The organism is Moraxella atlantae NBRC 14588, assembly GCF_001591265.1.
GTDB lineage: Bacteria > Pseudomonadota > Gammaproteobacteria > Pseudomonadales > Moraxellaceae > Faucicola > Faucicola atlantae.
In genome coordinates this window covers 115,344-230,686 of the sequence record NZ_BCUL01000002.1, presented here as the reverse complement: position 1 = coordinate 230,686, position 115,343 = coordinate 115,344, and the positions used below count along the sequence as shown (strand labels likewise).

Annotated in this window: 99 protein-coding genes, 1 other RNA gene, 2 pseudogenes and 1 CRISPR repeat array (2 of these 103 cut by a window edge); of the genes and pseudogenes, 55 read left to right on the top strand and 47 right to left on the bottom strand. The window is 48.1% G+C overall.

Translation table 11 applies throughout. The features are described from left to right. Positions 1–182, bottom strand: the 5' end (the start) of a protein-coding gene (locus MA2_RS02420; protein WP_067055951.1) for a phosphoglycerate kinase. 1,018 nt of this gene lie to the left of the window's left edge; the window shows 182 of its 1,200 coding nt (coding positions 1–182); it begins with the start codon at positions 180–182; the stop codon falls past the left edge of the window. Positions 183–487: 305 nt separating this feature from the next. Between MA2_RS02420 and MA2_RS02415 the strand changes: the two genes are divergently transcribed. Then, positions 488–811 carry a TraR/DksA family transcriptional regulator gene (locus MA2_RS02415; protein WP_067055949.1) on the top strand — a complete coding sequence of 108 codons (324 nt, stop codon included), beginning with the start codon at positions 488–490 and terminating at the stop codon, positions 809–811. A gap of 254 nt (positions 812–1,065) precedes the next feature. Here MA2_RS02415 and MA2_RS02410 read toward each other — a convergent pair whose 3' ends face one another. Further along, positions 1,066–2,112, bottom strand: coding sequence for a D-alanyl-D-alanine carboxypeptidase family protein (locus MA2_RS02410; RefSeq protein ID WP_067055947.1), 1,047 nt, complete (start codon positions 2,110–2,112; stop codon positions 1,066–1,068). Positions 2,113–2,372: 260 nt separating this feature from the next. Further along, on the bottom strand, positions 2,373–4,118 hold the full coding sequence (locus tag MA2_RS02405; protein WP_067055941.1) for a glutamine--tRNA ligase/YqeY domain fusion protein: 1,746 nt from the start codon (positions 4,116–4,118) through the stop codon (positions 2,373–2,375). A 247-nt stretch (positions 4,119–4,365) separates the two neighbouring features. Between MA2_RS02405 and MA2_RS02400 the strand changes: the two genes are divergently transcribed. Together MA2_RS02400 and MA2_RS02395 are read left to right on the top strand one after the other, a co-directional pair. After that, the gene (locus MA2_RS02400) at positions 4,366–4,875 is read left to right on the top strand and encodes a peptidylprolyl isomerase (protein ID WP_067055938.1); all 510 of its coding nucleotides are present in this window, start codon (positions 4,366–4,368) and stop codon (positions 4,873–4,875) included. Positions 4,876–4,893: 18 nt separating this feature from the next. After that, positions 4,894–5,715, top strand: a complete 822-nt coding sequence (locus MA2_RS02395; protein ID WP_067055936.1) for a UDP-2,3-diacylglucosamine diphosphatase — start codon at positions 4,894–4,896, stop codon at positions 5,713–5,715. 379 nt (positions 5,716–6,094) lie between these two features. On the opposite strand, the gene MA2_RS02390 is transcribed toward MA2_RS02395, so the two are convergent. Beyond that, entirely contained in the window at positions 6,095–6,847 is a 753-nt protein-coding gene (locus tag MA2_RS02390) for a ComF family protein (RefSeq protein ID WP_067055929.1), read from the bottom strand. Between the two features lie 6 nt (positions 6,848–6,853). Then, positions 6,854–8,290, bottom strand: coding sequence for a phospholipase A (locus tag MA2_RS02385; protein WP_067055919.1), 1,437 nt, complete (start codon positions 8,288–8,290; stop codon positions 6,854–6,856). A 282-nt stretch (positions 8,291–8,572) separates the two neighbouring features. Here MA2_RS02385 and MA2_RS02380 point away from each other — a divergent pair, with 282 nt between their 5' ends. Then, positions 8,573–8,791 carry a YqaE/Pmp3 family membrane protein gene (locus MA2_RS02380; protein WP_067055917.1) on the top strand — a complete coding sequence of 73 codons (219 nt, stop codon included), beginning with the start codon at positions 8,573–8,575 and terminating at the stop codon, positions 8,789–8,791. Between the two features lie 27 nt (positions 8,792–8,818). On the opposite strand, the gene MA2_RS02375 is transcribed toward MA2_RS02380, so the two are convergent. The 4 genes from MA2_RS02375 to MA2_RS02360 all read right to left on the bottom strand — a co-directional run bounded on the left by MA2_RS02375 (position 8,819) and on the right by MA2_RS02360 (position 13,942). Further along, positions 8,819–11,071, bottom strand: a complete 2,253-nt coding sequence (locus tag MA2_RS02375; RefSeq protein WP_067055914.1) for a cytochrome c biogenesis protein CcdA — start codon at positions 11,069–11,071, stop codon at positions 8,819–8,821. 44 nt (positions 11,072–11,115) lie between these two features. Beyond that, positions 11,116–11,574, bottom strand: a complete 459-nt coding sequence (gene gspG, locus MA2_RS02370) for a type II secretion system major pseudopilin GspG (protein WP_067056148.1) — start codon at positions 11,572–11,574, stop codon at positions 11,116–11,118. A 182-nt stretch (positions 11,575–11,756) separates the two neighbouring features. Next, the gene (gene gspF, locus MA2_RS02365) at positions 11,757–12,962 is read right to left on the bottom strand and encodes a type II secretion system inner membrane protein GspF (RefSeq protein WP_067055911.1); all 1,206 of its coding nucleotides are present in this window, start codon (positions 12,960–12,962) and stop codon (positions 11,757–11,759) included. Positions 12,963–13,030: 68 nt separating this feature from the next. Further along, positions 13,031–13,942: a hypothetical protein gene (locus tag MA2_RS02360; RefSeq protein WP_067055908.1), complete on the bottom strand. Its 912-nt coding sequence runs from the start codon at positions 13,940–13,942 to the stop codon at positions 13,031–13,033. A gap of 189 nt (positions 13,943–14,131) precedes the next feature. Here MA2_RS02360 and MA2_RS02355 point away from each other — a divergent pair, with 189 nt between their 5' ends. The 3 genes from MA2_RS02355 to MA2_RS02345 are packed head-to-tail and all read left to right on the top strand — an operon-like array spanning position 14,132 to position 17,364. Further along, positions 14,132–14,887 (top strand): hypothetical protein, encoded by a 756-nt coding sequence (locus tag MA2_RS02355; RefSeq protein WP_079352062.1) that lies wholly within the window; start codon positions 14,132–14,134, stop codon positions 14,885–14,887. Between the two features lie 36 nt (positions 14,888–14,923). After that, positions 14,924–16,744: a monovalent cation:proton antiporter-2 (CPA2) family protein gene (locus MA2_RS02350; RefSeq protein WP_067055905.1), complete on the top strand. Its 1,821-nt coding sequence runs from the start codon at positions 14,924–14,926 to the stop codon at positions 16,742–16,744. Between the two features lie 47 nt (positions 16,745–16,791). Next, positions 16,792–17,364 (top strand): O-acetyl-ADP-ribose deacetylase, encoded by a 573-nt coding sequence (locus tag MA2_RS02345; protein WP_067055904.1) that lies wholly within the window; start codon positions 16,792–16,794, stop codon positions 17,362–17,364. Positions 17,365–17,459: 95 nt separating this feature from the next. On the opposite strand, the gene MA2_RS02340 is transcribed toward MA2_RS02345, so the two are convergent. Both MA2_RS02340 and MA2_RS02335 read right to left on the bottom strand, forming a co-directional pair. Then, positions 17,460–17,762, bottom strand: a complete 303-nt coding sequence (locus MA2_RS02340) for a YbdD/YjiX family protein (RefSeq protein WP_067055903.1) — start codon at positions 17,760–17,762, stop codon at positions 17,460–17,462. Positions 17,763–17,808: 46 nt separating this feature from the next. Next, positions 17,809–19,941 (bottom strand): carbon starvation CstA family protein, encoded by a 2,133-nt coding sequence (locus MA2_RS02335; RefSeq protein WP_079352058.1) that lies wholly within the window; start codon positions 19,939–19,941, stop codon positions 17,809–17,811. Between the two features lie 336 nt (positions 19,942–20,277). On the opposite strand from MA2_RS02335, the gene MA2_RS02330 reads away from it, so the two are divergent. The 5 genes from MA2_RS02330 (at position 20,278) to rluB (ending at position 25,122) form a co-directional block, all read left to right on the top strand. Next, complete coding sequence (locus tag MA2_RS02330) at positions 20,278–21,252, top strand: LpxL/LpxP family acyltransferase (protein WP_067055901.1); 975 nt, start codon at positions 20,278–20,280, stop codon at positions 21,250–21,252. A gap of 125 nt (positions 21,253–21,377) precedes the next feature. After that, positions 21,378–22,463: a tryptophan--tRNA ligase gene (gene trpS / locus MA2_RS02325; protein WP_067055900.1), complete on the top strand. Its 1,086-nt coding sequence runs from the start codon at positions 21,378–21,380 to the stop codon at positions 22,461–22,463. Between the two features lie 79 nt (positions 22,464–22,542). Beyond that, positions 22,543–23,343: a segregation and condensation protein A gene (locus MA2_RS02320; RefSeq protein ID WP_067055897.1), complete on the top strand. Its 801-nt coding sequence runs from the start codon at positions 22,543–22,545 to the stop codon at positions 23,341–23,343. A 214-nt stretch (positions 23,344–23,557) separates the two neighbouring features. After that, complete coding sequence (gene scpB, locus MA2_RS02315; RefSeq protein WP_067055894.1) at positions 23,558–24,112, top strand: SMC-Scp complex subunit ScpB; 555 nt, start codon at positions 23,558–23,560, stop codon at positions 24,110–24,112. A gap of 158 nt (positions 24,113–24,270) precedes the next feature. Continuing rightward, complete coding sequence (rluB, locus tag MA2_RS02310; RefSeq protein ID WP_067055891.1) at positions 24,271–25,122, top strand: 23S rRNA pseudouridine(2605) synthase RluB; 852 nt, start codon at positions 24,271–24,273, stop codon at positions 25,120–25,122. Between the two features lie 287 nt (positions 25,123–25,409). Further along, positions 25,410–25,857: a CRISPR direct-repeat array (repeat unit 28 nt; unit sequence TTTCTAAGCCGCCTATGCGGCGGTAAAG). Between the two features lie 163 nt (positions 25,858–26,020). Here the strand turns inward: rluB and cas6f are convergent. The 7 genes and pseudogenes from cas6f to cas1f form a co-directional block, all read right to left on the bottom strand. Beyond that, positions 26,021–26,623 (bottom strand): type I-F CRISPR-associated endoribonuclease Cas6/Csy4, encoded by a 603-nt coding sequence (gene cas6f / locus MA2_RS02305; RefSeq protein WP_067055888.1) that lies wholly within the window; start codon positions 26,621–26,623, stop codon positions 26,021–26,023. After that, positions 26,623–27,639 (bottom strand): annotated as a pseudogene (gene csy3, locus MA2_RS02300) (type I-F CRISPR-associated protein Csy3). Before csy3 ends, cas6f begins: the two are co-directional and overlap by 1 nt. A gap of 35 nt (positions 27,640–27,674) precedes the next feature. Beyond that, a complete protein-coding gene (locus tag MA2_RS11395; protein WP_245945326.1) occupies positions 27,675–28,049 on the bottom strand; it encodes a type I-F CRISPR-associated protein Csy2 in 375 nt (124 codons plus the stop codon). After that, positions 28,003–28,686, bottom strand: coding sequence for a type I-F CRISPR-associated protein Csy2 (gene csy2, locus MA2_RS02290; RefSeq protein ID WP_067055882.1), 684 nt, complete (start codon positions 28,684–28,686; stop codon positions 28,003–28,005). The genes MA2_RS11395 and csy2 overlap by 47 nt, the downstream gene beginning before the upstream one ends. Before the next feature lie 2 nt (positions 28,687–28,688). Continuing rightward, entirely contained in the window at positions 28,689–29,915 is a 1,227-nt protein-coding gene (locus MA2_RS02285; RefSeq protein ID WP_067055879.1) for a type I-F CRISPR-associated protein Csy1, read from the bottom strand. Then, positions 29,912–33,286, bottom strand: coding sequence for a type I-F CRISPR-associated helicase Cas3f (cas3f, locus tag MA2_RS02280; protein ID WP_067055876.1), 3,375 nt, complete (start codon positions 33,284–33,286; stop codon positions 29,912–29,914). The genes MA2_RS02285 and cas3f overlap by 4 nt, the downstream gene beginning before the upstream one ends. Before the next feature lie 35 nt (positions 33,287–33,321). Continuing rightward, positions 33,322–34,305: a type I-F CRISPR-associated endonuclease Cas1f gene (gene cas1f, locus MA2_RS02275; RefSeq protein WP_067055873.1), complete on the bottom strand. Its 984-nt coding sequence runs from the start codon at positions 34,303–34,305 to the stop codon at positions 33,322–33,324. Positions 34,306–34,822: 517 nt separating this feature from the next. On the opposite strand from cas1f, the gene MA2_RS02270 reads away from it, so the two are divergent. The 3 genes from MA2_RS02270 to MA2_RS02260 all read left to right on the top strand — a co-directional run bounded on the left by MA2_RS02270 (position 34,823) and on the right by MA2_RS02260 (position 38,543). Then, positions 34,823–35,467 (top strand): hypothetical protein, encoded by a 645-nt coding sequence (locus MA2_RS02270; RefSeq protein WP_245945327.1) that lies wholly within the window; start codon positions 34,823–34,825, stop codon positions 35,465–35,467. 182 nt (positions 35,468–35,649) lie between these two features. Beyond that, positions 35,650–37,209 carry a Dyp-type peroxidase gene (locus MA2_RS02265; RefSeq protein ID WP_079352059.1) on the top strand — a complete coding sequence of 520 codons (1,560 nt, stop codon included), beginning with the start codon at positions 35,650–35,652 and terminating at the stop codon, positions 37,207–37,209. A gap of 95 nt (positions 37,210–37,304) precedes the next feature. Beyond that, a complete protein-coding gene (locus MA2_RS02260) occupies positions 37,305–38,543 on the top strand; it encodes a catalase family protein (RefSeq protein ID WP_245945328.1) in 1,239 nt (412 codons plus the stop codon). Positions 38,544–38,619: 76 nt separating this feature from the next. On the opposite strand, the gene MA2_RS02255 is transcribed toward MA2_RS02260, so the two are convergent. Beyond that, on the bottom strand, positions 38,620–39,270 hold the full coding sequence (locus tag MA2_RS02255) for a hypothetical protein (RefSeq protein ID WP_067055870.1): 651 nt from the start codon (positions 39,268–39,270) through the stop codon (positions 38,620–38,622). A 99-nt stretch (positions 39,271–39,369) separates the two neighbouring features. Next, positions 39,370–39,984 (bottom strand): hypothetical protein, encoded by a 615-nt coding sequence (locus MA2_RS02250; protein ID WP_067055867.1) that lies wholly within the window; start codon positions 39,982–39,984, stop codon positions 39,370–39,372. Between the two features lie 243 nt (positions 39,985–40,227). On the opposite strand from MA2_RS02250, the gene ilvD reads away from it, so the two are divergent. The 7 genes from ilvD (at position 40,228) to argF (ending at position 48,007) form a co-directional block, all read left to right on the top strand. Next, positions 40,228–42,126: a dihydroxy-acid dehydratase gene (ilvD, locus tag MA2_RS02245; RefSeq protein ID WP_067055865.1), complete on the top strand. Its 1,899-nt coding sequence runs from the start codon at positions 40,228–40,230 to the stop codon at positions 42,124–42,126. Positions 42,127–42,708: 582 nt separating this feature from the next. Beyond that, positions 42,709–43,155 carry a 30S ribosomal protein S6 gene (rpsF, locus tag MA2_RS02240; RefSeq protein ID WP_067055862.1) on the top strand — a complete coding sequence of 149 codons (447 nt, stop codon included), beginning with the start codon at positions 42,709–42,711 and terminating at the stop codon, positions 43,153–43,155. A 22-nt stretch (positions 43,156–43,177) separates the two neighbouring features. After that, positions 43,178–43,405: a 30S ribosomal protein S18 gene (rpsR, locus tag MA2_RS02235; protein WP_067055859.1), complete on the top strand. Its 228-nt coding sequence runs from the start codon at positions 43,178–43,180 to the stop codon at positions 43,403–43,405. Between the two features lie 23 nt (positions 43,406–43,428). Next, the gene (rplI, locus tag MA2_RS02230; RefSeq protein ID WP_067055856.1) at positions 43,429–43,893 is read left to right on the top strand and encodes a 50S ribosomal protein L9; all 465 of its coding nucleotides are present in this window, start codon (positions 43,429–43,431) and stop codon (positions 43,891–43,893) included. A 416-nt stretch (positions 43,894–44,309) separates the two neighbouring features. Further along, positions 44,310–45,734 carry a replicative DNA helicase gene (gene dnaB / locus MA2_RS02225; RefSeq protein ID WP_067055852.1) on the top strand — a complete coding sequence of 475 codons (1,425 nt, stop codon included), beginning with the start codon at positions 44,310–44,312 and terminating at the stop codon, positions 45,732–45,734. A 63-nt stretch (positions 45,735–45,797) separates the two neighbouring features. Then, complete coding sequence (alr, locus tag MA2_RS02220) at positions 45,798–46,898, top strand: alanine racemase (RefSeq protein WP_067056129.1); 1,101 nt, start codon at positions 45,798–45,800, stop codon at positions 46,896–46,898. 188 nt (positions 46,899–47,086) lie between these two features. Next, a complete protein-coding gene (argF, locus tag MA2_RS02215) occupies positions 47,087–48,007 on the top strand; it encodes an ornithine carbamoyltransferase (protein WP_067055850.1) in 921 nt (306 codons plus the stop codon). Positions 48,008–48,072: 65 nt separating this feature from the next. Here argF and hrpA read toward each other — a convergent pair whose 3' ends face one another. Next, the gene (gene hrpA, locus MA2_RS02210) at positions 48,073–52,413 is read right to left on the bottom strand and encodes an ATP-dependent RNA helicase HrpA (RefSeq protein WP_067055848.1); all 4,341 of its coding nucleotides are present in this window, start codon (positions 52,411–52,413) and stop codon (positions 48,073–48,075) included. 274 nt (positions 52,414–52,687) lie between these two features. Here hrpA and MA2_RS02205 point away from each other — a divergent pair, with 274 nt between their 5' ends. Together MA2_RS02205 and ppc are read left to right on the top strand one after the other, a co-directional pair. After that, positions 52,688–53,380: an alpha/beta hydrolase gene (locus MA2_RS02205; RefSeq protein WP_067055846.1), complete on the top strand. Its 693-nt coding sequence runs from the start codon at positions 52,688–52,690 to the stop codon at positions 53,378–53,380. Positions 53,381–53,528: 148 nt separating this feature from the next. Next, positions 53,529–56,306 carry a phosphoenolpyruvate carboxylase gene (gene ppc, locus MA2_RS02200; RefSeq protein ID WP_067055844.1) on the top strand — a complete coding sequence of 926 codons (2,778 nt, stop codon included), beginning with the start codon at positions 53,529–53,531 and terminating at the stop codon, positions 56,304–56,306. Positions 56,307–56,450: 144 nt separating this feature from the next. Here ppc and MA2_RS02195 read toward each other — a convergent pair whose 3' ends face one another. Further along, on the bottom strand, positions 56,451–56,741 hold the full coding sequence (locus MA2_RS02195; protein WP_067055841.1) for an ArsR/SmtB family transcription factor: 291 nt from the start codon (positions 56,739–56,741) through the stop codon (positions 56,451–56,453). Positions 56,742–56,802: 61 nt separating this feature from the next. Between MA2_RS02195 and MA2_RS02190 the strand changes: the two genes are divergently transcribed. Then, a complete protein-coding gene (locus MA2_RS02190) occupies positions 56,803–58,095 on the top strand; it encodes an arsenic transporter (protein WP_067055838.1) in 1,293 nt (430 codons plus the stop codon). A gap of 30 nt (positions 58,096–58,125) precedes the next feature. Continuing rightward, entirely contained in the window at positions 58,126–58,623 is a 498-nt protein-coding gene (locus MA2_RS02185) for an arsenate reductase ArsC (protein WP_067055836.1), read from the top strand. A gap of 121 nt (positions 58,624–58,744) precedes the next feature. Here MA2_RS02185 and MA2_RS02180 read toward each other — a convergent pair whose 3' ends face one another. Beyond that, positions 58,745–59,968 (bottom strand): MFS transporter, encoded by a 1,224-nt coding sequence (locus MA2_RS02180; protein ID WP_067055834.1) that lies wholly within the window; start codon positions 59,966–59,968, stop codon positions 58,745–58,747. Positions 59,969–60,463: 495 nt separating this feature from the next. On the opposite strand from MA2_RS02180, the gene MA2_RS02175 reads away from it, so the two are divergent. Beyond that, a complete protein-coding gene (locus tag MA2_RS02175; protein WP_115254060.1) occupies positions 60,464–61,114 on the top strand; it encodes an alpha/beta hydrolase fold domain-containing protein in 651 nt (216 codons plus the stop codon). A gap of 11 nt (positions 61,115–61,125) precedes the next feature. Here MA2_RS02175 and MA2_RS02170 read toward each other — a convergent pair whose 3' ends face one another. The 3 genes from MA2_RS02170 to MA2_RS02160 are packed head-to-tail and all read right to left on the bottom strand — an operon-like array spanning position 61,126 to position 62,666. Beyond that, entirely contained in the window at positions 61,126–61,644 is a 519-nt protein-coding gene (locus tag MA2_RS02170) for an IS630 family transposase (protein ID WP_067055828.1), read from the bottom strand. Positions 61,645–61,664: 20 nt separating this feature from the next. Further along, on the bottom strand, positions 61,665–62,045 hold the full coding sequence (locus tag MA2_RS02165; protein WP_067055824.1) for a helix-turn-helix domain-containing protein: 381 nt from the start codon (positions 62,043–62,045) through the stop codon (positions 61,665–61,667). Positions 62,046–62,069: 24 nt separating this feature from the next. Continuing rightward, positions 62,070–62,666: a replication initiation protein gene (locus tag MA2_RS02160; RefSeq protein ID WP_506256097.1), complete on the bottom strand. Its 597-nt coding sequence runs from the start codon at positions 62,664–62,666 to the stop codon at positions 62,070–62,072. 239 nt (positions 62,667–62,905) lie between these two features. Between MA2_RS02160 and arsC the strand changes: the two genes are divergently transcribed. After that, on the top strand, positions 62,906–63,367 hold the full coding sequence (arsC, locus tag MA2_RS02155; RefSeq protein WP_067055817.1) for an arsenate reductase (glutaredoxin): 462 nt from the start codon (positions 62,906–62,908) through the stop codon (positions 63,365–63,367). Between the two features lie 67 nt (positions 63,368–63,434). Here the strand turns inward: arsC and MA2_RS02150 are convergent, their stop codons facing one another. Then, on the bottom strand, positions 63,435–63,887 hold the full coding sequence (locus tag MA2_RS02150; protein WP_036594787.1) for a MerR family transcriptional regulator: 453 nt from the start codon (positions 63,885–63,887) through the stop codon (positions 63,435–63,437). Between the two features lie 105 nt (positions 63,888–63,992). On the opposite strand from MA2_RS02150, the gene MA2_RS02145 reads away from it, so the two are divergent. From MA2_RS02145 to MA2_RS02130, 4 genes are all read left to right on the top strand, one after another. After that, positions 63,993–66,005 (top strand): heavy metal translocating P-type ATPase, encoded by a 2,013-nt coding sequence (locus MA2_RS02145; protein WP_067055814.1) that lies wholly within the window; start codon positions 63,993–63,995, stop codon positions 66,003–66,005. Positions 66,006–66,077: 72 nt separating this feature from the next. After that, a complete protein-coding gene (locus MA2_RS02140; RefSeq protein ID WP_007116050.1) occupies positions 66,078–66,782 on the top strand; it encodes a DsbA family protein in 705 nt (234 codons plus the stop codon). A 50-nt stretch (positions 66,783–66,832) separates the two neighbouring features. Next, positions 66,833–67,375 (top strand): signal peptidase II, encoded by a 543-nt coding sequence (gene lspA, locus MA2_RS02135; RefSeq protein ID WP_067055811.1) that lies wholly within the window; start codon positions 66,833–66,835, stop codon positions 67,373–67,375. 73 nt (positions 67,376–67,448) lie between these two features. Further along, on the top strand, positions 67,449–68,465 hold the full coding sequence (locus MA2_RS02130) for a cytochrome c biogenesis protein CcdA (protein ID WP_079352265.1): 1,017 nt from the start codon (positions 67,449–67,451) through the stop codon (positions 68,463–68,465). Here the strand turns inward: MA2_RS02130 and MA2_RS02125 are convergent. Together MA2_RS02125 and MA2_RS02120 are read right to left on the bottom strand one after the other, a co-directional pair. Next, positions 68,434–68,952 (bottom strand): IS630 family transposase, encoded by a 519-nt coding sequence (locus MA2_RS02125; RefSeq protein WP_067055805.1) that lies wholly within the window; start codon positions 68,950–68,952, stop codon positions 68,434–68,436. The two genes, MA2_RS02130 and MA2_RS02125, sit on opposite strands and share 32 nt — an antisense overlap. 20 nt (positions 68,953–68,972) lie before the next feature. Further along, a complete protein-coding gene (locus MA2_RS02120; protein ID WP_067055802.1) occupies positions 68,973–69,203 on the bottom strand; it encodes a helix-turn-helix domain-containing protein in 231 nt (76 codons plus the stop codon). 28 nt (positions 69,204–69,231) lie between these two features. Here MA2_RS02120 and MA2_RS02115 point away from each other — a divergent pair, with 28 nt between their 5' ends. Then, a complete protein-coding gene (locus MA2_RS02115) occupies positions 69,232–69,669 on the top strand; it encodes an alpha/beta hydrolase fold domain-containing protein (RefSeq protein WP_079352267.1) in 438 nt (145 codons plus the stop codon). Between the two features lie 26 nt (positions 69,670–69,695). Here the strand turns inward: MA2_RS02115 and ffs are convergent. Beyond that, positions 69,696–69,792: signal recognition particle sRNA small type (gene ffs, locus MA2_RS02110), an RNA gene on the bottom strand. A gap of 211 nt (positions 69,793–70,003) precedes the next feature. On the opposite strand from ffs, the gene MA2_RS02105 reads away from it, so the two are divergent. Beyond that, positions 70,004–70,765 (top strand): SIMPL domain-containing protein, encoded by a 762-nt coding sequence (locus MA2_RS02105; RefSeq protein ID WP_079352268.1) that lies wholly within the window; start codon positions 70,004–70,006, stop codon positions 70,763–70,765. Positions 70,766–70,852: 87 nt separating this feature from the next. Here the strand turns inward: MA2_RS02105 and MA2_RS02100 are convergent, their stop codons facing one another. Together MA2_RS02100 and glnA are read right to left on the bottom strand one after the other, a co-directional pair. After that, positions 70,853–71,563, bottom strand: a complete 711-nt coding sequence (locus MA2_RS02100) for a DUF4124 domain-containing protein (RefSeq protein ID WP_079352269.1) — start codon at positions 71,561–71,563, stop codon at positions 70,853–70,855. A gap of 380 nt (positions 71,564–71,943) precedes the next feature. Then, positions 71,944–73,353, bottom strand: coding sequence for a type I glutamate--ammonia ligase (gene glnA, locus MA2_RS02095; protein ID WP_067055789.1), 1,410 nt, complete (start codon positions 73,351–73,353; stop codon positions 71,944–71,946). Positions 73,354–73,686: 333 nt separating this feature from the next. On the opposite strand from glnA, the gene trpD reads away from it, so the two are divergent. From trpD to MA2_RS11520, 8 genes and pseudogenes are all read left to right on the top strand, one after another. Next, positions 73,687–74,907, top strand: a complete 1,221-nt coding sequence (gene trpD / locus MA2_RS02090) for an anthranilate phosphoribosyltransferase (RefSeq protein ID WP_079352270.1) — start codon at positions 73,687–73,689, stop codon at positions 74,905–74,907. A gap of 119 nt (positions 74,908–75,026) precedes the next feature. Beyond that, a complete protein-coding gene (gene trpC / locus MA2_RS02085; protein WP_067055786.1) occupies positions 75,027–75,836 on the top strand; it encodes an indole-3-glycerol phosphate synthase TrpC in 810 nt (269 codons plus the stop codon). A gap of 42 nt (positions 75,837–75,878) precedes the next feature. Then, positions 75,879–76,628: a Smr/MutS family protein gene (locus MA2_RS02080; protein ID WP_067055782.1), complete on the top strand. Its 750-nt coding sequence runs from the start codon at positions 75,879–75,881 to the stop codon at positions 76,626–76,628. A 383-nt stretch (positions 76,629–77,011) separates the two neighbouring features. Next, positions 77,012–78,361 carry an APC family permease gene (locus MA2_RS02075; protein WP_067055779.1) on the top strand — a complete coding sequence of 450 codons (1,350 nt, stop codon included), beginning with the start codon at positions 77,012–77,014 and terminating at the stop codon, positions 78,359–78,361. 276 nt (positions 78,362–78,637) lie between these two features. Further along, positions 78,638–79,384 carry a DUF969 domain-containing protein gene (locus tag MA2_RS02070; protein WP_067055775.1) on the top strand — a complete coding sequence of 249 codons (747 nt, stop codon included), beginning with the start codon at positions 78,638–78,640 and terminating at the stop codon, positions 79,382–79,384. Between the two features lie 15 nt (positions 79,385–79,399). Further along, complete coding sequence (locus tag MA2_RS02065) at positions 79,400–80,371, top strand: DUF979 domain-containing protein (protein ID WP_067055772.1); 972 nt, start codon at positions 79,400–79,402, stop codon at positions 80,369–80,371. A gap of 104 nt (positions 80,372–80,475) precedes the next feature. Further along, positions 80,476–81,147 carry a pyroglutamyl-peptidase I gene (pcp, locus tag MA2_RS02060; protein WP_067056123.1) on the top strand — a complete coding sequence of 224 codons (672 nt, stop codon included), beginning with the start codon at positions 80,476–80,478 and terminating at the stop codon, positions 81,145–81,147. A 225-nt stretch (positions 81,148–81,372) separates the two neighbouring features. Next, positions 81,373–82,844: pseudogene (locus MA2_RS11520) on the top strand (alanine/glycine:cation symporter family protein). A gap of 85 nt (positions 82,845–82,929) precedes the next feature. Here MA2_RS11520 and MA2_RS02050 read toward each other — a convergent pair. Both MA2_RS02050 and MA2_RS02045 read right to left on the bottom strand, forming a co-directional pair. Continuing rightward, positions 82,930–83,520, bottom strand: coding sequence for a phosphatase PAP2 family protein (locus MA2_RS02050; protein ID WP_067056120.1), 591 nt, complete (start codon positions 83,518–83,520; stop codon positions 82,930–82,932). 207 nt (positions 83,521–83,727) lie between these two features. Continuing rightward, positions 83,728–85,083, bottom strand: a complete 1,356-nt coding sequence (locus MA2_RS02045; RefSeq protein ID WP_211269873.1) for a glycosyltransferase family 4 protein — start codon at positions 85,081–85,083, stop codon at positions 83,728–83,730. 237 nt (positions 85,084–85,320) lie between these two features. Between MA2_RS02045 and MA2_RS02040 the strand changes: the two genes are divergently transcribed. Genes MA2_RS02040 through MA2_RS02030 form a run of 3 tightly spaced genes read left to right on the top strand, consistent with a single transcriptional unit; the run spans position 85,321 to position 86,556 of the window. Beyond that, positions 85,321–85,836: a DsrE family protein gene (locus MA2_RS02040; protein ID WP_067055769.1), complete on the top strand. Its 516-nt coding sequence runs from the start codon at positions 85,321–85,323 to the stop codon at positions 85,834–85,836. A gap of 23 nt (positions 85,837–85,859) precedes the next feature. Then, complete coding sequence (locus MA2_RS02035; RefSeq protein ID WP_067055767.1) at positions 85,860–86,195, top strand: hypothetical protein; 336 nt, start codon at positions 85,860–85,862, stop codon at positions 86,193–86,195. Positions 86,196–86,214: 19 nt separating this feature from the next. Continuing rightward, on the top strand, positions 86,215–86,556 hold the full coding sequence (locus MA2_RS02030; protein ID WP_067055764.1) for a TusE/DsrC/DsvC family sulfur relay protein: 342 nt from the start codon (positions 86,215–86,217) through the stop codon (positions 86,554–86,556). Positions 86,557–86,575: 19 nt separating this feature from the next. Here MA2_RS02030 and MA2_RS02025 read toward each other — a convergent pair whose 3' ends face one another. Beyond that, positions 86,576–87,100 (bottom strand): tRNA (cytidine(34)-2'-O)-methyltransferase, encoded by a 525-nt coding sequence (locus MA2_RS02025; protein WP_067055761.1) that lies wholly within the window; start codon positions 87,098–87,100, stop codon positions 86,576–86,578. 306 nt (positions 87,101–87,406) lie between these two features. On the opposite strand from MA2_RS02025, the gene MA2_RS02020 reads away from it, so the two are divergent. Beyond that, positions 87,407–87,547: an entericidin A/B family lipoprotein gene (locus MA2_RS02020; RefSeq protein WP_067055759.1), complete on the top strand. Its 141-nt coding sequence runs from the start codon at positions 87,407–87,409 to the stop codon at positions 87,545–87,547. 64 nt (positions 87,548–87,611) lie between these two features. On the opposite strand, the gene MA2_RS02015 is transcribed toward MA2_RS02020, so the two are convergent. From MA2_RS02015 to MA2_RS02005, 3 genes are all read right to left on the bottom strand, one after another. Continuing rightward, the gene (locus MA2_RS02015) at positions 87,612–88,304 is read right to left on the bottom strand and encodes a TetR/AcrR family transcriptional regulator (RefSeq protein ID WP_067055756.1); all 693 of its coding nucleotides are present in this window, start codon (positions 88,302–88,304) and stop codon (positions 87,612–87,614) included. Between the two features lie 96 nt (positions 88,305–88,400). Next, positions 88,401–89,438 carry an endonuclease/exonuclease/phosphatase family protein gene (locus MA2_RS02010; RefSeq protein WP_067055754.1) on the bottom strand — a complete coding sequence of 346 codons (1,038 nt, stop codon included), beginning with the start codon at positions 89,436–89,438 and terminating at the stop codon, positions 88,401–88,403. 155 nt (positions 89,439–89,593) lie between these two features. Next, on the bottom strand, positions 89,594–90,070 hold the full coding sequence (locus tag MA2_RS02005) for a hypothetical protein (RefSeq protein WP_067055751.1): 477 nt from the start codon (positions 90,068–90,070) through the stop codon (positions 89,594–89,596). Between the two features lie 553 nt (positions 90,071–90,623). Here MA2_RS02005 and MA2_RS02000 point away from each other — a divergent pair. Further along, on the top strand, positions 90,624–93,191 hold the full coding sequence (locus MA2_RS02000; protein WP_079352272.1) for an ATP-binding protein: 2,568 nt from the start codon (positions 90,624–90,626) through the stop codon (positions 93,189–93,191). A gap of 90 nt (positions 93,192–93,281) precedes the next feature. Here MA2_RS02000 and ftsY read toward each other — a convergent pair whose 3' ends face one another. Beyond that, entirely contained in the window at positions 93,282–94,424 is a 1,143-nt protein-coding gene (gene ftsY, locus MA2_RS01995) for a signal recognition particle-docking protein FtsY (RefSeq protein WP_067055748.1), read from the bottom strand. A gap of 311 nt (positions 94,425–94,735) precedes the next feature. On the opposite strand from ftsY, the gene MA2_RS01990 reads away from it, so the two are divergent. The 3 genes from MA2_RS01990 (at position 94,736) to rodA (ending at position 99,219) form a co-directional block, all read left to right on the top strand. After that, positions 94,736–96,238, top strand: a complete 1,503-nt coding sequence (locus tag MA2_RS01990; protein WP_079352273.1) for a M16 family metallopeptidase — start codon at positions 94,736–94,738, stop codon at positions 96,236–96,238. A gap of 57 nt (positions 96,239–96,295) precedes the next feature. Further along, on the top strand, positions 96,296–97,858 hold the full coding sequence (locus MA2_RS01985) for a M16 family metallopeptidase (RefSeq protein WP_245945329.1): 1,563 nt from the start codon (positions 96,296–96,298) through the stop codon (positions 97,856–97,858). 215 nt (positions 97,859–98,073) lie between these two features. After that, complete coding sequence (rodA, locus tag MA2_RS01980) at positions 98,074–99,219, top strand: rod shape-determining protein RodA (protein WP_079352274.1); 1,146 nt, start codon at positions 98,074–98,076, stop codon at positions 99,217–99,219. A gap of 72 nt (positions 99,220–99,291) precedes the next feature. Here the strand turns inward: rodA and MA2_RS01975 are convergent, their stop codons facing one another. The 5 genes from MA2_RS01975 to MA2_RS01955 form a co-directional block, all read right to left on the bottom strand. After that, positions 99,292–100,395, bottom strand: coding sequence for an RNA-guided endonuclease InsQ/TnpB family protein (locus tag MA2_RS01975; protein ID WP_067055742.1), 1,104 nt, complete (start codon positions 100,393–100,395; stop codon positions 99,292–99,294). A 158-nt stretch (positions 100,396–100,553) separates the two neighbouring features. Then, positions 100,554–102,233 (bottom strand): 30S ribosomal protein S1, encoded by a 1,680-nt coding sequence (gene rpsA, locus MA2_RS01970; RefSeq protein ID WP_211269841.1) that lies wholly within the window; start codon positions 102,231–102,233, stop codon positions 100,554–100,556. 200 nt (positions 102,234–102,433) lie between these two features. Then, complete coding sequence (cmk, locus tag MA2_RS01965) at positions 102,434–103,198, bottom strand: (d)CMP kinase (RefSeq protein WP_067055736.1); 765 nt, start codon at positions 103,196–103,198, stop codon at positions 102,434–102,436. 203 nt (positions 103,199–103,401) lie between these two features. Then, positions 103,402–103,749 carry a PilZ domain-containing protein gene (locus MA2_RS01960; protein ID WP_067055733.1) on the bottom strand — a complete coding sequence of 116 codons (348 nt, stop codon included), beginning with the start codon at positions 103,747–103,749 and terminating at the stop codon, positions 103,402–103,404. A 129-nt stretch (positions 103,750–103,878) separates the two neighbouring features. Continuing rightward, positions 103,879–105,057 (bottom strand): DNA polymerase III delta subunit-related protein, encoded by a 1,179-nt coding sequence (locus tag MA2_RS01955; RefSeq protein WP_067055730.1) that lies wholly within the window; start codon positions 105,055–105,057, stop codon positions 103,879–103,881. 459 nt (positions 105,058–105,516) lie between these two features. Here MA2_RS01955 and MA2_RS01950 point away from each other — a divergent pair, with 459 nt between their 5' ends. From MA2_RS01950 to MA2_RS01940, 3 genes are all read left to right on the top strand, one after another. Next, positions 105,517–107,847, top strand: coding sequence for a site-specific recombinase (locus MA2_RS01950; RefSeq protein WP_079352010.1), 2,331 nt, complete (start codon positions 105,517–105,519; stop codon positions 107,845–107,847). Positions 107,848–107,863: 16 nt separating this feature from the next. Then, a complete protein-coding gene (locus MA2_RS01945; RefSeq protein WP_373279745.1) occupies positions 107,864–108,658 on the top strand; it encodes a Nif3-like dinuclear metal center hexameric protein in 795 nt (264 codons plus the stop codon). A gap of 202 nt (positions 108,659–108,860) precedes the next feature. Beyond that, positions 108,861–109,100, top strand: a complete 240-nt coding sequence (locus MA2_RS01940; protein ID WP_067055727.1) for an acyl-CoA thioesterase — start codon at positions 108,861–108,863, stop codon at positions 109,098–109,100. An 18-nt stretch (positions 109,101–109,118) separates the two neighbouring features. On the opposite strand, the gene MA2_RS01935 is transcribed toward MA2_RS01940, so the two are convergent. The 3 genes from MA2_RS01935 to MA2_RS01925 form a co-directional block, all read right to left on the bottom strand. Further along, positions 109,119–109,955 (bottom strand): symmetrical bis(5'-nucleosyl)-tetraphosphatase, encoded by an 837-nt coding sequence (locus MA2_RS01935; RefSeq protein ID WP_067055724.1) that lies wholly within the window; start codon positions 109,953–109,955, stop codon positions 109,119–109,121. Between the two features lie 64 nt (positions 109,956–110,019). Then, positions 110,020–110,904, bottom strand: coding sequence for a 16S rRNA (adenine(1518)-N(6)/adenine(1519)-N(6))-dimethyltransferase RsmA (rsmA, locus tag MA2_RS01930; protein WP_067055720.1), 885 nt, complete (start codon positions 110,902–110,904; stop codon positions 110,020–110,022). A gap of 221 nt (positions 110,905–111,125) precedes the next feature. After that, on the bottom strand, positions 111,126–112,574 hold the full coding sequence (locus MA2_RS01925; protein ID WP_211269842.1) for a hypothetical protein: 1,449 nt from the start codon (positions 112,572–112,574) through the stop codon (positions 111,126–111,128). Positions 112,575–113,271: 697 nt separating this feature from the next. Between MA2_RS01925 and ychF the strand changes: the two genes are divergently transcribed. Together ychF and MA2_RS01915 are read left to right on the top strand one after the other, a co-directional pair. Then, on the top strand, positions 113,272–114,363 hold the full coding sequence (gene ychF, locus MA2_RS01920; RefSeq protein ID WP_067055700.1) for a redox-regulated ATPase YchF: 1,092 nt from the start codon (positions 113,272–113,274) through the stop codon (positions 114,361–114,363). Positions 114,364–114,403: 40 nt separating this feature from the next. Next, a protein-coding gene (locus MA2_RS01915) for an argininosuccinate synthase (protein WP_067055697.1) crosses the window boundary here: on the top strand, positions 114,404–115,343 show its 5' portion. It continues 296 nt past the right edge of the window; the window shows 940 of its 1,236 coding nt (coding positions 1–940); it begins with the start codon at positions 114,404–114,406; the stop codon falls past the right edge of the window.

The following is a 115,343-nucleotide window of genomic DNA, read 5'->3' as shown; positions in this document are numbered from 1 at the left end:
CCAAGGTGTGAACACACGATAACCGCCGCGCCTTGTTGCAATGCTTGGCGAATGGTTGGCAAGCTGGCTTGAATGCGCGCGTTATTGGTGACTTTGCCGTCTTTAACAGGCACGTTGAGGTCTTGTCGGATCAGTACGGTTTTGTCGGTTAGGTCAAAATCTTGCAAACGATTAAACTGCATGGTTCACCTTAAATGTGTTTAACTAAAAACTTCAGTTTTTTAAAAAAATTTTTAATAAAATTGGCAATACAGGCAAATGCTTATCAGCCATACCTCTTTAAACCTTGATAAAAAACCTTGCTAACAAACCTCGCCAAAGTTTTGGCTAGTTTAGCAGATTTATGGCTCAATATACCAGTAATTGCGCTGATCTGTTGCGTAATGTTTGGCACAGGCTTGCTATTGGCTGGATTTTGGCAAATAATAGCTGAGCAAATAACATTGGCAACCCAGCCAACCATTTAACCCGTTTTAAGGAATTAGCCATGGATTACCAAGCCGCCGCTGAACGCCTCAACGCACTCAAAGATGAGTACCAAAGCCGCATCGACAAAATCGAACACGATATCCGCCACCCTGCCGATGATATGATACAAGACTGGGAAGACCAAGCTGTTGTTGCAGAACAAAACGATATGCGTAAGAATTTGTTGGTTGAGGCACAAGACAATCTAGAGTTGGTCAATCAAGCCTTGCGCCGATTGGAAAACGACCAATATGGCGTGTGTGTGGTGTGCGGCGAGGACATCGAGGACGGCCGTTTGGAGGCTGTGCCATTTGCCACGACCTGTATGCAGCATGCGCAGTAGTTTTGCCCAATGAATTTCTAAGAATGGCTAAGGCAGCAATGATGCTATGCCATTTTTAGAACTTTGCGGCTTTAGCCTTGTGGGACGCGATTCTAAAGCAGTGCTTGTGAACACACAACGTGGAACGTGGTATGACGCGTAAGAAGGTTACGGGTATTTTTTTGAATATCAATGCAATGCCATATAAACAGGCGATTGCGCTGAGCCACAAAAAAAGCAAGGTCAAACACCTTGCTTTTTTATTTTGTTAGTCATCATGTGTATTTACGCATGCTTAAATTTGCAATGATGTTTTCGGCATCGTTCCAACGCATTTTAGAATCCGTCGCGCCCAAGAGAACCACGATTGTCGGACGGCTGCCGACATTGGTTTCAAATACCACACAGTTGCCTGCCTCGCGGATGTAGCCAGTTTTTGACAAGCCTAAGCTGTACAAGCCATCGCGCACCATGTAGTTGGTACTACGTGCCGAGATGCTACGAAACCCTGAGCTTAAGTTATTGACATAAAAATCACGGTTTGGTGTGGTGCTAAAGCTGCGTACCAGATTGTGCTGGTAAGCATAACGCACCAGCTGCGCCAGATCACGCGGCGAGGCAACGTTGCGCGAATCAAGCCCCGATGGGTCATAAAATTCGGTTTGGGTCATCCCAAGCTCGCGCGCTTTGGCGTTCATCCGCGCAATAAACGCATCATAGCCCATGGGGTCGGTGCGCGCCAGTGCTTTGGCGGCAGGGTTTTCGGATTTCATCAACATCATCAGCAGCATCTCGGCGCGGTTGAGCTGATCGCCAACCTTGAGGCGGTCGCTGCCTGATTTTTTCGGGGTTTTAAAATCCAGTGAATCTACGGTCAGCATCTCATTCATGTCTGCGCCCGATTCTGCTACCAAAATCGCGGTCATCAGCTTACTAATCGAGGCAATGGGGCGTGCTATATCGGCGTTTTTTTCATATAAAATCTGTCCGCTCAACGCATCCATGACCAATGCGCCTTTGGACGCGGCATAATAGTTGCCCGTTGCACGGGTGCTACCCGCTTGCCAACTTGGGCTAAAATTGTCTTCTTCACTCCAACCGCTGTTGGCGGTGCTGTAGCTATTGTAGGTTGTGTTGTACGTCGGCTGGCTGTACATGATAGCACGGGCTTTGTTCAAGCTGTTTTCACCACCCCATGCCACACGCCCTTGCCCTGTGCTGTTGGTTTGTCCGCCTGAATGAATCACCAAATCTGCCTGCGCTGAGATTGACAACGCTGCCAACAACGCGCCTGCCATTAGTCGATTCAAAATTGTTTTCATAGCTGTTACCACGTATGTTTGATTAAAACCTTTGTCACGCAACCCAATAACTCACGCTGCTTTCACTGCTCACTGTAGCCGATGCCAGCGCTTCTTTACCAAAGCCAACGTTTTGTTACTAATTTTAACATGCCGAATTTTAGCACAAGCCCACTGATAAAATAGACAAAAAATTATATTTTGCCCATGTTCTACAAAAAAATTACCTACTGATACAAACGTTTAAGATATCTTTTATGCAAGACGGATTTTATCAACGGTTATTTAAAGCCATCTTTTAAAGACACGATACGGTTAAACACAGGGTGCTCGGGTGCATGGTCGCGGCTGTCAGCGACAAAATAACCTTCGCGCTCAAATTGCCAACGCGCACCTGCCGTGCTATTTGCCAATGATGGCTCAACCAGTGCTTGCACCACGCGCAAGGATTCTGGGTTGATTTCTTGTGCCAAGTTATCGATGTCGATTTTGGCAGGGTCTTCTTGGGTAAATAGTTGGTCATATAGGCGCACTTCGGCAGGTACACCGTGCAAGGCAGACACCCAATGGATTACGCCTTTGACCTTACGCCCTTCAGGATTATTGCCCAAAGTTTTAGGGTCGATGGTTGCTAACAGCTCGACCACGTTGCCTGCGTCATCGGTGCGATGTTCATCGATATGAATGATGTAGCTGTTACGCAAGCGGATTTCGCGATTATCGGGTGATAGACGCTTGTAGCCTTCAGGCGGCGTGACTTCATAATCTGCGCGATCGATGACGATTTGACGGGTAAATGGAATGTCACGATCGCCCAATACTGCATTGATTTCGGCATTTGGGTGTTTTGGCTGAGTCAGCCACAGCACATCACCTTCAAGGCGAGCCTGTACGCTGGATTTTTTGAGCGTCATGACATCGGCGACGGCTTGATCAAAATTGGTGATCGTCACTTTGAGCGGATGAAGCACTGCCATCGCGCGCGCTGCCGTGTCCTCAAGCGATTGACGTTGGCTAAATTCAAGCAAACCAAAGTCCACCACACCATCGGCTTTACTCACGCCCACACGGTCACAAAAATCGCGCAAACCTTCGGGCGTATAACCACGGCGGCGCATGCCTGCAACCGTCGGCATGCGTGGGTCATCCCAACCACTAACCAAGCCATCTTCTACCAAACGCTTTAGTTTGCGCTTACTGGTCAAGACATGGCTGACATTGAGCCGCGCAAATTCATATTGATGCGGCGGTTTGGCAAAGCCGATTTTATCAACCACCCAGTCATAAAACGGGCGATGATCTTCAAACTCCAACGTACACACCGAATGCGTCACGCCCTCAATTGCATCTGATAGCGGATGGGCGTAGTCATACATCGGATAAATACACCACGTGTCACCCGTTTGGTGGTGCTCGCGGTGCAACACACGATACAGCACAGGGTCACGCAAGTTCATGTTTGGGCTTGCCATGTCAATTTTGGCACGCAATACCGCAGCACCGTTGGCAAATTTACCTGCCCTCATGTCTTCAAAGCGCGCCAAATTCTCGCCAACACTGGCAGTGCGATAGGGTGAGTCGATACCTGCTTGTCCAAAACTACCGCGATTGACGCGAATTTGCTCAGGCGTTTGCAAGTCCACATACGCATCGCCTTGCTCAATTAGCTGCACCGCCCAGCGATAAAGCTGCTCAAAATAGCTCGACGCATACCGCGGCGCGCCTGCCCAATGAAAGCCCAACCACTCAACATCTTGTTTGATATTGTCTACAAATTCTTGTTCTTCGGCTTCAGGGTTGGTGTCATCAAAGCGCAGATTACACAAGCCGTCAAACTCGTTTGCCAGACCAAAATTCAAGCAAATTGACTTTACATGTCCTAAATGCAAATAGCCGTTTGGCTCGGGCGGAAAGCGCGTGACAATCTCGTCATAACGACCCTGCGCCACATCCTCGCGCACGATGGCACGGATAAAGTCGTTTTTTTCGGGCAAATCAGCAGGCGCGTTTGGTGACGATTTTGACATGGTAAAATCCAACGGTTAACAATATCATGGTAAAATTTTGTGAAAAATTGCCCTATTTTAGCAGCTTTTGGCGGTTTTGGTAAGGTTTAGCAAGGCTTAGCCGTACGCGTTGAGGTCGGCTTGTTTGTTTGGTCAATCCATGTTTACACAGTCATGACGATTGCACAGATGACTTTTGCCACCAAATTGGCTAAACTAGGCGCGCTTATTTTTTAAAAACTTGAACTGAAAACAATGAGGAAATCTGATGGATATGCCATACGTTGAACTTGAAACCACCGCAGGCAACATTGTGATTGAGCTTAACCAAGAAAAAGCCCCCAAAACTGTAGAAAACTTTTTAAATTATGTCAAATCTGGGCATTATGATGGCACGATTTTTCACCGTGTCATTGATGGTTTTATGATTCAAGGCGGTGGTATGGACGCAAATATGCGTGAAAAACCCACCAATGCACCGATCGCTAACGAAGCGGATAACGGCTTGACCAATGATATCGGTACGGTTGCGATGGCACGCACCAGTGACCCAAATTCTGCTACCAGCCAGTTTTTTATCAATGTAAAAGACAATGGCTTTTTGAACTACACCAGCAAAACACCACAAGGCTGGGGCTATGCGGTGTTTGGTAAAGTCACCGAAGGCATGGACGTGGTCAATAAAATCAAAGGCGTACCGACTGGCAAGGTGGGTTTTCACGGTGATGTGCCTAAGACACCGATTGTCATCACCCACGCGCGTGTGATCGAAAAATAAGCGTATCGCTGTGTTGTGATGGCAAACGCATTGCCTGTTTTGACCCCTCTGCTGCGCACGCACGCCGATGCCATCACCGCATTGTTGGTTAGCGATTTGCATTTAGCACCCGATGAGCCTGCGCTGATGCAGGCTTTTTTGGCGTTGCTTGACACCGCACTGACGCTGCCAAATCTTGCCCAATTTTGGATATTGGGCGATTGGTTTGCCGCCTGGTTGGGCGATGATTTATTAGACACACCTACGATGGCAGCATGGCTTGCGCCGATGTTGGCACGCTTGCGCCGCCTGAGCCAACGTGGTTGTGCGGTATTGGTGCTGCGCGGTAATCGCGATTTTTTGCTGGGTCAGCGGTTTTGCGCGACATTTGGCGGACAACTGCTTACTGAGCCGTATAGCTGGCGCGTGGGCAAACAACACGTACGCATCGAGCACGGGGACGCGCTGTGTACTGATGACACGCGCTACCAACGCTTTCGCGCGGTGATACAAAACCCTCTGACCAAACGTGTGCTGCTTGCCTTGCCAAAATCCCAGCGCCAGCGCATTGCCAGGCGTTTGCGCACCTCAAGTCAGCAAGAAAACCACGCCAAAACCCAAACCGCCCAACACATCATGGATGTTAATAGCGATGCGGTACGACACGCCTTGCAACACGCCGATGTGTTATTGCACGGGCACACCCACCGCCCTGCTGAGCACACACTACCCGATGGCAAACGCCGTATGGTCTTAGGCGATTGGCGATGCGACCATGCCCAAACTGTTCATGCGGTGATCGGTGTGGTGGTCAATAGCGATTTGCGATTAGTAGAATGGCGGTTTACCCCTACGCACTAAGCGTCTTTTGACTTCCTCCCCTCCCTAAAGTGAGGGGATTCCTTCTGCAAGACGGTGAAGCCCCACCGCAAACCTAAGACAATGGCAACCGCCCGTACGACACACCGTACATCTTAGGTTCTTATTTTAAGCTAATCTTACCGTTAGGATTGTCATAGACACGAATTAGCTTAAGTGTGTGTTTGGAAACGTCTTACCAGTTAAGTTACTGCGTACTCGCAATTTAGTCTTAACTTAACTGTGGAATGTAAGACATTGAATATAGTGAGATGAGTATAGCAAAACTCATCGCATTTAACAATTGCCTTATATCCACTGCCTGAAGTCGCAGGTTTACGGCAACGAATGATAAAAAGTACTTACAAATTAGGCACACGCCCTAGACACCGTGCAAAATTCCACGTGCATATAACCGATACTTGCCATCGGCTAAGCGATTGTCCTCGATGATGGCTTGCAAGGTTGCGCCTGTGGTGACAACATCATCAAACAAAATCACATGCCGCGCTTGTGGGCGTGCGTGAAAATAAAACGCTTGCTTGACGTTGGTTAGCCGCGCCTCACGGCTTAAACCTTGCTGACGCTTGCGCTCATGACGTGCAAGTCCCGTAAACAACGGGATTTGCCAATGAAAACTCAAATAGACGCTTAACCAACCAAGCGCATCAAAACCTCGCTCACGTAAGCGTTTGGTCGTGGTGGGTACGGGCAAAATAACGCTGTTGTGGGTGTGGCAGTTGGGCGGTGGCGCAAGCTTACGCACGGCATGCACCAGTGGCAGCAGCTGGGTTAGGTTGTGTTGATTTTTATAGCGGGTCATCACGCGTTCATACGGATACGTATACGCCGCGCTGGCAACGCCGTCTATGGTATCGCCATTGGCAAGATTAAGCCGAAACGTCGCCGCTTGCCAATCCACACTGGCATCACACGCAGCGCACAAAAAACCAAGTCGATTAAACCAGTGCTGATGGGTGTCTGTCTGGGGATCTGTCTTTTGAATGGTGGTGCAAGGATTAAGGCGGCACAGTTGGCAGCGACCCAAGGTGCCTTGCCACACCAACGCAGGGGCAAACGGTAATTGCCACCAAGTAGGCGGCTTGATTAGATACTGACTTTTACCGCTTGCCATCGTCTGTTAGATACCAGGGAAGTCATTGAACATAAAACCAATACCAATATTGGTATCTTTGTGGTTATAGTCCAAAATTCGCTCACCATAGCCATGGAATAACTGCACATACGCCTTAACGCCACCGCGTAACGGGTAGGCATAATCCAGCTGAATCGCGCCTTTATTTTCGGCAGGATTATAACGCACCAAACCGCCAAGGCTTTGCTGGTTGCTCAGCGCATACTGCCAACGGATATCGCCATAGCCCATGTAATCGCCGATGTCTTTGTTGTCGATATGGTCTTTGTCGAAGTCTGGCAAAATCGCCCAAATCCGCGGAATGACCGACAGCTTACCCCACTCTGCCCCACCCATTAAATAAATGCGGTTCCATGAGCGTGACAACGGCTCGGATTCGCCGTTTGAATGGTGGACAAAACCACCGCCAATCATGCGCAGCCGCCCGTCAAACGGCAAATCTGCTAAGACAGGTTGGGTAACAAACACCTCAGGTTCATAATCCGATGATTTAAACGGGCGTGAATCTTTAGAATTATAGATCTGCCAATAAAATTTTTGCGTATAGCCAAGCCATAAATCCGCTTGTGTACCAAATAAATCTTCCATCATTTTGGTTTTTAGCGAGATTTGCACCTTGCTGTCAAGGTGTTGATAATCAGGATAATCCTCTGGCGTGTCTAGACGCGGTGAATGTGGATCACGATTGGGGTGTACACTGTACCACAATGGCAACACATGCATCGGCTTGTGCGGACGAATGGTAAAAATACCGCGCGGATCGTTTTTATCCAAATCATACAGCACGCTAAGCGGCGTGTAACGCTCGACATCGGTTGCGGTAATACCTGCCTCATCCAGCACCTGCTGAGCAGCTTCGGGGTCGGTACTGGTGATCTTAACGGGCGTAGCAGGTTTGCCCCCTTTTGAGGGTACCACGCCTTTGACCTCAATCGCGCCCACGTTGTCATCTTGGTGAGTAAGCTCGGCGTTGGGCTCTGCTAACACAGGGACAGCACGACGCGCACTTAAGCTGGCGGACAGCGTTTTGGCTAAATCCAGTGGCACCTTAGTTTCATCGCCAGAGGCGGCAGCATTGCCTGCTAGCGAATTGGCAGATACGCGGTCATAGCATGCCAACCGCACAGCGTTATCAAACTCTTTGCTACAGCGTTGGATCAATGCCAATGATTGTGCATTGGCGGCATTTGGCACTGCACTGTCTACTACAACAACATCTGACACGGTGGCATGAGTCGCGTTATCAGTTTTGGTGGTAGCTTTACGCGTATTGCTTGCTTTGCTACGGTTTTTGCTGGTTTTGGTTGAGGTTTTACTGGCGGATGTCTTGGACGTGGTCTTACTGTTGGCAGCGTGGACTGGATTGGACAAGATAGCCAATGCCAACACACTAAGGGAAAATAATCGCGGTAATGATGACATGACGATTCCTAAGGCATACCGACACGGCAGCCTTGTTTGCTCAAAAATGGGTAAGATAAATTGGGTATATGATGACACATTGCAATACGCTAGACAAGCGTGTTGCACAAACTCTTAAATACATTATTTTTATGAAATAAATTTAAATATTTATTTAATTTTAAAACGCATTATAGATAAAATATCACTGGCAAAATTTGTAATATTACAGCAACAAAATTGGCTTAAGATATACGCTTCAATACTTTACTTTTCAGTTTTGTTTTTGATGGGACTTGCGTTATGCGTTTAATAATCGCCTTTATTTTTCCTTGGCTTGCATTTTTTACCATCGGCCGACCTATCGCAGGAATCGTCTGTTTATTGCTACAAATTACTTTTATTGGGTGGCTACCTGCAACCATTTGGGCAGTCTATGCGCTTAGCCAATATAACACAAACAAAAAAATTAAACAGGCTATGCGTCATCAATCTATCACAGAAATCAAACATCCATCTTAACACCACTTTAAAGTATAATGTAAAAAATCAATGAGCCAACTGTGTTAATGTCTGCTCAAATTGGCTACGTGACACTGCGCCTTGCTGTTTAAGCTGTAACCTGCCCTCTTGGTAGTACAACAACACAGGTGGGGCAAAAATATCCAACGTTTGATATACTGCACGGCTAGCAGGTGTGTCGGCAGTGACATCCAGCCGTACGCGCTGCCAATTAGCCAATTCAGCAGGTGGCACGGCAAATAAGTCGCGCTCCATCAAACGGCACTCCAAACACCAATCGGCGGTGACTTCGACCAACACGCGCGGATGCTGTGCCAACAAGGTAGGTAAGGCATTAACATCGGTGATGGTAATCGGTGCAGACGCGGTTATTGCTGATGGGGTATTGGTGAATTGGCGATCAGCTTGCACGGTCAGTTTATCAAGTGGTTGCAAGCTGTTGTGGCTGCCTGAGGCAAACCCTGCCACCAAGCACCCGACCCATGCCAACATTAGCACCGCAGGCGCGCGCCACAGCAATTGGCGGCTTAGGTGGTTGGTAACAAACTGGTCAGATGAATTTGGCAATTGGTTGGGCATTTGCCACGTCCCCAATGCCAACACCGCCCACCAACCTGCCCACAAGAGCAGCACAAGGCTTGACTGCCAGATGCGCTCAATCAGCAACAATGCCACTGCCAACAGCAGCCAAGCAAACCCTGCCTTGACCCAATTCATCCAAGCGCCTGCCTTGGGCAACCGCTGCATGAGTGTGCCTTGTGTCGCAGCCAGCAATACCAACGGCGTGGACAGCCCAAGCCCGAGCATGAATAATGCACCAAACCCGAGCCACGCATTGCCCGTTGCTGCCACGCCTGCTAGCGCACCTGCCAATGGTGCAGACACACACGGTGACACGACCAGTGCCGAGAAAAACCCTGCCAATAAGCTACCGCCCACACTGCCCAAACGCGCTTGCCCAACTTGCCCAAGCCTGTGCACACGCGCCGCAATGGGTGCAGGCAACCGCAGCGGTAATCTGTCGAGCATATACAACGCCAACACGACAAACAGCGCAGCAAACGCCAATAACACGGGTGGCTGCTGCAAGCGATTGACCAGTCCAAGTGACTGCCCAAATACCGCCACCAATGCCCCCAACACACCATAGCTGCTTGCCACGCCGATGGCATAGCTACCTGTCAAAACCAAACCGCGCCGCCGTGAGGTTTTGTTGCCATCGCTGCGACTGGCGGTTTGCGCGACGATATTGGTGACAATCGGCAACATTGGCAACACGCACGGCGTAAATGCTAGCCCAAGCCCTGCCAAAAACAACAGCAGCAACGCTAGCGCCGCATGTTGATTGAGTCCAAACGGATCATTGGCTTGGCGATCGATTGGTAAAGTGGTCTGGGTGGTGGTGGGTGACGGCGTGGTGCTGATAATGGCACCAACAGTACTGGAGGATGCAAGTATGGGCACATCTGCGTTACTTGCGCTTGCCGTCACAGGGGCGCTGGCAGCTAGATATTCATTTTGACTGCTATCTGCTGTGGCACTTGCCGCGCGATCGGCAATATTTGCCGCAGTAGTAGACGCGCTAAGAGCAGGCACAGACGCAGCTTGCGTTGGTAAAATCGCTGATTTTGTGGACGCGTTGGGATTTGTGGTATTGGTGGCTGGGTTGACAGCCGCTACACGTTCGCTAGCGGATTTTGTAGGTTGTTCGGCGGTTTCGGTTTTTGGCTGGCTAAGTTGTGGCACATCTGCCAGTGTTAAGGTCACGGTTTGCGGCGGATAACACAAACCTGCCTTGGCGCAGCCTTGCCATTTTAAGGTGACAGTTTTGTCATTGGCGAGGTTGGCTGAATTTTTGGCAAGTTTTAAGCTTGTGGTCGCGCTGACATCATGGTCAAACACCGCCACGCGCCCAAAATCGGGGTCATCCACAAAACTTGGCTTTGCACCAAAGGTCAACGGCGTGGCGGTTACGCCGTTGGGCAAGGTCAATTTAAACTTATCACGATAGACGTAATAGCCATCTTGCACCTGCGCTTGCATGGTCAAACGCGCGTCTTGCTGGCTGATCGTCACATTAAACGCTTGTGTCACAGGCAGCGGTTTTGCACCCTCAACGCGCACACCGCTGATCTCATTGGCAGGGTTAATCGTACCTACATTTGCGCCACTATCGCCAAAGGCATCGCTTAGGCTGATGGCTTGAGTAGGCATGGCAAGCCCCAACCAACCGCTTACCAACAGCAATTTTAGCGCCCATCGAATATTATTTGTGACCAATTTAATCCAACCTTGCTTATTTTACTGCCCTGCCTGTTGATGGCTTATTGTTTTGCCATGATGTCCGCGTCTAGCCCTTCGCCGCCTTCTTGCCCATCTGCACCCAACGAAAACAAATCATACGCACGACCTTCACTGCCAGGTTGCACGTATTGTAAGTCATTTTCCCAACCGTCTTTTGGCATACCGCCTTTGATGTAGCCACCTTCTGGCCAGTTTTTGGCGTTTTGCGGCGGTGTGAACAGCGCGGCTAAGCCCTCTTGGGTGGTCGGATAGCGTCCGTTATCGACTTTAAACATGTCAATCGCGTTTGACGTGGTGGCTAGTGCGGTCTCAGTGGTTTTGACGCGCGCTTTGTCGCTTTGTCCTGCCACTTTGGGCACCACCAAGCCTGCCAAAATTGCCAAAATCACGATGACCACCATCACCTCTATCAAAGTAAAACCTGCTTGGCGGCGTGGTGTAGCATCATGGCTGGGGTAAACGATTGTATCATTTAACATCTTATTCATAAAAACCAACAATCAACAGTCTAAGATAACGGATAAAATCCGCATTATAGTGGCAATATTTGACGCATTGGTTGCAAATTAGCGCCAAACTGCAAAAAATCAGGTTTGGGTAAGCTTGGCGCAACGTTTTTTAAAGCTGCCAAACCTTAATACCGACCAAGCATTGGCAGCGTTTAATTTGCCAAATCATTCATATTAACGATCGGCAGCATCACCGCCATCACAATCGTCATCACGATCACGCCCATCAACACCAGCATCAAGGGCTCAAGCAGGGACAACAGCGTGCTAATCATCGTGGTAGCTTCGTTTTGCTGCATGTCTGCGGCGCGCGCCAGCATATTGTCAAGCTCACCTGATTGTTCACCGCTTTTGATCATCTGCACCATCATTGGCGGAAAAAAATTGCTGCGCTCAAGCTGGCTTGATAGGCTTGCGCCCTCGGTGACCTTGATGGTGGCTTGTTCTATACTGCGCTTGATGTGCACATTGGTGGCAACTGCGCCGCCAATCGCCAACGCCTCGACCAGTGGCACGCCTGAGCGCACCAAAATCGATAGCGTACTGGCAAAACGAGCCGCATTGAGGCTACGGCTTAATTTGCCAAAAATCGGCAAACGCAATGTCAAGGCATCCACCCGCGCACGCCCAATCGGTGAGCGAACAAATTTTATCACGATGATTGCCACACCCATGACCAACGCCAACAGCCACCACCAACCTGTGGTGATGACGTGCGATACTGCCAACACCGCCTGCGTAATCCACGGCAACGCTTGCTCGGATTGCTCAAACACCTTGACGATTTTTGGCACAACAAACGTCATCAGCCCAATCACCACAGCAAATGCCATGACCAACAAAATGACAGGGTACACCAATGCGCCTTGGATTTTTTTTTGCATGGCAAAGCGGTTTTCGGTGTAGTCTGCCAACTGTGCCAAAATCAAATCCAAATGCCCCGAACGCTCGCCTGCAGCAATCGTGGCGATATAAATCGGCGGAAAACTGCCCGATTCTTGCAGCGCGATGGCAAGGCTAAAGCCCTCAAGCACTTTGGCGCGTACGGCGTGCAGCAGTGCCTTGACATGGGCTTTTTCGCTTTGCTTGGCAACGGCTTGTAGTGCTTGCTCGATTGGCATTGCCGCCGCCAATAGCACCGATAACTGGCGCGTCATCAATGCCAAATCATACGCGCTCAAGCCCTTTTGCCACACGCTGCGGCGCGTGTTAGCGGCTTGTTGCACGGCATTAACCTCAACAGGCAACAGATTTTGCTCGCGTAGCTGTTGGCGGATTTGGCGTGGCGAATCGGCTTCTAAAATACCTTGGCACGCGCGTCCGCTGGTGTCCATGGCTTTGTATTGGTAGGCAGGCATGGCAATGGGTCGTTATTTTATTGGCAGTTTAGTTAAAAAATCGCTGATTATCAAAAAATTTACAGTCTTTAGCGCATACTTTTTAGTGGCGTAAATAATGGCTCAATCAGCGTTTGGTCATATTGTACCTGCTCGGCAAGCGCGTGACGCAGCGGCAACTTATCAAAGCTATTGACTTCACCGATCAGCAGTTTTTCAATTTGCTTGCTGAGCGCGTATTCGCTGATTTGTGCGCAATACACCGCCAGTTGATAGACCTGAGCTTTAAGCAACGGGTCAAACGCTTGCAACAGTCGTACCAACTCAGCAACTTCAACCCACTGGTATGGGTAATCGTTGGCAATCGGTTCTTTGAGCGCTGTTGCGGCATAGTGCACGCCCAAATGGGCAAAATAATAGCAGCAAAACAAATAGCCTGCCACATGCCCAATAAAATAGGTTTTGTCTTGGCTAAAACACGCCACGCCCAAAAATTGCAGCACCGTAGCGGCGGCGCTTTGCTCGATGCCGCGACGTGGTAATTGGCGCACGGGCGCAGATGTCGGCACATTGAGCGCGTTTGGCGCGTGACTGGTGATTTGCCAACCCAACGGACGCTGTGGCGGTAAGCGGCGCACGACTTGAAGCAACAAATCATCAACAATGTGCAGATGATCAAACAAGGTTTGTAGCGCGTCAGTGTCGGCAATACCGCGTACATCAAGGTGGCGCAAAGTCTGGAATTTGCCCCACTCAGCAAACTGTGCACAGTGCGCGGTGACATAAAACAGCGGCACGCGATTGCCATGATCGCCAACATAACGCTGGCTCAGCTGCTGATAAAACGCTTGCACCGCCTGTTCTTGCTGACGAAATAGGCGCAGCCGCCGCGCTGACAACTCGGCAAGTGTGGGCGGCTGACGCGTAAAGCCCACGCTGACAGGCGCGGACGTATCGGGCGGTGCAGACGCAATGGCTGGGGTAGTGGCAGATTCAGACATCGGGCGATGATATGGCTTAGGATTTTGGGCAAAATGTCACTATACCATAAGCCTGTTTGTGTTGCTATCATGGCTTGTGAGCAAGCGCATCACCTTAAGATAATCGTTTGCAGCCATGCAAAAATGTGTGACAATGGCAAACAGCCGATTGATTGTTGTCCAATTTATAGTAATAAAAAAAGAGCCCGTATGTCACACCGTTCTGCCCCGTTTGTTGTGCCTGATTTTCACCAGTTAAGCCTCGAGCAGTATAATCAGCTTGAGCTTGATCCATCACAGGCAAGCACGCTGGATGCCAAAACGCAAAAAAAACACGTCAAGGCATTGCTTTCGACCTTACAAGCCGATATCGCGCAGTTTCGCGCGGATTTTTTTCCACCACCTACGCTCACGCAAATCCAAGATTTACCGATTTATGCAGGCAATTTGGCAAGCGTGCAAGCTTATCAGCACGACTGGCAGCCGCTACTTGCGCGCGCTAAGCAGTTTTACCCCTCGGCAGGGTTGCCGCCCGACTATCTACCACTGCCAGCTAGCCTTGAGATTCCGCAGTTTATTTATCACGTTGCCAAGCTGCATCTGACCAAAACCCGTGCCAAAGAATCCAAAAACTTCGGCGCGGTAGGCGCATTGGTGGATAAATGCGGCGCGTTTGATGAGGCACAAGTTGAGCGCATGACGCACGCGCTGGCAAAATCCGCCGATGCGCGACTGGTGGCGCACCGAGAATTCATTGATTTGCGCGCGTATGTGTTTTGCAAAAATACCAAAGGCGAATTGCTTGAGCCTGAGCGGGTGCGCTTTTATCGCACGGGGCTTATCATTCATGCCTTGCCTGATATGAAATTGGTCGATAGCCGCCAAACACCACGCAAAAAACGCAATGATGCCTACCAAAATCCGATTGCCGACAACGGCGTGTGGCGGGTGTTTGTTAAGCTTTAAAGATTCAATTATTTTGTATGATCAGGAATAACGCCGATGTTTGCCGCCGCTACCACAAATAGCCTGTTGTTAGAAGTCTGTATTTTGTTGGGCGCGACACTGATTTTGGTGCCGCTTGGCAAACGCTTTGGCATCGCCACGGTGTTGGGCTACCTGCTGACAGGTTTATTGCTTGGACCTAGTGGGCTGCATGTGGTGAACAACCCCAACCATTTGCTGCATTTTTCTGAATTTGGTGTGGTGTTGCTGCTATTTTTGATTGGGCTTGAGCTGCAACCATCACGGCTGTGGGCGTTGCGGCAGTTGATTTTTGTCATGGGCGGTCTGCAAATGACAGTCACAGGCGCAGTGCTGATGGCATTGGTGCATGTGGTGTTTGGTTTGGCATGGGCGCAGAGTTTTGTCATCGGTTTTGGATTGGCGTTGTCCTCGACGGCATTTGTGTTGCAGCTTTTGACCGAACGCCGCCAACTATCCACCACCCACGGGCAGCAAGCGTTTACGATTTTGCTGTTTCAAGATATCGCGGTGATTCCGCTGCTGGCTGCGTTGCCGTTTTTGTCGGGCGTGCAAGAGCAGCAGCATTATGATTGGGAATACTTTGCCAAGGTGATCAGCATTTTTGCAGGTTTGGTGTTTGCCAGTCGCTATGTGGTGCGCCCGTTTTTTAAATTTGTTGCCAACAGCCACGCCACTGAGCTTTTGACGGCGGTGGCGTTGTTTATCGTGCTGGGTGTGTCGCTGCTGATGGATTACATCGGGCTGTCGATGGCGTTGGGCGCTTTTTTGACGGGCGTGCTGTTGGCGGATTCAGCGTATCGGCATGAGATTGAATCGAGTATTGAGCCGTTTAAGGGCTTGCTGCTTGGGCTGTTTTTTATTTCTGTGGGTATGCTGACCGATGTCAAGCTGATTGTTGCCAAGCCACTATTGATTATCGGCGCGGCGCTAGGGCTGATTGTCGTCAAATTTGCCGTGCTAAGCGTGATTGCACGCGCATTGGGCAACCGCTGGGACAACAGCCTACGCCTTGGGGTGACCTTGGCGCAAGGCGGTGAATTTGCGTTTGTGCTGTTTAGTGTGGCACGTGGGCAGCATTTGCTCAATCACCAACAACAATCGACGCTGGATTTGATCGTCACGGTATCGATGGCGCTTACGCCGCTGGCGTTTTGGCTGTGGGGTCGCGTGGGTGAGGCGTATTTTGCCAAGCGCGCGCCTGCCCGCGATTATGATACCATCCCCGACCATGCCCATCCTGTGGTGTTGGCAGGTTTTGGGCGTATGGGACAAATCATCGGACGGGTGCTGCGGATGCACAATATCGAATTTACCGCGATTGAAAAATCTGCCAACCAAGTCGATTTTGTACGCAAATTTGGTAACAGTGTGTTTTATGGCGATCCACGCAACCCCGATACCCTACGCGCGGCAGGGCTGGGCAAGGCACGGCTGTTTATTTTGGCGATTGGTGACATTGAGCATTCGGTCACTGTGGCAGATTATGTCGTGCGCACTTACCCTGAGGTGACGATTTTGGCACGCGCCATCAACCGCCAGCATTATTATCGCTTGCGTGAGGTTGGGGTCAAATACATTTGGCGTGAAACCTATCTGTCGGCGTTGGATATGTCGCGCGAATCGCTAGAGGTACTTGGTTTTAGCAAGGAATTTGCACGTAAAAGTGTGCGTATGTTCCGCGATTATGACGATGAATTGATTGAGCAGCAACAGGCGATTTATGACGATGAAGCCAAATTGATCGAATCGGCACAATCGGCAACGGCAGAGCTTGAAAGTCTGTTTGAAAGCGATTTGAATGAAGCCAAAGCATTGATGGCACAAAAAGACGACTAATTTTTATTAAGTAATACTTTTATTAAAATTAAAATAAGGCAACCACCATGCACCATGTACTGTCCCAACCACTGGCACAAACCACTATCAACCACACCAATTTAGCGGTCATCACAGGTGATATCACCGCGCTACACGTGGACGCGATTGTCAATGCCGCCAACAGCAGCCTGTTGGGCGGCGGTGGTGTCGATGGCGCAATCCACCGCAAAGCAGGCAGAACCCTGTTAGCAGCATGCCAAGCTATCCGCGCGCAGCAAGGCGGCTGCCCCACGGGGCAAGCGGTCATCACCCATGCAGGCAATTTATCTGCCGATTACGTCATTCATACTGTCGGCCCTGTGTGGCATGGCGGCACACACGATGAGGCGGCATTGCTAGCAAGCTGCTATCGTGAGTCATTGGCATTGGCGACAGCGCATGGCGTGACCAGTATCGCCTTGCCAAACATTTCAACAGGCGTGTACGGCTACCCCAAACCGCAGGCGGCACAGGTCGCGCTTGCAGCAGTGCGTGAGTGGCTGACGCAGCATCCACAAACCACCTTGCGTAAGATTATCTTTGTCTGCTTTGATCATGATAATGCGGCATTGTATAGCGATTTGTTGGCGACAAATTAAGCCTTTTTGGCAAAATAAATAACCGAAAAAGACGGCATCAACCGTCTTTTTTGTTTTAGCAACGCCATAATATCAAATATCAACCAATCAACCGATTAGCACGGGCAACGCTTCATATTGCCGCCACTGCTGGGATAACGCGCGTCCACACAGTAGCGAAAAAACGTCTTTTCATCCATCGCCTCAAGGTCGGGATGGTGCGTGCGCATGTGCTCAAGGTAGGTGGCGTAATCAGGCACGCCAACCATCAAGCGAAAACTTTGCTGCAGCCGCTTGACCAACAGCGCGATACGTGCCAAGTTTTTGGGGGTTAATAGCAGCTGTTTTTGCGCCTGCACGGTCATTTTGACCATATTAACCAACAAGATTTTGCTGTTATCAGCCAATGGATTTTTCATTGTGCTAACCTTTTGATTCTGTGTTTTTGTTGTCGTCTGTTGACCATCAATGCGCGGCCTTTACCGATAATGGTACAGGATCAGCGTACACTGCTTCGCCCTCAACCACGGTAGGCACAGGACTTGCCAATGCGCGTTGCACACTGCGGATTGATGCCAAAATCATCACCACCAATACCGTCATAAAAAACCCACACAGTACGGCGTTGATTTGGTTGGATAGCACGATGGTTTGCATTTCTGCCAGATCCTTGGCAGGTTTGAGCACCTCACCTGCGGCGATCGCAGCTTTGTATTTATCCGCTTGCGCCAAAAAGCCAATAGCAGGGTTACTGTGGAAAATCTTTTGCCAACCTGCCGTCATACAAGTGATGACCAAAAAAATCATCGGCAATACCGTCAGCCACGCATAGCGTTGTTTTTTCATTTTAAACAGCACCACCGTGCCAAGCGTCAGCGCCATCGCAGCCAGCAGCTGATTGCCAATACCGAACAATGGCCATAATGAATTGATACCACCGAGCGGATCAACCACCCCTTGATAAACAAAAAACCCCCAACTGCCGACCGCAATAAGCGTGGCGATAAAATTGGTCACTGCATTATGCGTTTTGAACACAGGGGCGACCAAGCCCAAGGTGTCTTGCACCATAAAACGGCATGAGCGCGTGCCTGCATCGACGGCTGTCAAAATAAACAACGCCTCAAACAAAATCGCAAAATGGTACCAAAAGCCCATCATCGCAGGGTTATTAAAAATCAATGACAAAATATGCGCCATACCAATGGCAAACGTTGGTGCGCCGCCTGTGCGCGAAATCACTGACGTTTCACCCACTTGCTGCGCTAAGGTATTGAGCGCGTCTGGGGTGACCACAAAGCCCAAATTGGCAATAGCAGCGGCGGCGGCTTCGGGGGTTGTGCCCAAGAACGCGGCAGGCGAATTGATGGCAAAATATACACCAGGCTCCAGCACACACGCACAAATCAACGCCATGATACCGACGAATGACTCCATCAACATGCCGCCATAACCAATCGCGCGCGTGTCGGCTTCATTATCAATCAATTTAGGCGTGGTACCGCTTGAGACCAACGCGTGAAAACCTGAAATCGCTCCACAGGCGATGGTAATAAACAAAAACGGAAACAACGCGCCTTTAAATACTGGCCCTGTGCCATCGATGAATTGGGTCAAAGCAGGCATTTGTAGCTGCGGCATGGTGAACACGATTGCCAACGCCAACCCTGCAATCACACCGATTTTTAAAAAAGTTGAAAGATAATCACGCGGCGCGAGCAGCAACCACACAGGCAACACCGACGCGACCACACCATACGCCATCAGCAACCACGTGAGCTGCACACCCGATAGGGTAAACACCTCTGCCCAAAACGGGTTTTCTGCGATTTTGCCACCAAACACAATCGCCGCCATCATCAGCACAAAACCGATGATTGACACCTCCATGATGCGACCAGGACGCAAATAACGCATATACACGCCCATAAACAGCGCGATCGGAATGGTCATGGCAATGGTAAACAGACCCCATGGGCTATGCGCCAACGCCTTAACAACCACCAACGACAGCACAGCAAGAATAATCACCATCACGCCCAATGCGCCAAGCATGACCGTGATACCTGCAAAGCTGCCAAGCTCATCTTTTGCCATCTCACCCAGCGACTTGCCATCGCGGCGTGTTGAGATAAACAGCACCAAAAAATCCTGCACTGCGCCTGCAAACACCACGCCCACCAGTAGCCACAACGTGCCGGGCAAATAGCCCATTTGCGCTGCCAAAATCGGCCCCACCAGCGGCCCTGCGCCTGCGATTGCGGCAAAATGGTGACCAAACAATACCTGTTTATTGGTCGGTACATAATCAAGCCCATCTTTTAGCCTGTGGGCAGGGGTCACACGGCGCGGATTAAGCTCAAATACGCGCTCGGCAATAAACAAACTGTAATAACGATACGCAATGCTATACACACACACCGCTGCAACCACCAGCCAGATCGCGCTGATGGTTTCGCCGCGGTGCAATGCCAGCGTACCAATGGCAAACGCACCAATCACAGCGATGACTAGCCACAATAGATGTGAACCTAGCCCGCGTTTGGGCGTGTGGTTTTTTGGGGGAATAGTTGCAGTATTGAGAGAATGAGTCGCCATACACAGTCCCTTGTAAACATTATCCGTCATCGGATAGACCGCAGCGACCCACGGTGTCGGCAGTACAAACGTCTATCCTTGACGTAGATTGATAAAACATGCCATGATGGTAAATTAACCTAAAATCAGCGCAAATATACTTACCAATCACTGATTTTATCTCAGCATTTTTGTAACAAAAACCTAGACGATACTTACTAAACGTCCTGTAAGTGTCATATTTTGTCTGAATTGTAACACAAGTTTTGTGGTAAACCTAGTGGAATTTTTTTTATAAATACCAACATTTTTTTATAAAATATTACCACTTTTACCGTTCGTTGAGCCGTTGTTTGTATGATTTTTTCACCTGCTTCTACCCACCCGACCTCACAAACGCGGCTGCCGTTTAGTTGGCGGTTTTTGTTGCCGCAATACTGGGGGATTTGGCTGCTGATGGCGTGCGTGTTGCCGTGGGTGTGGCTGCCGCTGCGTGTACAGTTTTGGTTGGGGCGCACGTTGGGCGTGGTGCTGTATCACGGTATTGCACGCCGCCGCCGTGATACGCTGATTAATATGGCGTTGATTTTTCCCGAAAAATCCGCCTCTGAGCATGCGCAGCTTGCCAAGCGGGTGTTTATTCAGGCAGGTGTCGGTGTGTTTGAGAGCCTATGCGCATGGTTTCGTCCACACGTGTTTGATGGCTGCTGGGATGTGACAGGCGCGGATGCGGTACTCAAAGCGCAACATAACGGGCATGCGGTGATTTTGCTGGGTGCGCACTACACGTTGCTTGACTTAGGTGGTTTGCTGATGAGCCATGTGTTACCGATTGATGTCATTTATCGTCCACAAAACAACGCCTTATTGGATTGGTTTATTTTTAACGCCCGTACCCACATTTACCGCCGCCAAATTAGCCACCGCGATATGCGCGCGCTGGCGCAAAGTCTTAAAGATGGGCGCGCGGTGTGGTACTCACCCGATCAAGATTTTGGGCTTACACAAGGCGTGATGGCACCGTTTTTTGGGGTACCTGCCGCAACAATTACCGCACAACGCCGCCTTGCTCGTTTAGGTAATAAGCAAAAACCGCCCGTGTTTTTTATGTTCCATGCTTATCGCACGACCGCGCCAAACGTACCGCGTCCGCATTATCAGCTGACGCTTAGCCCACCGCTTAGCGATTACCCCAGTCAGAATGAAACAGCCGATGCGGCGCGAATCAATGCCTTGCTTGAACAGCTTATGCTTATCGATCCAACACAATACATGTGGTTTCACCGCCGCTTTAAGACCCAACCTGATGGCACCAAATATTACGCCAAATAATACACACCCCATGTATTGGGCTAAAGTCCATAGGAATACCGCGCCAAATTTTGTTATACTGCCAGTTTTATTTGACTATTTTTAAAGCACTTAATTTTTAAACCACTTAACCAGTAAGACCAACCATGACCGCACCTCAAAGCACCAACCCAGCAGCCGCCCAACAACCCACACGCATTTTGACAGGTATCACCACCTCAGGCATTCCGCATTTAGGCAACTATGTCGGCGCAATTCGCCCTGCGATTGCTTCAATTGCCAACAGCACGCACGATGCGTACTTTTTCTTGGCGGATTTGCATGCCTTGATTAAATGCCACGACCCCGACGCGGTGCACGCCTCAACCAAAGCCATTGCGGCAACGTGGCTTGCCTGCGGGCTTGACCCCGAGCGCGTGGTATTTTATCGCCAATCGGATATTGCCGAAATCCCAGAGCTGTCATGGGTGCTCAGCTGCAACTGCGCCAAAGGCTTGATGAACCGCGCCCATGCTTACAAGGCAGCGGTGGATGCCAATCTTGCCACGCCCGACACCGATCCCGATTTTGGCATCAGTATGGGCTTATTTGGCTATCCTGTGCTAATGGCGGCGGATATTTTGATGTTTAACGCCACCCACGTGCCTGTTGGCAAAGACCAAATTCAGCACATCGAGATGGCGCGTGACATCGCAGGTACGTTTAATTTTCGTTATTGCGCTGCCGACAAACCGTTGTTTGTGCTGCCTGAAGCCTTGGTCGATGAAGACACACCGCTGCTAACAGGGCTTGATGGCCGCAAAATGTCAAAAAGCTACGGCAACACCATTCCGCTATTTGGTGACAATCCGCAAGTCGATGGCGAAAGGGCACTCAAAAAAGCCATCATGCGCATTGTGACCAACTCACAACTGCCCGAAGAACCCAAAAATCCCGACGAATCAACGATTTTTGAGATTTATAAAGCCTTTAGCACACCAGCTGAGCAAGCCGCCATGCGTGCGCGTTTTGAGCAAGGTATCGGTTGGGGTGAGGCAAAAGAGGCGTTATTTGATAAAATCAATGCCGAAATCGCACCGTTTCGCCAGCGTTATAACGCGCTGATGGCAAACCCCAAAGAACTTGAGCAAATCCTCCAACAGGGCGCGGACAAGGCACGGCGCGAAAGCCGCAAGCGCATGGAAAAGGTGCGCAAAGCCGTGGGGATCAAGCCATTGGCAAAATTAAAATAAGCCCACAAGGACAAGTAACCGCTACCCAACAAATTGACATCTGTTATTTCAATCGCGTTAATCATTGACATTTATGACAATGGATGATTTTACGATCCGACTGTACCAAACGCCTGTACAATCGCTGCCCGAGGATTTGTACATTCCACCTGCTGCGTTTGCCATTTGGCTTGAGCAGTTTGAGGGACCACTGGATTTTTTGCTGTATTTGGTCAAGAAAAATAACTTTGATATCACCCGTACCGCGCTGCTACCGATCACCGCGCAATACCTTGATTACATCAAACAATTAGATGACGCGTACTTTGAGCTGGCAGGCGATTACTTGCTCATGGCAAGCACGCTGATTGCGATCAAATCTGAGCTGCTGCTACCTGCGCCTGCCCCCGTACAAGACGAGGTCAGCCCAACCAAAACCCTGCTAGACCGCTTGGCGCATTACGCGCAAATCAAACACGCCAGCGAGCGTTTAGACAGCTTGTTACGCTTAGAGCGTGACGTGTTTTTGGCGTATGCCAGCCTACCCGATGGCGACAGCCTTGCCCAAGCCGCTGCCGACCTGCAACAGCCCTACCCTGCCGACTGGCTAGCGGCTAGCTTACGTGCCATGCAGACGCGCCCTGACTATCAAATCCATACCCATCACATTCGCGCCGATCGCGTGCGCCTAGCCGAACGCATGCGCAGTATTCGCCAGTTTTTGCGCAGTCAGCAACGCGCACTGTTTTGTGAGGTGTTGGATAAACGCCAAGGTCGGCTTGGCGTGGTGGTGAGTTTTGTCGCTGTGTTGGAGCTTGCCAAACAGCGTGTAATTGATTTTTCGATTGATGAAAACAGTAGAACCAATATTGACCAATTAACGTTGGTTTGGGCGGCGTGATGCTTGCAAGTGATATGGGTGAAATTGACGCTATCAGATCATGTTTATTTACAACATAATATTTTTTAAAAAAAATAGCTATGCTGAGGAAAAACGCCTATCCCCTTGCTAGACAAATATTACCGCCTTAAAAAACAACCAGCATTCAGCGATAGACCACAAACAGTAGACTTGTTGAGAGATACAACGTTACCCATAGATCTTAATCCAACCAATGACCGACTTTAACCAACAACACCAAACCGCCCAAACTCATAGCAAAGCACTTGAGGCGATATTACACGCATCTGAAACCGCTTTGTCTGCCAAACAGTTATGCCACTTGTTGCAAATTAGCCCAACTGAACTTGACAGGGCATTGATCGTTTTGCAACAACGTTTAGCACAAGGCGCATTGACGCTTGCACACACTGCCACAGGCTATCGGCTACAAATTGCCAATGAATTTAGCCCCTTGATTCGCCGTGCATTTCCTGAACGTCGCGAAACGCTCAGCCAAGCGGTGCTTGAGACGTTGAGCGTCATCGCTTACCGCCAGCCTGTCACCCGTGGCGATATCGAGCAGGTGCGCGGTGTGACGGTGTCAAGCACGATTTTGCGCCAGTTATTTGACAAAGGTTGGATCGTTGAACGTGGCCACAAAGACACACTTGGTCGCCCTGCCCTGCTCCATACCACAGCTGAATTTTTGGCAGCATTTGGCTTGGCAAGTCTTGATGACTTACCACCATTGTTGCCGTTAGAGGCATTTGGCGATGCGACAGAATAGCCTCAAGCCGCAAACTTATCAACACGCTAACCACACGTAATATCTGGCAGTTTTTTAGCTAGCCTTTTTAGGCTATTTGCCTTAAAATACGCGGTTTGATAGGCGTTATAGCGCGGTTGCGCGCTTTGGGCACACGCCGCGGATGACAGGAGCTTGCCATGACGGACGAAAAATTGCACAAGGCATTGGCGCGACTCGGCTTGGGCTCACGCCGTCAGATGGAAGAGGTCATCCGCGAAGGGCGCGTCAGTGTAAACGGGCAAATCGCCAGTATCGGTGATCGCGTCAAAACAGGCGATGAAATCCGCGTCGATGGGCGGCTGCTGCGCTACAGCGCGGAGCAAGAAAAACGCCGCCGTGTACTGATGTATTACAAGCCTGAGGGTGAAATTTGCTCAGCACATGACCCCGAGGGTCGTCCCACGGTGTTTGAGCGTTTGCCGCCTTTGACCAATGACCGTTGGGTAATGGTTGGGCGGTTGGATATCAACTCGACAGGCTTATTGCTGTTTACCAATGATGGCGAGCTTGCGCACCGTTTGATGCACCCGTCTAACCAAATCGAGCGCGAATATGCCGTGCGCGTGCTGGGTGAAGTTACGCCCGACATTGCGCGTCATTTAACGACAGGCGTGGAGCTTGACGATGGCATGGCGCAGTTTGATAGCTTGGTTGAAAAAGGTGGCGATGGTATCAATAAGTGGTACCAAGTACAGCTCAAAGAAGGGCGCAACCGCGAGGTACGCCGTCTGTTTGAATCACAAGGGCTTAAAGTCAGCCGTCTATTGCGTACGCGCTATGGTACCGTTAGCCTACCGCGCGAGCTGCGCACAGGGCGATATCTAGAGCTTGACCGCAGCGAGATTGACCGCTTGGCAAACTTAGTCGGTCTGCGCCCACGTCAAGGCACAGGGTTGTATGGCATTGCCAAACGTCGGCAAGAACGCCAGCAGCAAAAACCGCTCAAAGCGCGACGCAGTAACCATCTACGCCGCAATAAGCCGCGCTAAATAGCTTTGGTGATACGAATAATTTTTTTTAAAAAACGGTTAGGCAACGAGCCGTCTTTTTTGTGGTGCTTTTAAAACCATGCCGACATCAAACACAGCCGTTATCAATGTAAAAAAATGCTAACGCAAAGACTGTAAAGTGATTTTCCAGTTTTTGGAGAAGTTACAATTTTGCCTAATTGCTTGCCTTACTCGATGTTTGATCGTGCGGTTGTGATATTCAATGCCAATGGTAAAAACCTAGCAACCACTTAAATAAAGCACTTAAAGCCAGCAATAAGGTACTATTTCTAAGCCGCCTACGTGGCGGTGAATTATGGTATAGAACGTTATTTAGCTACTCAAATTTTCTAAGCCGCCTATGCGGCGGTAAAGCATAATGTCTGCGTTATGTTCATTTTGGCGGTTTTCTAAGCCGCCTATGCGGCGGTAAAGTGCGCGACAAACTCAAGACCACCACAGCAAAATTTCTAAGCCGCCTATGCGGCGGTAAAGCGATGTTAGCCGCCTTTATCATTGGTGAGATTTTTCTAAGCCGCCTATGCGGCGGTAAAGGGGTGTAACATTGCCCTTATCCCATATTAGTATTTCTAAGCCGCCTATGCGGCGGTAAAGCGTGCGCGTGGGTGCGATGGCATGATAGACCTTTTCTAAGCCGCCTATGCGGCGGTAAAGTACCAAAATCTGAGTGTATGGCATATGCAACTTTTCTAAGCCGCCTATGCGGCGGTAAAGTAGAATTATAACGCAAAAAAGCCAGTCATAACAAGGCTTACCAAGTAAAAAACCCTTTTTTACCCTACCGATTCCACCCTGCCATAAATTATTGAAATTTAAACATTTTTTTATAGAGTAAAAAATAAGGGTTATTCACCCTTATTTTTGCTTGCTTTGTTGATTACCAATGCGGAACAGTCACGTTATTGGACTGATTATTGATTCCATACGTATTAAATCCCCCTGTTTTGGGGTGTTGAGTTGCCTCCTGCCAAATCGATAATTTAAAATCAGAGTGATTGGTTTCACTTTTTAAGGTAATAAACGGATAGCGTTTGATAGGGCGTTTATGCGTTCGGCAATGCGCTAACGCCGCTTTTTGGCTAATACCTTTAAATTGGGCAAATGCTGTCACTTTTTTGTCAAAATCCTTATAACGATAACGTCTGACCACGACATTGCCAGTCGCTTTATCACCCACTTCTTTGATGGACGACAAATGCACATAATCGACCAGCCGCGCCAACCACACAGGCAACGCCAGTTTTTCCAGCGCATCGGCGGTATGGGCAAAAATGCGTAATTTATTGCCAAGCGTGGCGAAGGTTTTGCCGTCTTTTTCTTCATATTTGTAGTTGGGAAAGCTGATCCCGATACCGTCTATACCGTGCTGGTTTTTGACATCGGCCAGTGCAATATGCAGCTGGGTGTAGACTTTGCTCCACAAAAAATAAGGTGAAATTTCTTCATTGGGCAACAAGGTGATTTCTTGATAATATTTCATCAGTCATTCCCACCAAATACACCACCTCGAATTAAATTAGCAACCACAAAATGCTTTTCTTCATCAGGCATTTCTTCATTGTTAATGAATTTAACCATCAAAGAATACAAGTCTTTTTTGCTAGTGCGATAGGCCTGCCCTTGTGTTGGGACTGAGCCATAGGGTTCTATCGCAATCGCAGGTTTAATCCCACTTTCTAGCTCACTGTCGTACCATGTATCAATCGTGCGTATCGCATTACCGATTTTTTCTGAGTGTAGCCCTGCACATAAGCCTGTTGGGGTTTTGATTTCGTACAAAAACTTTGACTTATTATCTTTATCCTTATCTCGCATTTCTTGCGAAGGAAAAATCCGCTGACCTGCCCCAACTTTGGCAAAGCCTTCGACTTTCAACAACAAATATTTGCCTGTGGTGAAACTGTCTGCGATATGGCTTGCCAGTTCATTGATTTTAGCGTTGTCTTGGTCAAAATTTTGTAATGAGATATTGTCATCACTGTTAAATTGCCAAGTTTTTTCAGGATTTTCGCTATCGGTGATTTTGACCAAAATTTGCTCCGCACCGACACGATTACGCCATAAAAAACGGGCGTTGGCAAGGTTTTGGGTGTAGCGTTTGGCAAGTGGTAACAAGCCAATTGTTTCCTGATAATCGTTGTAGGCTTGTTGCAATTTTTCCATAAATTATGGGCGATTATTGGCGGTTGCCTTATCAATATTCCCTAAAAATTTTACCGTAAACGTGACCTTTAGCGTGTCTAATTCATGTGGAATACTGGCATCATCGCCCCACACGATATTGGGTTGGATTTTTTCGTCATCAGCGACACCATACTGACTTTTGGTCGCACGGTTACGCTTATCATGTAATTCAATATTTTGCCATGCGTGTTTGTCGTTAATATTTTCCCATAGACCGGCTTGCATCAAGCCGTCTGACGGTTCAATCTTACGGCTGAAGGCAAGTACGCTTGGTACAGGGGCTTCGGTTTTGACTTTGGGTGATTTTGCCATGTTACTACTCCTTGTGATTAAAACGTGGTTTAAAGTTAAATTTCATCGAAAACATCACCAAAATACTCGTCTATCTCTGACGTTGAATTTTGATTGATTGGGGTTTGATTGGATAAAGTTGTTGAAAGGTTATCTTGTTTGGATAACTGTCGGCACAGATACCAGTTGTCTTCAATCTGATATTGCCAAATTACATCAGAAATATCGGCAATGCGGTGCAAGCTACGCCACTCGCCAAGTCCATGCACTGCCTCGACGAAACGAAACGGATAACGGGTATCACGCAAATTTTCGACTGTATTTGGGTCATATAGTGGGCTGATTGCCTTGTAACCTATCATCAATGGGACTATCCAACCTTTTTTATTCGGTGGCACATAGCGTTCCCAAGTCGCTTTTCGATTGTCCATTGTCATCGGTGCTTGGTTTGGCAAATTCTTTAAAGGCAAAAAAATCTGTCCAAATGTCTAAAACTGATTTTTCTGTTGCAGATTGCTGGTTGTCTTGATAATGCTGTTTCAATAACGCTGTTGCATCTAGCAACACAAAGCAGGGCAATAACTTAGATTTTAAAGCTCGAATATCATCGCTTATAATCTCAATCGACTTAAATGACTTAATGCTACCGCCTGCCAATCTTGCTTGATATACCCAATCTTTTAATGTGTTGGTATAGCTTGCTATGGTATCAGCATTGGTAGAAAGCGGCTGACGACAACGCAGTAACACGGACACCGTCATGTCCATTTTGCCTTCTTCAATGATGGGTGCAGGGCTCTTGGCATCGCTACTTTTGCCTTTGAGTGTCGAAGGTGGATTGCGACTTTGAATGAAACGGGTATAAAAATCCTTGTATGTGCCAAGCTGATAATCATGACAAAACACGGCACAACCCTCAAACTCAATGCCAAATTTTTCGCTAAATTGACGGGATAATAAATGTTCAAAGCCTAAAAAAGCCGTTATTGCAGGAAAGCCATAAGTAAACCCTGCAATACAGTTGGCATTTTCTACTTTTATTCGCTCCAAAATAATATATTCTGTCATTTTTATTCCGCCTTTAGAGTTTGATAAAATTCTTGCATCATCGGTGATATGATTTTTAGCCACAAACTTTCTAGTGACTTCGTGCGGATTTCATCATTAATACCTAGACTTATCCATTTAGCAATCTCAAGTTTGAATTCATCAAAAAAAGCGGTGATTTCTGGTTGAGAAAATTGCTGAGTATGCAGAATTTTTGGGTCAAGTAAAAGTCGTAAATACATCGGCATTGAGAGATTTTCTGTCCAACCGCTTGGCTGGCTATGGCGTATCAGCATAATTTCATCAAAAATCTTATACACGATATCCTCAATCAATTCTTTCAACAATAATTTGCGTTCATGATTGATAAAAAGTTTGTTTTCTTTAAACACTTTAATTAAATATTCAACTTGCGAAAACAATCTGCCTGAATAGCCAAGTTGTAATAGTTGTTTTATACTGGTCGGTGGGTTTGGATTGGTTTCCCATTTAGGGGGTAAAGCAGAAAATAATAATAAAGAGCCTCTTCTATCTATATTTAATATTGAAACATTGCTCGCTGCTTTAATTATATCTACAATTTTATTACCACCCGTTACTCTTAATCTAGCTGTATTGGGATACCTTATATAAGGTACTTCACTCCACTCATTTTTATCTCTAGCCTGTTCTATCAACTTATTTAAATCATTTCTTTTTTCAATTTCTTTAAAAATTTCATGAGCTAATGTACTAGATAGCATAGGGGAAACTAAATGATAGTTACCATCTCCAATATAAATATAGACTTGTTTAGCTAGAGTATGCGAAATTGGAATATGCTGATAAGCTATTTTTACTTGGTCACTCCATACCTTTCTTAATTTTTCATCATTCGTTATTAATGAAAAGAAATCAGGATTCTCTGCTAAGAGTGTTCCTAATTTTTTATTAGAATTTTTTACAGATAACGTTAAAAACTTGGATAGGGTTTGAAATTTTGCGTCTTTATAAGACGCATCTAAATATTCAGAATTAACATTTTTAGTCGTAATCAAATAAGGGTAGTTATCGCTATTAACGCTATCAAGAATACTAATTGCTTTTGAACTTGAATGAGTTAATCTAGCAACATGACTAACCTCGGGAATAACTTTACTTGTATTTTCAAGTTGAGAATTAAACCAAGAAATCATTTCAGATTTTTCAATTTTCCTATCTAAAAAAAATGCCAACATGACAGAATGAACATCATTAACATCTATTGTCATCGAATACTCCAGTTTTCTTTAATTTCTGAAAAAACACCCAAAAACGGATGATAATAAAATTGCGTGTCGGATTTATGATAATAAGGCACATTGACCTCACCATATATATATGGCACTTTATACAGTTCGATATTAAGCCTTTCGGCTATCATTTGGTAGCGATTTAACGCATTGTTATCAAACCATTCAAAGCTATTTTTTCCCAAGATGATATCAGCACTAGGGCGAATAAAATTGCTTTCTAACAGCTTTGGTTCACGATAATTGCTGTCGTCTCGAATTTTCCACACCAATTTATCCTGCGAGTTTGGGGCAAGAATCAATGTCATGTCAGGTGAGGATAACCGAAATGGCTGTTGGCGTTGCAGTTCTCCCGCCCAAGTAATGGGGCTGTTCCACCACAATTTGGCATTGTTAATCTCGCTGCCAAGCCCCATCAGGCGATACCAATAGCTACTTTGCTCCAAATTAACCAAATTGGTGTACGGGGGTAGCGTTGGTTTAATCAATTGAATACTGGGAATAGCACTAATATGCTGATATTGCTTTAAATCTAATACATTTGAAACAGCCTTATCATCTTTAAGATGATATTTTTCAGTTTCAAATCCTGGCTTTTCATAGACAGTTTTCAAACCTTTTAATGTTTTAAAATTTTTATCCAATATAAATAAATTTTCAGTCGTGATAGGCTGTTTACGGTGGCGTTGTAATCGACCTGCTAGCTGAATCAAAGACCGCATGGAACTTGGCTCGGCAATCGCCCAATCATAATCGTGGTCACGACCCACTTCACATACCGATGTCGCCAATACCACAAAAATATGATGTTTGGCAGATGGATTTTTATCGATAGCACAGCGCACTTCAGGCTGCTGCCAAATACTTTCGGCTTGTTTGCGATTTAGCAATCTATCTAATCGCTCTTCTATGGCTGAACGAGCGGCTAAGGTAAACTGGCTATGATAGACACAATAGTGAATACAGTAGTCATCAGGATTATCTTTGGCAATCAGCTGCTCTGCCACAGCCACCAATGGATTGATATTGGCGAATCGTACCACACCTAGCGAAATACAATGCTTGCCATCGGTTTGATAATGTGATTGATGAGCTTCAAACAGCGTTTGATAAATGGTATAGCTTAAACTATCTAAGGCGGTATTGAGCGGCACAATCGCCACAACTTTGGCTTTGCGTAATATTGTTTCGTCTTGGCTTAATTTCTCGATACGTTTATCAACAAATTGCTTATGGGCTTTGGTAAACGCATTTTTTTCGGCTAAAACAATATCTTGTGACTTCGCCGAAAATTCATCAAACCATGCACAGGTAATGGGTGTGGGTATTTTTTGCCCAAGCATGATGCGTTGATAAATTTGCCGTCCTGCCGTATACGCCTCAAATAATGCCTCTGCCATGGCAGGGGGGATGGTGGCACTTGATAGCAAGACTTTTGATCCTAGCAGACCTGCCCAATTCACCAAACGTGCTAACGCAGGCAAATCATTTAACCCAAACTCATCGGGTTCATCGAGTACCAAATCACCGCTTAACAAACGTAACATCGGTGCAATTTGGCGACCGCCCCGTACACCTTCGGTGGCAGGCATCAGATAGTCAATGGTACTCACCAAAATTGGGGCATATAACAGTTTTTGGTATTTGGGTTCTTTTTCAAACCATTTTTTTAGCAAACTTTCTTTTGGAATTTCAATATCGTCATCAAACTCAATATTAAAGTCGTCGTCCATTACTAAGCTTTCGCTCCCACGCAAGGCAAGAGCGGTGCGTTCTAAGTCTTCTAAAAGTTGCTGTTGGTCTTGTAGCAGTTTGCTGTCAGCGTATTCAATATTATTAGTATTGAGTAGTTTTAAAATTGCCTTTGAACCGATTAATGTCGCAATATCATCGGACTCTAAATGCAGATTTTTTTGTAAGGCTTGCCCTGTCTGGGTTGTCAGTGTGCGTAATCCAAGTGCCACACTAAAGCGACAGCCGATGTCAGTATTGGCTAAAGCATACATAATACGGGCATTAGCAAAAGTCTTGCCTTTACCTGTCGATGCCATATTGATGCCAAAAAATCCGTTATCGTTGCTTGTTTGGTTAATTTTTTGGCACAGTAGCACAGCTCTGTTTTGCCATTGGCTCAAATCAGAGTTAGCATTATCCAGTCCCCTTTCTAATATTCGGTTATACTCAAGTTTAGGAAGTTCATCCAAAAACTTGGGTAACGAATGGCTAAAATGGTAGGCATGGTGTCCCACCATGATATTATGTTCATCAAGTTTTTGTTTTAATTGATAGTCGTTATCGGTATTGGCATAAGCTTGGTAGGTTTTATCCTGAAAGTAAGTATGAGCTTCTTGACTAGAATAATAATGGTCAGCTTTCATCAGCATTAAACGGGCTAAATGTTGGGTCAGAATATCGTCTTGCCACACGAAGCCTTTTAACGATACCAATGATTTTTTGGCTATTTGGGCAATTTCTTTGGCTTTTTTCTGCCACGTTTGGCTTTGAAAAGGCAAACCGTCAGGAAACTGCCAATTGATTGCCATTTGTTCATCTGTCCATTCTGACTTGATAAAGTTGGGCGAATTCCATTTGATATCGCAGTCATCTATCCATGCCGAAATAGCGGTGAGGTTAGGCTGTTGCTTGATAAAATAGGGATAAACCAATAGCCGATGATGCGACACAATCAGCCAAGCAACTAACTTGGTAAAATCATCAAGACCATTAAAGGCTATTGGCGTGTTATTATTTAGATTGTTGCGAAAAGCAATATCGGCTGTTCGATCAAGGATTTGACTAATATCAATTTGACTAGGATTGGATAATAAGTCAAGCCATGCCTCTAAAGGTTTTTCAAAGACAAATGCCTTAAATAGTTTGAGAGATACCCATTCGTGACGATAAGGTTCATAATTTTTACTGTCTTTGGGTTTTTGTGGGCGTAATTTGGCTTGGAATAAAGCATTGGCTTTGCCAAAATCATGGAACAACCCTGCAATCGCAGAAGCAATTGCGACTAATTCAAGGTTTTGCCAACCTTTATTATCTTGCCATTGGCTAACGTCTTTTTGAGTTCGATTCACCGCCACCATACCTTGTTCATCAAATTTTTTTCGATTACCCACCACCCAAACCAATTCCGTCCGTTGCCGTGACCGCACGCGATGGCAACTGACGGCTGTGGATTTGGTGGCAGATTGGCGTAATAATTTTTTGACCGTGTCTAAGCCGTCTTCGGTAATTGCGGTTTGCCAAACGTTATCGCCGATGCGATTGGCAAAAGCGTCCAAGATACGGCGGGTGCGATTTAACGCCTTTTTTTCACATTGACAGATAAACGTGACTAGCATAAGACAAATTTTCCATTCAATTGAATTTTATAAGCTTATAACTTTTCCCAATCCTTCTGTAATGCCAAGTGCTTTACCGTATCAAACATGACATCCAATGCATTGTAAGTGGTAAAATAGTTCAAACATTCTTGGCGAAATTCCTGCTCACTGGCATTGTCCTTAGCACAGATAAACGCCAGCGGCAAAACAATGGCATCTTTGACGATATCGGCAATATCAAACACCAACGCCCCACGCCGTGTTTTGCCGTGCATGACCGCGAAGCCATGCGGAATGCCAAGTACCCAAGCGGTTGTCGCCCCTAACCCATACGCCAAATAATTGCCATGGTTTAAAAAGCTATTGGCTTTATCAATCCCTTCATGTTCACGGCTAAAACCTACGTTATCGGTATTGATGGACGCCAGTTTATACAATTCTTTGGTCATACGTGCCTCGAGCTGTAACAGGTGCATGACTTCAGTTTGCTTTGGGATATCAGTGGTATAGCGTTCGATTAAATTAGCCACCAAATTGTCTTTGCTGTCAAACCCTGTTTGTTTAAAGTCTTTGTCTCGACTCCAGATATTTTGTAAAAATGCAACTCGCGCCAGTTGGATCCGTTTGGCAGCTTGCAAACGTTTGGCATCATCCCACCACCACGACAGCCAGCCTTGCACGTACGCAGTCGGTCGATATTCAGATTGTGGTGTCAGCCATTCGATTTCAGTTGCCATAAACAAGGGTGTACCACCACCGCCACAAAAACCGACCAATACCCCTGCCTGCGACAGCATCCGCATGGCAGCTTGGGTAATCGATGTTCCCGTACCCAGCAGGATACAGGTCGTATTGGCAATCGGGATGTTGTAGTATAGGTTTTCTTTTTCAGCTTCGGTCAGGTACAAAATTCTGCCATCTTTTTGCATGACCCTACAGTACTGTAGATAGTAGATATTGGCACGTTTGGAGTGCAAAATAGTCTTTAAATCAGACGCATGAAAGCTGTTGTCGGTGTAAGGATTGTTTTTTGGCATGATAAAAACGATATAGTTAAATTTGTTTTTAGTCTGTCAAATAATATATATATTGACAAGTACTGCTATCCACCAAAGCGACACCACTTGACGCTTAAAAATAAATATCATTGCCCGTATGGCATCCATAAGAGATCAAAAATACACAACTACTCGTTTTTTTATGGTCAAATTTAAGTAGCTAATTTTTATCATTGGCTTAAGCTTAATTTAAGATATAACAAAAATCGGCTATTTTTCAAATATTTAGGGCTAAATTCTCAACTTAAGTATAAACAAAAATTTACTTTTTTTGATAAATCGATAAGTTTTACAAAACCATTAAATTTGCTTACTCAATACCACAATATAGGCAAGGGTTATACTTGCTTTCATATCATACAAAGGCATAAACTAGATTTTAGCCAAGCAAATCGCTTGCTATAAGCATTATTTTGTTAAATTAAAGATAAAAAATATTTAATAACATATGCTTATTGGCGTTATTAATTTTCCACTAACCATAAGGGCAAATCACATGACAGATACAGCAAACCGTCCAACTGACAACCAAACACAAGACCAAGCGCAAAACCACAGCAGTGATAAATCAAATGATTCATTGGCCAGCAAATTCAAATACAAACTTGAAGACCTAGACTTGGTGCGTCAATTGATGGTCGCACAGGTCAAAGAAGGCGGCTCAGACGGCTATGACCACAGCATGACCTCAGCAGGTAAAAAAGGCTTGCGCTCAGGTAAAGTGTCAGAATTGACCGTTATCGGCAAACTCAAAGAAGGCGGTGCCGAGCGTTTGCGCCGTATTTTGGAGATCACCAAAGGCGATTTGGCAGGGGCAACGGTCGTTGGTACGCTGCACGATATGCGCTTTGTGTTGATCGACAACGACACGCGCTTGTTGTTCTGCACCGCGTACGACGGCGATTGGGATGCATACATCAATGACTTTGCAACCAAAATCCCCGATATGATGGATATCATTTTTGATGTGGTCGAAGGCTGGCCAGGCATCCGCAGCCCAGAAGTCAAGCAATTTATCCTTGACCACCAATACACCGCGCTGGGTTGGTTTGTCGGCGTACCGCATTTGACCGTGCGCGATATTCGCCGTAATGACAAAATTGTGCAAGGTATCAACAAAGCCCTCGATGAAGCACAATAAATAATAGGTGAAGCAGAATTGCAACCACTTATATTTGGCAAAATCTATTTTATTATAATGCCAAAACCTTAACGTGGTTTACATAAAAATTGCAAGCGATGGGCAAGGTGCATCTGTACTCGCCCATCGTTTATGCTTAATCGATAAGATTTTAACTTGTATAAAATATAAGGATCGCCTCAATGAGCACCCAAAACGATAACGATTCAGCCAACCATCAAGCGTCTGACCAGCCAATTTCTAGCCACCAAGAGCACGGCGGTGTTATTGATAAAATCAAAGAAGGCATTGATGAAGCAAAAGAAAGCCTACGCAGCAAACTAAGCGACACCATCAATGAGCTTGGCAAAGCCAAAACTGTGGCGCAAAGCACCCTTGTGGGTATGGAATTAGACGATATCCAAGCGATTATCCTACGTGACCGCCCCATCCCCTACTACGGCACCGTGGTTGCCATCAAGGTGCATCATGCTGCCAAAGGTCGTGAACTGATCGCCAAATTATTGCCACATGTCAGCAGCAGCCAAGAATTTGATGAACGCATGGCATCTAATTTAACCATTGTCATGACCTATGAAGGCTTAAAACAGCTTGGCGTACCACAAGACTCACTTGATAGCTTCCCCGAAAACTTTAAACAAGGCATGGCAGCACGTGCCAAACAGCTACATGATGTGGGTCAAAACGCGCCTGAAAACTGGCAAAAACCATTTGGCACAGGTCAAATCCACGTTTGCGCGGCAGTGATTGCCGATAGCAAAGCAAATTGGCAAAAAAAATTACAAGAGCTCAAATCGATGCTTGATGATTATGTCAATCGTGATCAGCCTGATCAAGGCGCGATTGAGATTTTACTTGAGCATGAATTTGGCGTGGATGAAGCGGTCAAAAACGTGTTTGGCTTCCGTGATGGTATCGGCAACCCCAATGTTGCAGGCAGTGGTGTCAAAAAAACCAACGATACCGATTTGCCGATTGCCTCAGGTGAGTTTGTCATGGGCTATAAAGGCGAAGCAGGTGTGATTCCGCCGATGCCCCAACCAGAAGTTTTGGGCAAAAATGGCTCATTTATGGTACTGCGTAAATACCACAGCCACGTTGCCGACTTCAACAAATATTGCCTTGAGCAAACCGACAGCCCCGAAGAAGCCGACAAACTGGCAGCAAAAATATTTGGGCGTTGGCGCTCGGGTGCATCAATCAGCATAGCGCGTGACCATGACGACAAAGCGTTGGGCGCAGATGAAGACCGCAACAATGACTTTGACTATAGTGATGACGATTATGGCAAAGGCTGCCCCTTTGGCGCGCATGCTCGCCGTATGAACCCACGCAAAACCAAAGACTTTATCCTAGCGGATGTGCGCTTGCACCGTATCATTCGCCGCAGTGTGTCGTATGGCGACATCGTACCGCCCCATATCACTGAGGATGACGGCAAAGACCGCGGCTTGTTCTTTATTGGTATCAACGCGCACGCCATGGATACGCTTGAGTTTTTACAAGGTCAATGGGTGAATGACGGCAACTTCATGAACATTGGTGAAGAGCGCGATCCGCTGATTGGCGTGCACAACGGTGACAAAAACGATGAAGGCGATACCTTCACCGAACCTGCTGATCCTATCCGTAAACGTCACACGGGTATTTTCCAATTTAATACCGTCCAAGGCGGTGAATATCTGTTTGTGCCTAGCTTATCAGCACTTAAATGGATTAGCGAATTGTCCACCCAAGCTTAAGTAAAACACGCTACAATCGGGCATGCACAAGCGTTATTTGCATGCCTTTGACCAGATTGTTTTTCAGCATTTTTTAGCAATATCAAGGATATCACATGTTACCTAAACCTTCTCACTTACCTGTACCTGCGCCGTTGCGCCGCCTGCCGTTACCATTTGTCGGTAAAAAAGTGCAATACGTCAAATATGATCCCAACATCGACATGCTCACACCTGAAGATGAAAAAACCATGGATCGTATCGTGGCAAGTATCGAAGACTTTGTCCGCGAAAGCCCAAAAATTAATGACATTGACTACCATGTGCGTGACGCACACGCCAAAGGCTACTGCGCGCTCAAAGCCGAATTCACCATTTTGCCTAACCTACCCGAAGAATACGCACAAGGCGTGTATGCCATGCCCGGCAAGCATGAAGCCGTGATTCGCTATTCAAACGGTCTGTCACGTGTCGATGTTGATCGCAACCTAGGTTTGGCATTGGGCCTTGCCATCAAGGTGTTTGATATTCCTGGTAAAAAACTTGCGCCAGGCGAAGAAGACAGCCCGAACATGGATTTTAATTTAATCAACCACCCTGTGTTTTTTTGCAACCGCATTGAAGACTACGAGTATATCTCAGCAATTTTCCGCAATATCACCGAATACATGAAACACGGCGAACTGATTGGTAAAGCGCGCGTGTCTGCGGTGTGGGCAACCCGTGGTGGTCACAAACTACCCACCAAGCAATCACTAAAAACCTTAAAAGCGTTTAATGGCTTTACCAGCATCAAGCCACAAAACGCCCTATTGTATAGCTATTTTTCGATGGGTGCGGTGCGTCATGGCGACTATATGGCAAAAATCCGTGTCAAACCCACCAAAGCCTCTGTACGTAAGATTTTAGAACGTAAAATCAACCGTGACTTGCACGATGAAGCGATTCGCTTGTCGATTTTGGATGAAATTCGCAAGCACGATTTTGAATATGACGTACAAATTCAGCTATGTCGCAACCTTGATGATCAACCCATCAATGAAATCACTGATGAGTGGAAAGAAAAAGACGCGCCGTTTGTCACCGTGGCAAAACTGCGTATTCCACAACAAAAAGTCCCTGATGATGGCAACTTTGACATCATGGAAAATTTGTCGTTCACACCGTTTCGCTGCCCAGAGCAAAACCGTCCCATCGGTAACTTGCAGCATTCACGCCTACGTGCCTATGAAGCCGCGTCAAAACTGCGCCACAAGCTCAACGGCGTCAAACGCGAAGAGCCACGTAATTTGGCAGAACTGTTTGATGACAAAACGCACGACAATAAGCGCAAACGCTTGTTTGGTTTGTTCTAATTCGACACCTGCCGACCATCACAGCAAGATAAAAAAAGCGACTGATTGGTTCAGTCGCTTTTTTATGGGCAGTCAATTAGCCGCGGTTTTTGGTTTGGCTAGCTGGCACACCGATAGGCGGTGTTAGCTCGACACGCTCAGCAGGTATCGTCGCAGGAATTTTAGCAGGTACGGCAACGGGAGGTGGTGCAAGCTGACCAAGTTCGCTGGCAGAATTGTTAAAACGCGCTTGTAAATAGCGATTGGTAACCAGCAGTTTTTGCGCGTTTTGCTCATACATGGCGTCTAGCATATCATCAAACTGACTATTGACCGTATCTAAATAATCGCTGAGCAAATCATGCGCGGTTTTGCCTGTTGTACCCACCGCCATTTGGTCGGCACGGGCGTTGTCTAGGCGTTGATAGTCGGCAATCGCTTCGGGCAGATGCACATCCAAGATTTTTTTGACCAAAAACTGATTTTCATCGGCGACTTGTTGGTTATTGATGGGATTTTTGCCTTGATAGTCCAGCAGTTTTTCTGCCTTTTGGCTGATCAGATTGAGTTTGTCGGTCAAATCTTTGGGCAAGTTGCGGCTGGTGACTTGAGTCAGCTGTGGCATGCCCTTGAACGCAAGCGCGCGCCCGCGGGTCGCCAACTGATACACCCGATAACCTACAAATCCGAATGCCACGACTGGCAAACTGTATAACAGCCCAACCAATACCAAATAAAAATAATTCATAATCTTATCCTTACGTTTGTTATATTTTATGTTCTAGCCTAATTTGACCGTCAGCTATGGGCTTGTTTGGTCAGTCTAGCAAGTCAAACTTATGGTCAGTCAAATTTTTAAGATATCTGGCGTACGCGCTTGTACATAGCGATAGTCTGTGGCAAGTTGAGCCACGGTATTGGCGTGGCGTTCAGCTAGTAGCGTGTCAAGCTGGTGCTCGGTTTGTTGCAAAATTTTGATCAGCATATCATCGGCTGATAAATTATCGGCGGTGGTTGCGCGCAGATGCTCGGGGGTATAGCGCGCCAGTTGCAAATAACGCTGTAAGGCGTTGGGCAAGGTATCTTGTAGCAGGCGATTGAGAACAAATTGCGCCTCGCTTAGCGATCTTGTGGCTTGGTCGTTGGGCGCAGTGTTACACCAGTCGTGGTAGCGTTGCAGCTTGTCATTGATGTGCCAAAGCAGCTGTTGGGCTGTCGGGGATAATGCCGCCATGTCATCACGGCTTAGCTGTACAGCAGGCATGCTATTGCCGTGAATATTAGCATTGACTGGCTGATAGGTCAGTACCAAACCGTGGCGTGGGTCGTGGTGGTAGTCAATTTGCGGTTTGCCAACCTCTAGACCAACCATGACATGAAATTTAAACCACAAACGGCTTAGCATAGGCTTGATCACCAACCACGCTATCAATAACACACCCACCCAAACCAATACTGTCACGCTTGTCCTCCAAATTTTACGCACTGTTATTATCCAAATATAATGCCATTTTTAAACAAAAACAATGATCTAATGGCTACAATTTGCGTTTTGTATTCCGTTTGGCTAAGTGATTTATTCCGACAGCGACTTGCGCATGGCGTGGCGTTGTTTTACGATGGGTGTTTATGGTGACGTTGTTGGTTTGTGCTGTTTTTCGTGAGCCAAAACGCTGTTTGATTGTTGTTTGATTAAGGATATACCATGCAATATCGCTCCAAAACCTCAACCGCAGGGCGCAACATGGCAGGCGCGCGCGCGTTGTGGCGTGCTACAGGCATGACCGATGCCGATTTTGACAAGCCAATTATCGCGATTGCCAATTCATTTACCCAGTTTGTGCCAGGGCATGTACATTTAAAAGATTTAGGGCAGCTGGTCGCGCGTGAAATTGAAGCGGCAGGCGGTGTTGCCAAAGAATTTAATACGATTGCGATTGATGACGGTATTGCCATGGGGCATTTGGGCATGTTGTATAGCTTGCCCAGCCGCGATTTGATCGCTGATAGCGTAGAATACATGGTCAATGCGCATTGTGCCGATGCATTGGTGTGTATTTCAAACTGCGATAAGATCACCCCTGGTATGCTGATGGCGGCCATGCGTCTCAATATCCCGACTATTTTTGTGTCGGGGGGCCCGATGGAAGCAGGTAAAATTTTGGCAACCACCGATGGCTTGGCGCATAGCCGCAATGACGATGTGGCGCACGATACCAAGCACGCGGTACGCAAATTAGACTTGGTCGATGCCATGGTAGATGCTGCCGATGACCGTATTAGTGATGAAGAGGTTGCGCTCACCGAGCGTTCGGCGTGCCCAACGTGCGGCTCGTGCTCAGGCATGTTCACTGCCAATTCTATGAACTGCTTGACTGAGGCGTTGGGGTTGTCTTTACCCGGTAATGGTTCATTGCTTGCCACCCATGCCAAGCGCAAGGAGCTGTTTTTGCAAGCAGGTCGGCGCATTGTTGAGCTTGCCAAACGCTATTATGAGCAAGACGATGCCAGTGTGTTGCCACGTAGCATTGCCACCAAAGCCGCGTTTGAAAATGCCATGAGCCTTGATATCGCGATGGGCGGCTCAACCAACACCATTTTGCACTTATTAGCCGCAGCGAATGAAGCTGGCGTGGACTTTAAAATGGCGGATATTGACCGCCTCAGCCGTAACGTACCGTGTTTGTGTAAAGTCGCGCCTGCCACTCAGCAATACCACATGGAAGACGTGCACCGTGCAGGCGGTGTGATGGGAATTTTGGCGGAGCTTGACCGCGCAGGGCTGCTTGACACCAGCGTGCCCAACGTACATAGCGCAAGCCTTGCTGAGTCATTGGCGCATTGGGATATCATGAACCCTGACAACACCGAGGCGCGCGCGCGTTATATCGCCGCCCCTGGTGGGGTGCGTACGACCCAAGCCTTTAGCCAAAACAACGAATGGCCAAACCTTGATGTCAATCGTGAGTCAGGCTGTATCCGCAGCCAAGCCCACGCGTATTCACAAGATGGCGGTCTAGCCGTGCTGTTTGGCAACCTTGCCGAACGCGGCTGTGTGGTCAAAACCGCAGGCGTGGATGACAGTATTTTGACATTTACAGGACGCGCGCGCGTGTTTGAAAGTCAAGATGACGCGGTGGCAGCAATTTTAGCGGATCAAATCGTGGCAGGCGATGTAGTAGTCATCCGCTATGAAGGCCCTAAAGGCGGCCCTGGTATGCAAGAGATGCTTTATCCAACCAGCTATTTAAAATCCAAAGGCTTGGGCAAGGCATGTGCGCTTTTGACCGACGGGCGCTTCTCAGGCGGTACCTCAGGTCTATCAATCGGGCATGTCAGCCCCGAAGCAGCCGAAGGCGGCGCGATTGGACTGGTACATGAAGGTGATGCTATCGCTATTGATATCCCCAATCGACGCATTGAGCTGTTGGTCGATGACGCAGAATTGGCAGCACGCCGCGAGGCGATGGATGCATGTGGACACGACGCTTGGCAGCCCAAGCAGCGTGACCGCGTGGTGTCAGCAGCATTGCAAGCGTACGCAGCGATGACAACCAGTGCCGACACGGGAGCAGTGCGTGATGTCAGTCAGTTAAAACGCTGATTTTAGCGTTGACAACCTTCAAAAAGCGATGGTACATGCACTATCGCTTTTTTTATAGTAATCAAGCTTTTTGACTTCCTCCCCTCCCTAAAGTGAGGGGATTCCTTCTGCAAGACGGTGAAGCCCCACCGCAAACCTAAGACAATGGCAACCGCCCGTACGACACACCGTACATCTTAGGTTCTTATTTTAAGCTAATCCTACCGTTAGGATTGTCATAGACACGAATTAGCTTAAGTGTGTGTTTGGAAACGTCTTACCAGTTAAGTTACTGCGTACTCGCAATTTAGTCTTAACTTAACTGTGGAATGTAAGACATTGAATATAGTGAGATGAGTATAGCAAAACTCATCGCATTTAACAATTGCCTTATATCCACCGCCTGAAGTCGCAGGTTTACGGCAACGAATGATAAAACCCAATAAGCACTTGCTTTTAGTGCTTTTTTTGCCTAAAATATTGCACCTTATTGTTTAGGCAGCGTCTTTTATTGCATATGTTATTTAAACGCACGCATAAGCCCTTGCAATCTCCTTGCTGCTGACATGGGGTCAGTGGCTGTTTAATCCGTAAGGAGTTGTCATGCGACATTATGAATTGGTGCTATTGGTGCACCCCGACCAAAGCGATCAAACCGCCGACATGGTCGAGCGTTACATGAACTTAATCAAAGAACAAGGCGGCGCAATCCACCGCTTTGAAGACTGGGGACGCCGTCAGCTTGCCTACCCCATCAACAAGGTGTACAAAGCGCACTATGTGCTATTGAACATCGAATGTAATGGCGATACGCTTGCTGAGCTTGAAGAGCTATTCCGCTACAATGACGCGATTATCCGCAGCTTAGTGATCCGCCGTGATGAAGCCATCACCGAAGAGTCACCGCTAAACAAGAACGCAGAAGAAAAACGCGCACGCCGCAATAACCGCCGCGAAGATGGTCAAGACGATGACAACCGCGACTCACGCCCACGTCGTGATGACAACCGTCAAGACAATGACAGCGACGCGGACAACGCGCAAGAATAAGTCAGATTAAGGAGTAACTCACATGGCACGTTTTTATCGTCGTCGTAAATTTTGCCGTTTCACCGCTGAAGGCGTGAAGCATATCGACTACAAAGATATCGATACGCTTAAACAGTACGTTGGTGAAAGTGGTAAAATCGTACCTAGCCGTATTACAGGTACCTCAAACAAATACCAACGTCAGCTAGCTACCGCGATCAAACAAGCGCGTTACCTGGCGTTGATCCCTTACACCGATAGCCAACAATAACCCGACCCTCTAAGGAGTTTTTGATGCAAGTTATCTTATTGCAACGTATCGCAAACTTAGGTAAGTTGGGTGATACGGTGAACGTTAAAGCTGGTTACGGACGTAACTACCTTGTACCACAAGGTAAAGCGTTGCCTGCAACCGCAGCAAACCTTGAAAAATTTGAAGCACGCCGTGCCGAGCTTGAGCGCGTTGAAGCCGAAGAATTGGCACACGCTAACAGCCGTGCCGAAGCGTTGCAAGACGTGAACGTCATCATCCGTGCCAAATCTGGCGATGAAGGCAAACTGTTTGGTTCAATTGGTACGCGTGATATCGCCGATGCCTTGACCAAATCAGGCTTGCCTGTGGATCGTGCGGAAGTTAAATTGCCTGAAGGCGCGTTGCGTCAAGTGGGTGAATACAACGTTGATATTCAGCTTCACCACGATATTACCGCTAAGATCTTGGTTACTATCTTGGCAGAAGATGCCGTAGCAGAATTGTAATTTTTGAATGATAGTACTGCTTGGCACAACTTGCTAAGTACAAAAAAGACGGTTGATACCGTCTTTTTTTTATCCCAAAATTTTATTTATTGTTTATTTTTTTAATACACTATATCAGTAAAAAATAAAAATATTAAACCACTGAAATGCTTAATTTTTTGGCTTGTCAAGAGATCAAAGGCGTGCGTGTATGCAGATTTTTAAATTGTCCTTTGGCAAAAAATTTGGGTATAGTGGGCATCACCCATTTGTATATCTAGTTGTAGATCTAGGATATCAAAAAATTTTGTCTTTTTATACAATGCGTTAGCGCGTCAACACATTGAACCGAAGCTTTTTAGCGAGTTTTGTTTAATTCAGCCAAAAATGCCCAATATACGGTTTAATCAATCCACCCATAACAGCGAGGTAATAGCATGGCAGAGGAAAATACGCCAAGTGTCAGCAATGCCGCTAGCGCTACCCGTGATATCGCGCAGCACCAACCCCACAGCATTGACCTAGAAAAAACCTTGCTGGCGTCGCTGATGTCGTTAGAAGAAAGCTATGATCGTATTTCGGATATTGTCAGCAAGGATGACTTTTATGCTCAGCGTCATCAGATAATTTTTGAGGCAATCAGCATGCTTGCCAATGGCAATGAACCGTATGACGCGATGATGGTTGCCGACTGGCTAGAAACCCAAAAACGCCTTGAGACGGCAGGCGGCGCCGAGTATTTGAGCGATATTTTGGTGCAAAGCCCTGCCACGCTGTATAACCTGACTGCTTATGCCCAGCGCGTGCGTGAGCTGTCATCGTTGCGTCAGGTGATTCGGGCGGGCAACAAAATGTTAGAGTTGGCGTTTGACCCCAAAGATCAAAGCGTGAGCGATATTTTGGACAAGGTTGAAAGCGAGATTTTTGCCATCAACGAGCAGCACAGCCGCCGCGCCAACCACAAAGGCCCGACACGAGTGGCAGACGTCATGGCAAACGTGTTGGATAATATCCAACTGCTCAGCAAAAATCCCGATGGCATGATTGGTTTACAAACGCCATTTGTTGAGCTCAACAACAAGACCCAAGGTATGCAGGCAGGCGATTTGATCATCGTCGCTGCGCGTCCATCCATGGGTAAAACCACCTTTGCCATGAACTTGGTCGAAAGTGTGCTACTTAATACCGACTTGCCTGCGGTGGTGTTTTCTATGGAAATGCCTGCCGAATCCATTGTCACGCGGCTGCTGTCGTCATTTGGTGCGATTAACCAAACCAATTTGCGTTCAGGGCGGCTAAGCGAGGATGAATGGGGCAAATTGTCGCTTGCCATCGCGCATTTGCACAACAAAAAGTTGTATATTGATGACAGCACTGCCCTACCGCCATCGGAGGTGCGTTCGCGTTGTCGGCGTATTGCCAAGGACAATGGCGGCAAATTGGGTTTGGTGATGGTTGATTATCTACAGCTGATGAAAGTGCCTGGTTTGGGCGATAACCGCGTGGGTGAGATTTCTGAAATTTCGCGCAGCCTCAAGGCGTTGGCGCGTGAAATGAACTGCCCTGTGGTCGCACTGTCACAGCTGAACCGTAGCCTAGAAACTCGCCCCAATAAACGCCCTGTGATGTCAGATTTGCGTGAGTCGGGCGCGATTGAGCAAGACGCCGATTTGATTATGTTTATTTATCGCGATGAGGTATATAATGAAAATACCGACGCCAAAGGCATTGCCGAAATCATCATCGGTAAGCAGCGTAACGGCCCGATTGGTACGGTACGGTTGGCGTTTGAGGGACAATTCACGCGTTTTAGCAACTTGACGGCGGAGTATTATCACGGTGCAGGGTACGATGACGAGTAATGCGCGTTTAACAAAAAACAATTTTGGTATAAAACATTCAATAAATTGGCAAGTGTGGTCGATGTGCGAAATACTTGGGTAGAAATCAATACAGCAGCCTTGGCGCATAACGTGCGCCGTGTTCGCGATTACGCGCCAAACGCGCGCGTGTTGGCGATGGTTAAAGCTGATGCGTACGGGCATGGTGCGGCGGCGTGTTTGGCAGGCGTACAAGATGCGGACGCGCTGGGCGTGGCGTGCATGGCAGAGGCGTTGGCGTTGCGCGCCGCAGGTTGGCAAAAGCCGATTGTATTGATTGAGGGGGTATTTTCGCAAGCCGAATGGCGTGTCGCGCTTGCACAAAATCTGACTTGTGTGGTGCATCATGAGACGCAGTTGGCGTGGGCATTGCAGGATTTGCCGCATCGTGCATTTTGCACTGACCACCCACCGACGATTTGGCTCAAGCTTAACACAGGCATGAACCGTTTGGGCTTTACGGCAAATGGAGCACTTGAGGTAGCGCGGCAATTGCACACGGCAGGTTATCAGATTGTTTTAATCAGTCATTTTGCCAACGCTGATGTGCCCGATGATCCGTACAACACCGCGCAAATCACGCTGTTTGTGGATGTGCTGGCGCGGCTGCGTGCCGAATTGGGTGCAGACGCGGTGCAAGCATCGTTGTGCAATTCGGCAGGGTTGATCAATTTTCCTGAGGTACAGTTTGATTGGGTGCGCCCTGGAATCATGCTGTATGGCGGCTCACCGATAGCGAATGTTGCGCCGCAAGCCTTGAATTTGCGTCCTGCCATGCAGTTTGGTGCGGCTGTCATGGCGGTGCATGTGTTGCCTGTCGGTGCAAGCGTGGGTTATGGCAGCCGTTGGCAAGCAACACGCCCAACGCGGCTTGGGGTTGTCAGCGTGGGTTATGCCGATGGCTATCCGCGTGTGGTCAGTGAGGCGGCGTATGTGTTGGCAGAGGGTATACGCTTGCCGATTGTGGGCCGGGTGGCCATGGATATGTTGATGGTCGATATGACAGATGCGCAGGCGGTTGGTCTTGGCAGCACGGTGACGCTGTGGGGCGATGGGCTAAGTGTTGATACGGTAGCAAGCTGGACAAATACGCTAAATTATGAGCTTTTGTGCCATGTCGGGACGCGTCCTACACGACGGTATTGACATAAATAAATGTTGGTGGATTGTCTTTCATGTTTGTTCTTAAAAAATGACCTTACGCGTATTTGGCGCGTTGGTTAAATTGCGTTATACTGGCTCTTTTTATTGCATGGAATTTTCGCGCTAAGTGGCTGTTTTTATTATTTTTAACCCATTTGCGTGATGGTATTTTTTATTAAGGCAAGACGGCAATGACAACCCGCCATTTTTTAACCCTATTGGATTTTAGCCCCGAAGAATTGCGCCAGATTATCACACGTGCCAGTGAGTTGCGCCGTATGCAGCATGAGGGCGTGCTGTATCAGCCGTTTGTTGGGCGTACACTGGGCATGATTTTTGAAAAATCCAGTACGCGTACGCGGGTGTCATTTGAGGCAGGTATGGCACAGTTTGGCGGTCATGGGATTTTTTTGTCGCCGCGTGATACTCAGCTTGGGCGCGGTGAGCCGATTGAAGATTCAGCGCGTGTGATTTCTAGCATGGTCGATATCGTGATGATTCGCACGTTTGATCATGCGATGGTTGAGAAGTTTGCCGAGTATTCGAGCGTGCCTGTGATCAACGCTTTGACCGATGCGCAACACCCTTGTCAGTTGTTGGCGGATATGCAGACATTTTTTGAATTGCGCGGCGATATCGCTGGCAAAGTGGTAACGTGGGTCGGTGATGGCAATAACATGTGCGCGTCATTCATCCATGCGGCGCACCAGTTTGGCTTTGAGCTGCGCGTGAGTGCGCCTTACGGTTTTGAGCCGAATTTGGAGTTGATTAAAGAATACGCCCATTGCGTGACGCTGGTTGAGGACATCAACGCGGCAGTCAAGGATGCGCACTTGATTGCTACCGATGTGTGGGCCAGTATGGGGCAGGAAAATGAGCAAAACACGCGCGCGCGACGATTTAGTCAATACATGGTGACGCGCTCACTACTCGATAAAGCTGATCCAGAGGTGTTGTTCATGCACTGCTTGCCTGCACACCGCGGTGAGGAAATCTCGTATGATTTGCTTGATGATCCGCGCGCGGTGGTGTGGCATGAAGCCGAAAACCGCTTACATGCGCAAAAAGCATTGATGGAATTTTTGCTTAAAGATAAAATTCGGCTGGCTTAAATCAACCATGGGCGCAGGTTTTTAAACTTGCGCCCATTTTTACCTGATCATTGAATCCATCAAGCCTAACGCTGTAATTGCTCCCACAACTTTTCTAAACGCTTATCCGACACAGGCGCGCGCGTTTTCATTGGCTGGGCAAACAGCTGAATGCGAAACTCCTCAACCAACCAGCGATAATCATGGTACTTGTCTTGCGTATCGGGCGTGACGTACACGCCTAGCCGCTCCATGTGGCGATCAAGCGCATACACCCCTGCCAAATCCGCGTCCAAATTGTGCTCCAGACGCTCAAGCCGCACCAACAACGCCTGCAAATAGCGCGGATATTGCTGCCAGTCTTGATACGCCATGCGATAGACAAAATCCGCCAAATGCAAATCATCGAGCTGGTCTTCAATATCATCCATGCTTTCTTCAAAAATATTGCGATCAAGCATCAGCAGCCTACCGCGTATCTGCTGCCAGTCTTGATAAATCGCGCTAAGCTGCCCAAGTACCCCCTGCCCTATTGCCAAAAAATGCGCCAGCACGGCGGTTTTTGCCTGCGCGTATTGCGCGGCGGTCAGGGGTAACTCGCCCAACGCGTGATATTGCTCATCGCTGATCGTGCCCTGCTGGCGCAACGCATGGATCTGACGGACAAGCGTTTGCGCGGCGGTGTCGTCATGGTTGTCGTATTGCGGCACGGATTTTTCAAACGTCGCGTCAAGTGTGGCATAGATCAGCACGTCTTTGAGCTGTTCTAAATCACCCAGTGGCGCAAACGCCAATTTCAGCGGTTTGTCAATTTGGCTGGTGAGTTGTTTGGCTTTGGCACCCAGTTCATTTTTGAGCAATGCCAACACACCGCGGCGATGGGCGCGAATGGCAACATCAAGGTCGGTAAACTGCTGTATGCTGACCCAGTTTTTACCATTTTTGGGGTTTTGCTCATCGGCAACCAACGCAGCAAACTGCTGCACCAACACACCTGCGCTGTGACGTTGTTGGATAAAATTAAAATGCTCGGGGAATTGGCTGTGTAAGCCTTGTCCCACCACAACCGCCTGTTGGGTAGTGGCTTGGTGGCGGATTTTGAGCTGCTCAATGTCGCGCCCTTTGTCCAATAGGCGGTTTTTGTCATCCACCAAGGCGATTTGCGGTTGCAAGTAGCGCTCAACTTGGCTTGGGTTAAAGTCTTTGGGCTCAACCATACGCGCATTTTGTCCGCGTATGCCGCGGCGGTTGAGGGCATGGGCTAGCTGTTTGAGTAGTCCTGTTGGCTGCTCGTGGTTGAGCTCGTCACACACGGCGCGCGCGGTGTCGGGGATTGGCACGATTTGGCGGCGGATGTCTTTGGGCAAGGTTTTAAGCAGTTGCAAGACCAAGTCATAACGCCAACCTGCAATGCCCCACAACACCTCAATGGCATCAAGCTGCGGCAAAGCAACCAGTGGCACCTTGATGGTCACGCCGTCGTCGTCGCTGGCAGGGTCAAACACGTAGCTAAGCGGCAAGGTTAGGCCACCCAGCCGCCAGCTTTCGGGAAAGGCTTGCGTGGCAGGTGCAGTTTCGCTAAGCACGTCTTCATCACGAAAAAACAAATACTGTGGATCAGTTTTTTCAATCTCTTTGCGCCAATCCTCAAACGCCTTGCGACTGGCAATGTGCGGTGGCACGCGCTTGGCATAAAACTGGTAGAGCTGCTCTTCATCCACCAGCAAATCACGGCGGCGCAGCTTGTCCTCAATCAAGGCAACATCAGCAACCTTGTTCAGGTTGTGCTGCAAAAACGGCGGCAATTTGCCCAACGCCTTGCCTGTGACTTTGTGTGTGGTCAGGCTATCACCCGTTGATGGCGTGTTGAGCCCACCCAATACCAGTGCGTCACGTAAGAAAATATCGTGCGCCTCGGCAAGGTTGATACGTTCATAATTCACCAATTGCTTGTGCACAACAATCAGACCAAACAGGCTAATTTGCGCGTATGCCTTGACGTGCCCCGTTTTGGCAGACCAGTGCGGCTCAAAATAATGGTATTTGAGCAAATCGCCTGCCTGTGCCAAAATCCACTCGGGCTCAATTTTGGCAACGGTGCGCATGAAGACATTGGACGTTTCAACGATATCAAACGCCATTACCCACGTCGGGTTTTGCTTAAACAAGGTACTGGCAGGAAAAATTTTTGCTTTGTGCTGACGGGCGACCAAGTATTCACCGCGCCGCGCCTTGATGAGCTTGCCGCTGCTATCGACATCATTGACTTTGTGGGCGATAAACGACAACAAACCCGTCAGCAAGGCACGGTGGATCGCCAAATAGCCTGCAGGCTCTTGGTTGTGTTTGAGTTTGAGCGTATTGACCAACTGGCTAAGCTGGCTGTGGGTCTGTTGCCACTCACGCAGCCGCGGTGAGCTCAAAAAATGCTTTTTGGCAAAGGCTTTGCGCTGGCTGTTGGTCAGCTTTTGTTGGGCGATGTTGTCAAAACTTAGACTATCAAAGCTGGCACTGTCGGCAAAACTTTCTGCATCAATCTCGCCTACTTGCTCGCCACCATGCGGCGTGGTCGCAAACAATGAACCGTAAATCGCTTGCCAAAGGCTAAGATAAAACAAAAAATCGCTGTCAGGCTGACGGAATAAAGCGTGTTTTTGGTCGGCTTGCGTGGTCTTATCGGCAGGGCGTTCGCGCGGATCTTGCACCGACAATGCCGACACGATGACCAACATTTCTTGCAAACACGCGTATTGCTCACCTGCCAGTAACATCCGCGCTAGGCGTGGGTCAATCGGCATATGCGCCATTTGTTGCCCGATTTTGGTCAGGCTGTCGCTGTCTAGTGAGTTGGTTTTAGCAGCGGCTTGGCTGCTGGTTTTTCGTTTAGCAGGCTTGCCGCCAATCGCGCCTAGCTCATACAATAGCTTGCGCCCGTCATTGACCAAACGGCTGTCGGGCGGCTCGATGAAGTCAAAATCCTCAACGCGTCCAAGGCGCAAATTTGCCATCTGTAAAATCACCGATGCCAAATTGGTGCGCAAAATTTCAGGCTCGGTGAATTCTGGACGGCTATAAAAATCATCCTCGCTGTATAGCCGAATACACACACCAGGGGCAACGCGTCCACAACGCCCTTTGCGCTGATTGGCAGCCGCTTGGCTGATTGCCTCAATCGGCAAACGCTGCACACGTGAGCGGTAATCATAGCGTGAAATCCGCGCAAAGCCCAAATCGATCACATAGCGAATATTTGGCACGGTCAAGGCAGTTTCGGCAACGTTGGTTGCGATGATAATCCGCCGTCCGCCACTGGGGGCAAAAATCTGCTGCTGCTCGGCAAAGTTTTGCCGTGCATACAACGGCAAAATCTGGGTGTGCTTGGGCGCGTACTGGTGCAAGGTGTCGGCGATATCGTGAATCTCAGCTTCAGTTGCGGCAAAAATCAAAATATCCGCCTGCTCGCTGTGGCCTTTGCTGGCGGCATCGGCATAGCTCTCCTCCACCGCGGCGGTGATGGCGCGTGGTAGGTTATCCTCAACCTCATCAAACGCATCATCATCCGTACTGTGCACGATGTCGTCAGTCACGGGGCGATAGCGCACCTCAACAGGATAGCTGCGTCCCTCAACGACATACACGGGCGCAGGCTTGGCGTTGTGGGAGCTTTTGCCGCGTGTGCCTGCAGGTGGTAAAGCAAAATAACGGCTAAAGCGTTCGGTATCTAGCGTGGCTGAGGTGATGATGACTTTTAAATCGGGGCGTTTGGGCAACAGATTTTTGAGATACCCCAAGATAAAGTCAATATTTAGGCTGCGTTCGTGCGCCTCATCGATAATCAGCGTATCATAACGGCTTAAAAAACGGTCATGTGCCAATTCTGCCAACAAAATCCCGTCGGTCATCAGCTTAATCAGCGAATCTTGCGACCCTTGCTCGGTAAAGCGTACCTTAAAACTCACCGTTTGCCCCAATGGCTCGCCCAATTCCTCGGCAATACGCGTGGCAACACTACGCGCAGCCAAGCGGCGCGGCTGGGTGTGCCCAATTTGTCCTGTCATACCGCGCCCTGCCAACAAGGCGATTTTAGGCAACTGCGTGGTCTTGCCCGAACCTGTCTCACCTGCAACGATGATAACTTGATGGTCAATGATGGCTTGCACCAACGTGTCGGCTTGTTGGCTCACGGGCAAATCGGGGTTGAGCGTGACCGCAGGCAAACTGGCACGGCGCGCGGCAACAGCTTGCTCAGATTTGACCAGACGGTCTTGGTAGTGAACCAGCTGCTGTTGGTAGTCGGCGCTGGCTTGGTCAGCTTTGGCAAGTTTACGCCGCAACTGGGTGAGATAATGGCGGTCTTTTGCCAACACGTCTAATGGCGGTGTGGTGGCTTGCGCGTTGGCAGGTTTTGGGCTAGATAAATCGGTCATGCGTGTATGATTCTTAACGTCACTAAAAATGCTTAATTGGCTAAAATACTGCGCCAACATTGGCGATGGTTTTTGGCTTTTCTGCGGCTCAATATGGGGCAAAATGGCGAAAAATCAAACATTCAGCGTGTTGGTATGGCTTTTATCCGCAAAAAAAATCGCCGTTATATGCGCTCAATCAGTATTTGCACACCTGCGCGTGCTATGCTACATTTTGAGCAAACAAGCGTTGAGCCATCTGATCAATGTTAAATTAAATTAGGAAAATCATGTCATGTCATCGTCTGAATTGTTGCCGCATATCGAAATCATCCACAATCCGCACCATCAACCGATTGACCGTGCGGTGATTTGGCTGCACGGTTTGGGCGCAAGCGGTGATGACTTTGTGCCCGTTGTGCCCGAATTGGGGCTAGATGGTAGCCACGGCGTGCGCTTTATTTTTCCCCACGCACCGCGTATTGCCGTCACCATCAATGGCGGCTATGTTATGCCTGCGTGGTACGATATTTTAGAAATCAACCTATCGCGCAAGGTGGATAGCGCGCAAATTGCTGCATCAGCACAACGCGTGCGGGATCTAATTGCCGCGCAAAACGCGCAAGGCATCGCCACGCATCACATCGTGTTGGCAGGGTTTTCACAAGGCGGTGCGGTGGCGTATCACACTGCGCTAAGCCACCCTGAGCCGTTGGCAGGTCTGTTGGCATTGTCCACTTACCTTGCCACACAAGACCAGTTGGCAACGCTAAGTCCTACCCAACAGACCGCCAACCACCACCTACCCATTGCGATCCATCACGGCACACGCGACAATATCGTGCCCGAAGCCTTAGGACAGCAAGCCTACGACTGGCTCAGCGCGCGCGGTTATGCACCGACCTATCACACCTACCCGATGGCGCACCAAGTGTGCTTGCCCGAAATCCAAACCATCGGGCGGTGGCTCAACCGCGTCTTAGCCTAAACGCTAGGTGTTGCCATCAAGTTATAAGACCAATCGCTATTTTTTGGCAAGCGTGCGATATTTTTTGCGATAATTCAATAAAACGTCAAACATAACCTTTACCAAACACAACCCAAACACAACCCAAACACAACATTGAGGAGCAGGTATGCAAGACACCCCGTCTGAAGCAATCAACCATCAAGCCAACCCACCAACCGAGATTGAAATCTCAGCGTTGGTTGAAATCATGGACAACGACAAAGACCAACCGCTGTTAGAAGACACGCAACTTTTGAGCCAAATTTTATTGCGCGTCATCGAGCAGCAGACCTCACTGCCCGTCAAGCAAACCATCCACGCGCTGATTGAAGGCGCAGACCCACAGCAAACCATCCGCGATGTGCTACCAACGCTCAGCGCCAGCCAACGCAAAAACTTGATTCGCGCGTGTGGGCTATTTGCGCAGGTGTTTAACATCGCCGAAGATATGCACCACGAGCGTCGCCGCCTTGCCCATGCTGCTGATAGCGCGACCTTTGCGCCTGGTAGCTTTGCGTATGTGCTGGATGAAATCCAAGCTGAGGGTATCGATGAGCCAACGCTACAACAGCACCTTGATCACACCTTTGTCAGCGCGGTTTTGACCGCCCACCCCACCGAGGTGCAACGCCAAACGATTTTATCATTGCGCCGCCGTTTGCGCGCTTTGCTAGAAGATTATCACAGCGCGGTTGGCTACCAACGCCAACGCTTAGAATCGCAGCTTGAGGCAACGCTACTGGCACAATGGCAAACCAACGAAAACCGCCATTTTACCATCAGCGTCAAAGACGAAATTGATAACGGCATTGCGTATTTTGACTTAAGCTTTTTTGAAGCCATTCCAAACCTGTATCGCAAACTCAGCGACCAACTGCAAGCACAGTTCCCCGACACCACCTTGCCAAATTTACTCAACATCGGCGGCTGGATTGGCGGTGACCGTGACGGCAACCCGTTTGTTTCGGCAGAAACCTTGCGCTATGCGTTTTCACGCCAAGCGGCGGCGGTATTTTATTTTTACCGCGACCAGTTGGCAAAACTGTATCAAGAATTGCCGCTGTCAAGCCGCAGCGTGGCAGTCAGTGATGCGCTGGCAGCTTTGTCGGCGGTATCGCCTGATGACTCTATCGCGCGTGAAGAAGAGCCCTACCGCCGCGCCATTGCAACCATCATCGCGCGCGTGGTGGCAACCTCACACCAATTTGGGCTCAATTATGGTTCGCGCTACGGCTTAGCTGAGCCCTACCCCGACCGTGAGACGCTGCTAGCGGATTTGTACATCATTCAAGATTCGTTGCGTGAACATGGCAGCGCACTATTGGCAAATGAACGCTTGCGCGATTTGATTCGCGCCGTTGAGGTGTTTGGTTTTTATCTTATGCCACTAGATTTGCGCCAACACGCAGGCGTACATGCCGATACCGTGCACGCGCTGTTTAAACACGCTGATTTAGAGGACTACTTGGCATTGTCCGAAAGCGCGCGCCAACGCGTCTTATTGCGTGAGCTCTCTACCGCGCGTCCACTGTATAATCCATACTTTGCCTATGATGACGCGACCACGCGTGAGTTAGCGATTTTGCAAGCCGCGGCGGATATCAAAAATCAATTTGGCGAAACCGCCATCAACCAAAGCATTATCTCCAATGCCGAGCAAGTCAGCGATATGCTAGCGTTGGCGCTGTTGCTCAAAGAAACTGGCCTATTGACGGTTGAAAATGGCAAGGTACATAGCCGCTTGAACATCGTGCCACTGTTTGAGACCATTGACGCGCTGGCAAATAGCCATGACGTGATGGCGGCATTGTTTGACAAAGCGTGGTACCGCGCGCTGTTGGCAAGCCGCAACAACACGCAAGAAATCATGCTGGGCTACTCAGACAGCAACAAAGACGGTGGCTATGTCACCAGTCAGTGGTCACTGTACCAAGCCGAGGTGCGGTTGGTGGAACTGGCGCAGCAGTTTGATGTGCAGCTACGCCTATTCCACGGACGCGGCGGTAGTGTGGGACGCGGCGGCGGCCCGTCATTTGAGGCGATTTTGGCGCAGCCTGAAGGTTCGGTCAATGGGCAAATCCGCATCACCGAGCAAGGTGAGGTCATCACCGCCAAATACGCCGATGCCGCCAACGCTGAGCGCAACCTAGAAACCTTGGTTGCCGCAACACTCAAGGCAAGTCTATTGCCTAATCACAGCGAGCAGCCCGACAGCGATTTACTCAACGCCTTGTCTGAGGCAGCGTTTGCCAGCTACCGCGCATTGATCACCGAGCCGTATTTTATCGACTATTTCTTACAAACCAGTTTGGTCAAAGAAATTGCTTCACTCAACATTGGCTCACGCCCTGCCAGCCGTAAGAGCTTGGCGCGAATTCAGGACTTACGCGCAATTCCATGGGTGTTTTCATGGATGCAAAACCGTTTAATGCTGCCTGCATGGTACGGCTTTGGCACAGCCGTTGAAGCCTTGATACAAGCCGATAGCGAGAATTTGGCGCGTCTACAGCACCACGCCAAGCACAGCGCGTTTGTCCAAACCATGCTGTCAAATATGGCGCAAGTCATGGCAAAAACCGACCTAACGATTGCCGAGGCGTATGTTGATCTGGCAGATAATCCCGAAGCAGCACGGGCGATTTTTGCTAAAATCGTGTCAGAATACACACGCAGCAAGCAAGCATTATTGACCGTGACGGGGCAAGAAACCCTGCTGGATGACAACCGTTCATTGGCACGGTCGTTGGCATTGCGTTTACCGTATCTGAACGCGCTTAACTGGCTGCAAGTGGCATTGCTTAAAACCATGCGCCACACCGAGGATGAAGCCGAGCGCAAACCGACGCTTGAATTGGTGCATTTGACCATCAACGGCATTGCCCAAGGTCTGCGCAATACAGGCTAGTTTGCTAATTTTTGCGTGTTTAAACAGCCGATTTAGTCATTAAATTGGCTGTTTTTTTATGCTATGGGGTTGCGCGGTGATTCACAAAATTTTGTCGTTGTATTTGCATGCGCTATACTCACGCTCTAAACCGCCTAAGCGTTATCAGTGCTCCGTGTTAAATGTCGGCAAAGCGGCAATCACAGCTTGGCACCAGTCGGCTAAATCCTCATTGATGGCATACCAAACCCATGTCCCTTTACGCTCACTGGTCAGTATGCCGATAGTTTTTAGTTGGTTAAGATGCCGCGAGACTGTAGATTGTGGTTGATTGAGTGTATCGATGATATCACACACACAAAGCGATTGTTTGGCATGTAGCAGTTGGACAATGCTTAAGCGTGTAGGGTCGCCTAAGGCTTTAAAAAACTCATACGGCAAAAATATATCTTTCATATATTTACATATCCGAATATATAAAATATTATATGAATCACTATAGCACTGGATGTTTTCTATGGCAATCGCCGTTCTTATTTTCTTATTGACGCTTATTTTTGTGATTTGGCAGCCCAAAGGTTTAGGTATCGGTTGGACAGCGACCATCGGGGCGATTTTGGCGTGGGTGACAGGGATGATTGGGGTGCACGATATCCCTGTGGTCTGGGGTATTGTTTGGAACGCTACCTTTGCGTTTATCGCCATCATCATCATCAGTTTGTTGCTTGATGAAGTCGGATTTTTTAAATGGATTGCCCTGCACGTGGTTCGGTTTGCAAATGGCAATGGCAAGCGGCTTTTTGCGTTCATCGTGCTGCTTGGGGCAGTGGTGTCGGCGTTTTTTGCCAATGATGGCGCGGCGTTAATTCTAACACCGATTGTGATTGCGATTTTGTTGGCATTACGCTTTAGCCCAGCCACCACCTTGGCGTTTATTATGTCGGCAGGCTTTATTGCAGATACGGCAAGCTTGCCCTTGGTGGTGTCTAATTTGGTGAATATTGTATCAGCGGATTTTTTTAAGATCGCGTTTGATCGTTATGCGTTGGTGATGGTGCCTGTCAATGTGGTGTCAGTTTTGTCATCGCTGTTGGTGCTGTATCTATTTTACCGCAAAGATATACCCGATGGGTATGCTTTAGAATTGATTGAGCCGCCTCACACAGCGATCACGGATCAGGCGACGTTTGTCACAGGTTGGGTCGTGTTGGCAGCCTTGTTGCTTGGTTTTTTTGTGTTTGAGCCGATGGGCGTGCCTATTAGCATTATTGCAGGTTTGGGCGCAGCGGTGTTATTGGTGGTTGCCACACTGGGTAAAAAGCTGCCCATTTTGCCTGTGATAAAAAATGCGCCGTGGCAGATTGTGATTTTTTCTTTGGGCATGTATCTGGTGGTGTATGGGCTAAAAAATGCAGGCTTAACAAATTATTTATCGATTATGCTACAAGGGCTTGAGCAGCACGGGCTGTGGGCTGCCACGGTGGGGACAGGCGTTTTGTCAGCCGCGCTGTCCTCGATCATGAATAATATGCCCACGGTGCTGATTCAAGCACTCGCCATTGACGGGGCAAATATTGCCAACCCGATGATCAAGGAGGCGATGGTGTTTGCCAATGTCATTGGTTGTGATTTGGGACCCAAAATTACGCCGATTGGCTCGCTTGCCACGCTGCTTTGGCTACATGTGCTATCAACCAAACACATCAACGTCAGTTGGGGGTATTATTTTAAGGTCGGTATGGTTTTAACGATTCCTGTGTTGTTGGCGACGTTGGTCGCACTTGCAATGTGGCTTAGCGTCTTGGCATAAACTCTCTTTACCTTTGAATAGGAACACGCGATGAAAATCCTGTATATTTGCACCCACAACCGCTGTCGCAGTATTTTATCCGAGGCCATCACCCAACAAAATGCGCAAGGCATGATTGAAGCAAAAAGCGCGGGTAGTCAGCCTGCTGCTGAGGTGCACCCCTTATCACTGCAATATCTGCGCGAAGCGGGCTATAACACCGCAGGACTAGCCAGTAAGTCGTGGGACGTGTTAGCGGATGAAACAGGCGCTGACTTTGTTCCTGATGTGGTCATCACGGTGTGTGATCAGGCGGCAGGCGAAAGCTGCCCGTTATGGCTTGGCACCACACCGAAACTGCATTGGGGACTGTCCGACCCATCCAAACTTGACGGTCGCGATGAAGAAAAACGTCAGGCTTTTTTTGCCACCATTCGTGAAATTGAAGGACGAGTCGAGCAGCTGGTCAAAATTGCCACACGCCCAAAGACCGAGCAACTGGCTGCTTTACAGCAATTGGCTCAGTCATCAAACGTGACAAACGCATGACATTTACCCAGCGCAAATTTGCAATCAAATCAAACAACGGCTTCATCGGCATGTTGCAAAGATTGTTTGCCGTTGTTGTATAGCTTTCGGCTAAAACAGCTTAACCACTGAAAAAATCCGATCAAGCAAGTGATTTATTCAGCGGCTTTTTAACCATGCCAAACGCTGCCATCAACCACGCCAATACCTGCACCGTCAGCAGCACCATCACCGTGGACTGCCATTTGCCATGGGTATAAGCCAGCCCACAAACCCACGCGCCAATCGTACCACCAAAATAATAGCAGGCATAATACAGCCCCGATGCCAACGAACGCCCATGCTTGACATTGACCGCAATATACGTAATCGTCGCCGACTGCGTGATAAACACACCACTTGACATCAGCGTCAGCCCAAGCACGATCAGCCAAAGCGGCTGTGTGAGCGTCAAAAACACCCCCACCATCGACAATGCCACCGCCGCTTGCACCATCCGCGCCGAGCCAAACCGCGCAATCAAGCTACTGGCAATCGGCGTGATGACCACCCCAACCAAATACACCGCAAAAATATTTGCCAATGCGGCACTGGATAAATGATACGGCGCATCTGCCAAATGCAAATTGATGTACGTAAAACAGCCAACCAAGGAAAACAGCACCCCTGCGCCCAACAAACACGCTGTGACCACATAGCGGTTACGCGCGTGACTTGCCAACGTCGCGAGCGCTTGCCCGATATGGCGATTGGGCACAAACTGGCGCGATGCAGGCAACTGCCACGCCACCCAGCCTGCGCCCAACAGTGTCACCGCGCCCATGACCAAAAACGCCTGCTGCCAGCCCACCAACGCCTCTAAATGCCCAAGCACAAAGCGACCCAAAAAGCCGCCCAACACCGTGCCTGAAACATAATACGACATCAATCGCGCAAGCGTCGCGCCGCTGTACTCCTCACCAATATAAGCAAGACCCACCACCGTAATACCAGGCACTGCAAGCCCTTGCAAAAACCGCGCAACCATCAGCCATTGCAACGAATCACCAAACGCCAATGCCAACGTTGGCAACGCCAAAAACACAATCGAGCCGACAATCACCGATTTACGCCCAATGGCATCGGACAACATACCCATAAACGGTGACATCAGCGCAATCGCCAATACTGTCGCCCCCACCGTCATGCCAAGCTCCGTTTCACTGGCATGAAAGGCGCGCTGCAAAATCGGCAAAATCGCCTGAATCGAATACACCTGCAAAAACGCAAACGTACCGATCAGCCCACACGTCAGCTTGACCCAAAAACTTGGCGGATTGGTGGATGGACTGGCAGATTGCGTCTGTGGTGCGGTAGATACGGACATAACAAACCTTGTGGTTTGACTTCCTCCCCTCCCTAAAGTGAGGGGATTCCTTCTGCAAGACGGTAAAGCCCCACCGCAAACCTAAGACAATGGCAACCGCCCGTACGACACACCGTACATCTTAGGTTCTTATTTTAAGCTAATCCTACCGTTAGGATTGTCATAGACACGAATTAGCTTAAGTGTGTGTTTGGAAACGTCTTACCAGTTAAGTTACTGCGTACTCGCAATTTAGTCTTAACTTAACTGTGGAATGTAAGACATTGAATATAGTGAGATGAGTATAGCAAAACTCATCGCATTTAACAATTGCCTTATATCCACCGCCTGAAGTCGCAGGTTTACGGCAACGAATGATAAAAGCGCTATGAAAGCGGCTGGTTGCATACGCGTTTTATGCTATGATAAACGCCCAAACGCGTATTATACGCCGATTTTTCTATGTATGCTTGCTAACATCAATTGACAAAAATACTCAACAAAAACCAATTGATCATGCCAAATAACCCCACCACCTGCACCGCTCAAGCCTTAGGCAAACCCATGCCAACAGACTTACAAGCGTTTTTTGCCCATCATCGCTTTGTGTCCAATACCTTGCACACACCGACGCCTCTGACCTATCGCGACGCATTGACCCAGCTGATCACACACCAAGTACATGCCGCGCCCACCACTGATCATCGAGCGGTGCAAGTGCTTGATAGCATGAGCACCGCACCCACGCATTTTTACGGCTACAACGTACCCTTGCGTGTTTTTATCCCCAAAACCATGCAACCTACGCCTACCCAACACACCAATGTCATGTTGTTTTTTCATGGTGGTGGGGTGGCAGGTAGCGTCGGCTTGTATACCGCTTGGCTTAACCAACTTGCCGCTACAACAGGACAAATTATTGTCGCGCCTGCGTATCGATGCGCGCCCGAAAACCGCTACCCTGCCGCAATTGATGACGCGCACAGTGTACTACAAGGTATGGTGCAAACGCTTGCCAAGTTAGGCATTGAAGTGAATGATTTGACAGCGGCAGGCGATGGCACAGGTGGCGCGATAGCTGCCACACTGGTGCAAGACTGGCTTTCGGGACGAGTGGCAAGCAACGTGCCGCTCACTGGGCAAATCTTAATCGATGGGGTATTATAGTCAAAACCGAATTATACCAAGCAACTTTCAACACATTCCTTAAGCGTATCAAAATTGCTTAGCGTTAAACGAACCTTTTGCTTGATGACTGCCCACAACTGCTCAATCGGATTAAGTTCAGGTGAGTAAGGCGGTAAGTACATCAGTTCAATATTATAAAGTTCGGCAATTTGCTTTAAATCGCCACCATGATGAAATCTAGCATTATCCAACACCAATACACGTTTTGGATAATTACCATTTTCATCTTTTGGCAAAGATTGTGCTAATGTGTGTAGCCAGTTTTCAACTATCACACGGTTACAACCACCTTCAAAGGTAATAGGCGCGATGAGTTTAAACTCATTTAATCGCATAGCTCCCATTAAGTTTAAGCGTTTACCCTTATTGGCATCGATTTTGGCATAACAAGGTTTGCCAATAGGCGACCAACTGTGGGTGTAGTATTGCCTTTGATAAAATCCTGTTTCATCCATAAATAGGATGTTGTCAGCGGTAATGCTCAAGGTTAATAGCAATAAACCTAGCATTAATTTAAACCCAATTTGCTTTAGTAAATCGGCTTGCTTAAAGAGCGGGGTCTTTTTTTAAAACTCCATTTGATTCGACGTAAGGTTTGTAAAAAGGCGTTATAGGAAATATCGATATCAGGATGGTCTTTTAAGTACTGTTCTCTAAGCTGTTTTGCGGTGTCGAATTGCTGAGCGTTAACGTAGTCCTCAAAGGCGATTAAGTCAGTGATAATGTGTTTTACGCCAACAGGTGCAAAGGGTTTTGGCTTGGTATTCCCTTGTTCTTGATAGAGCTTTATCCAGTCATTAAGGGTGTTGCGGTTGATTTCAAACAGCCTGGCTGTTTGGCTTTTGTTGCCTGTCTTTTGCCAGTGGTTGACGGCTCTGTCTCGTAAGTCTTGGTTGTATATTTTGGGCATGGTGGTATTGGTTTAAAATGCTTATTATATTACAGTTTTAACTATAGATAACTTTTTACGCTCTTTGTCTTTGGCTCGCTCTGCGTTGATTTCCTCCCAATATACATCAGTATATAGGTCTAGATTTTCGGCAAGCTGTTCAAGCGTGTACGGCTCTGCACCGCTAACAAAGGTATCATGTTTAGCTGAAAATGGATTCTTTATGCGACTGCCACAGAAAGACAAATCAGCTTGAATCAAAACACGCATACGTTTATGAATAGCATCTAGGTGCTTGACTGCTCGCTGTGTTAAATCTCTGGCATTGGTCACGGGTACTCTGAGCAAATAAATGTAATGACAACTGTCTTTAAGGGGATTTTTGACAATAATGTTAGGCGGGGGTAGATTGTAGTCTTTCCAAGCTGTCCAAGCTGACCGCCCTTTCAAGTCATCAACATCAAACGCTAAACACTGGGCAAACAAAGGGTGGTTAGGTTGGATATAGCTTAACCTCATCGCCTTATCTTTATCTAAAATAAAGGCTTGGCTGTCCTTGCAGTTACTGCAATAAGGACGTTTGGGTAGATATTTATAAAAACGCTGTAATGGCTCGTATTGTTGCCACTTATTAGGATCAATTAGTACGAAGTCATACGGGCTAGTCGGTTGACGTTGTTGTTTCTTAAAACGTACTGCTTGTGGCTGACCATCATTGATAAAAATATTTAGTTCTATAAGCCTTTCTGGTCTAACGTAACTACCAATAGCTAAGAGGCGTATAGCATGGAGCTGTGGGTAGTTGAACGGTATCCATCCTTGCTTAGTAAGCCCCCGACCATCCCCTCTACTGCACTCTTAGATGAAGCGAGATAATGTCCATGATTTTCAGTAAATGGACATTAACATGGCAACCAACAAACCCAAGCGCAAGATTCCCCCACAACCCAAACTGCGGTACCTCACGCAATACCCTCGCTTTTATTAAACATCAAGGCATTGAGCCAACGGTTATTCACTATTTGGAAAATCCGCCTACCGAGCCAACCCTGCGTGATTTGATTGCCAAAATGGGGATTACGCCTAGGCAATTACTGCGGGTCAATGTTGAACCATTTTCCGAACGTGGGTTAGATAACCCTAATTTGACTGATGATGACATTATCCAAGCCATGTTAGCCGAGCCAATCTTAATCAACCGCCCAATCGTGGTAGCTGAAAATGGTAAAAAGCAAGGGGTTAAGCTGTGCCGTCCGTCTGAGGTGGTGCTAGATTTGATTGATATGCCTTTAACTCAAACTTTTGTCAAGGAAGACGGGGAAAAGATTGAGCCGAAATCTTAAGTAAGAATTGGCAGTAAGCTGTCCTATTATGAGCTACATATAGATACCCAAGTATTATATGTTACCTCTACCGTATTGCCTCTAGCTCTGTCGTAGATAGTTTAATTCCTTCTTCTATTAAAGTGGGTGCGAATTGTAATGAATGAATTACTTTGCACTTATCGACAGAATCTTGTTGACAATTGCTCATTGTGTGTAATAAGGCTCGAATAGTTTGTAATTGCTGTATTTTTTGTTCAATCTGTGCCAAATGGCTAGCAACTAGCTTATCCGCTATCACACAGCTTTGGTTGGGATTTTGCTTAAGTTGATTAAAAGCCTTAATTTCTTGCATTGTAAAACCTAATGAACGACAGGTTTTAATAAATTCTAATTGTTCAATAGCATGCTGGTTAAAATAGCGGTACGCATTTTCGCCTCGACTGGCTTTATTTATCGCCCCAATTTTCTCATAGTAACGGATAGTTTCGATATTAATCCCTGTTTTTTTACTTAACTCGCTGATTTTAAATATAGACATAAGTGACCTTTTCGTATGACTTGGATTATTATTACTTGACCCTGTAGTGACTACAGGGTTTATAGTAACAGGTAATCTTTAATAAAACCATTAGAAAGGTGTCGTATGTCAAAAAATTGTTGCTGTACCGACGAGGAAGAAAAAATCATAACCGCTAGCCATGGCAACCATGAGGGTCACAGTAATGAAGATGGGCATGACCAGTCGCATGACACAGGTGACAAAACCACGTTTCAGCTTTTCTTACCAGCGATAATTGCCTTTGTGGTATTAGCCATTGGGCTAGTGCTTGACCATGTGATAAAACCTGTATGGTTCACGGAAATACCACGCTTTATTGTATATGCCATTGCTTATATTCCTGTGGGCTTTCCTGTGTTAAGAGAGGCTTTTGAAAGTATCAAGTCTGGCAATTGGTTTTCAGAATTTTTTCTGATGGGTATTGCGACCATTGGGGCATTTGCCATTGGCGAATACCCCGAGGGTGTTGCCGTCATGCTTTTTTATACTATAGGGGAAATCTTTCAAGCAATGGCAGTACAACGTGCAAAGGGAAATATCAAAGCTTTGCTTGACCAACGTCCTGATGAGGTCACCATCATTGAAAATAACCAACCCAGCATTGTTAAAGCTATATCCGTGGGTGTCGAACAAATTATTCAGCTAAAAGCAGGTGAAAAGCTAGCACTGGATGGGGTCTTACTTTCTGATACCGCTTCATTTAATACCTCGGCTTTGACAGGGGAAAGTAAACCCGATACCAAACGTCAAGGCGATGTGGTATTGGCAGGGATGATTAATTTACAAAATGTGGTGCAAATTAGAGTTACGACTGCTTATCAAGATTCCAAGCTGTCTAAAATTTTAGCCTTAGTGCAAGATGCGACCCGCCAAAAAGCCCCGACTGAGCTTTTTATCAGTAAGTTTGCCAAAATTTATACCCCGATAGTAGTTGCCTTAGCGATTGCTATTACCCTTGTACCCTATTTCTTTGTGGCTGATTATGTGTTTAGTAATTGGCTGTATCGGGCTTTGGTATTTTTAGTCATATCTTGCCCTTGTGCTTTGGTGATTTCGATTCCGCTTGGCTATTTTGGTGGTATTGGGGCAGGTAGCCGTAATGGAATTTTATTTAAGGGCAGTAATTTTTTAGATACCCTAGCGACCATTGACAATGTGGTGATGGATAAAACGGGAACGATGACTGAGGGGGTGTTCAAAGTCCAAGAGGTAAACATTGAGCCAGCCTTTGACCCAAATATGATGCTAGGCTATCTAAATGCTATAGAAAGCAAATCTACGCATCCCATAGCTACCGCAGTCCACGAGTATGTTGGGCAAGTCGATAGCACGATTGCCCTAGACAATGTGCAGGAGATTGCGGGGTATGGTTTAACCGCTAGTATCAAGGGGCAATCTTTTTTAGCAGGAAATGCAAAATTATTGGATAAATTTAATATTCAATATCCTAGCGAAGTGGCTCAAAGTATTGATACTGTCATCGTTATGGCGTATGCAGGGCAATATGTGGGCTTTCTTACCATTGCCGACCAAATCAAAGCAGATGCTTCTCATGCCGTTGATACCTTAAAACAGCTTGGGGTCACGACTACAATGTTAAGTGGTGATAAAACCGCCGTAGTAAAGTCAGTCGCCGACAAGTTACACATTGAACGTTATTTCGGTGATTTATTGCCTGATGATAAAGTAACCCACTTAAAAACTATCAAAGACCAACCTTCTAATAAAGCCAATAAAAAACAAACCGTGGCATTTGTGGGAGATGGAGTGAATGATGCTCCTGTCGTCGCTTTAAGTGATGTGGGTATTGCTATGGGAGGCTTAGGCAGTGATGCCACAATTGAAACCGCTGACGTGGTCATTCAAGATGATAAACCATCAAAAATTCCAATGGCGATTAATATTGGCAAACAAACCCGTAAAATTGTTTGGCAAAATATTACCTTGGCATTTGTGGTCAAAGCTATTGTACTAATATTGGGTGCTGGCGGTGTGGCGACGATGTGGGAGGCAGTATTTGCTGATGTGGGTGTGGCTTTATTAGCCATTATCAATGCCATGCGAATTCAACGTATGGACTTTGTGGATAAACGCTAATGTGGTATATCCATTTAATTATTTAATCAAAATTTTAACTAAAAATGGCTACTCGTCTATAAGGAATTTTTCATGAAAAAAACTACACTTACCCTAGTGACTACGCTACTTGCTCTTTCAGCCACGTTGGTTGCTTGTGGACAACAAACCACCACTAATTCAAATAATAGCCAAACTCCCACTACAACTAATGCCCAATCTACACCACAAGGCGAATCTGATACTATTACTGCCAAGCAAGTCGCTACAGATACCTTAGTACGCTCGCATTCACCTATTATTGGTAAGGTAGATGCCCCTGTAACTATAGTAGAGTTTTTTGACCCTTCATGTGAGGCGTGTCGGGCAATGAATCCGTATGTTAAACAAATCATCAATGAGCATAATGGTAAGGTAAGGCTGGTGCTACGTTACACCTTATTTCATAAAGGCTCTGAACAAGTGGCTCGTATTTTAGAAACTGCCAAAGAACAGGGTATATACGAACCAGTTTTAGCAGCGGTATTTGAAGCCCAACCGCAGTGGCATGACGACGAAACAGTTAAAGCGGCTTGGCAAGCGGCTATCAAGGCTGGGCTTGATGAACAAAAAGCTCGTGCCAGTATGAATAGTGATAAAATTAACCAAGTACTGAAACAAGACATGGACGATGCCAAAACTATTAAAATCTCAGGTACACCGACTTACTATGTCAATGGCAAGTTGCTAACTAAACTATCACCCGATGGGTTACAGGCAATGGTTGCCAATGAAGTCAAAACCACAGCCAAACCATAAAGAGTTCGTTAAGTCGTCATTTACCTAATACCTAAATTTATCGAGTTGTTATGCAGCCGTCGAAAAACACCTTAAGTGATATTAAAAATCCCCAAACTGCTTGGCTATGGTATGGCTTAAGTGCGTTGGTGGTTGGGATTGACCAACTTTCCAAGGTATATGTTGAAAATAACTTTCAGTTATACCAAACAGTATCGGTCATTGAGCCAATCTTTAACTTTACCCTAGCCCATAACTATGGAGCTGCCTTTAGCTTTCTTGCTGACCAAGGCGGTTGGCAACGTTTCTTTTTTAGTGGGTTAGCATTTGGCGTATGTGGATTTATTATTGTCTATTTAAGGCGTTTACCCCGTGATACAGGGGTGTTATCAGCAGGATTGGCATTGATAATGGCAGGGGCGTTAGGTAACTTGATGGATAGGGTGCGTTTAGGCTATGTGGTTGATTTTCTACATGTGCACTATGCGAATGTGTGGAACTTCCCGATTTTTAATTTGGCGGATGTGGCGATTAATCTTGGCGTAGTATTGGTATTGATAGATAGCTTTTTTTTGGAAGCTAAACGTCGAGAACCACCTATGATAGATGCTTAAATAATATCTATAAACTCAATTAAGCTACAAACCGAAAATACGAATCAAGATATGAGTTATAAGTGCCAGCAATATGATAACTAAAAATATAATTTCCTCCTATCAACGAAGTTATTTTATTTCGTTAGTTCAACTATTAGCTATTGTTTTTATCATAGCTATCAAGGTAACTCCAGCCCATGCTATAAATTTGTCTGATATTTTTAGTTCAAATAACGCCAATACGACCAATCCATCCAAACCGTTGCCCGTTCAAGAGGCATTTGCGATAACAACGACCCAGCAAGGTAATCAGCTCACTATTCAGGCAGATGTCAAAGATGGCTATTTTGTATATCAAGATAAGCTCAAACTTGAATTACCTCAAGGTGTGAATGCCACACCTTTGGTTTTTGACCAAACTGCCACGTTTGTGAATGACCCCAGTTTCGGGCGTGTACCTATTATTGATAAAAGCTTTACTGCTAAAACGACACTTTCTGTATTAAAACCTATGCAAGCACAGCCTGCTATTGTGAAGTGGCAAGGCTGTGCTAAGATGGGACTATGTTACCCTCCTGAAAAAGTAAATTTCACCTTACAGCCTATCACGCCACAAGCCGCTAGTGCTGTGCCTACGACCCTACGTCCATCGCCCAATAATACCACTCCTGTTATCACAGACAAGGCCCCACTCTCGCCACCTATCACGACCGACATCACAGCTCAACATCCCTCACAGGGTGACAATGATATTTTTGGATTGAGTCGGCATACAGGCTGGGCATTACTATTGTTATTTTTGGCAGGGTTGGGTTTATCATTTACGCCATGTGTACTACCAATGCTACCTATCGTGGTGAATATTGTGGCACGTCAGCATAGTCCTTCTGCTAAAAAAGGCTTGTTATTAACAGGTAGCTATGGTGTGGGTGTAGCAACCAGTTATGGATTAGTGGGGGCATTGGTTGCAGTATTTGGGCAATCGCTTGGCTTGATGAATATGCTCCAACAGCCAATTATTTTACTAAGCTTTGCAACGGTGTTTGTGCTTTTGGGCTTGTATAGTCAAAACCGAATTATACCAAGCAACTTTCAACACATTCCTTAAGCGTATCAAACTTGCTTAGCGTTAAACGAACCTTTTGCTTGATGACTGCCCACAACTGCTCAATCGGATTAAGTTCAGGTGAGTAAGGCGGTAAGTACGTCAGTTCAATATTATAAAGTTCCGCAATTTGCTTTAAATCGCCACCATGATGAAATCTGGCATTATCCAACACCAATACACGTTTTGGATAATTACCATTTTCATCTTTTGGCAAAGATTGTGCTAATGTGTGTAGCCAGTTTTCAACGGTCACACGGTTACAACTACCTTCAAAGATAACAGGAGCAATAACTTTAAAATCATTTAGTCGCATGGCTCCGATTAAGTTTAAGCGTTTTCCCTTATTGGCATCGATTTTGGCATAACAAGGTTTGCCAATAGGCGACCAACTGCGGGTGTAGTATTGCCTTTGATAAAATCCTGTTTCATCCATAAATAGGATGTTGTCAGCGGTAATGCTCAAGGTTAATAGCAATAAACCTAGCATTAATTTAAACCCAATTTGCTTTAGTAAATCGGCTTGCTTAAAGAGCGGGGTCTTTTTTTAAAACTCCATTTGATTCGACGTAAGGTTTGTAAATTTGGCTTGGTATTCCCTTGTTCTTGATAGAGCTTTATCCAGTCATTAAGGGTGTTGCGGTTGATTTCAAACAGCCTGGCTGTTTGGCTTTTGTTGCCTGTCTTTTGCCAGTGGTTGACGGCTCTGTCTCGTAAGTCTTGGTTGTATAGTTTGGGCATGGTGGTATTGGTTTAAAATGCTTATTATATTACAGTTTTAACTATAGATTACACCTTATCGCAGCCATCTGCCCATGCCGCACCCAGCGACACGTATCTAGGCGACAGCGCAAATCATTGGACTTGGCTACTGGGTGTGCAAGGATTACAGCAAAATTACGATTGGTATTTTGGCAAGCACGATGATCGCGAGCTTGCGTCACCGTATTGGACAGATTTGGGTAGCCTTGCGCATTATTCGGACAAGCCATTGCCGCGCTGTTTGACGATCACCGCAGGCAATAGCCCCTTGCGCGATGAAAATTTGGCATATCATACGCTGCTAGAACAGGCAGGTTTTGCGGCGCAGTTGGCAAATTTTGTCGCCATGCCCCACAGCTTTTGGCACTTATCAGCACAATGCACCCAAGTATGCCAACAGCTATACGGTGTGATCGGGCAATTTTGCCACATAGCCGATATTTAACGATTTAATGCCCAAAAAAAGAGTAACCCCACTAGCACATCTTCGGCACACTTGAAAACTGCTACCGTTGCTACCTTCCGGTCCTGGCGGGGTTCACAGCGACAAATTGCGAAGCTACCAATGGGGTTACTGGGTTGCTAGTATAAAACGTTTGACGCAACTTGGCAAGCTATTTGGACGAGTTATTTGCTTGCACTGGCTTATTTACTCATACATATTGCCAAATTTTGATTACAGGTTTGCTGTCATTGTTGGGTGTATCAGTAACATAAATTTTGTTACAATTTAGCCAACAGTAAGCCAATTTCAACTTAGTTTAACAATTTGAGAGCCGATGATGCGTCAATTCTTTAACCCAAATACTCAGTTTTTAGCCAGTATTGCCGTGGTGGGCGCGTTGGTGCCTGCCACACTGCCTGCACAAGCTGCGCCCATACCAACCACGACCACCACCATGCAAAACCATACCCTCAACTATGGACTGGTCAGTTTTGCCACTTCTGCCAGCCGCAAGGTCGCCAATGACCAAATCAACGCAAGTTTGTCAAAAACCGTGCAAAACAAATCCAGTGCCGAGGCGCAAAACCAAATCGCCACCACGCTCAATCAAGCCATGGCTATCGCGCGCAAATACCCACAAGTGCAAGTCACCTCAGGCAACCAAGCCACCTACCCACAGTACGATAAAAACCAAAAAATCATCGGCTGGACGGGCAATGCCGCACTGAATCTAAAAAGCACCGACACGGTAGCCGCAAGCAAGCTAATTGCTGACTTACAAGCCTTTATGACAATGGACAATTTAGACTTTACTGTCTCAGATGCCAAACGTAAAGAAGTCGAGCAAGCTTTGATGGCCGATGCGTCGCGCAATTTTCAGCAGCAAGCCGCTGCCCTGCTGCCTGCTTGGGGCGCGCAATCATACCAACTGGTGAATGTTGAATTTAACCAAGGCAATGACTATTATCCACGCGCACGCGCCATGCCGATGATGGCAATGGCAAAAATGGAAACCACGGTCGCTGACCAAGAATTTCAAGCAGGCGATACCAATATTACGGTCACGGTCAATGGCACAGTGCAGTTGGTACGCTAAATGCTGAACCAGTTAAGCGCTTGACTAGCAAACAAGCAAAAACGGTTGTCATCTTTAACAACCGTTTTTTTTATTAGCAAAAAACGCTCAGTTGGTGTTACGCCGTACCAAGATTTTTTGGTACCAAGGTAAACGATTGTAAGCGGCTTGCTTGGCAGCGGCTTGGCGTTTTTGACGCAGCAAGGCAGTATTTTGCAGCACATAAAACGGGCAGCTGGCACTGGCAATCACCGCGCCTTTGATGTTTTGGATCTCTACCGTCAAGGTATATTGCTCAGGCACAAAATCTAACGTGCTGATTTGGTAATGCGTGTCTTGTGTCGTGGCGATGTGCTTGCCATTGACACGATACACCAAGCGGTCACTCGGCTTTAGACTTGGGCGCACCTTGACGGCAATATCAATACTTTGGGCAGGACGACGATACACCGTATCCACAGCAGGTGACTGAATTGCTAGCTGATAATCGCCCTGCTGACTGACGCGCAACTTTGGGTCATTGGGTGGTGCGCCTGTAGCATGGCTATTATTCGCTCCACTTGAACCTTGGTTGACGTCATGGCTTGTGCTTGGTGTATTCTCGCCAGTCAGCGCGTCCATCAAGGTGATTTTTTGGCTATCATGGCTGTGATGATAGGCGGTGGTTGGGTTGTCAGTATACGTCACGTTGCCTGCGCTATCGACGCTGCGATAAACCGCTGCTTGCACAGGTATCACCGACCCCATCGTAGCCGCAAGGACAACCGCCAATACCCACCCACTAACTTGAGATAAGGGAAAATCGCGAACAGTTGGCATGGTATTGTCCCTTTTTTACGTTTTTATCATTCGTTGCCGTAAAACCACCGACTTCAGGCGGTGGATATAAGGCAATTGTTAAATGCGATGAGTTTTGCTATACTCATCTCACTATATTCAATGTCTTACATTCCACAGTTAAGTTAAGACTAAATTGCGAGTACGCAGTAACTTAACTGGTAAGACGTTTCCAAACACACACTTAAGCTAATTCGTGTCTATGACAATCCTAACGGTAGGATTAGCTTAAAATAAGAACCTAAGATGTACGGTGTGTCGTACGGGCGGTTGCCATTGTCTTAGGTTTGCGGTGGGGCTTCACCGTCTTGCAGAAGGAATCCCCTCACTTTAGGGAGGGGAGGAAGTCAATGAAACCACGATTAGCAGCTATAGTACATATCAAATTCAATCGGGTGTACTGTGACGTTATAACGCTGTACTTCTTCGGTTTTAAGCTCAATGTATGCGTCGATCATGGCTTGGCTAAACACATTGCCTTTGAGCAAAAACGCATGGTCGTCTTTTAAGGCTTGTAAAGCGACTTCTAGGTTTTCTGCCACGGTTGGGATCATGGCTTCTTCTTCAGGCGGTAGATCATACAAGTTTTTGTCCGCGGCTTCACCAGGATGGATTTTATTTTGAATACCATCTAGCCCTGCCATCAAGAGCGCGGCAAAACACAAATACGGGTTTGCCGCAGGGTCAGGAAAGCGTACCTCGACGCGTTTGGCGCGTGGGGTTGACACATAAGGAATACGAATCGATGCCGAGCGGTTACGCGCAGAGTACGCCAGTTTAATCGGTGCTTCGTAGTGTGGCACAAGGCGTTTGTAGCTGTTGGTTGAAGGGTTGGTAATAGCATTAAGCGCGCGTGCGTGTTTGATCACGCCGCCGATAAAATACAGTGCGGTCTCTGACAGCCCTGCATATTCATCGCCTGCAAAGGTATTTTTGCCGTCTTTTGAGATTGAAATATGCACGTGCATGCCCGAACCATTATCACCCACAACAGGTTTTGGCATAAAGGTTGCAGTTTTGCCATATTCGTGGGCAACGTTGTGCACCGCATATTTAAGCTGCTGCACTTCATCGGCTTTACGCACCATGGTGTTAAATGACACGCCAATTTCCATTTGGCACGGTGCCACTTCATGGTGATGTACCTCAACACGTCCTGGCCCCATCATCGCTTCAATTGCGGCGCACATATCGGCGCGCATATCTTGCGCTGAATCCACAGGTGGTACGGGGAAATATCCGCCTTTGACGCGTGGACGGTGCCCTGAGTTACCCCCAGCGATGTCTTTGTCGGTGCTCCATGCGGCCTCATCGGCATAGATGGTATGGCGCGCACCTGACATGTCAATCGACCATTTGACTTCATCAAAGACAAAAAACTCTGGCTCTGGGCCAAAAAATGCTGTATCACCAATGCCTGTTGATTTTAGGTAGGCTTCAGCACGACGCGCGATAGAGCGTGGGTCGCGGTCATAACCTTGCAAGGTATCAGGTTCGATGACATCGCAGCTCACCACCACGGTGGTTTCACGAAAAAACGGATCAATAAACGCAGTCTCAGCATCGGGCAGCAAAATCATATCCGACGCTTCAATGCCCTTCCACCCTGCAATGGATGAGCCATCAAACATCTTGCCTTCTTCAAGCACGTCCTCATCCACATCATGTGCAGGAAAGCTGACGTGGTGTTCTTTACCCAGTGTATCGGTGAAGCGAAAATCCACCCACTTTGCGTCACTAGATTGGATAAGGTCAAGCAGTTTGTTGCTCATGCGAGGTGTCCTATAGCGTCCAAATCATCACGGCTATGTTGTATGCGCTGATAGGCGCAATGCAAATGCCTACATTCAAATGCTTAGTGTATGCCGTTTTGGGTAATTTAACAAGTCTTGACAATCAGCAAAAATCCGCCGCTAAGCCAATTAACCACACTGATACGCGCGTTTCATAATCCTCAATATTAACACTCCCTACCCTTGTCAATTTTTTGCTACAATATGCAGCCTAAAAACTTGTCACGTTTTATCCATTGGGTTTGGTCAGCAAACTAACTAAATACGGGTAAAACAGGTTGGGTAACGGAAAATTTTAATAGTGATGTTAAAATGGCTACGCAAATTCAAGCGCAAACGCAAACTCAAGCCGCGCAAACAACCCTCCCTACTCATTTTAGCGATCTTGTTCGCCTTATCGACACGGGGCAAACGCTGGACGAAGCGCAAACGCAAACGCTGATGACGGGCGCGCTGGCGCAGGTGCTCAATGGCATTGATTTGACGCGCGCGCAAATGCGTGCTGTGATGCTTACCATCATGCGCGGACAATGCGGTGATGCCACGATGGGTGCGCTGTTGGCAGGCTTGCGTATGAAGGGCGAGAGTATTGAGGAAATCACTGCCGCCGCCGAGGTCATGCGCGAATTGGCATTGCCCGTTGAGCTGGGGGACACGCCACACGTGGTCGATATCGTCGGCACGGGCGGTGATGGCGCAAATTTATTTAATGTCTCAACCGCATCAGCGTTGGTAGCGGCAGCGGCAGGTTGCCATGTTGCCAAACACGGTAGCCGTGGTGTTTCCACCAGTTCAGGCAGTTCAGATTTGTTACAAAAAGCTGGCGTACGGCTGGATTTGCCTATTGAGGCGGTAACGCGCTGTATCCGTGAGCAAGGCTTGGGCTTTTTGTTCGCGCCCAATCACCACACCGCCATGCGCCATGCTGCAGGGGTGCGCCGTGAGTTAAAAGCGCGCACGCTGTTTAATATTTTAGGACCTTTGACCAATCCTGCCCGTGTACGTCGTGCGGTGATTGGCGTGTTCAATCCTGCGCTGTGTGAGCCATTGGCGCACGTCATGCACAATTTGGGTGCAAAGCACGTCATGGTGGTGGGGTCATTGGATGGTTTGGATGAATTATCGATTGCCAGTCCGTCGCAAGTGGCTGAGCTTAAAGACGGGCAGGTGCGTGTGTATCACCTTGAGCCTGAAGACGTCGGCTTGACATCGCAACCGCTTAAAGGCTTGATGGTCAATGGTTCTGGCGAAAGTTTGGCATTGATTCAAGCCGCGTTTGCCCCTGCTACCAAGTCCATTGCCAGCGATCAAGCCAATAACACAGCCAACAACAAAGATGCGATTGCCCAAAAAGCTGCCGATATGATCGCGCTGAATGCTGGTGCGGCAATTTATGTTGCAGGATTAGCAGATAGCCATGCCGAGGGCGTGGTACGCGCTCAGCGTGTGCTAAGCAGTGGTGCGGCGGCGCAAAAATTACAAGCGTTTGCCACGTTTACGCAAGATTTGGCGCGTGATGTGCCAGCCACTTAGCGTTTTATTGTTTTGGTGTCTTGTTGTTTTAGTGTCTTGTTGTTTTAGTGTCTTGTTGTTAAAGTTTCATTGTTACTTTTTTTACCATTAGCAAAATCATTAGCAAAATCATAACTGTCATGCAGCCGCAACCGCCTTCTATTTTACAAAATATCATTGCCACCAAACAGCGTGAAATTGCCGCTGCCACAGCGCAGATGAGCTTTCACGACCTTGAGCAGCAAGCACAAGCTGCAAGTCCTGTGCGCGATTTTGCCGCCAGCCTGCGCCAAGATGGTGTGCGCGTGATTGCCGAAATCAAACAAGCCTCACCCTCAAAAGGTATCATTTGCCAAAACTTTGATCCCGTACAAGCGGCACAAGGCTATGCCAACGCAGGCGCAGCGTGCCTGTCGGTGCTGACTGACCGCGAGTATTTTAAAGGCGCAGATGAATATTTGCAGCAGGCGCGTGCAGCGTGTGACTTACCTGCCCTACGCAAGGATTTTATGATTGCGCCGTACCAAATCGTGCAGTCACGGGCATTGGGTGCAGATTGTGTGCTGTTGATTATGGCATGTTTGTCGGACGCGCAAGCGGCAGAGCTGTACGCGTTGGCACTTGAGCTTGGCATGAGTGTGTTGATTGAGTGCCACGATGCGGCGGAAGTGGAACGTGCCTTGCGCTTGCCTGCCCATCGCCAAACCGTGTATGGCATCAACAACCGCAATTTGCATACGTTTGTCACCGATCTTGCCACCACCGAACGCCTGCGCACTTTGTTCGCGCCTGAGCAGCTGTTGGTCACCGAAAGCGGTATTCACAGCGCGGCAGATATCACGCGTATGCTAGCGCATGGTATCAACGGCTTTTTGATCGGTGAACAGTTTATGAAAACTGATGATGCAGGCGCGGCATTGGCGCAGCTGCTCAATGACGTCAGTCAATAATCGTAATTATTTGATTTTTTAACTTTTAAATTTGGGTGAAATATGGCAAATTTATTTTCTAAAGAAGCACAAGACCAACTCAAAGCCTTTAAATCTACCTTGGCAAAAACCCACGATGCCGAGCCATCCGCAGCAGATGCCAAGCCCGAGCAAGCACCTGTATTGCCAAGCAAACAACAAATCGCTAAACAAGTCAAACGCTATGACAGCGAACACCTAGACAATGACAAGGTGCTATTTATGCAGGCAATGGCAGGCGTAACGCCGCTGAAAGATAGCAACCAAGCGACTACCAACACGCGCCGCACGGCAAAACTTGATGCGGCAACCCTTGCCAAACGCGCCGCTGCTGTTGGCACAGACGAGGACGCAGGGCACGCGCTGTCTGATATGCAGGCACTTTTAAACCCCGTGGCTAGCGAGGCGTTTTTAAGCTACAAAGTGCCAACGCTGCCAAGCAAAACTTTTAATCAACTTAAACAAGGCAAATTGACGTGGTATGACGCGGTGGATTTGCACGGCGCAAGCATTGATGAGGCGCGCGAAGCAGTGTCTAAGCTAATTGTACAAGCGCGTGCTAAGCACGAAAACTGCGTCAAAATCGTGCATGGCAAAGGCACGGACAGCATTTTAAAAACTTGTGTCAATGGTTGGCTGCGTCAAATCAGTGATGTGTTGGCGTTTGTGTCGGCACCCCCTGCGCAAGGCGGCACGGGTGCGGTCTTGGTACTACTCAAAAAAGGTGACAGCAGCGATGACGCAAACCACGCCAAAGGCAACCAACGCCGCTAGATACCACTGGGCGTAAATATCGTTGGGCAGCTGATCTACCCCAGTTAGCTCGCCAATCACTCAACCTCGCCGATTGCCAAACATCGCCATCAAGTCCTGATGTTGCTAGGCAGGTGTTTGGCTTTTTATTTGGCCAGGCTTAAAACAATTTTTCATATAATTTGTGTGTGGCTGGCGGTTATTTTTTGTATAATAAGCCATTTTTGATGATTTGATAGCAAGGTATGGGCAGTGCTCATACCTTTTTATCTTTTTGTGGTTTAAGCGGGCGTTGTGCCTGCTTTTTGTTTGGTATATCAGCATGGGTTTGGCAATGCAACCACCTGTGACGGGTATAGGAGAATGGTCGATTGAACACAACGGCTCAACAACCTGCTGCGGTCATGCCGCGTAATTTGGTATTGTGGCATATTATTATCATTGGGCTTGCGTATATCCAACCGATGACGGTGTTTGATACGTTTGGGTTGGTGTCGCGTGACAGCGGTGGGCATGTACCAACGTCGTATATTTTTGCGTTGGTGGCAATTTTGCTGACCGCGCTCAGCTACGGTCAGATGATTCGGTGCTATCCGTCGTCGGGGTCGGCATACACGTATGCCCAACGCGCGATTCATCCAAACGTCGGTTTTATGGTCGGTTGGTCATCGTGGTTGGATTATTTGCTGTCACCGATGGTCAATATCATTTTGGCGCGGATTTATTTGGAGGCGTTGTTTCCCAGTGTTAATCAATGGACGTGGGTGATTGGGCTGACCGCGTTTATGACGGGGATTAATTTTTTTGGTGCACGGTTTGTGGCACGGTTTAACAGTAGTATTGTGTTTATTCAGTTGGCGGTGATTGCGTACTTTACTTATCGCGTGTATATGCTGTTGGCGCACGGGCAAAACGTTGAGGGCGCGATTACACCCGATCAGTATCAGCTCGGTAGCCTTGATCCGTTTTGGAATAGCATGACGCAGGTCGGTGCGTTGGTGACGGGGGCGACGATTTTGTGTTTCTCGTTTACGGGGTTTGACGCGCTGTCATCGCTTGCTGAGGAGACCAAAGATGTTAAGCGCACGTTGCCACGGGCGATTTTTTTGACCGCGCTGATTGCTGGTATTGTGTTTATCATCAGTACGTATTTTATGCAGATTTATTTTCCCGGTGATCCAACCAAATACTTTAAGGCGATTGATGAAACCCAGCCTGAGCTGCTTGGCTATGTGTTTGCTGAGGGCGTTAAGTCGATGATTTTGTATTTTGCCATTGTCACGGTGATGGCCTCGGGTATTTCGGCGCATGCAGGCGTGGCGCGTTTGATGTATGTCATGGGGCGTGATGGCGTGATTAATCGGCGCATTTTTGGGCATATCAGCCCGCGATTTTTGACACCAACTTACAATATTTTGATTGCAGGGGCGATTGCGCTGACGGCAGGTATTTTGACGTTTGAGCAAATTGCCAATTTAATTAGCTTTGGTGCGCTGACGGCGTTTAGTTTTGTCAATATTTCGGTGATTGCGCAATATGCGGTGCGTGAAAAACGCTATCGGTCATTGGGTGATATCATCAAGTATGTGGTGTTTCCGCTGCTTGGGTTTGCCTCAGTGATCGCGATGTGGCTTGAAGTGGATACCGAGGCGTTGCAGGCAGGTTTGATTTGGGGCGCGATTGGGGTGGCGTATTTGGCGTACAAAACAGGTGGCTTCAAACGCCCCGCGCCTGTGCATCATGAGTTTGATTAGTCTTGGATCAATTTTTAAAGTTGTGATTAGCCAAAAGCTGCTCAAGGATTGGGCAGCTTTTTTTCGGTGTAATAGGTTTGGTCACAACAAAAATTTGTAAACCTACTTTGCAATGCGTTACGTTTTTGCTACATTAGCTTGTATTGACACCGAACAAACAGGGTTTACGCGACGTGTAAGCCCTTTTTTTGTTGCTGGCGTTTGACGAATTTTAGCCAGCGTGTCAAGTCAATCGTGGAGTCACTTCATTAAGGGATTAAGGCTTTAGGGGGAATTATGACAGAAGTCATCAATTATTGGCCGTTGCTCGGTATTTTGGTCATTGTGATTGGGTTTTTGCTACGCCTTAACGCGGCGTTGGTGGTGTTGGTGGCAGGGATTGTGACGGGCTTGCTCGCTGCGTTGCCGATGGGCGATATTTTGACCAAGTTGGGCGAAGGCTTTGTCAAAACGCGCACGTTGGCGCTGATTATCATCTTGCCATTGCCGATTATCGGGCTATTAGAGCGCAATGGCTTAAAGGAGCACGCACAAAATTGGGTGGCGCGGATTAAATCGGCGACGTCGGGGCGGCTGTTGATTGTGTATTTGTTTATTCGTGAATTGACGGCGGCGATTGGTTTGACCAGTCTTGGCGGACATCCACAGATGGTGCGTCCGTTGGTGGTACCAATGGCAGAAGGCGCGTTTGTTAATCGCTTTGGCAGCTTGCCAAAAGCTGTGAGCAACAAGCTACGCGCAATGAGTGCAGCAACCGACAACGTGGGCTTGTTTTTTGGTGAGGATATTTTTGTGGCGTTTGGCTCGATTGTGCTGATGCAAACCTTTATGAAAACCACGGCAAATTTGGATGTAGATCCATTGCACATTGCCGTGTGGGGGATTCCAACAGCGATTTGCGCGTTTTTGATTCATGCCACGCGCTTGTATCGGTTGGATAGTCAATTACAACGCATGGCATCAACCGTGCCTGTGGCAACCCCCAATACGTTGCCCAACGATACAACCACCACACGCGACTAAGCAAGGACAAAGCACATGGAACAAATCCAATCATTGATTCAAATGGAATATTTGTACGGGCTCGCTGGCATTATTTTGCTGATTGTCGGCGGATTGACCTTTGCAGATACGACCAATCCCAAACGCTGGACAAGTGGCTTTTTTTGGGTGGCGTATGGCGTGATTATGCTGCTTGGTAATTTTATACCGCCGTTGGTGGTGGGGATTTTGGTGGTGTTGATGGCGTTGGTGGCAGGTTTTGGCGGCGTGGCTGCAGGGCGTGAGATGTTGCCGCCGCGTGAGGTGCGCCTTGCGCGCGCCGCGATTTTGAAAAATAAACTGTTTGTCCCTGCGCTGGCGATTCCGTTTTTTACCATCATCTGCGCGGTGGTGCTCAAAAACGCACAGTTTGGTGATTTGCGCTTGTTTCCTGAAAAAAATGAAACTTTGGCAGGACTTGGGGTTGCGTCGATTTTGGCATTGGTGCTGGCATGTGTGATTACCAAAAACTCACCCATGCAGTCGATGAAAGAATCGCGCCGCCTGTTTGAGGCGATGGGCTGGGCGGTGGTGTTGCCACAGCTGCTGGCGGTGCTGGGTATTATTTTTACCGATGCAGGCGTGGGCAAGGCAATTGCCGAATTGACAACCAATTATTTGGCGGTGGATCATCGTTTGATTGCGGTGGCGGCGTATTGTGTGGGGATGGCGGTGTTTACTATGATTATGGGCAATGCGTTTGCTGCGTTTCCTGTCATCACGGCAGGGATTGGTTTACCGATTTTGATCATGCAGCATCACGCCAGCCCAGCTGTCGTGTGTGCGATTGGTATGTTTAGCGGCTATTGCGGCACGTTGATGACCCCGATGGCGGCAAACTTTAATATCATCCCTGCCGCTTTGCTTGAGCTTGAGGACAAAAACGCGGTCATCAAGGCGCAGGTGTGGACGGCATTGCCATTGCTGGCAGCAAATGTGGTTTTGATGTATGTGTTAGCGTTTCGCTGATTGGTCAAGCTTTTTAAGCGGTTTGCAGGTTTAGGCAACGGTTAAGGCAACATCACATCAGCGTTAGTCGCTATTTTTTAACAATTTTTGCACAAGGATTCATGATGTCTGTTTTATCCCCTGCTCAATCCGATAGGATATTACTTTTGACGGCGTTTGAACCGTTTGATGGTGAGGCGGTCAATCCGTCATGGGAAGTTGCGCGCACGCTCGATGGTGAGATGATCGCAAACATGACCGTGCGTGCGGTGTGCTTGCCATGTGTGTTTGGCGATAGCTTGACGGCATTGGCACAGGCGATTGATGCGTATCAGCCAAGCATGGTCATTAGCCTTGGGCAAGCAGGTGGACGCTGCGATATCACGCCTGAACGCGTGGCGATTAACCTCAATGACGCGCGCATTCCCGACAACGCAGGCAATCAGCCGATTGATGAGCCCATCGACTCCAACGCGCCTGCGGCGTATTTCACCACGTTACCCATCAAGGCGATGGTGCAAGCCATGCGCGCGGTCGGTGTACCTGCGTCGGTGTCCTACACGGCAGGCACGTTTGTGTGCAATCATGTGTTTTATGGGTTGCAGCATTTGGCGGCGCGCTGTGGTATTGACAAAAGCGGCTTTGTTCATATCCCGTATTTGCCCGAACAGGCAGCGCAGCACAACGGGCAGCCAAGTTTGTCGGCTGATACACTGCTAATCGGTTTGCGCGCCATGCTTAGCGCGGCAATCACGACCGATGAAGACCTCAAAATCACAGGTGGCAAAACGCACTAAACCCACCATATCGCCAACCCAAAAAGGCAAGACGCGTGAGTCACATTTTGCCCAGATCAGCCCGTTATTAGGCATTGCGTTGGCGATTTTTTGACGCTTATAATGCTAGCGTACAATCTGACAGTTTGATGACAACACCGTTATACCGATTGGGTTTTGTGTGATGTGAGGTAAAGCAAATAGGGATAATCCCAAGGAATTTTGTAAAAACAAGCAGGAGGCGAGATGGAACTTGGCAAATTGGTGGGGCAAATCAACGACTGGGTATGGAGCCCTGTGCTGATTTATTTGTGTTTGGGCGTGGGGCTATTTTTTTCGCTACGTGGGCGATTTTTGCAGGTGCGTCATTTTGGCGGTATGTTGCGTCTGTTGATGGATGGCAAAAGCAGTGAGCAAGGCGTGTCATCGTTTCAGGCGTTGGCGATGTCACTGGCAGGGCGTGTCGGCACGGGCAATATTGCAGGCGTGGCAACAGCGATCACCTTTGGTGGGCCTGGGGCGTTGTTTTGGATGTGGGTGGTGGCGTTTTTGGGCGCAAGCACGGCGTTCGTCGAGTCTACCTTGGCGCAAATTTATAAAGAACGCGACAGCGCAGGGCATTTTATCGGCGGCCCTGCGTATTATTTTGAAAAAGCCTTGGGCAAAAAATGGTACGGCGTGCTATTTGCCGTGTGTGCGATTATCGCTTGCGGTGTACTGTTGCCTGGTGTACAAGCCAATGCTATTGCCGATGCGTTGCAGCATTCGATTGGCATTGCGCCGACCGTATCGGCGGCTGTGGTGGCGATTTTGCTAGCGTTCGTGATTTTTGGCGGCGTTAAGCGTATTGCCACAGTTGCTGAGGTGGTCGTGCCGTTTATGGCATTGGCGTATATCATCGTTGCGATGGTAATTATTTTGTTGCATTTGGGCGAGCTGCCACACGTGCTTGGTTTGATTGTGCGTTCAGCGTTTGGCATGGATGCAGGTTTTGGCGCGTTGCTGGGTTTGGCAATCCAGTGGGGCGTGAAGCGCGGCGTGTATTCTAACGAGGCAGGACAAGGCACCGGGCCGCACCCATCGGCGGCGGCAGATTATCGCACCCTGCCAAACAAGGCTTGGTGCAAGCATTTTCGGTGTATATTGACACGCTGTTTGTTTGCTCTGCCACAGGCTTTATGCTACTGATCACAGGGCTATACAACGTACAAGATCCGCACAATGCCGACGCGTATTTGTACCACGGTGTCAATGGTGTGGCGGCAGGTCCAGGCTACGTGCAGACTGCGATGGAAAATATCATGCCAGGATTTGGTGCAATTTTTGTTGCTGTCGCGCTGTTTTTCTTTGCTTTTACCACCATCATTGCCTACTACTACATGGCAGAAACCAATGTTCGTTATCTCAGTCGCACGCTTAAGCTTGAATGGATGATCCCTGTGCTTAAAATTGTTGCGGTTGGTGTGGCGATTTATGGCTCAGTCAAAACCGCAGATTTGGCGTGGGCGTTGGGTGATCTGGGCGTGGGTATGATGGCATGGCTAAATATCGTTGGGATTTTATTTTTGCAAAAACCTGCTTTTGCCGCCTTGCGTGATTATGAAGCGCAGCTCAAAGCAGGCAAAGACCCAATCTTTGATGCCGAAGCCAACGGCGTACACAATGCACCGATTTGGCGTGAAATTGCCGCCAACTATCGAGCAATGGATAAGCAATAGCCACCACACGAACAGCTATTGATTGCAAGTATCACAAAAAAGGCTGATTGATCCATCAGCCTTTTTTATGCTTGATTAAAATCGCTTAAACCAGTGTCAAAACCAATTGTGCTGCCATAGCAAAACTTGCACCAATCCCTGCGCCGACCAACACATCGGTGGGATAATGCAGCCCAAGCACCAGCCGCGACAGCGCAACCAACGCGGTAAACGGCGCCAAAACCCACAACAACACAGGCGTCTGGCTGCCAATCAACAACGTAAACAATACCGCTTGCAAAGTATGCCCCGATGGGAAACTAAACACATCCAACGGGCGCTCTTTTAAAACAATTGCCTGGTGCACTTGATAGGGACGTGGGCGCACGGTATGGCGTTTTAAAAATCGATACAACCGATAGCCGCTATAACTGGTCAGCAAAATCACCAACGCTGCCAACGCAATTGACAACGGCGCGCGCCCTTGCACCGCCAATACGCCAATCATCGTAATCACCGCTGCCGCCCAGAACCAACCATCACCCAGCCGACTAATGACTTTAAAAAATTGCCCGATCAGCTCGCGGTGTGACCAACGATTCGCGCGAATGGTGAGCCGTGCGTCCCATTTGAGCAAGCGTTGGTGCAAATGGTGCAAACGCGGCTTACGCTCAAGATAATCATAAAACTGCTGCATGGTCTTAGGTAGCACGATATCGCTGGGATAGGTCAAAACATCACCAGCGTGGGAGGGCGTTGTACGAGGTTGGGTTACACGTTGCTTCATCGCGGCTACCTTTGATGTTATCAAAAAATATTGTTCTAAAAATTTAAATTACCTACTCAACCTTATTGCTATACCAAATCTATCGGCCATGCCTTTTTTACATTTCACCCAATCAGTTTAGCCCAAAACCTGCTGCTTTGCCAACACTTGCCCGAACATGGCTAGCATCTCTTGGGCAGGACGTTGCCATGAAAATTCCGCCACTTGCGCGCGCGCCACGGCACACATTTGGCTTAGCTGCTGCTGTTTGGGCAACTGCTCAATCATGCCAACGAATGCCGCCTCATCGCCCAGTGGCACGGTACGCCCACACGCTTCGGTGACCAAAAGCGCGGCAGCGGCATCGTGATAAGCAAACACGGGCAAACCCGATGCCATCGCCTCGGTCACCACGTTGCCAAAGGTCTCAACTTGACTGGCAAAGATAAAGGCATCGCCACTGGCATAGTGCCGCGCCAATGCCTCACCTGTCTGAAAGCCTGCAAAAACAATGCTGTCGTCCTCGGCATGTTGTTGGCTGAGTTTGTCTTTGTCTGGGCCATCGCCAACGATGACCAACTTGACATGCCGATGCAGCTGTGCGCGCTGCAACGCCTTAAAGCTTTTGACCACCGTATCAATGCCCTTCTCTGGCGACACGCGTCCCACGTATAGCAGCACAGTGGTGCCATCATCCGCGCCCCATGCTCGGCGCAAGGCGTTATCGCGGCGTTTGGGGTTGTATAGCTCAGTATCCACACCACGCCCAACTTGATACAATCGCTTAAAGCCAAACTCGGTCAGCTGTTTGAGCGTGGTTTGGCTTGGCACACAGGTGGCGGCGCAGTGGTTATGAAACCGCTTCATATAGCCCAATAGCGGCAACGCCAGCACCTTCCACCCAAAATAACGGCTAAAATCATGAAACGATGTGTGATAGCCTGATGTGACCTTGATTTGATGGCGTTTGGCAGCCAACAAAGCAGCCAACCCTAGCGGGCCTTCGGTGACGATGTGGACAATATCAGGCTTGATGTGTTTAAACTGCCGACTTAAATAGCGATAACACGGCAAGCCCATGCGCAAGTGCGGATAATACGGAATCGGCAAACTGTGCACGCGCAAATCCGCGCGCACCACCGTGAGGTTTTTTCGCGCCTGCATCGCCTCGTGGGGGTCATCGCTTGACTGCTCGGGACGAATTAGCGTGATGGTATGCCCCATTTGGTGTAACTGACTGACGATTTGAAACATACTGGACGCTACGCCATTGATATCAGGTAGCCATGTTTCAGTCACTAAGACGATGTTGAGTGTTTGTCGAGGGCGTGCTTTGTGTGTCTGCGCGTTGGTATCTACCTGTTGTGCTATCGGCACGTAGCGTGCAGCGGTGTCTAGCGTGTCGGTATTAAGCGCGTCAGTCATTTGCCCGCGCGCGGTAGGCAATGTTTTAAGCTCAGCAAAATTTTCAACAAACAGGGCGGACGTACTCAAAGCTTACTCTCTAATATGACGTAATCAAGATAATGGTTATCATAAAAAACCGCATTGACAGCTATATGTCAATTTGATAACAGTTTGATGACAAGCGCGTGCTAAGGGTTGATCACTTACAAATTACAGAATTATTGGTATAAAAAAGTGGTGTGATTTTGCGCTACGTTGCCAGGTTTGCTAAAATACTGCTCACAGACTGACTTTGCACTATACACAAGAAGTTAGCAGTCAGTGATGTCAAACTCACCTACCCAACGCATCTTATTGATTAAACTCCATTTAATGCCAAATATCGCCAACCTTGACAGCAATACCAACACCTTGCTGCTTTTGACTCACACACCCGATCACGCGCAAACGCTAGCAGGCTTAGAGTTTGCCACCCAATTTTACCAAAAACAGTCTTATCAAAAACTTGATACCAATACAGCAACACAAGAACCAAATCCCGTGCCAACGCCAACATTGCGGCTGTTTTTGTACCGTGACGCGGTGATGCTTGCCAATCGGCTGATTTGGCAAGCCGATGACATGCCCAATGCAGCACGGGATTGGCAGCGTTTGGTGCAGCAATTTGGGCTAATCGCGCAGGTATGCGTCAGTAGCGCGTTGGCACGCGGTGTCACCGACGGCGCAAACGCCAAGCGTCATGGCTTAGACGGTGACAACTTGGCAGCAGGCTTTACCTTGGTCGGTTTGGGAGAATTGGCGATGGCATTGCACGAGATGCCACAGGTGTATCAATTTTAGGCAGTTTTAAGCGAACATAGACTATGAAAATTTTGCTGGTCATCGATGCTGACACGTTGCTACAAGGCTATGAAGCTCTAGCAATGGCGTTTGCGTTAGCGGCATTTGAGCACGAGGTGCAGCTTTGGCTTGGGCAGTCGATGTTGGCGCAAATTTTGGCACAGCCAACGGGTAAACTGGCAAACATGTTGGGTTCGTTGGCATTGTACGACATACCTGCTGCGTGGCTTGTTCCCACCGATTGGGCGGCATTAGATCATTGGCGGCATGCCCAGCCGTCGCAGAACATTGACTGGTTGGCAAATATCGCACCAATGCCCACCAACGCGCCCAATTTTGATTTGACCCTAAAGCTGTAATCCTCTAAGGCTATCATCCATGACAGACGCACACGCCGATTTATCAAGTTTACCTAAGCTCGACAGCGATGGGCATTTGGTCAATGTCGCCGACTGGTCACCACAGGTGGCGCAGATACTTGCCGATACGCTTGCTGTGCACTTAACTGACACGCATTTGGCAGTGTTGGCAGCGGTGCGTGAGTATTACGCCCGCTTTAGTCATCCGCCGATGACGCGCCCATTGATTAAATATTTGCATCAAACCTTGCCCGAATTAGAACTCAATAACGCCAAATTGCAGCAGCTATTTAATACAGGATTGGTCGCGCGGCACGTCAATCGTTTGGCAGGTCTGCCAAAGCCTGCCAATTGTTTATAAGCGGTTAAAAAAAACCAACTTATTTTGGGTCATACGGGATGAGGTTGTCATAACCCACGCTTTGCCCCGTATCGCCGACAAAGCCACGTTGTCGCCATACCTCAAACAGCGTAATCGCCACGCTGTTAGACAAATTTAAGCTGCGTGATGTGGGCAACATCGGCAGGCGCAGCCAGTTATCCGCACCGATATCTGTCCGAATCGACTCGGCTAAACCTGCCGTCTCTGAGCCAAACACCAACGCGATGTGGTCAGGTTGTGCCAAATCTTGCCCATACAGCGGCTGGCTAAGCTTGGTCGTCAAAGCAACCACACGCCCTACCCTTGCCGCTTTTAACGCTTGCCGCGCTGCCTGCCAGTGTTCATGTACCTGCATATTTGCCCATTCGTGATAATCAAGCCCTGCACGACGCAGCTTTTTGTCTGCCAAATCAAAGCCCAACGGCGCAACCAAGTGCAGCTGCGCCCCCGTGTTGGCACACAGCCGAATGATGTTACCCGTATTGCTGGGCATTTTGGGTTCAACAAGAACAATATGAATCATGAGCAAGCCCACCTATTGACCAATCCATAAATAAACGCAGTATTGTAACAAAATTTACCGCTTGTTTTTTTGGCAATAGCTGATCTGATTAAATTCAATCACTTAGCTGCCATCAGTAACTAAAGCGTAACAAATAATGCCATTTGGTTACATGAAAGCTATGGTAGCGTAGCGTAAGCTTGCTTAATATGGCACTACCCAATAAGACGAATGAATTGCCTAATTTTTTCAGCCGTTATCAAGGCACGATTAGGGTATTTCACATAAGCATTGGTTATTATTTACCCCTACTTACGAGGACATATCATGAAAAAGTTGATGGTAGCTACTGTTGCTGCAGTGTTTGTTTTGACTGGTTGTAACACCTTCAAAGGCTTTGGTCGCGACGTTTCTAAAGGCGGTCAAGCAATCTCTAATACTGCTCAAAAAACTGAGAACAAAATGTAATTTTTGTTAAAGTTTTAAAGATAAAAGACCCGCCTGTTGGCGGGTTTTTTTATTTATGGGCAAGTCATTGTGGCTTTCTTGCCAATTCCACGGGTAAGTATAAACTCAGATACGCAATCGCCGCTTTGATCGCCTCTTCGCGATAAACATCGCTAATGGTTTGTTGGGCACGGTACGCCAAGGTAAACACCCCATTAATAATGCCATACACAACCTTTAACGGGCATTGGATATCGGCAAAATCAGGCATTTGGTAATAAGCTGCCAGTTGATCGTACAATAAACGACTGGCTTGCTCGTTGGCTTCACTGCCAAATTCATTATTTTCAAACGCTGGCGTATTGGTCTCATAGACAAGTCGAGCGACGGTGTTGTCATCGCGCAACACATCGACATAGGTGTAGATATAATTGGTGATATACGCTTGCCAGCCTTGGGTATCAGCAGCGCTGACGGTGGCTAGGGTTTTAAAAATTTCGGTGCTATTTAAGTAGCGTAATGCCAAAAATACGGCATCGACATTGGGGAAGAAATGGTACGCTGAGGCACGCGGAATGCCTGCTTCCTCACACACATCGGCAAGGGTGATTTCACTGATCGGACGATCGGCACTTAGGCTTTTGGCAGCCGCAAGCAGCTTTTGCCGACGCGCACGCCCTTGCTGACTGGTGAATTTAAATTTATTGGGCACCAGTTTGCGCGCTAATTCAGAATCGGCGCGGATATTGTCAATCTTTTCATCATACGCATTGGTCATGGCTCCTCCTTGGGTTGGTTGGTGAATAAAATAGCTCAACGCTTCAACAATTATTGCTTAAATTATTTATTAAATCAATCAAAATATAAATAACGATTAGTCATTCTGATTATACAATCTAATCTGCGCACGCACCAAACCATGATCGGTTGGGCGCGGCGGTGTGACAAACTTTAGATGGTCATTAAAATAATCGACCTGCAAAACTTCACCCAGTTTATATTTGCTATTGGCCAAAAACTGCTCAGACACCAAAATTTGGTCTAGTACTTCGGGCATACCTTGATGAATGTGGGTATAGGCAACGTTACGCAGCCAATGCAAGCGCGTTTGCACCGATGACGCGTCAAACAAGGCGATATCGCGGTTGGTTTTGTCATACACCACCTCGCCTGCCTCGCTGAGCAGCTGACAGGTCACACTTTGCATGACATCATTCATATCACCCAGCAAGATCAGCGGTTGGTTATTGTGTTGCAAAGTCTCGATGACGTATTGACGAATACCTGCAGCCTCAGCAGCGCGCATACACAGGCTACGCAATTTAGCACGTACACGAATGACAGGATCATCGCGGTCTTCAAGCGGCCGTCCGCGTGCGTCTTCTAGGTAATCAGGGCGCTGGCTTTTTAAGTGCGCGACGATGACATGCAGCAACGTACCTGTGGGCAAGCGCACGTGCGCCAACAACGGCGGACGATTAAACCGCTCATAGCGTCCCATATCGGGAATATCCAGCTGCCCAATTTTGGGGATATTTTCTAGCAAATGGTAATGCTCAATCGCAAAGCGCGACACCAGACCCACCGCAGGCGTGCCCGTCGCGCCCTGCCCTTGGGTCAGGGAACTGTCAGCTGCGTTGCTCGCCAGTGGCGCGATGACTTGACAGTTTGCCATACCTGCCAGCTCACACACCTCGCGCAGGGCTTGTTCATCCCACACTTCCTGACAGCCGATGATATCCGCTTGTAGTTGGCGCAGCAGTGGGGCGAGCGCGTGGATTTTTTGTTGATAGACGGTTGTGCTATAAACATCGGTGTTGTGATAAAACACGCGATTGGGCAAGGCGAGGTTGAGTAGGTTGGCAGTGGCGATGATAAATTGCGCGTCAGCATCCGTGTGAGTTAAAGCCATGATATGTTTTATGTAGTCTATGTTTTGATATTAATAAAAAATAAGCAGAATTTTAGCGAATTTTCTTAAGACAGTTTAAGATAAAAAAAAGACCAAAGCGTCACTTTGGTCTTTTGGTCGATAGCTGGCTAAAAATCAGCCAATATCATTGCGCATTAACGATGTTCTGGTGTAATACGGTACCAAGCATCGCGTGCTGCATGACGTGCATCTGACCATGCTAGGCGAGATTTACCACGTACTTCGTTCCATGAACGTTCTAGATCTTGCTCAACATCTTCAAAACGTGTGTTGGCATCATAATCAGGACGGTTAGTATAACCTACCTTGTATGCAGGTTGATAGTCTTCGTCGTAAGTGTATTCTTTATTGTAATACGTTGTGGTGGTGTGGTTATCACGCCAGTAGTTATCTTGTGCGGTTGGGTCGATTGCTTCACCTGCTGCATGACCTGCACCACCGCCAACGGTTGCGCCAATTGCACCACCGATTAGCGTGCCCAAAGGACCTGCCAAAGAACCGATTGCTGCGCCAACGGCTGCGCCACCAACGCCACCTACGGCAGTACCAACAGGGTGTGAACCTGGTTCACCAGTGATTGGGTCACGGTTTAGATCTTCATGATTACTCATTGTCGTATCCTTTTATCTGTAGCGTTTGATCAACGCCGTATTTATCAAATTGGTTCAGTGTATTGACCAAAACTGTCGCCAAGCTATATTTATACGGGGTTATACATTTAAATATATGTTGGGCTTGTGAATTATCATAAGCAGGCTAAATTTAGTTTGATACAGTAGTTTTGTTGATTTTGTTAATGATTGGCATGGTTTAGGTTATTTAACTGTAATCTTGTTAATTTAAATATTTGTTTTGGTTTATAAATTTCATCGCTCAGTTTGATGAATTTTTTACGTTTGCGTATTGATTTTTGCTGTTATTAGCCGCAACATAACGCTATGTTTTCTGCGCGTTACGCTTATTATGTTTATTTATTTTTATGCTAGTTTATTTTTATGCTAGAAATTTAATTGATAAAAGAATTATTTGAATATATTGATCGCAAACCGTCATCTTTGGTTATTAAATGTTAAATAATTTTTTACACGTATACCAATCTACCCTTTTTTGTGAATCTACCCTTTTTTGTGTTTGAGCCTGTCTATAAAAGTCTGTATCGCTACTATGACTAAATCCGTTTGCAAATCCCAAACCAACACCGCCACGGCTAAACGTGCCGATTTAAACCAGCAAATCAACGCGCTACGCATGGCTACCTGTGTTGCGCCGAAACTGCTGCGCTACCACACCGACCCTACCAACCTGCCTGCCAGTACGCGTGAGGCAGACGCGCCTGATATTGGCTTTGGGCAAGCGCGCGCCGTGCAAGCTTTGACCACCGCATTGGATATCCATGCGTCAGGCTATCATGTGTTTGCCGCAGGTGAGAATGGGTTGGGCAAGCGTACTTTGGTTATGCGTTTGTTGCAAGATTATGCCAAACGCCAGCCCACACCCGATGACTGGGTGTATGTGCACAATTTTAGCGACGCGCGCGCGCCGATTGCGTTGGCATTGCCTGCCAGTATGGGGCAAATGCTAGCCGATGATATCAAGGCGTGTTGGCTTGCGCTTAAGCGTCAGCTCAATCAGCGGTTTCGCAGTGACCATTACCAAAGCAAAGTTGAGGCGATTCGTAACCAAATTAGCTTACAAGAGCAACAGGCGTATGATGCGCTCAATGAAGAGGGTAAGCAGTACGCGCTGGCATTGGCGGTGCGTGCGTCGGACAATAGACCGATTTTTGTGTCTGCCGACAGCGAGGCAAGCGATAGCGCGATTGTGACCACAACGCGCCATTTAACCACCAATAAACGCACGGACAAAGTCGATAAACACACCGACAGCAGCGATGTTACGCCTGCGTCTAGCAAGTCGATATCACCGTATGTGGCAAATTTTCAAGACAAAAACCACATGCAAAAACGGCTGAATTTATTGACCATCACGCTTGAGCAAATCGAAGATGAGGCCAACCAAACGTTGCAGGCGTTGCACCAATCGTTGGCACGGCGCACGCTTACGCCACTGCTGGCACCGCTGCTAGACAAATATCAAAACTTGCCCAACGTTGTTGCCTACCTGCACGCGTTTGCCGACGATATCGTGGCGCACGTTGAGCCTATCATCAATGAAAACGATGACGAATTTTTGCCCAGTCATTTCTCGCCGTTGCCTGCGCGGTATTTTGTCAATGTGATGACCAGTCATGCACCCGATGCAGGCGCGCCTGTGGTATTTGAGGACTTGCCAACACATTTAAATTTGCTGGGGCATGTTGAGCAAATCACCCACTTGGGTACGGTTTCAACCGATGTTAGTCTGATTCGTGCAGGGTCTTTACACCGTGCCAACGGGGGTTATCTGATTTTGGAGGCTAGTAGCCTGCTTGAATACCCGTACGCGTGGCAGGGGCTCAAGCGCGCGCTACAAAGCCGTCAGCTGAAGATGTCAAGCCTTGAGCAGATGCTTACTTTGACGGGCAGTATCAGCCTTGAGCCGCACGCGATTGCGCTGGATGTCAAGGTGATTTTGTTGGGCGAGCCTGATTTGTATTACGATTTGCTTGAATTTGAGCCTGAGTTTCACAGTGTATTTAAGATTCGGGCAGATTTTCATGACCGCATTGCGCGCACGCCTGCCAACGAACGCGCGATGGTGGCAAAAATCGCCGATATGGTGGACAAATATGGTTTGCATGATTTTGACTATACCGCGTTGGCGGCGTTGCTGGATTATCTGAGCGAGCAAGCCGAAGATCAACAAGAATTGACCTTACACAGCGACCGCTTGGCACAGCTGCTGCTAGAAGCCAACCAAAAGGCAAATCTGCACCATGCCGATCAAGTTAGCGCAGCGCATATCGAAGCGGCGATTGCCGATATGCGTTATCGGGCAGGCTATTTGCGCCAATTATTTTGGCAAGAGCTACAAAAAGGACAACAGCTGATTAGCACACAGGGCACAGCGGTTGGGCAAATCAACGCGCTGACGGTGGTCAGCTACGCTGATAGTGAGTTTGGCTTGCCTGCGCGCATGACCGCCAATGTATACCACAGTCACAGCGGCGCGGATATCTTGGACATTGAGCGCGATGTTGAGCTAGGCGGCGCGATTCATGCCAAAAGCGTGTTGATTATGAGCAATTATTTGCGTGGGCTGTTTGCCGATGATTTTGCGCTCAATTTTGCCGCGTCTTTGGCGTTTGAGCAAAGTTACGGCGGCATTGATGGCGATAGCGCGACAGTGGCAGGCGTGTGCGCGTTGTTGTCGGCATTGGCGCAAGTGCCGATTTGTCAGAACTTGGCGGTGACAGGCTCGATGAACCAATTTGGGCAGGTACAAGCAGTGGGCGGGGTAAATGCCAAAATCGCAGGTTTTTATGACGCGTGTTTGGAGCAAAATGCCAAACGCGGTACAGGTGCTGAACCAGACCCATCTTTGCAAGGCGTGATTATCCCTAAAGCCAATCTAAGCCAGTTGATGCTGCGGCAAGATATCGTCGAGGCGGTGGCAGCAGGGCGGTTTGTGATTTATGCCGTTGAACATGTCAATGAAGCATTGGCACTGCTGACAGGTTTTGCGGTCGCAAGCAAAACCAAAAAAGGCACGTATCGCAAACACACGCTGTATGGACGCATTCACGCGCGCTTGGCAGCATGGGAACAAAAAGACAATGAGAAAAACGCTTAACGTTGGCTAAGCGTTTGGTTTTAACAGCGTTTTTGCCAAAAAAATGCTGCTCTGTGTTTATGTTGCCCATTTTTTTGTTGAATTTTGGCTTTAGTCTTTATCGTCGTTGTCAAACAACGCTTTGACAAAGTCATCGGCTTTAAACGGGCGCAAGTCGTCGATTTTTTCACCCACACCGATAAAGCGAATCGGAATGTCCGTGTTGCTAGCCACGTTGAATACCACACCGCCTTTTGCCGTGCCATCAAGTTTGGTGATCGTTACGCCTGTCAATGGTACGGCTTCATTAAAAATCTGCACTTGATTGAGCGCGTTTTGCCCTGTACCTGCATCAAGCACGATCATGGTTTCATGCGGTGCGCTGGGGTCAGCTTTTTGCATGACGCGCACGACTTTTTTCAACTCTTCCATCAGGTTGGTTTTGTTTTGTAGTCGCCCTGCGGTGTCGGCAATCAGCACGTCAATGCCTCGCGCCTTGGCGGCTTGGATGGCATCAAAAATCACCGACGCGCTGTCTGAGCCATGCCCTTGTGCGATGACGGGGATTTGGTTGCGCTCGCCCCAAATCTGTAGCTGCTCGGTGGCGGCCGCGCGAAACGTATCGCCCGCTGCCAACATAACGCTTTTGCCCTCGCTTTGCAAGCGCTTGGCAAGTTTGCCGATGGTGGTGGTTTTGCCAACACCGTTTACACCGACCATCAAGATGACAAACGGTGTTTTGCTGTTGTCAATGGTCAAGGGCGCGACTTTGGGCGCAAGAATATCGACCAGTTCTTGTTGCAAGGCTTTATACAGCGAATGTGAGTAAATCAAATCACCGCGTGCGGTGGCTTCGGTCAGGTTTTTGATGATGCGTGTGGTGGCGGTCACACCGATGTCGGCTACCAATAGCTGATCTTCGACTTCTTCTAGCAATTCATCGTCAATCTCTTTACCACCAATCAAAATATTGGTCAAGCCTTCGGTGAAGTTTTTACGACTTTTGGCAAGCCCTTGCTTCATGCGGCTAAACCAACCCGATTTTTGCGGCTCGGCGACCAACGCTTCGGCTTCGTTGGTACTCGTAGCGGCAGGTGTTACCGTGGGTGCGGATTGGACAGGTGCAGATTCAGAGATCGGTGCAGCAGGTTGGGCAGGCTGCACAGGAATACTGGGCAAGGTTGCGTCATCAAACTGGCTTAAATCGCTGTCTAGGTTAATGACGACTTGATTGGGACGGTTTGGGTTTTGCATGGGGGTGCCTAATTATTTTTTGCAATTAATTGGATAAGCAAACAGAATACAGGCGCGAAATTTTTGCGCGCAAATTCAAGCTTAAATTAAGGTATTGTAACATTCTCGCCTAGTCTTTGTAAGCCTAGCCATTGTTGCGTGGCATAAGACTAGGCGACAGCGCCGTTTTGTGGCATGATAATTAGCGCGTCTTTTTAAAGGCTGTTTATGCAACAACTTGTTTACTGATTTGACATGTAAGTCAAATTTGCCTAATGAAAGACAATAATTGATTGATGATACTAAACCTAGCTAAAAACTGAGAATAGTCCGTGCATCGTGTTCGCTTATCCCTGCCAAACCGTTTAACTGCCTTAAAAACCTTGTGCACCACGCTGGCGTTGGCAAGCCTTGGCTTGTCCCCACTGGCACACGCGCAGCCGACTGCCAAAATTACCAAAACCAAAACAGTTGCAAAAACCAACAACCGCACGGATTTGGCGGCGACGATCGACCAACGCCGCCATGAATACACGCTGGATAACGGCTTGAAAGTCATCATTCAAGAAGACCACCGCGCGCCTGTGGTGATGAGCCAAATTTGGTACCGTGTGGGGGCGACCGATGAGCCTGAACACTTGGGCGGTATTTCGCATTTGCTTGAGCATATGATGTTTAAAGGCACGCCCAAGGTGTCATCGGCAGATTTTGAGCGCGTGTTGGCAAAGTTTGGCGGTAGCAACAACGCCTTTACCACGCATGATTACACCGCGTATTATGAGGTCTTGCCTGCCAATCGCTTGGGGCTCGCGTTGGAGCTTGAGGCTGACCGCATGACCAATCTGACGCTGCGCCAAAGCGATTTTGATTCCGAGCGGCAGGTGGTGATGGAAGAGCGTCGCCTGCGCACCGATGACAACCCAAACGCGCGCGCGTTTGAGCAATTTAGCCGCATGGCATACCCCGACAGCCCAAAGGGTGAGTCGGTAATTGGCCCGATGGCAGAAATTGCAGGTATCAAGCTGTCAGATTTGGCGGCATGGTATCGCCAGTGGTACGCGCCCAACAATGCCACGGTGGTGATTGTCGGCGATGTCAAGCCCGAAGAAGCGTTGGCGCAGGTCAAACGCTACTTTGGCGATAAACAACCGCAAACTTTGCCAACACGCCCAAGCGTGCGCCAAGCAGGATTTCGCGGCTATCATGAAGCACACACCGCCCTACCTGTGCAAGTACCAAGCTTGATAATGGCGTACAATCTACCCACACTGACGACGGCAGATGATCCTAACGAGGCATATCAGCTTGCTTTACTCAGTCAAGTACTTGATGGTGGGCTGTCAGCGCGGCTAGAGAAAAATCTGGTACGCGAGCAGCAAGTGCTGGCGGCAGTTGGTAGCGGCTATAGTGCGTTTGACCGTGGCGATGGCTTGTTGCTGATTCACGCCACACCGCGCGATGGGGTCAGCCTTGCACAGGCGCAAGCAGCATTACTGGCGCAAATTGAGCAGCTCAAAACCGCACCGATTAGTGCACAAGAACTCAGCCGCGCCAAAACCAACACTTTGACCGAATTGGTCTATGCACAAGACAGCCTTGCAGGACAAGCACGCACCATCGGTAGCCTTGCCAGTATTGGTATTGATGACCGCGAGATTTACCATTTGCCTGAGCGTTTTGCGCGTATTACGCCTGCTGATTTGCAGCGCACCGCGCAGCGTTATTTAACCAAAGACAACCTTACCGTGCTGTATGTTGAGCCATCGAGGCAAACCCATGCTAAAAATAGTACAGACAGTACAGCCACGAATACCGCTGCTCTGCCCACACCTTAGCCGACGGCTGCTATAGCCACCCAATTTTTTGCCATAAATTTTAAAAAAATGATCGAGATGACCATGCCTGTCCGTTTGTTGATGTCGCATTTTGCGGTGCCTTATTTCAATCGTTATGCCAAAAAATCCCACGTTGTTTTGCTCGGTTTGTTGCTAACAGGTGTGTCCAATGCTTACGCTGCCGACGCGCCGATGGGTGAACGACGCAATGCTGATATCGACCCCAACGCGCCGATTGCCGCGCTAGACACGCTTGCTAGCCTTAAAAACGTGCCACCGCTGCAGTTTACCCTACCAAAAATTCAGCACTTTACCACAACGACAGGCACGCCCGTGGCGTTTGTTGCTACGCCCAATTTACCGATGGTTGATGTCAGTGTATATTTCAACGCAGGTTCGGCGCGTGACACCGCCATCAAGCCGCAAGGCTTTGGATTGGCAACTTTGACGGCGGATGCATTAACCAAAGGCAACGCGCGTTATGATGAAGAAGCGTTCAACCAAGCGGTCGAACAACTAGGGCTTGAGCTTGATGCTGCGGCGTACAAAGACATGCTGATTGTGAATTTGCGCAGTCTGTCTGATAGCGCGTATCTATCGCCTGCCCTGACGCTACTTGCTGATACCCTGCGCGCGCCAAGTTTTAGCGAAAATAGCCTCAATCGCAGCAAAGCACAAATGATGGTCGCCCTTGCCCGTCAGCAAGAAGATCCCGATGCCATCGCGGCGCAGACCTTTAACCGAGCGTTGTACGGTAACCATCCGTACGCACACCCAACGCTTGGTACGGTGGACAGCGTACCCAAGCTGTCACGCAAGGATGTGCAGGCATTTGCACGGCGGTTTTTGGTGGCACAAAATGCCAATATCGCCATTACGGGCGATTTGACACTGGCACAGGCACGTGCCCTTGCCAATCAGCTAACCCGTGCCATGCCGCAAGGTAAGCCTGCACCTGCTCTGCCCAATGCTAAGCCTTTGACCACATCACGCCATATTCATGTACCGTTTGATAGCACCCAAACCGCTGTGATCATCGGACAACTGGGTGAAAAACGCCGTACCGACCCCGTTGCCTTGCAAGCACAGACCGATTTTGCAATGGCGAATGACATCGTCGGTGGTGGCAATTTTCAAGCACGGCTGATGGCAGATATCCGCAAAAAACGCGGCTTGACGTATGGCATTTATAGCAACATGACCCCAATGCAAAGCCAAGGCAGCTACACGGTGACATTCTCAACACGCAATGACAAAACCGCCGAAGCCGTTGCCGCAAGCCAAGCGGTATTACAAGATGTGGTACAAAACGGGGTCAGCCAAGCGGAACTTGATTTGACCAAAGACGCATTTATCAATCGTTTTGCACAAAACTTTGCCAGTAATGCAGCGACCAATGCCACCATCGGCATGATGGGTTTTTATGGGCTTAAAGACGACTATTTGACCAATTATGTCACCCGTGTGCAACGCGCCAATCGCGACACGGTCAGCCAGCGCTACCGCACATTGATTGATCCGCAGCGTTTGTTGATTGTCACCGTTGGGCAAGGCGATGTCACAGGCGCAAGTAAGCCGACAGGTGCAGCAAACACCAACCAATCAACATCTACCCCTTAAGCCAGTGCATGTAAGAATCTGGCGCACGTGGTTGTCACACGCTGGATTTTTGCCCATTGCGTCGCACAAAAGCCATAAAATTGGCTGAAAAAATGCCTCCGATGGCAGTATAATCACCGCCCTGAGATACGCGCAACGCTTTGGTGGTTGCGTATAGGGTTTAAATAACTCATCACAGTCCACTTTTGCCACCCAGCCGAGGATCTACCGCCGCCATGCCTAGGGCATACAACCAGTTTCGTTTTTCGCGCCAAGCACATCATTTGGGCACGGATATGCAGCCGACCCTATGGCAGCGCGTGCACCTTGATCCGTGGCTACTGATGCTGTTGTTTGTCACCGCGCTGCTTGGTATGGCGATTTTGTACAGTGCCTCAACGCAGGATATGAGCATGGTGGTGCGTCAGTTGATTAGCTTTATCATCGGCTTTGTCGTCATGTTAGCGATGGCGCAGGTACCACCCAGTATGTACCGCAGTTTTACGCCATTTTTTTATTTGGGCGGCTTGGTGCTGTTGGTGTTGGTCAAGCTGATTGGTGAGGTGCGCCTTGGTGCGCAGCGCTGGATTGATATTCCAGGCTTTGGCAGTGTGCAGCCGTCGGAGTTTATGAAATTAGGCATGCCAATGCTGTGCGCGTGGCTGCTTTCGCGCCGTGAGCTGCCGCCTAGCCTACCAACCGTGCTGATAACACTGGTGGCGATTGGTATTCCTGTGCTGTTAATCGCTGAGCAGCCCGATTTGGGCACGTCAATTTTGGTGGCATCTAGCGGTATTTTTGTGCTATTTTTGGCGGGCTTACCATGGTGGATGATTGGTACGGCGGCGGCGTTATTTGTGCCGTTGGTGTGGGTGGCGTGGGAGTTTTTGCTACACGATTATCAGCGCAAACGTGTGATGACACTGCTTGACCCAGAGGCCGACGCGCTTGGCGCAGGGTGGAACATCATGCAGTCTAAAACCGCGATTGGTGCAGGTGGCATGACGGGCAAAGGCTATTTGGAAGGCACCCAATCACATTTGCACTTTTTGCCTGAAGGGCATACTGATTTTATTATTGCCGCATTTTCAGAAGAGTTTGGATTGGTCGGTGTGTGCTTGCTGATGTTTTTGTATGCCTGTATTTTGGCGCGCACGCTGCACATCGCTTATAACACCACTTCGACTTATGGACGGTTGTTGGCAGGTGCGCTGGCATTGGCATTTTTTGTCTATGTGTTTGTCAATGCTGGCATGGTATCGGGTATTTTGCCTGTGGTCGGTGTGCCGTTGCCATTTATTAGCTATGGTGGTACGGCCATTATCACACTGATGGCGGCATTTGGGCTGGTGATGTCGGTAGCGTCGCATCAAGTGAAGTAAAGTTTATGCTAAACAGCGATTGACCTGTAACAGCTTGTTATCAAAAACACCTGACTTGACTTCCTCCCCTCCCTAAAGTGAGGGGATTCCTTCTACAAGACGGTCAAGCCCGACCGCAAGAATGTTCTTACTAGCATTAATATCTCTATCATGCCATGTGCCACACTTTGCACAAGACCATTCTCTTATTCCAAGACCTGCTCTACCTTTTGGACTACTGGACATATCGCCACAGCACGAGCAAGTTTGGGTAGTGTATTTCTCATTTACGATTTCAAAACGGCAACCTGCATGCTTGCATTTGTAGGTCAGTTGGCGTTTGAGTTCAAACCAACCTGCGTCATATACGCTTTTGGCTAGTTTGCCTTTTTTACGGCTAAATTGGGTGGTTTTAACATCACCGACCACGATTAGGGCATTGTCTTTGACTAGCCCTGTGGTGAATTTGTGGATGAGGTCTTGGCGTGTGTTTTTGATTTTGGCATGAATCGCTTTGACACGTTGTTTGTTTTTGGCTCGTTGGGCAAGGGCTAAGTCTTTAGCATATTTTAGCGTCTGTTTGATGGTGAGTTTGTCACCGTTTGAGGTGGTGGCACTGTCTTTAAGCCCTAAGTCTATGCCGATACTACCTGTACCACATTGCTGTTTTGGGTATTCTTTGACGGTGATACACGCATACCAACGGTTACGGCTGTCTTGCACCACTTCAACCGTATTGAGGTCATACAAGGCAAGATTGTAGCTGTCCCATAGGTCGATGATGAGCTTCTGTCCTTTGGCTAAACTAAGCTGTAAGGTTGATTTTAAGCCTTTTTTACCCGTCTGATGGGTAGCCAGTAATTTGATTGCGGATTGCTTAAATGGAATCCAACCTAGGCTTTTACGCTTTGCCTTTGGGTTGTTGGTTCGCCAGTTAAGTTTAGCCTTTTTGAATTGGCGTCGCGATTTGGCGTGAGTTTCGTTAATGGCTTGTATGGTTTGAGAATGCAAGCCTAGCAGTTCACCGCTACCTTTGGTGTATTCGTTTAGGTCATAGGCACTAAAGAATTTGCCTGTTTTTTGCAGGTATTTGTAACTCAAGTCATTGACATAGTTCCACACAAAATTGACCGAACCGCTTAGGCGGTTTAGTTGGTCTGTGTGTTTGTCTTTTATGCGTAGCTTGAGGGTTTTCATGGGGTTAGTTTAACATATTTAATAAGTTTCTGTGTGTAGGCATGGTTTCGGAGTTGCCTTATATCCACCGCCTAAAGTCGGTGGTTTTACGGCAACGGATGATAAAAAAACCGTCCCCTATAAAAGGACGGTTTTTTATTTTGACTAATTCACAGCAATTATTGGTTGTTTTGCTGCTCTTTAATCAAGTCACCGATGGTACGAGGTGCAACTTCGGCGGCGTTATTCGCGCTCAACGCTTTAATCGCGTCACGTTGTTCAGCTTCATCTTTGGCTTTCATTGACAAGCTGATGCTACGTGATTTGCGGTCTACGCCAACGATTTTGGCTTCGATTTCTTGACCCACTTGTAGCACGGTGCTGGCATCATCCACACGCTCTTGTTGGATGTCTGATGCACGGACATAGCCTTCGACTTCATCAGCCAAGTGAACTTTTGCGCCTTTGGCGTCCACTTCACTGATCGTACCTTTAACGATGGCACCACGGTCATGAGCCAGCAGATACTCGTTGAATGGATCGCTATTAAGTTGTTTGATACCTAGACTGATACGGTTGGCTTCTGCGTCTACACCCAATACAACAGCGTCGACTGTGTCGCCTTTGTTGTAGTTGCGGATGGCATCTTCACCATTTTCTGTCCATGATAGGTCAGATAGGTGCACCAAGCCATCGATACCGCCTTCAAGACCGATGAAGATCCCAAAGTCAGTGATTGATTTAATCACACCGCTTACGCGATCGCCTTTTTGGTGGTTTTTGTCAAACTCTTCCCATGGGTTTGGCATGGTTTGTTTGATACCTAGGCTGATACGGCGGCGTTCTTCATCGATGTCCAAGATTTGAACGGTGATCTCATCGCCTACTTGTACCACTTTTGATGGGTGGATGTTTTTGTTGGTGTGATCCATCTCTGATACGTGCACCAAGCCTTCTACGCCATCAGCGATTTCAGCAAAGCAGCCGTAGTCAGTCAAGTTGGTTACACGCGCTTTGACGTTGGTACCTTTTGGATACTTGTTCAATACGTCATGCCATGGATCTTCGCCCAGTTGTTTTAGACCTAGGCTTACGCGGTTGCGCTCACGGTCAAATTTCAAGACTTTGACTTTCAGTTCTTGACCCACTTCGACCACTTCAGATGGGTGCTTCACACGGCGCCATGCCATATCTGTGATGTGTAGCAAGCCGTCAATGCCGCCCAAATCAACAAACGCACCGTAGTCGGTTAGGTTTTTCACCACGCCGTCAATAACTTGACCTTCGTGTAGGCTGTTTAACAATTCTTCGCGTTCTGCTGAGTTTTCAGCTTCCATGACCGCACGGCGGCTAACAACCACGTTGTTGCGTTTTTGGTCAAGTTTGATGACCTTAAACTCAAGTGGTTTGCCTTCAAGGTGGGTGGTATCACGCACAGGACGGGTATCTACCAATGAACCAGGCAGGAATGCACGCACTGAACCGATATCAACGGTGAAGCCACCTTTGACTTTGCCAGAGATAACGCCCGTAACGATTTCGTCGTTGTTAAACTGTTCTTCTAGCTTGTTCCAAGTCTCAGCACGTTTGGCTTTTTCGCGTGACAACACGGTTTGACCCATACCGTTATCAACGGCATCGACCACCACTTGTACTTGATCGCCGACAGCAACTTCAAGATCGCCATCTTCGTTCAAAAATTCGCTACGATCAACGATACCTTCAGATTTAAGACCCGTATCGACCGTGATCCAATCGTTGTCAATCGCTACCACTTCACCGCTGATGACCGCGCCGCGCTCAACAGTTGGGGTCTGAGCTTGGCTGGCTTCAAACAGTTCAGCAAATGATTCCATCATACAATTTACCTTTGATTCGCCGTAGCCTGTCCAGCACAGTACGGTTCAGATGATGACCGCGTCACGCGATATTGCTGGTTTTGCCAGCGTAAAACGGTCAGAAAATTTAGCACACAAACAATCTTTAAGAAACTTTAAATAAGCCCAAATTGCCAAAAATCAAGCCTATCCTACTGATTTAGCAAAAAAATATTGATCGGCTAAATCTGGTGGCTGTGATCGGGTTTGGCATCAGCAGGTGCCAATCCACGCGCAAGGCATAACTGCCACACGTGGGCAAACACCGCATCGGCATCTAGCGTTGAGCTGTCAAGCACGATTGCGTCATCAGCAGGCTTGGCAGGGGCAACGGCACGTGCACTGTCACGCGTATCACGGGCAATCAGATTTTCAAGCACTGTGGCAAAATCCGCCTCCTGCCCTGCTGCCTGTAGCTGCTTGACACGGCGTTCGGCGCGTGCCTGTGGGCTTGCTACCAAAAAAATCTTTAAGGCAGCATCAGGAAATACCACCGTGCCCATATCACGCCCATCAGCGACCACGCCGCGATAATTTTTATCGCCTGCTAGTGCCATGTTCTGCTGCAGTGCCAACAATGCGGCGCGTACCTCACCAAATACCGCCACCTGTGAGGCATACGCGCCGACTTGCTCGCTACGAATATCACGGCTCACATCCTGCCCATCAACCCACACGCTGATGTGCTCACTGCCTGCTTGTGGCGGCAAAAATTTGATATCAATGCTGCGTGCCAGCCGCGCAAGCGCCTGCTCGTCTAACGGCGTGTCATTGAGCAAACCTGCCTGCGCCGCGCTCAAGCCAACAATGCGATACAACGCGCCTGAGTCCAACATAGTGTAGCCTAATGCATCGGCTAAACGACTGGTCAGCGTGCCCTTGCCTGCACCGCTTGCGCCATCAATAGCAATCACAGGAAGCTTTTGTGGCACACCTATTGGTGACATGCGATAACCTCTTATTTTTACAAAACATTTTGATTTGGCATGGTCTTGTCAAATTCACTGCAACAAATGCCAACCAAAAATAGTGCAACATTATAACCGTTATCATGTGTTTGGACAATGCACTGCGACAAAAATCTGTGGATAAAAGCAAATAAAAAGACGCTGAGCGCGCCTTTGGATAACATTTGCTTGGTCGATCAGCACTACAGCGTAAACGTCGGTTTGGCGGCATTGACCTGCCCTGCTAGCAGACGTTCGATTTCATTTTTAATTCGCATACCCGCTTCATCTTTGCCAAGTTGCAGCGCGTAACCTGCAGGGCGTTGGGCTTGTGCGCGGTGGGTGATCCACACCACTTTACCGTTGAGTGGTAGCCGTTCGCTGCTGTCAGGCAATGTGATGGCGACAAACACCTGTGCGCCGAGTTGCTGCTGTTGATTGCTGGGCACAAAAATCGCGCCATTTTGGATAAATGGCAAATAGCTGGCATATAGTTTGTCTAACGTGTCGTAGTTGATCGTGGTAATCCCACCACGCGTAGGCATTGCCATGTCACGACTCCTTGGGGTTGTCAATTTGGCTATTGATGGTTATTGGCTAAGAATGATTATCGCTGGTTTAGGTGATCGATGGCTGCATGTTGGTCGCATGCCGTGTATACAGTCTGTTTAAAAATTTACTTAATGCTGTTGTAACGCTATCATTAACTTATCATAGCACAATTTGTCTTGTATGTTTTGCCGTTTATCCTGCCAAATGTCATGAATGACGGTTTGCAGCGTGTTAATGGCGGCAAGCGTTGGCACAGGTTGTAGCCGCTCCCAACGCAAATCTGCTTGCTGCAAGCCAAGTCCGCTGATTTGGTTGCCGATTTCAGTGAGTAGCAGCTGCGATAATGCCAAAAAATCGCCCAATGCCAAAGTTTTTTGCCAGTAGTCACTGGCTTGAATTGGACTGCGCTTGCCGCTGCGTAAGGCTTGCCAGCTAATAATCCACGTTTGGCGTTGGTCATACCAGTCGCTATCTAGCATCGCCAGTGCTTGCCATGGTGCATGGCCTGATAGCGCGTTGAGCTGCACCAGCTCTTGGGTTTGGCGATTTTTGAGCGGATGCGTGTCGGGCAAATGCGCGATTAGTGTGCGCATGGTTGCCAGCGATTGCTCAGCGCTGATGTAGTGAATGGCAACGCGCTGCAAGCGTGAGCGAATCGTCGGCAGTAGTTTGGCAGGTTGGTCAGACAACACACAAATCAGCACCTGCGCGGCAGGCTCTTCGAGGGTTTTTAGCAAGCTGTTGGCAGCGGCAAGGGTCATGCCCTCAGCGTGATGAATGACAACAAAACGCCTACCTGCGCTAGATTGCTGCACAAACGGCTGCATTGCGCGAATATCGTCAATTTTGATGGTCAAATCAACAGGTTTGTCAGTTTTTGGCTGGGTGGCTGCAGTGTTTTCAGCGATCTTTTTGCTGCGGCGTTTGTTTGTGGTGATCGTACTGGTTGGGTCGGCGGTGTCGATGGGCTGGGCAGCTGCAGGCACGCGGTACAGGTTGGGATGGGTTTGGGCGATTAGCCATTGGCAGCTGTCGCAGTGTCCGCAAGCAGGTGCGTGTGGGTCAGCGGGTTTATTGTAGCACAACGCCCACGCTACAAACCGATATACCAACGCGCGTTTACCAATGCCTGCCACGCCTGCAAACAACATCGCGTGCGGCAAACGCCCAAACTGACCCGTCAAATACTCCCACGCCGTCACTTGCCATGGGTACAGCTCACCAAATAGCCAATGCCGATATAACGTATCGGGCACGGGGTCGGGCTGATAGACAGCATAGGTAAGCGGCAAATCGGCTGCGCTCATGCAATATGATCCTGTGTGGTTGTGGTGTGTAGCGGATAAGGGCAAATGCAAGGATAAGCTTTTTTGCCCGTTTATTTTAGTTCTTTTAGCTGGCTGATGTTACCCAAACGCCTGCCACGCTCTTAGCAAAAATTGTTGCAAAATTGCCTGCCATTTTGTAAGAAACGCATGACAACGCCTTGCCTAGCCTTTAGAATAGCCAAAACTTGCCTATATGGCGATTTTTCCTAGCGGTTTTTAACAAAAAAATAGCCAATAAGAGTTTGGCAAAATAGTGACGGTAATGGATTGAGGTGCCGATTGCAAAATAAACCCGAACAGCCCAAGGCAGCAAAGACCGACGCGCCCAAACCCAATAGCGGCAAAGGCAAAGCTGCGCCTACACTCAACATCAAATCCGCTAGCCGTCCACATAGCGCGCCAAACCGTGCGCTCGCCGCCGACGCGGGGCTGCAAGTCATGTCACCGTTTCGCCAACAGGTGCTAGCACTGCTTAACGAGATTGCCGAACAAGCTGCTACACCAACGATTGACTTATTTAAACAGCTTATTTTACTGCTACAACGCGGTGCGCACACACCCAAAGCAGCAAATGCTAACATTGGCGTGCTGATTGATCTACTGCGTGACCACCCCATGCTTGCCGACAAGCTATGCCTGTACCTACTGACACTGATTGCGCGTTATCGCCAAGTCAGTTTGTATACTGACATGGGTATTTTAGCAGATAACAGTTTTTTTGCAGAATTTTATGGCTTGATTGGCTATCGCCTGCTGCCGCCTGCGCCCGATGACAAAGACTTGGTGTATGTGTTTTATCGGCTGTTTTCAAGCAGTGCCACCCGACAGTGGATTGAATTGGTCGATACGCAAAACTGGCTGCGATTGTCTTTGCTGCTGCATGTGCCTGATGGTCAAGAATCAATCATGAATAGCTTACGCGCCAATATCTTGCGCGCGATCATTGTACTGGCTCACCGTATCAGCGGCACGGGGCTACACCGCGAGATGATGGAAGCATTTCCGCAACCTGCCGATGACCCACAAGCGTTTATTGAGCTGACCTATGAGGTGCGCGAATTTGCCAATGCTTATGAAACAAGCGTGCTGGCGGCAAATGACGCGCCTTTGCCACAACACCCTGCCGACCCCAGTCAAATCTTGGTACTGGTCGAGCAAATTGAGCGTCTGGTGCAAAACATTCGCCGCCGCATCCACAAAACTGGGGTGACCGTACGCGGTACCAACCGCATGGTGCGCCTTGAGCAAAGCGTTGAGCGGCTTGAGCTGCTGATCATGCTACTGTCTGAACGCCCAAACGCCGAACGCCGTGCGCTCATTGAGCTGATGCACACGCTGTATGAGGGCGCGTATCGCCAAATCAGCGTACGTTATCTGCTCGCCTCCAATACCGCGCTGCTATCGCGCAAAGTCACCGACAACGCCAGTAAGGTCGGTGAACATTATATCAGCACCGACAAACGCGGCTATCGCAAGATGTACAAAAAAGCCGCCTTGGGCGGTGTGCTGATTGGCATCATGGCAACCATTAAAATTTTGGGCTCAAAACTTGCGCTGTCACTGTTTGGCACTGCATTTATGAACAGCATGATCTATGGCTTGGGCTTTGTACTGATTCATATCATCGGCGGCACGGTCGCCACCAAACAGCCTGCCATGACCGCCGCCGCGATTGCCTCAACGATTTCAGAAACTTCAGGGCGCAAGGCGACGCAACTGGCAAAACTTGCCGAACTGGTCGTGGACATCATGCGCACACAGTTTATCGCTATTTTGGGCAATATCTCGATTGCCATGCCGCTGGCGTTGCTGATTTCGGTGGTGTGGTATTACGGTTTTGGCACGCCGATTATCGGCTATGGTAAGGCTGACCACCTGCTACATGACCTCAACCCGTTTACCTCGTTGGCGATTTTTCATGCTGCCATCGCTGGTGTGTATCTGTATATTTCGGGGCTGATTGCAGGCTACTACGACAATTTGGCGGTACACAACAAAATCGGCGCGCGTATTCGCCACCATCCGTGGCTTAATCGTCATCTATCAACCATACGGGTGGAAAAATTTGCCAGTTTTATTGAGCAAAACCTCGGCGCGATTATGAGTAACTTCATTTTTGGCGTGTGCTTGGGCAGTACGGCAACCATTGGTACGATTTTGGGCTTGCCGTTGGATATCCGCCACATTGCGTTTGCATCGGCAAACTTTAGTCACGGTTTGTTTAATATCTATACCAACACAGGCGTGATGCCTGATTTGGGATTGATTTTTGTCAGTTTTTTAGGCGTGGTGCTGATCGGTTTGGTCAATTTGTTGGTCAGCTTTTCGCTAGCACTGCTCACCGCCCTGCGCGCACGCAATGTCAAGGTGTTTGAGTGGAAAAACCTGCTGGATATGGTCGCCACACACTTCATTACTCAACCGTTGGACTTCTTTTTACCACGTAAAGAGCCGATGAAATACGCACTGATTGACGCAGACGGGCGCATTATCTATGACGATGAACCCGTTGAGCGCAAAGCCGCCGAGCAAAAAAACAAACCATCTGCCAAAACCGAAGCTCAGCATACGCCCAGCTCAGCCGCCACATCGACGACAGCTGACACACCTGCCCAAAAACTCACGCCGCTAGAGGTTGAGCAGAAAAAACAAGAGCTTAAAGAAAAGGCCGCCGAAAAACAAGCCGCCAAACAGGCTGCCCAACAAGCAGCCGAACAATCGGGACAAACCAAACCTGATACCGACACCGCCAGTAAACTACCCAAATAACTGTTAAGATCTTATCATGCCAACTTTTGCTCCAAGCCAAACCAACCAATTACCTTTAAACCCAACCATGCTTGCCGATTTTTTGGACGATTACCTACAAGTCAGCGCGTTTGATGATTACTGCCCCAACGGGCTGCAAGTGGATGCAGGCGTACCGATTGCGCGTATCGTCACGGGCGTGACCGCGTGTGAAGCCTTGATTGACGCGGCGATTACCGAGGACGCGCAAGCAATCTTGGTGCACCACGGCTATTTTTGGAAAGGCGAACCTGCGCCCTTGACAGGTATGAAAGGCACGCGTGTGCGCAAACTCATGCAGCATGGCATCTCACTGCTGGCGTATCATCTGCCGCTAGACGCGCACCGCGTGGTCGGCAACAACGTGCAACTGGCGCGTGCATTGGGTTTAACACTTGTTGAGCCACTATACCCAACCCAAAAACACCCGATTGGCGATATCGCAAGCCTACCTGCACCCATCACGCCTGCCGAATTTACCGCCAACATTGCCAGCGTACTGGCACGTCAGCCGCTGCATATTGCCAGTGGGCGCGCGACACTACAACGTATCGGCATTTGCACAGGTGGGGCACAAGATATGATTGAACAAGCCGCCAAGATGGGCTGTGATGCGTATATCTCAGGTGAAATCTCTGAGCGCACAACCCATCAGGCGCGTGAATTGGGCTTGGATTACTTTGCTTGTGGGCACCACGCTACCGAGCGCGGCGGCATACAGGCACTAGGCGAGTATTTGTGCGATATGCTGGGCTTGGCGGTGACGTTTGTTGATATCCCCAATCCTGCCTGAATATTGAGCTAGCTGCCGATATTATTCAGATGACTTTTTATCTACGATAAAGAAAAATTTAAAATTCTTTGAATGGGTACGCCGCGATTGGCTGCGCGAACGTGGGCTTGCCAGCTATTTTTATGCCGACCACAGTGCGGCTCACGCCGCCGAACCTACTGCTACTCATACCGCGTCCGATCACCTAGCGCACACCCAATTTGTGGTTCAGCATGCTGAGGTACATTATCACGCGCCGCTATTGCTTGATAGCCTTTTGACCGTAACTGTGCAAAGCTGTATCGCCAAGGCTGCCAGTTTGAGCCTTATGCAGGCAATTTTTGTTGAGCAGATGTGTTTGTGTGACGCGCAAATCACCTTAGTTTGTGTACAAAAACATCCACAAACAGGGCGGCTACGCCCCACACGACTGCCAACAGATTTTTTGGCATTGCTAAGCTAAACACAGTTTGGGTTGGTGTTATTGTTTTGGCTTGCAGCTGTGGCAAATCACTTTTTCATCTTCAAGCCGATATGCCATTAAGTTGCCGCCCCACACACAGCCTGCGTCAGTAGCGCGTACGTCATCGGTATCAACGCGTGCCTTGAGTGCCGCCCAATGCCCAAACAAAATCTTACGCTCACGCGCCACCTGCCACTCAAACCACGGGCGAAACCCTGTCGGCATGGTGTCATCTAGACTGGATTTGAAGCTAAACTCTAACGTGCCATCGGCTTGACACAAGCGCATACGGGTGAAGTAATTGCAAATCATACGAATGCGCTGATAGCCTGTAAGACTATCCGACCAACCTGCCACCGCACTGCTGTAGAGCTCGGGCAAAAGGCGATCAAGCTGCCATAGGCTGCTTTGTAGCTGGGTGTGTAGCTCAAGCGCGCGACAATGCGCCGCCTCAATACTCCAATTCGGCGGAATACCTGCATGCACCAATACCGTGTCCGCGGTTGGAAACAACATGACAGGCTGATGACGCAGCCAGTTTAGCAGCTTATCGCAATCGGGTGCGTCAAAAATCGGCTGGGTACGGTCTTTTTTCTTGATTTTGATTGCGCCACGCCACACCGCCAACAGATTAATATCGTGGTTGCCAAGCACCATCTCTGCCGCGCCTTGCTCGCACAGTTCTTTGACAAAGCGCAATGTACCTAATGAGTCATCACCCCGCGCCACGATATCGCCTGCAAACCACACCTTGTCTTGACGGACATCAAAGTCTAGGCGTTTGAGCAATGCCAACAAATCACCATAACAACCTTGCAAATCGCCAATTACATACTGGTGTCGAAATTGCGCCATAGGCTCGCTGTTTCCTTATATCAATAGGTCAAAATATTTAATAATACTGGCTTAATTCAACAGTTTACGCCAACTCTGTTATGGCATCACTTAGCTGCACAAAATCAGCCACGTTCAAATTTTCGGGGCGTGCCATCGGCGCAAGTCCGATTTGTTCAAGCTGTGTCTCTGACACACTGGGCAGATTGGCAGGTTTTTTAAAAATCGCGCGCAGGCTTTTACGCCGATGGTTAAATGCTTCACGCACAACATGGGCAAATAACGCCTCATCACGTGCTATTAAGGGTTTGTCACGGTATGGACGCAAGCGAAATACCGCACTGGTCACCTTAGGTGCAGGACGAAACGCACCGTTTGGCACAGTTAGCAGGTATTCGGTGTCACAGTAATATTGCATCATCACCGATAGCCGCCCATATTCTGCGCTATCGGGCGCGGCGGTAATGCGCTCAACGACTTCTTTTTGTAGCATAAAATGCATATCATCGATGACATCGGCAAAGCCAATCAAATAAAACAACAGCGGCGTTGAAATATTGTACGGCAAGTTACCTACCACGCGCAGCTTTTTGTCCTGCTTAGTCGGCTCCAAACCAGCCGCCGCTGCCATATCGCGATACAACGCGCGGTAATCGACCTGCAATGCGTTGGCTTTGACAATCGTTAGCCCCGTGTGGCTGTTTGCGCCAATTCGAATCCGCAGACTGTCTGCCAAATCGGTATCAAGCTCCACCACTGTCAAACGCTTGACGCCATCTAGTAGCGGTTCGGTCAACGCCCCCATGCCCGGACCAATCTCTAGTAGCAGATCGTCGGGGTTTGGTGCGATGGCATCAACAATTTGCCCAATCACGCCAGCATCATGCAAAAAATTTTGCCCAAAGCGTTTGCGCGGCTGATGGCTTAAACCAAGCGCGTCAAGTGACGCAGGGGAACGGGGCGCAGACATAGGCAGCTCTCGAATTATGGGGTCAAAATAAGCAAGCATCGATTATAGCATAGCTTAATCGCAAGCGTGAATGCTGAAATTTATTTGATTAAATGTAGAAAAATTTAAGAATCGGGCGGTTTTTTATCCTGTGTTAAACAGCCGTCAAAACAAAACAGCAGCCTATTTGGACTGCTGTTTTGTTGCTATACAATAAACTACATTCTAACTGCACTAAATGCTTAGAACAAACCTTGGATTTTGTTGCCAAAGTCATCAAGCGTCGTTGTGCGTGAATCAACCAACGTGTCATTGTAGTAGCTGGTATCGCCTGCAATGCGTCCAATTTGCGACACGGTGATATAGTTTTGCAAGCGTCCCAATTTGGTCAAGCCATCATTGAAGTTAAATGACGCTAGCATCACATCCTCGCCCTTCTCGATTGGATTTGACAAAGTTACCAAGAATGCACGGGTTGAGGTCTCACGGTTGAAACCCAAATCCTGCACATACGCGCCATGGAACCAGTGTGGTGTGATCACACGATCTACCCCTTGAGGGCCGTTTGCAGTTTTGACTTCAACCAAGAAGCTGACCACGGGGAATTCACCATAATAACGCTCGGTGCCCACGTTTTTGACATGTAGTGCAGTTGCACCTGCAAAACCAACGGCTTTGGCACTTGATACGGTCAGGTATGGTTGTAAGTCCGCTGCCAAGGCTTGATTTGGTTGAGTCATATCCACGCCTGTGGCAGGTTTTGGCATTGGTGCGACGTAATTCCAATCGGGGGTTTGCTCGGCAGTGGCTGCATCCACTTGATTGGCGTATAGCTTGACGTGTACTTCATTTTTGAGTGGTACAAACGCACGCCATGCGGTTGGCGTAGACCATGTGCCATTTGCCTTACAAAACTGCTGCGTGCCGTTCATATTGACCGCACGAAAACCATAAGTCGCCTCGCCCGTGTAGCCAGCAGGAATTTGGTAAGGACCAATCTCTTGCCCAACATTCCAGCTCAGCGAATACGAGGCTTGCCCACCGATGGTGCGTGCCAATGAATACGCGATGCCCGTTTGCCCGCCTGCTGACGCGCCATTTTTTGACACGCCGCCATTGCCACCAAAGTTTACACTGGTGGTTTCGGTTTGGCTACCATTGACCGATACCGAGATAGTTTGCGAGCGTGACGTGGTTTGTTTAAGTGGAATAGTACCTGTGGTTTGGTTGTAGGTTGAGATCGTGCCAACAGGCAACCAGTTATCTGACACGTTATAAACCACGGTACGACGATCTTCACCTGAATTACACACAGGGAATGGGTTTAAAATATTGGGTTTGATGTGATCAGAACGATGCGAGGTGTGAATCACAGGCAAATCAGGATTCAATAGCGGGGTTTGTGGGTAGGTCTCATATTTTATGCCTTGATTGACTGCTGTGTTTGTCGCAGCCATAGTAGACGCGCTGGTAGCAGCTGACGTATTAACATTCACAGCAGCGGTATTGCTACCGGTGGCATTTAGAGCTTGGGTGGCAGGTGCCGTTGTGACTTGGTCGTCGCTGATGCTACCATTAATTGCTGAACCCATCATCGCAAATACAGGCGCAGCTGCACCGATACCCACTACGATTGCCAATTTTTTAAAACGTTGGTTGCCCGTTTCTGGGCTAGGTTGTTTTGCTGTCATGGTTTGTGTCCTGTTTGTTTGCTGGCATGTTGTTTATGAAATTTACGAGGTTAAGAAATAAAAATAAACAACGTGCCTGATTTAAATTTAGCCACATACCCAATGTATATAGCTAGCTATAACCCTATAACGCACACATTCTGATAAAATCGCCTACTGTATGTACCAAGTTTTCCTCTATATTCATAAAAAACATAACATGATACGACGTTTGGCGTGTATCATGTTGTATATAAAAATAAGAGTATTTATCGGTTGTGATATTGTAGACTAAATTAATACTCTATAACATAAATATTTTTTAAAGATATTATATGATTAAAATATTTGATTTATAAATAGATATCTTTTACCATTAATCGCTAAATTTAGCTTTCTTATCTAGTAAATAAAGCTATAGCATAAAGTTTTGTACGGTAAATATTTATATTTTGTTACATTAATTATTTTATGTGAGTATCGGACGTAAGTTTATAGTGTACTTAATTAAGCTCGTAACACTTACAGCTTGACTATTTAAGCCAGTTTTAGATAAGGGATTAGGAAAATCGCGTCAAAATCAACCTCAAACAAGATTTTTCATGCCCAATTTTGCTACAATGTAAAATTACAACTTTGCATTTTTTATGTTAGGCATAGTTTACATCGTTAATTCATCACGACCAGTCGTTTTTATTTTGAATAATGTGAGACAATCATGGGCTTTAATTGCGGTATCGTCGGCTTACCCAATGTCGGCAAATCCACGCTATTTAACGCGCTGACCAAGGCAGGTATCGCGGCGGAAAACTTCCCATTTTGCACCAAAGACCCGAACACGGGCATCGTGCCTGTGCCCGACCCACGATTGCAGCAGCTTGCCGCAATCGTATCCCCTGAGCGCGTTGTGCCAACCAGTATGGAGTTTGTCGATATCGCAGGCTTGGTGGCAGGTGCATCTAAGGGCGAAGGCATGGGCAACCAATTTTTGGCAAATATCCGTGAGACCGACGCTATTGCCCACGTGGTGCGCTGTTTTGATGATGACAACGTGATTCATGTTGATGGGCGCATCAGTCCCTTGGATGACATCGAAACCATCAACACCGAGCTTGCGTTGGCGGATTTAGAAGCGGTGACACGCGCGATGGTCAATGTCGGCAAAAAAGCCAAAGGTGGCGATAAAGATGCCAAGGCGATGTTGGATATTTTTCAAAAAATCGAGCCACTATTGGCAGATGGCAAACCTGCGCGCCTAGCTAATCTTGATGATGATGCCAAAAAACTGATCAAAAGTTATGGCTTAATCACCTTAAAGCCTGTCATGTATATTGCCAACGTGGCAGAAGACGGCTTTGAGAATAACCCGTATCTTGACCAGGTGCGCGCATTTGCTGAGCAAGATAACGCGATTGTTGTACCGCTGTGCAATCAGTTAGAATCAGAAATCGCCCAACTAGATGATGAAGAAAAAGCCGAGTTTTTAGAAAGTCTTGGCATGAGTGAAGCAGGGCTTGACCGTGTGATTCGTGCAGGTTATGAACTGCTGGATATGCAAACGTATTTTACCGCAGGTGTCAAAGAAGTACGCGCATGGGCAGTCAAGGTTGGTGCGACTGCACCTGAGGCAGCAGGCGTGATTCACACCGATTTTGAGCGCGGCTTTATCCGCGCTGAGGTCATTGCGTTTGATGACTTCATCGAATACAGCGGCGAAAAAGGCGCGGCAGCGGCAGGTAAAGCGCGACTTGAAGGCAAAACCTACATCGTGCAAGATGGCGATGTCATGCATTTTAGATTTAATGTGTGATGTTTCATAAACGTCTAATAAAATTAGCGAGGACGAACTTATGGCAGAAATTAACAAAGATAACATCAACACCATCGTGTTGGCCTACTCAGGTGGCTTAGACACCTCAGTGATTTTGCGTTGGCTACAAGATACTTATGACGCAGAGGTGATCACCTTTACAGCAGACTTAGGTCAAGGCGAAGAAGTCGAGCCTGCCCGCGCCAAAGCGCAGGCAATGGGTGTTAAACACATTTATATTGAAGACTTACGCGAAGAATTTGCGCGTGATTTTGTCTTCCCGATGTTTCGCGCCAATGCCATTTATGAAGGTGAGTACTTGCTGGGTACGTCAATCGCGCGTCCACTGATTGCCAAGCGTTTGGTAGAAATCGCCAAACAACACAATGCCGACGCAATCTCTCACGGCGCAACAGGTAAAGGTAACGACCAAGTGCGCTTTGAGCTGGGCGCGACTGCATTGGCACCCGATGTTAAAACCATCGCGCCATGGCGGATTTGGGATTTGACCAGCCGTGAAACCTTGATGAACTATGCCAAAGCGCATGATATCCCAATTGATTTTGCCAAAAGCGGTAAAAAATCGCCCTACTCGATGGATGCCAACTTGCTGCACATCTCGTATGAAGGCGGCGTGCTAGAAGACCCCTACACCGAAGCTGAAGAGTCTATGTGGCGTTGGACAGTCAGCCCTGAGCAAGCACCCGATGAGCCTGAATACGTTGAGCTGACCTACAAAAATGGCGATGTAGTGGCTGTCAATGGTAAACCACTGGCTCCGCATGAAGTGCTTTTGACGCTCAATGAATTGGGCGGCAAACATGGCATCGGACGTTTGGATATCGTTGAAAACCGCTATGTCGGTATGAAGTCACGCGGCTGTTACGAAACCCCAGCAGGCACGATCATGCTCAAAGCCCACCGCGCGATTGAGTCAATCACCCTTGACCGCGAGGCGGCGCACCTCAAAGATGAATTAA

Excerpts from the sequence above, each read along its gene's own strand:
- MA2_RS02180 (WP_067055834.1), bottom strand. The coding sequence starts at position 59,968 with ATGTCCGTATCTACCGCACCACAGACGCAATCTGCCAGTCCATCCACC.
- cas3f (WP_067055876.1), bottom strand. The coding sequence starts at position 33,286 with ATGCTAGTCACGTTTATCTGTCAATGTGAAAAAAAGGCGTTAAATCGC.
- MA2_RS02025 (WP_067055761.1), bottom strand. The coding sequence starts at position 87,100 with ATGATTCATATTGTTCTTGTTGAACCCAAAATGCCCAGCAATACGGGT.
- MA2_RS02355 (WP_079352062.1), top strand. The coding sequence starts at position 14,132 with ATGTCACACCGTTCTGCCCCGTTTGTTGTGCCTGATTTTCACCAGTTA.
- MA2_RS01945 (WP_373279745.1), top strand. The coding sequence starts at position 107,864 with ATGCCAACTTTTGCTCCAAGCCAAACCAACCAATTACCTTTAAACCCA.
- pcp (WP_067056123.1), top strand. The coding sequence starts at position 80,476 with ATGTCTGTTTTATCCCCTGCTCAATCCGATAGGATATTACTTTTGACG.
- MA2_RS02000 (WP_079352272.1), top strand. The coding sequence starts at position 90,624 with ATGACTAAATCCGTTTGCAAATCCCAAACCAACACCGCCACGGCTAAA.
- MA2_RS02350 (WP_067055905.1), top strand. The coding sequence starts at position 14,924 with ATGTTTGCCGCCGCTACCACAAATAGCCTGTTGTTAGAAGTCTGTATT.
- MA2_RS02360 (WP_067055908.1), bottom strand. The coding sequence starts at position 13,942 with ATGTCTGAATCTGCCACTACCCCAGCCATTGCGTCTGCACCGCCCGAT.
- rplI (WP_067055856.1), top strand. The coding sequence starts at position 43,429 with ATGCAAGTTATCTTATTGCAACGTATCGCAAACTTAGGTAAGTTGGGT.
- MA2_RS02415 (WP_067055949.1), top strand. The coding sequence starts at position 488 with ATGGATTACCAAGCCGCCGCTGAACGCCTCAACGCACTCAAAGATGAG.
- argF (WP_067055850.1), top strand. The coding sequence starts at position 47,087 with ATGACAACCCGCCATTTTTTAACCCTATTGGATTTTAGCCCCGAAGAA.
- MA2_RS02140 (WP_007116050.1), top strand. The coding sequence starts at position 66,078 with ATGAAAAAAACTACACTTACCCTAGTGACTACGCTACTTGCTCTTTCA.
- csy2 (WP_067055882.1), bottom strand. The coding sequence starts at position 28,686 with ATGACAGAATATATTATTTTGGAGCGAATAAAAGTAGAAAATGCCAAC.
- MA2_RS02015 (WP_067055756.1), bottom strand. The coding sequence starts at position 88,304 with ATGACCAATGCGTATGATGAAAAGATTGACAATATCCGCGCCGATTCT.
- MA2_RS01925 (WP_211269842.1), bottom strand. The coding sequence starts at position 112,574 with ATGACAGCAAAACAACCTAGCCCAGAAACGGGCAACCAACGTTTTAAA.
- MA2_RS02105 (WP_079352268.1), top strand. The coding sequence starts at position 70,004 with ATGATGCGTCAATTCTTTAACCCAAATACTCAGTTTTTAGCCAGTATT.
- MA2_RS02390 (WP_067055929.1), bottom strand. The coding sequence starts at position 6,847 with ATGGCAAGCGGTAAAAGTCAGTATCTAATCAAGCCGCCTACTTGGTGG.
- MA2_RS02185 (WP_067055836.1), top strand. The coding sequence starts at position 58,126 with ATGAAAATCCTGTATATTTGCACCCACAACCGCTGTCGCAGTATTTTA.
- ftsY (WP_067055748.1), bottom strand. The coding sequence starts at position 94,424 with ATGCAAAACCCAAACCGTCCCAATCAAGTCGTCATTAACCTAGACAGC.
- MA2_RS02285 (WP_067055879.1), bottom strand. The coding sequence starts at position 29,915 with ATGACAATAGATGTTAATGATGTTCATTCTGTCATGTTGGCATTTTTT.
- MA2_RS02170 (WP_067055828.1), bottom strand. The coding sequence starts at position 61,644 with ATGCTAGGTTTATTGCTATTAACCTTGAGCATTACCGCTGACAACATC.
- MA2_RS02265 (WP_079352059.1), top strand. The coding sequence starts at position 35,650 with ATGAGCACCCAAAACGATAACGATTCAGCCAACCATCAAGCGTCTGAC.
- MA2_RS02175 (WP_115254060.1), top strand. The coding sequence starts at position 60,464 with ATGCCAAATAACCCCACCACCTGCACCGCTCAAGCCTTAGGCAAACCC.
- dnaB (WP_067055852.1), top strand. The coding sequence starts at position 44,310 with ATGGCAGAGGAAAATACGCCAAGTGTCAGCAATGCCGCTAGCGCTACC.
- ychF (WP_067055700.1), top strand. The coding sequence starts at position 113,272 with ATGGGCTTTAATTGCGGTATCGTCGGCTTACCCAATGTCGGCAAATCC.
- MA2_RS02205 (WP_067055846.1), top strand. The coding sequence starts at position 52,688 with ATGTCATCGTCTGAATTGTTGCCGCATATCGAAATCATCCACAATCCG.
- MA2_RS02065 (WP_067055772.1), top strand. The coding sequence starts at position 79,400 with ATGGAACAAATCCAATCATTGATTCAAATGGAATATTTGTACGGGCTC.
- MA2_RS02195 (WP_067055841.1), bottom strand. The coding sequence starts at position 56,741 with ATGAAAGATATATTTTTGCCGTATGAGTTTTTTAAAGCCTTAGGCGAC.
- MA2_RS02405 (WP_067055941.1), bottom strand. The coding sequence starts at position 4,118 with ATGTCAAAATCGTCACCAAACGCGCCTGCTGATTTGCCCGAAAAAAAC.
- MA2_RS01935 (WP_067055724.1), bottom strand. The coding sequence starts at position 109,955 with ATGGCGCAATTTCGACACCAGTATGTAATTGGCGATTTGCAAGGTTGT.
- trpC (WP_067055786.1), top strand. The coding sequence starts at position 75,027 with ATGCAGCCGCAACCGCCTTCTATTTTACAAAATATCATTGCCACCAAA.
- MA2_RS02410 (WP_067055947.1), bottom strand. The coding sequence starts at position 2,112 with ATGAAAACAATTTTGAATCGACTAATGGCAGGCGCGTTGTTGGCAGCG.
- MA2_RS02050 (WP_067056120.1), bottom strand. The coding sequence starts at position 83,520 with ATGCAGCAGTTTTATGATTATCTTGAGCGTAAGCCGCGTTTGCACCAT.
- MA2_RS02130 (WP_079352265.1), top strand. The coding sequence starts at position 67,449 with ATGATAACTAAAAATATAATTTCCTCCTATCAACGAAGTTATTTTATT.
- MA2_RS02330 (WP_067055901.1), top strand. The coding sequence starts at position 20,278 with ATGATTTTTTCACCTGCTTCTACCCACCCGACCTCACAAACGCGGCTG.
- ppc (WP_067055844.1), top strand. The coding sequence starts at position 53,529 with ATGCAAGACACCCCGTCTGAAGCAATCAACCATCAAGCCAACCCACCA.
- arsC (WP_067055817.1), top strand. The coding sequence starts at position 62,906 with ATGATTTTCAGTAAATGGACATTAACATGGCAACCAACAAACCCAAGC.
- MA2_RS01960 (WP_067055733.1), bottom strand. The coding sequence starts at position 103,749 with ATGGCAATGCCTACGCGTGGTGGGATTACCACGATCAACTACGACACG.
- MA2_RS02340 (WP_067055903.1), bottom strand. The coding sequence starts at position 17,762 with ATGAAAAATCCATTGGCTGATAACAGCAAAATCTTGTTGGTTAATATG.
- MA2_RS02020 (WP_067055759.1), top strand. The coding sequence starts at position 87,407 with ATGAAAAAGTTGATGGTAGCTACTGTTGCTGCAGTGTTTGTTTTGACT.
- MA2_RS02145 (WP_067055814.1), top strand. The coding sequence starts at position 63,993 with ATGTCAAAAAATTGTTGCTGTACCGACGAGGAAGAAAAAATCATAACC.
- MA2_RS02030 (WP_067055764.1), top strand. The coding sequence starts at position 86,215 with ATGACAGACGCACACGCCGATTTATCAAGTTTACCTAAGCTCGACAGC.
- MA2_RS02395 (WP_067055936.1), top strand. The coding sequence starts at position 4,894 with ATGGCAAACGCATTGCCTGTTTTGACCCCTCTGCTGCGCACGCACGCC.
- MA2_RS02400 (WP_067055938.1), top strand. The coding sequence starts at position 4,366 with ATGGATATGCCATACGTTGAACTTGAAACCACCGCAGGCAACATTGTG.
- rpsR (WP_067055859.1), top strand. The coding sequence starts at position 43,178 with ATGGCACGTTTTTATCGTCGTCGTAAATTTTGCCGTTTCACCGCTGAA.
- MA2_RS02035 (WP_067055767.1), top strand. The coding sequence starts at position 85,860 with ATGAAAATTTTGCTGGTCATCGATGCTGACACGTTGCTACAAGGCTAT.
- MA2_RS01985 (WP_245945329.1), top strand. The coding sequence starts at position 96,296 with ATGACCATGCCTGTCCGTTTGTTGATGTCGCATTTTGCGGTGCCTTAT.
- MA2_RS01950 (WP_079352010.1), top strand. The coding sequence starts at position 105,517 with ATGTCACCGTTTCGCCAACAGGTGCTAGCACTGCTTAACGAGATTGCC.
- MA2_RS11395 (WP_245945326.1), bottom strand. The coding sequence starts at position 28,049 with ATGGACAATCGAAAAGCGACTTGGGAACGCTATGTGCCACCGAATAAA.
- MA2_RS02385 (WP_067055919.1), bottom strand. The coding sequence starts at position 8,290 with ATGTCATCATTACCGCGATTATTTTCCCTTAGTGTGTTGGCATTGGCT.
- MA2_RS01975 (WP_067055742.1), bottom strand. The coding sequence starts at position 100,395 with ATGAAAACCCTCAAGCTACGCATAAAAGACAAACACACAGACCAACTA.
- glnA (WP_067055789.1), bottom strand. The coding sequence starts at position 73,353 with ATGAGCAACAAACTGCTTGACCTTATCCAATCTAGTGACGCAAAGTGG.
- MA2_RS02120 (WP_067055802.1), bottom strand. The coding sequence starts at position 69,203 with ATGCCCAAACTATACAACCAAGACTTACGAGACAGAGCCGTCAACCAC.
- MA2_RS02335 (WP_079352058.1), bottom strand. The coding sequence starts at position 19,941 with ATGGCGACTCATTCTCTCAATACTGCAACTATTCCCCCAAAAAACCAC.
- MA2_RS02165 (WP_067055824.1), bottom strand. The coding sequence starts at position 62,045 with ATGCCCAAAATATACAACCAAGACTTACGAGACAGAGCCGTCAACCAC.
- gspG (WP_067056148.1), bottom strand. The coding sequence starts at position 11,574 with ATGTTAAATGATACAATCGTTTACCCCAGCCATGATGCTACACCACGC.
- MA2_RS02080 (WP_067055782.1), top strand. The coding sequence starts at position 75,879 with ATGGCAAATTTATTTTCTAAAGAAGCACAAGACCAACTCAAAGCCTTT.
- rsmA (WP_067055720.1), bottom strand. The coding sequence starts at position 110,904 with ATGTCTGCGCCCCGTTCCCCTGCGTCACTTGACGCGCTTGGTTTAAGC.
- MA2_RS02075 (WP_067055779.1), top strand. The coding sequence starts at position 77,012 with ATGCCGCGTAATTTGGTATTGTGGCATATTATTATCATTGGGCTTGCG.
- lspA (WP_067055811.1), top strand. The coding sequence starts at position 66,833 with ATGCAGCCGTCGAAAAACACCTTAAGTGATATTAAAAATCCCCAAACT.
- cas1f (WP_067055873.1), bottom strand. The coding sequence starts at position 34,305 with ATGCCAAAAAACAATCCTTACACCGACAACAGCTTTCATGCGTCTGAT.
- MA2_RS02005 (WP_067055751.1), bottom strand. The coding sequence starts at position 90,070 with ATGAGTAATCATGAAGATCTAAACCGTGACCCAATCACTGGTGAACCA.
- MA2_RS02345 (WP_067055904.1), top strand. The coding sequence starts at position 16,792 with ATGCACCATGTACTGTCCCAACCACTGGCACAAACCACTATCAACCAC.
- MA2_RS02320 (WP_067055897.1), top strand. The coding sequence starts at position 22,543 with ATGGATGATTTTACGATCCGACTGTACCAAACGCCTGTACAATCGCTG.
- MA2_RS02070 (WP_067055775.1), top strand. The coding sequence starts at position 78,638 with ATGACAGAAGTCATCAATTATTGGCCGTTGCTCGGTATTTTGGTCATT.
- rpsF (WP_067055862.1), top strand. The coding sequence starts at position 42,709 with ATGCGACATTATGAATTGGTGCTATTGGTGCACCCCGACCAAAGCGAT.
- MA2_RS02100 (WP_079352269.1), bottom strand. The coding sequence starts at position 71,563 with ATGCCAACTGTTCGCGATTTTCCCTTATCTCAAGTTAGTGGGTGGGTA.
- ilvD (WP_067055865.1), top strand. The coding sequence starts at position 40,228 with ATGCAATATCGCTCCAAAACCTCAACCGCAGGGCGCAACATGGCAGGC.
- MA2_RS02190 (WP_067055838.1), top strand. The coding sequence starts at position 56,803 with ATGGCAATCGCCGTTCTTATTTTCTTATTGACGCTTATTTTTGTGATT.
- MA2_RS02125 (WP_067055805.1), bottom strand. The coding sequence starts at position 68,952 with ATGCTAGGTTTATTGCTATTAACCTTGAGCATTACCGCTGACAACATC.
- trpD (WP_079352270.1), top strand. The coding sequence starts at position 73,687 with ATGGCTACGCAAATTCAAGCGCAAACGCAAACTCAAGCCGCGCAAACA.
- trpS (WP_067055900.1), top strand. The coding sequence starts at position 21,378 with ATGACCGCACCTCAAAGCACCAACCCAGCAGCCGCCCAACAACCCACA.
- scpB (WP_067055894.1), top strand. The coding sequence starts at position 23,558 with ATGACCGACTTTAACCAACAACACCAAACCGCCCAAACTCATAGCAAA.
- cmk (WP_067055736.1), bottom strand. The coding sequence starts at position 103,198 with ATGTCACCAATAGGTGTGCCACAAAAGCTTCCTGTGATTGCTATTGAT.
- MA2_RS02010 (WP_067055754.1), bottom strand. The coding sequence starts at position 89,438 with ATGGCTTTAACTCACACGGATGCTGACGCGCAATTTATCATCGCCACT.
- MA2_RS01955 (WP_067055730.1), bottom strand. The coding sequence starts at position 105,057 with ATGAGCGCAGCCGATTTGCCGCTTACCTATGCTGTCTATCAGCCCGAC.
- cas6f (WP_067055888.1), bottom strand. The coding sequence starts at position 26,623 with ATGAAATATTATCAAGAAATCACCTTGTTGCCCAATGAAGAAATTTCA.
- hrpA (WP_067055848.1), bottom strand. The coding sequence starts at position 52,413 with ATGACCGATTTATCTAGCCCAAAACCTGCCAACGCGCAAGCCACCACA.
- rluB (WP_067055891.1), top strand. The coding sequence starts at position 24,271 with ATGACGGACGAAAAATTGCACAAGGCATTGGCGCGACTCGGCTTGGGC.
- gspF (WP_067055911.1), bottom strand. The coding sequence starts at position 12,962 with ATGCCTGCCTACCAATACAAAGCCATGGACACCAGCGGACGCGCGTGC.
- MA2_RS02270 (WP_245945327.1), top strand. The coding sequence starts at position 34,823 with ATGACAGATACAGCAAACCGTCCAACTGACAACCAAACACAAGACCAA.
- MA2_RS02380 (WP_067055917.1), top strand. The coding sequence starts at position 8,573 with ATGCGTTTAATAATCGCCTTTATTTTTCCTTGGCTTGCATTTTTTACC.
- MA2_RS02040 (WP_067055769.1), top strand. The coding sequence starts at position 85,321 with ATGTCAAACTCACCTACCCAACGCATCTTATTGATTAAACTCCATTTA.
- MA2_RS02255 (WP_067055870.1), bottom strand. The coding sequence starts at position 39,270 with ATGAATTATTTTTATTTGGTATTGGTTGGGCTGTTATACAGTTTGCCA.
- MA2_RS02150 (WP_036594787.1), bottom strand. The coding sequence starts at position 63,887 with ATGTCTATATTTAAAATCAGCGAGTTAAGTAAAAAAACAGGGATTAAT.
- rpsA (WP_211269841.1), bottom strand. The coding sequence starts at position 102,233 with ATGATGGAATCATTTGCTGAACTGTTTGAAGCCAGCCAAGCTCAGACC.
- rodA (WP_079352274.1), top strand. The coding sequence starts at position 98,074 with ATGCCTAGGGCATACAACCAGTTTCGTTTTTCGCGCCAAGCACATCAT.
- MA2_RS02260 (WP_245945328.1), top strand. The coding sequence starts at position 37,305 with ATGTTACCTAAACCTTCTCACTTACCTGTACCTGCGCCGTTGCGCCGC.